Annotated in this window: 78 protein-coding genes and 3 pseudogenes; 39 read left to right on the top strand and 42 right to left on the bottom strand. The window is 58.4% G+C overall.

Features of this window, described 5'->3' with window-relative positions; translation table 11 throughout:
• Window positions 1-123, bottom strand: a pseudogene (locus P0D71_RS29205) (carboxymuconolactone decarboxylase family protein); the annotation flags it as partial.
• Between the two features lie 67 nt (window positions 124-190).
• Window positions 191-709, bottom strand: coding sequence for a hypothetical protein (locus P0D71_RS29210; RefSeq protein WP_091801263.1), 519 nt, complete (start codon window positions 707-709; stop codon window positions 191-193).
• A 267-nt stretch (window positions 710-976) separates the two neighbouring features.
• Between P0D71_RS29210 and arsD the strand changes: the two genes are divergently transcribed.
• The 3 genes from arsD to P0D71_RS29225 all read left to right on the top strand — a co-directional run bounded on the left by arsD (window position 977) and on the right by P0D71_RS29225 (window position 4,312).
• On the top strand, window positions 977-1,345 hold the full coding sequence (gene arsD / locus P0D71_RS29215; protein WP_408483275.1) for an arsenite efflux transporter metallochaperone ArsD: 369 nt from the start codon (window positions 977-979) through the stop codon (window positions 1,343-1,345).
• Window positions 1,346-1,358: 13 nt separating this feature from the next.
• The gene (arsA, locus tag P0D71_RS29220; protein ID WP_408483243.1) at window positions 1,359-3,134 is read left to right on the top strand and encodes an arsenical pump-driving ATPase; all 1,776 of its coding nucleotides are present in this window, start codon (window positions 1,359-1,361) and stop codon (window positions 3,132-3,134) included.
• A gap of 212 nt (window positions 3,135-3,346) precedes the next feature.
• Entirely contained in the window at window positions 3,347-4,312 is a 966-nt protein-coding gene (locus P0D71_RS29225) for a cation diffusion facilitator family transporter (RefSeq protein WP_408483244.1), read from the top strand.
• Window positions 4,313-4,368: 56 nt separating this feature from the next.
• Here P0D71_RS29225 and P0D71_RS29230 read toward each other — a convergent pair whose 3' ends face one another.
• The 3 genes from P0D71_RS29230 to P0D71_RS29240 form a co-directional block, all read right to left on the bottom strand.
• Complete coding sequence (locus P0D71_RS29230) at window positions 4,369-5,238, bottom strand: ADP-polyphosphate phosphotransferase (protein ID WP_408483245.1); 870 nt, start codon at window positions 5,236-5,238, stop codon at window positions 4,369-4,371.
• Between the two features lie 108 nt (window positions 5,239-5,346).
• A complete protein-coding gene (locus tag P0D71_RS29235; RefSeq protein ID WP_408483276.1) occupies window positions 5,347-5,826 on the bottom strand; it encodes a CreA family protein in 480 nt (159 codons plus the stop codon).
• 208 nt (window positions 5,827-6,034) lie between these two features.
• The gene (locus P0D71_RS29240; RefSeq protein ID WP_091801249.1) at window positions 6,035-7,243 is read right to left on the bottom strand and encodes an MFS transporter; all 1,209 of its coding nucleotides are present in this window, start codon (window positions 7,241-7,243) and stop codon (window positions 6,035-6,037) included.
• A gap of 725 nt (window positions 7,244-7,968) precedes the next feature.
• Here P0D71_RS29240 and P0D71_RS29245 point away from each other — a divergent pair.
• From P0D71_RS29245 to P0D71_RS29290, 10 genes are all read left to right on the top strand, one after another.
• Window positions 7,969-9,204, top strand: a complete 1,236-nt coding sequence (locus tag P0D71_RS29245; protein ID WP_091801246.1) for an urea ABC transporter substrate-binding protein — start codon at window positions 7,969-7,971, stop codon at window positions 9,202-9,204.
• Between the two features lie 66 nt (window positions 9,205-9,270).
• On the top strand, window positions 9,271-10,140 hold the full coding sequence (locus P0D71_RS29250) for an ABC transporter permease subunit (protein ID WP_408187737.1): 870 nt from the start codon (window positions 9,271-9,273) through the stop codon (window positions 10,138-10,140).
• Window positions 10,141-10,158: 18 nt separating this feature from the next.
• Window positions 10,159-11,220, top strand: coding sequence for an ABC transporter permease subunit (locus P0D71_RS29255; RefSeq protein ID WP_408346429.1), 1,062 nt, complete (start codon window positions 10,159-10,161; stop codon window positions 11,218-11,220).
• Window positions 11,217-11,927, top strand: a complete 711-nt coding sequence (locus P0D71_RS29260; protein WP_408187736.1) for an ATP-binding cassette domain-containing protein — start codon at window positions 11,217-11,219, stop codon at window positions 11,925-11,927. The genes P0D71_RS29255 and P0D71_RS29260 overlap by 4 nt, the downstream gene beginning before the upstream one ends.
• Window positions 11,924-12,631: an ABC transporter ATP-binding protein gene (locus tag P0D71_RS29265; protein WP_091801237.1), complete on the top strand. Its 708-nt coding sequence runs from the start codon at window positions 11,924-11,926 to the stop codon at window positions 12,629-12,631. Before P0D71_RS29260 ends, P0D71_RS29265 begins: the two co-directional genes overlap by 4 nt.
• Before the next feature lie 13 nt (window positions 12,632-12,644).
• Entirely contained in the window at window positions 12,645-13,631 is a 987-nt protein-coding gene (locus P0D71_RS29270; protein ID WP_408483246.1) for an acetamidase/formamidase family protein, read from the top strand.
• Between the two features lie 80 nt (window positions 13,632-13,711).
• On the top strand, window positions 13,712-14,866 hold the full coding sequence (locus P0D71_RS29275; RefSeq protein ID WP_091808686.1) for a transporter substrate-binding domain-containing protein: 1,155 nt from the start codon (window positions 13,712-13,714) through the stop codon (window positions 14,864-14,866).
• A gap of 1 nt (window position 14,867) precedes the next feature.
• Window positions 14,868-15,518, top strand: a complete 651-nt coding sequence (locus P0D71_RS29280; protein ID WP_091801231.1) for an ANTAR domain-containing response regulator — start codon at window positions 14,868-14,870, stop codon at window positions 15,516-15,518.
• Window positions 15,519-15,576: 58 nt separating this feature from the next.
• Window positions 15,577-16,341 carry an SDR family NAD(P)-dependent oxidoreductase gene (locus P0D71_RS29285; protein ID WP_408483247.1) on the top strand — a complete coding sequence of 255 codons (765 nt, stop codon included), beginning with the start codon at window positions 15,577-15,579 and terminating at the stop codon, window positions 16,339-16,341.
• A gap of 28 nt (window positions 16,342-16,369) precedes the next feature.
• A complete protein-coding gene (locus P0D71_RS29290; protein ID WP_408483248.1) occupies window positions 16,370-17,914 on the top strand; it encodes an amidase in 1,545 nt (514 codons plus the stop codon).
• A gap of 318 nt (window positions 17,915-18,232) precedes the next feature.
• On the opposite strand, the pseudogene P0D71_RS29295 reads toward P0D71_RS29290, so the two are convergent.
• A pseudogene (locus P0D71_RS29295) lies at window positions 18,233-20,017 on the bottom strand (adhesin); the annotation flags it as partial.
• Window positions 20,018-20,105: 88 nt separating this feature from the next.
• On the bottom strand, window positions 20,106-21,011 hold the full coding sequence (locus P0D71_RS29300) for a LysR family transcriptional regulator (RefSeq protein WP_408187993.1): 906 nt from the start codon (window positions 21,009-21,011) through the stop codon (window positions 20,106-20,108).
• 95 nt (window positions 21,012-21,106) lie between these two features.
• Here P0D71_RS29300 and P0D71_RS29305 point away from each other — a divergent pair, with 95 nt between their 5' ends.
• Genes P0D71_RS29305 through aroE form a run of 5 tightly spaced genes read left to right on the top strand, consistent with a single transcriptional unit; the run spans window position 21,107 to window position 25,011 of the window.
• Window positions 21,107-22,045, top strand: coding sequence for a ketopantoate reductase family protein (locus tag P0D71_RS29305; RefSeq protein ID WP_091801170.1), 939 nt, complete (start codon window positions 21,107-21,109; stop codon window positions 22,043-22,045).
• A 60-nt stretch (window positions 22,046-22,105) separates the two neighbouring features.
• On the top strand, window positions 22,106-22,498 hold the full coding sequence (locus P0D71_RS29310; protein WP_091801167.1) for a VOC family protein: 393 nt from the start codon (window positions 22,106-22,108) through the stop codon (window positions 22,496-22,498).
• 1 nt (window position 22,499) lies between these two features.
• Window positions 22,500-22,958: a MaoC family dehydratase gene (locus P0D71_RS29315; RefSeq protein WP_408483249.1), complete on the top strand. Its 459-nt coding sequence runs from the start codon at window positions 22,500-22,502 to the stop codon at window positions 22,956-22,958.
• Window positions 22,958-24,178 (top strand): CaiB/BaiF CoA transferase family protein, encoded by a 1,221-nt coding sequence (locus P0D71_RS29320; RefSeq protein WP_408187996.1) that lies wholly within the window; start codon window positions 22,958-22,960, stop codon window positions 24,176-24,178. The genes P0D71_RS29315 and P0D71_RS29320 overlap by 1 nt, the downstream gene beginning before the upstream one ends.
• The gene (aroE, locus tag P0D71_RS29325) at window positions 24,178-25,011 is read left to right on the top strand and encodes a shikimate dehydrogenase (RefSeq protein ID WP_408187998.1); all 834 of its coding nucleotides are present in this window, start codon (window positions 24,178-24,180) and stop codon (window positions 25,009-25,011) included. The genes P0D71_RS29320 and aroE overlap by 1 nt, the downstream gene beginning before the upstream one ends.
• A 1,080-nt stretch (window positions 25,012-26,091) precedes the next feature.
• Here the strand turns inward: aroE and P0D71_RS29330 are convergent.
• A complete protein-coding gene (locus tag P0D71_RS29330) occupies window positions 26,092-26,442 on the bottom strand; it encodes a TetR/AcrR family transcriptional regulator (protein WP_408302353.1) in 351 nt (116 codons plus the stop codon).
• A 1,224-nt stretch (window positions 26,443-27,666) separates the two neighbouring features.
• Between P0D71_RS29330 and P0D71_RS29335 the strand changes: the two genes are divergently transcribed.
• Together P0D71_RS29335 and P0D71_RS29340 are read left to right on the top strand one after the other, a co-directional pair.
• Complete coding sequence (locus P0D71_RS29335) at window positions 27,667-28,143, top strand: MarR family winged helix-turn-helix transcriptional regulator (RefSeq protein ID WP_408483250.1); 477 nt, start codon at window positions 27,667-27,669, stop codon at window positions 28,141-28,143.
• An 11-nt stretch (window positions 28,144-28,154) separates the two neighbouring features.
• Entirely contained in the window at window positions 28,155-28,928 is a 774-nt protein-coding gene (locus P0D71_RS29340; protein ID WP_408302349.1) for a hypothetical protein, read from the top strand.
• A 96-nt stretch (window positions 28,929-29,024) separates the two neighbouring features.
• Here the strand turns inward: P0D71_RS29340 and P0D71_RS29345 are convergent, their stop codons facing one another.
• From P0D71_RS29345 to P0D71_RS29355, 3 genes are read right to left on the bottom strand one after another with little or no spacing between them, the layout of a single operon-like run.
• Window positions 29,025-29,981, bottom strand: coding sequence for a PDR/VanB family oxidoreductase (locus tag P0D71_RS29345; protein WP_091808473.1), 957 nt, complete (start codon window positions 29,979-29,981; stop codon window positions 29,025-29,027).
• On the bottom strand, window positions 29,978-31,036 hold the full coding sequence (locus P0D71_RS29350) for an aromatic ring-hydroxylating oxygenase subunit alpha (RefSeq protein WP_408483251.1): 1,059 nt from the start codon (window positions 31,034-31,036) through the stop codon (window positions 29,978-29,980). Before P0D71_RS29350 ends, P0D71_RS29345 begins: the two co-directional genes overlap by 4 nt.
• A gap of 47 nt (window positions 31,037-31,083) precedes the next feature.
• Complete coding sequence (locus P0D71_RS29355) at window positions 31,084-31,617, bottom strand: 2,4'-dihydroxyacetophenone dioxygenase family protein (protein ID WP_091808477.1); 534 nt, start codon at window positions 31,615-31,617, stop codon at window positions 31,084-31,086.
• A gap of 255 nt (window positions 31,618-31,872) precedes the next feature.
• Here P0D71_RS29355 and P0D71_RS29360 point away from each other — a divergent pair, with 255 nt between their 5' ends.
• Window positions 31,873-32,820, top strand: coding sequence for a helix-turn-helix domain-containing protein (locus tag P0D71_RS29360; protein WP_408468753.1), 948 nt, complete (start codon window positions 31,873-31,875; stop codon window positions 32,818-32,820).
• Here the strand turns inward: P0D71_RS29360 and P0D71_RS29365 are convergent.
• The 6 genes from P0D71_RS29365 to P0D71_RS29390 form a co-directional block, all read right to left on the bottom strand.
• On the bottom strand, window positions 32,782-33,441 hold the full coding sequence (locus P0D71_RS29365; protein WP_091808481.1) for a TetR family transcriptional regulator: 660 nt from the start codon (window positions 33,439-33,441) through the stop codon (window positions 32,782-32,784). The genes P0D71_RS29360 and P0D71_RS29365 overlap by 39 nt on opposite strands.
• A 153-nt stretch (window positions 33,442-33,594) precedes the next feature.
• A complete protein-coding gene (locus P0D71_RS29370; protein WP_091808482.1) occupies window positions 33,595-34,617 on the bottom strand; it encodes a LysR family transcriptional regulator in 1,023 nt (340 codons plus the stop codon).
• 66 nt (window positions 34,618-34,683) lie between these two features.
• Window positions 34,684-36,153: an efflux transporter outer membrane subunit gene (locus tag P0D71_RS29375; RefSeq protein WP_408483252.1), complete on the bottom strand. Its 1,470-nt coding sequence runs from the start codon at window positions 36,151-36,153 to the stop codon at window positions 34,684-34,686.
• On the bottom strand, window positions 36,093-38,138 hold the full coding sequence (locus P0D71_RS29380; RefSeq protein WP_091808486.1) for an FUSC family protein: 2,046 nt from the start codon (window positions 38,136-38,138) through the stop codon (window positions 36,093-36,095). Before P0D71_RS29380 ends, P0D71_RS29375 begins: the two co-directional genes overlap by 61 nt.
• 52 nt (window positions 38,139-38,190) lie before the next feature.
• Window positions 38,191-39,117 carry an efflux RND transporter periplasmic adaptor subunit gene (locus tag P0D71_RS29385; RefSeq protein WP_218157143.1) on the bottom strand — a complete coding sequence of 309 codons (927 nt, stop codon included), beginning with the start codon at window positions 39,115-39,117 and terminating at the stop codon, window positions 38,191-38,193.
• 10 nt (window positions 39,118-39,127) lie between these two features.
• Window positions 39,128-39,328, bottom strand: coding sequence for a hypothetical protein (locus P0D71_RS29390; protein WP_091808491.1), 201 nt, complete (start codon window positions 39,326-39,328; stop codon window positions 39,128-39,130).
• A gap of 392 nt (window positions 39,329-39,720) precedes the next feature.
• Here P0D71_RS29390 and P0D71_RS29395 point away from each other — a divergent pair, with 392 nt between their 5' ends.
• Entirely contained in the window at window positions 39,721-40,371 is a 651-nt protein-coding gene (locus P0D71_RS29395) for a TetR/AcrR family transcriptional regulator (protein ID WP_091808494.1), read from the top strand.
• 681 nt (window positions 40,372-41,052) lie between these two features.
• Here the strand turns inward: P0D71_RS29395 and P0D71_RS29400 are convergent.
• The 6 genes and pseudogenes from P0D71_RS29400 to P0D71_RS29425 form a co-directional block, all read right to left on the bottom strand.
• Window positions 41,053-41,277, bottom strand: coding sequence for a DUF1016 N-terminal domain-containing protein (locus P0D71_RS29400; RefSeq protein WP_408483253.1), 225 nt, complete (start codon window positions 41,275-41,277; stop codon window positions 41,053-41,055).
• Between the two features lie 1,094 nt (window positions 41,278-42,371).
• A pseudogene (locus tag P0D71_RS29405) lies at window positions 42,372-43,574 on the bottom strand (YncE family protein).
• A gap of 31 nt (window positions 43,575-43,605) precedes the next feature.
• The gene (locus tag P0D71_RS29410) at window positions 43,606-44,139 is read right to left on the bottom strand and encodes a GlcG/HbpS family heme-binding protein (RefSeq protein ID WP_408298718.1); all 534 of its coding nucleotides are present in this window, start codon (window positions 44,137-44,139) and stop codon (window positions 43,606-43,608) included.
• 43 nt (window positions 44,140-44,182) lie between these two features.
• Window positions 44,183-45,706, bottom strand: a complete 1,524-nt coding sequence (locus P0D71_RS29415) for a c-type cytochrome (protein WP_408298716.1) — start codon at window positions 45,704-45,706, stop codon at window positions 44,183-44,185.
• 1 nt (window position 45,707) lies between these two features.
• On the bottom strand, window positions 45,708-47,360 hold the full coding sequence (locus P0D71_RS29420) for a GMC family oxidoreductase (RefSeq protein ID WP_408483254.1): 1,653 nt from the start codon (window positions 47,358-47,360) through the stop codon (window positions 45,708-45,710).
• A gap of 2 nt (window positions 47,361-47,362) precedes the next feature.
• Window positions 47,363-47,992 carry a sugar dehydrogenase complex small subunit gene (locus P0D71_RS29425; RefSeq protein WP_408483255.1) on the bottom strand — a complete coding sequence of 210 codons (630 nt, stop codon included), beginning with the start codon at window positions 47,990-47,992 and terminating at the stop codon, window positions 47,363-47,365.
• Window positions 47,993-48,324: 332 nt separating this feature from the next.
• Between P0D71_RS29425 and P0D71_RS29430 the strand changes: the two genes are divergently transcribed.
• From P0D71_RS29430 to P0D71_RS29440, 3 genes are read left to right on the top strand one after another with little or no spacing between them, the layout of a single operon-like run.
• Complete coding sequence (locus P0D71_RS29430; protein WP_091808658.1) at window positions 48,325-48,753, top strand: MarR family winged helix-turn-helix transcriptional regulator; 429 nt, start codon at window positions 48,325-48,327, stop codon at window positions 48,751-48,753.
• Between the two features lie 51 nt (window positions 48,754-48,804).
• Window positions 48,805-50,061 carry a M20 family metallopeptidase gene (locus P0D71_RS29435; protein WP_091808655.1) on the top strand — a complete coding sequence of 419 codons (1,257 nt, stop codon included), beginning with the start codon at window positions 48,805-48,807 and terminating at the stop codon, window positions 50,059-50,061.
• A gap of 6 nt (window positions 50,062-50,067) precedes the next feature.
• Window positions 50,068-50,703, top strand: a complete 636-nt coding sequence (locus P0D71_RS29440; protein ID WP_091808653.1) for a trimeric intracellular cation channel family protein — start codon at window positions 50,068-50,070, stop codon at window positions 50,701-50,703.
• A gap of 79 nt (window positions 50,704-50,782) precedes the next feature.
• Here P0D71_RS29440 and P0D71_RS29445 read toward each other — a convergent pair whose 3' ends face one another.
• Complete coding sequence (locus tag P0D71_RS29445; protein WP_408298706.1) at window positions 50,783-51,736, bottom strand: LysR family transcriptional regulator; 954 nt, start codon at window positions 51,734-51,736, stop codon at window positions 50,783-50,785.
• A gap of 185 nt (window positions 51,737-51,921) precedes the next feature.
• Between P0D71_RS29445 and P0D71_RS29450 the strand changes: the two genes are divergently transcribed.
• The 3 genes from P0D71_RS29450 to P0D71_RS29460 all read left to right on the top strand — a co-directional run bounded on the left by P0D71_RS29450 (window position 51,922) and on the right by P0D71_RS29460 (window position 55,821).
• Window positions 51,922-53,220: an MFS transporter gene (locus tag P0D71_RS29450; protein WP_408298704.1), complete on the top strand. Its 1,299-nt coding sequence runs from the start codon at window positions 51,922-51,924 to the stop codon at window positions 53,218-53,220.
• A 36-nt stretch (window positions 53,221-53,256) separates the two neighbouring features.
• Window positions 53,257-54,456, top strand: coding sequence for a M20 aminoacylase family protein (locus P0D71_RS29455; protein WP_091808647.1), 1,200 nt, complete (start codon window positions 53,257-53,259; stop codon window positions 54,454-54,456).
• 186 nt (window positions 54,457-54,642) lie between these two features.
• Window positions 54,643-55,821, top strand: coding sequence for a porin (locus P0D71_RS29460; protein WP_408483256.1), 1,179 nt, complete (start codon window positions 54,643-54,645; stop codon window positions 55,819-55,821).
• Between the two features lie 307 nt (window positions 55,822-56,128).
• Here the strand turns inward: P0D71_RS29460 and P0D71_RS29465 are convergent, their stop codons facing one another.
• Window positions 56,129-57,049: a LysR family transcriptional regulator gene (locus tag P0D71_RS29465; protein ID WP_408483257.1), complete on the bottom strand. Its 921-nt coding sequence runs from the start codon at window positions 57,047-57,049 to the stop codon at window positions 56,129-56,131.
• 143 nt (window positions 57,050-57,192) lie between these two features.
• Between P0D71_RS29465 and P0D71_RS29470 the strand changes: the two genes are divergently transcribed.
• From P0D71_RS29470 to P0D71_RS29500, 7 genes are all read left to right on the top strand, one after another.
• Window positions 57,193-57,507 (top strand): DUF4148 domain-containing protein, encoded by a 315-nt coding sequence (locus P0D71_RS29470; RefSeq protein WP_091808640.1) that lies wholly within the window; start codon window positions 57,193-57,195, stop codon window positions 57,505-57,507.
• A gap of 101 nt (window positions 57,508-57,608) precedes the next feature.
• On the top strand, window positions 57,609-58,238 hold the full coding sequence (locus tag P0D71_RS29475) for an NADPH-dependent F420 reductase (protein ID WP_408483258.1): 630 nt from the start codon (window positions 57,609-57,611) through the stop codon (window positions 58,236-58,238).
• A 22-nt stretch (window positions 58,239-58,260) separates the two neighbouring features.
• Entirely contained in the window at window positions 58,261-58,932 is a 672-nt protein-coding gene (locus P0D71_RS29480) for an alpha/beta hydrolase (RefSeq protein WP_091808636.1), read from the top strand.
• A gap of 19 nt (window positions 58,933-58,951) precedes the next feature.
• Window positions 58,952-59,356 (top strand): DoxX family protein, encoded by a 405-nt coding sequence (locus P0D71_RS29485; protein WP_091808634.1) that lies wholly within the window; start codon window positions 58,952-58,954, stop codon window positions 59,354-59,356.
• 37 nt (window positions 59,357-59,393) lie between these two features.
• Window positions 59,394-60,416 carry an LLM class flavin-dependent oxidoreductase gene (locus tag P0D71_RS29490; protein WP_408298692.1) on the top strand — a complete coding sequence of 341 codons (1,023 nt, stop codon included), beginning with the start codon at window positions 59,394-59,396 and terminating at the stop codon, window positions 60,414-60,416.
• A 555-nt stretch (window positions 60,417-60,971) separates the two neighbouring features.
• Entirely contained in the window at window positions 60,972-62,309 is a 1,338-nt protein-coding gene (locus tag P0D71_RS29495; RefSeq protein WP_408483259.1) for an MFS transporter, read from the top strand.
• Between the two features lie 99 nt (window positions 62,310-62,408).
• Window positions 62,409-63,635: a porin gene (locus tag P0D71_RS29500; RefSeq protein ID WP_408483260.1), complete on the top strand. Its 1,227-nt coding sequence runs from the start codon at window positions 62,409-62,411 to the stop codon at window positions 63,633-63,635.
• Window positions 63,636-63,701: 66 nt separating this feature from the next.
• Here the strand turns inward: P0D71_RS29500 and P0D71_RS29505 are convergent, their stop codons facing one another.
• The 5 genes from P0D71_RS29505 to P0D71_RS29525 all read right to left on the bottom strand — a co-directional run bounded on the left by P0D71_RS29505 (window position 63,702) and on the right by P0D71_RS29525 (window position 69,113).
• Entirely contained in the window at window positions 63,702-64,142 is a 441-nt protein-coding gene (locus P0D71_RS29505) for a MarR family winged helix-turn-helix transcriptional regulator (RefSeq protein ID WP_408483261.1), read from the bottom strand.
• A gap of 84 nt (window positions 64,143-64,226) precedes the next feature.
• Complete coding sequence (locus P0D71_RS29510) at window positions 64,227-65,138, bottom strand: efflux RND transporter periplasmic adaptor subunit (protein ID WP_091808623.1); 912 nt, start codon at window positions 65,136-65,138, stop codon at window positions 64,227-64,229.
• 33 nt (window positions 65,139-65,171) lie between these two features.
• Window positions 65,172-65,369, bottom strand: a complete 198-nt coding sequence (locus P0D71_RS29515; protein ID WP_091808619.1) for a DUF1656 domain-containing protein — start codon at window positions 65,367-65,369, stop codon at window positions 65,172-65,174.
• Window positions 65,359-67,578, bottom strand: a complete 2,220-nt coding sequence (locus tag P0D71_RS29520; protein ID WP_408483262.1) for an FUSC family protein — start codon at window positions 67,576-67,578, stop codon at window positions 65,359-65,361. The genes P0D71_RS29515 and P0D71_RS29520 overlap by 11 nt, the downstream gene beginning before the upstream one ends.
• Before the next feature lie 5 nt (window positions 67,579-67,583).
• On the bottom strand, window positions 67,584-69,113 hold the full coding sequence (locus P0D71_RS29525; protein ID WP_408483263.1) for an efflux transporter outer membrane subunit: 1,530 nt from the start codon (window positions 69,111-69,113) through the stop codon (window positions 67,584-67,586).
• Between the two features lie 177 nt (window positions 69,114-69,290).
• On the opposite strand from P0D71_RS29525, the gene P0D71_RS29530 reads away from it, so the two are divergent.
• Entirely contained in the window at window positions 69,291-70,178 is an 888-nt protein-coding gene (locus tag P0D71_RS29530) for a LysR family transcriptional regulator (RefSeq protein ID WP_408483264.1), read from the top strand.
• A gap of 79 nt (window positions 70,179-70,257) precedes the next feature.
• Here P0D71_RS29530 and P0D71_RS29535 read toward each other — a convergent pair whose 3' ends face one another.
• The 8 genes from P0D71_RS29535 to P0D71_RS29570 all read right to left on the bottom strand — a co-directional run bounded on the left by P0D71_RS29535 (window position 70,258) and on the right by P0D71_RS29570 (window position 77,092).
• Window positions 70,258-71,199 carry a LysR family transcriptional regulator gene (locus P0D71_RS29535; RefSeq protein ID WP_408483265.1) on the bottom strand — a complete coding sequence of 314 codons (942 nt, stop codon included), beginning with the start codon at window positions 71,197-71,199 and terminating at the stop codon, window positions 70,258-70,260.
• 199 nt (window positions 71,200-71,398) lie between these two features.
• Window positions 71,399-72,067, bottom strand: a complete 669-nt coding sequence (gene maiA / locus P0D71_RS29540) for a maleylacetoacetate isomerase (protein ID WP_408483266.1) — start codon at window positions 72,065-72,067, stop codon at window positions 71,399-71,401.
• Window positions 72,068-72,089: 22 nt separating this feature from the next.
• Window positions 72,090-72,788, bottom strand: a complete 699-nt coding sequence (locus tag P0D71_RS29545; RefSeq protein WP_091808607.1) for a fumarylacetoacetate hydrolase family protein — start codon at window positions 72,786-72,788, stop codon at window positions 72,090-72,092.
• Between the two features lie 30 nt (window positions 72,789-72,818).
• The gene (gene gtdA / locus P0D71_RS29550; protein ID WP_091808605.1) at window positions 72,819-73,865 is read right to left on the bottom strand and encodes a gentisate 1,2-dioxygenase; all 1,047 of its coding nucleotides are present in this window, start codon (window positions 73,863-73,865) and stop codon (window positions 72,819-72,821) included.
• Window positions 73,866-74,011: 146 nt separating this feature from the next.
• Window positions 74,012-74,323, bottom strand: coding sequence for a non-heme iron oxygenase ferredoxin subunit (locus tag P0D71_RS29555; protein WP_091808603.1), 312 nt, complete (start codon window positions 74,321-74,323; stop codon window positions 74,012-74,014).
• Window positions 74,324-74,331: 8 nt separating this feature from the next.
• The gene (locus tag P0D71_RS29560) at window positions 74,332-74,805 is read right to left on the bottom strand and encodes an aromatic-ring-hydroxylating dioxygenase subunit beta (RefSeq protein ID WP_408483267.1); all 474 of its coding nucleotides are present in this window, start codon (window positions 74,803-74,805) and stop codon (window positions 74,332-74,334) included.
• Between the two features lies 1 nt (window position 74,806).
• Entirely contained in the window at window positions 74,807-76,063 is a 1,257-nt protein-coding gene (locus P0D71_RS29565) for an aromatic ring-hydroxylating dioxygenase subunit alpha (RefSeq protein ID WP_408483268.1), read from the bottom strand.
• Between the two features lie 42 nt (window positions 76,064-76,105).
• Window positions 76,106-77,092, bottom strand: a complete 987-nt coding sequence (locus P0D71_RS29570) for an FAD-binding oxidoreductase (protein WP_091809335.1) — start codon at window positions 77,090-77,092, stop codon at window positions 76,106-76,108.
• A 128-nt stretch (window positions 77,093-77,220) separates the two neighbouring features.
• On the opposite strand from P0D71_RS29570, the gene P0D71_RS29575 reads away from it, so the two are divergent.
• The 3 genes from P0D71_RS29575 to P0D71_RS29585 all read left to right on the top strand — a co-directional run bounded on the left by P0D71_RS29575 (window position 77,221) and on the right by P0D71_RS29585 (window position 81,224).
• A complete protein-coding gene (locus P0D71_RS29575) occupies window positions 77,221-78,123 on the top strand; it encodes a LysR family transcriptional regulator (protein WP_091809333.1) in 903 nt (300 codons plus the stop codon).
• Between the two features lie 501 nt (window positions 78,124-78,624).
• Window positions 78,625-79,740, top strand: coding sequence for an NAD(P)-dependent alcohol dehydrogenase (locus P0D71_RS29580; RefSeq protein WP_408483269.1), 1,116 nt, complete (start codon window positions 78,625-78,627; stop codon window positions 79,738-79,740).
• Window positions 79,741-79,772: 32 nt separating this feature from the next.
• A complete protein-coding gene (locus P0D71_RS29585; protein ID WP_408483270.1) occupies window positions 79,773-81,224 on the top strand; it encodes an aldehyde dehydrogenase in 1,452 nt (483 codons plus the stop codon).
• Between the two features lie 170 nt (window positions 81,225-81,394).
• Here the strand turns inward: P0D71_RS29585 and P0D71_RS29590 are convergent, their stop codons facing one another.
• From P0D71_RS29590 to P0D71_RS29605, 4 genes are all read right to left on the bottom strand, one after another.
• Window positions 81,395-82,378 (bottom strand): LLM class flavin-dependent oxidoreductase, encoded by a 984-nt coding sequence (locus P0D71_RS29590; RefSeq protein ID WP_408483271.1) that lies wholly within the window; start codon window positions 82,376-82,378, stop codon window positions 81,395-81,397.
• 80 nt (window positions 82,379-82,458) lie between these two features.
• The gene (locus P0D71_RS29595) at window positions 82,459-83,190 is read right to left on the bottom strand and encodes a sugar phosphate isomerase/epimerase family protein (RefSeq protein ID WP_408483272.1); all 732 of its coding nucleotides are present in this window, start codon (window positions 83,188-83,190) and stop codon (window positions 82,459-82,461) included.
• Window positions 83,191-83,288: 98 nt separating this feature from the next.
• Window positions 83,289-84,089, bottom strand: a complete 801-nt coding sequence (locus P0D71_RS29600; RefSeq protein WP_408483273.1) for a TIM barrel protein — start codon at window positions 84,087-84,089, stop codon at window positions 83,289-83,291.
• Window positions 84,086-84,686: LLM class flavin-dependent oxidoreductase (locus P0D71_RS29605; protein WP_408483274.1), on the bottom strand; the 601-nt coding region annotated here is incomplete at its 5' end. The genes P0D71_RS29605 and P0D71_RS29600, both read right to left, overlap by 4 nt.

The following is an 84,686-nucleotide window of genomic DNA, read 5'->3' on the forward strand; positions in this document are numbered from 1 at the left end:
TTTTGTCCCGGCCGCAGCGAGTTGGCCGAATGCGGTCATCAAGTCAGGCTGCGATGCGCGCATCGCTCGCATCTGAACCGATACCGCGCCTGTCAGGTCTTTGAAGTTGGAGATACCGCTCATGTCCGCTCCTGTAGTTGGCGGGCTTTTATGGCTGGGAGGTCGACCGCGATCGATTGTTCAGCCATGTCTACTTTGTACTGGCGGGCGGTGGCCCGCCCCGGTATTGCTGCTGCAGCATCATGTTGTTCATCATCTCCTGCTGCATCTGCAGGTATTGGTCAGTCATGTATTGACGCTGCCGCAGTTGCTCGGGTGTCAGGCGCGAGTAGTAGCCGCCCATATGCGCCCAGCCTCCCATCATTCCGGGCCCGGCGCCCCCCATCATTCCCGGGCCCATTCCATGACCCATCATCCCCGGCCCCCACATTCCGTGCATGATTGTCATCGCACTTTGCATTGTGGCCCAGTGCTGTTCTAGCAGCTTCTGGCGTTCCTGAGGGTCTTGAGTTTTGCGAATCTGGTCCATCTGCGCCTGCATTGTCTTCATTTGCTCCTGGAGCTGGGCGAGATTCTTATCGAACTCCACAGCACCCGGAGGCTGCGTTTTTGAAGTGCTGTGCGGTGCGTCTGTGTCTTTGGATGCAGCTTGCAGGACCGGGGATGTCAACGCGATACCGGCGGCCATCGCAACAAAGAGCTTCTTCATATCTCCCCCTTGTAGATGTGCCACGTGACGACAGGGCATGTGTTGTCATCGTGCATTACAAGGGTATACGTCAGGGCCGACCTTCCCTTGACGCTCGTCAATGAGGCAGCTGGAGTCGATTCGCAAATGGTCGGATTCTCCATGTGTGAAAAATGCCGCTCCATCGTCTGTGACTTGACCGAGGTCAATGACGCCTCCTTCGGAGGGACGAGCATGACGAAGTGGAGGCGGCCGCGGTCTGGCCGACAGGCAGGATTCGTGGGAGCAATGATGAGCAAACTTGATGTGTTCGAGCCGGCTATGTGCTGCGCGACCGGCGTCTGCGGCGTGGACGTGGACCCGGCGCTGGTTCAGTTCAGCGCCGACCTTCAGTGGCTGGCTGAGCACGGTGTCGAAGTCGTTCGGCACGGCCTCGGACACGATGCGGCAGCCTTTGCGGCAAATCCTGAGGTGATACGGGAACTGCATGCGGGTATGGACCGTCTGCCCATTGCAACGGTGGATGGCCGGATCATCTCCGTCGGGGTGTATCCGTCACTTGCCCAATTGATTCAGAAACTGGGGCTCAAGATTCCCGCCGCCGAAAAGCCACACATCAAGGCTGGAGCTTGCGCTTGCAAGCCCGGCGAATGTTAACCGGCGCACCGATATGACACTTCCTGCCGTTACAACTCGCCATCTCTTTTTCACCGGCAAGGGCGGCGTCGGCAAAACGTCGCTCGCCTGCGCAACGGCGCTGCAACTGGCTGAAAAGGGTAAGGCCGTGCTGCTTGTCAGCACCGACCCGGCTTCGAATCTCGACGAGGTGCTCGAGACTCAACTCTGTGGGCAGCCGACCCCGGTCAACGGGTTCCCCAACCTCCATGCGTTGAATATCGACCCCGAGCTCGCTGCGGCTGCCTACCGCGAGCGAATGGTTGCTCCCTATCGAGGCGTGTTGCCCGATGCGGCAATTCGCAGCATGGAGGAGCAGTTTTCTGGTGGCTGCACGGTCGAGATAGCGGCATTCGATGCGTTTGCCGAACTGCTGGGCGGTAGTATCACCGCGAAGGCGTATGACCACGTCATCTTCGACACTGCCCCGACAGGGCACACCTTGCGTTTGCTCACGCTGCCGTCGGCCTGGAGTAACTTCCTGTCGACTAACACAACCGGCAATTCGTGCTTGGGCCCGTTGGCAGGCCTCGAGCAAAACAGGCAACTATACGCCGCCGCCGTTGCCCAATTGACCGATCACGACCGCACCACCGTGGTCCTCGTGGCGAGGCCGGAGGCGTCCGCATTCCGTGAGGCGGAGCGAACCCGTGTCGAACTGGCCGACCTGGGGGTTCGAAACCTGGTGCTCGCGGTCAACGGTGTATTCAAGGCGGTCTCTACTGACGATGACATTGCTTGTGCGATGGAAGAACAGCAGGCTGCAGCCGTAAAGGCAATGCCACCGGGTCTCGCCGTACTTCCGCGAAGCGAAACGGGTTTTATTCCCAAGGGACTGGTTGGACTGGCCGCGTTAGACGCGTATTTGCACCCGGCGCGGATTGCCACGCCCAGTGTCGATGTCCGTCCTGGCGTGGAATTGCCTGGCGGACTTCTGCCGCTCATTGACGAGCTCGAGAAGGCGGGGCATGGCCTTGTCATGACGATGGGCAAGGGCGGCGTCGGCAAGACGACCGTGGCTGCGGCGATAGCGCTTGAACTGGCGCAGCGCGGCCATGCAGTCCTGCTTTCCACCACAGACCCGGCCGCGCACGTAGCATGGACGCTCCAGGAATCCCTTCCAGGCCTGAGTGTCAGTCGCATCGACCCGGAACTGGAGGTTAGCCGCTATCGCGCTGAGGTTCTCGCCAAGGCCGGAACTCAACTCGATGCGCAAGGGAAGGCGATGCTTGAGGAAGACCTGCGGTCGCCGTGCACCGAGGAGATAGCGGTTTTTCGCGCATTCGCGCGCACGGTGGATGAGGCCCGGAACGCTTTCGTGATACTCGACACCGCTCCAACCGGACACACCATTCTGCTCATGGATTCAGCAGAGGCCTATCATCGCGAAGTCATGCGTACGCAAGGCGATATGCCCGAAGCGGTTCGTCAGCTTCTGCCGCGGCTTAGAGACCCGCAGTTCACGCACGTGCTTATCGTGACGCTCGCCGAAGCGACGCCAGTTCATGAAGCAGAACGACTGCAAGCCGACCTGCGTCGGGCACAGATCGAGCCATACGCCTGGGTCATTGACCAGAGTCTGCTCGCAAGCGGAACCCACGATCCGGCCCTCGCCGAGCGAGGGCGCTACGAAATGCCATTCATCGCGCGCGTTATGGAGCACGATTCGAAGCGGGCCGCTTTGTTGCCGTGGCAGGCGCGTCCACCCGTCGGGCTACGAGGGTTGGAAGAGTTGGTCCGCGGCCACCAGATAGAGCAGAAAAGCGCTTAGCGAGGGCGCGCCGTGCGTGCGCAAAAGCGAGCGTGGTAGCGTTCCGCACTCGTACCTATGGCGGCACGAATTGCCCTTCATTGTGGATTGGTTTTTGTGGACGCGGCCAGCCGGACATCGCAGTCGAGCTCCAAAAAACAACCGCCAGAACTCTGGCGGTCAAACAAGGTGGGCGTTCATCTCATCCGACATCCCACTGCGGCAGGCATGAAATGAAACAGGACACATCCCCGATTTTTCCGGAAGACGAGACCGTAGATGCCCCCGCCAGCGCCGCGGTGGCGTCTCGCAGCACGTGGGTCAGCGTCGCGGTGAATCTCGCCCTGAGCATCGGGCAGGTGATCACGGGCATCCTGTCCCGCTCGCAGGGATTGATCGCCGACGGAATTCATTCGCTGTCGGATCTGATCGCTGATTTCGTCGTGTTGCTGGCCAGTCACCACAGCAGGAAGCCAGTCGACGCGAACCATCCATACGGCCATCAACGTTTCGAGACCGGCGCATCGCTGGCGCTCGCATTGATTCTGCTGCTGGTCGGCGGTGGGATGCTCTGGTCCGCGGTCCTGAAACTCGAACATCCCGAGACGATCCAGTCCGTGCATCTCGCCGCGCTCTGGGTCGCACTTGCCGCTCTCGTCGCGAAGGAAGGCCTGTTTCGCTACATGCTTGCGGCTGCAACGCGCGTGAAATCGAGCATGCTGGTCGCCAATGCATGGCATGCGCGCTCGGACGCGGCTTCTTCTCTCGTTGTCGCACTGGGCATTGTCGGCAACCTTGCCGGCTATCCGTTGCTGGATCCGGTCGCCGCGCTGATCGTCGGCGGCATGGTGGTGAAGATGGGCGGGTCCTTCGGCTGGGATGCATTGCACGACCTGATGGACAGGGCGGCCGATGCCGCGGAGGTGCAGGCCATCACTGAAACGCTGCGCGCGACGCCGGGCATACTCGGCGTACATGATCTGCGCACGCGCAAGATGGGGGACATGATCCTCGTTGATGTGCATCTGGAGATCGATGCCGATTTGTCGGTCGAGCAGGGGCACGACATCGCAGTCGCGGCGCGTGCTTGCGTGATGGCGCGCCATCGCGTGCTCAACGTGATGACCCATGTCGATCCGCGGCGTCTGGGCGTCACCGCGCCCATGACTTCGACGCATCGAGGCGACACGGCGATATAGCGGCGAGCGACGTCGAGCGTCGATTTCAAGTCTCGACTTCGCTCATTTCCCATTCCTTATTTTTCAAGCTCCGCGCGAATTGACTGCAATTCCTTTCTACGTTCGGCGTTCGCCTTTGGATAGGTCATTTCGAGTTCCTCAAGCGTCTCAAGTACGACTTTCGACACGATCAGCCTCGCGTTCTCCTTGTCGTCAGCTGGCACGATGTACCAGGGAGCCCGTTGGGTGCTCGTTGCATTGAAGCATTCCTCATAGGCCTTCATATACTGTTTCCAGTACTTCCGCTCCTCGACATCCGCAACACTGAATTTCCAGTTTTTCTCAGGGTCGTCGATACGCTGCAGAAAGCGTTTGCGCTGCTCTTCCTTGGAGATGTGAAGGTAAAACTTGACGATTCGCGTGCCATTTCCGCAGAGGTGCAACTCCAGATCCTGGATTGAACGATAGCGGTCATGCCACACGGTCTTCTCATCAAGCAGTGCATCTGGAAGGCCCTCGTTATGGAGAATCTCGGGATGGACGCGTGCGATCAACACTTCCTCGTAGTACGACCGGTTGAAGATGCCGATTCGACCGCGCTCTGGCAGATCGCGGGTGGTACGCCACAGAAAGTCATGCTGCAATTCAGTGGGGCTGGGATGTTTGAAGCTGAATACCTGACAACCCTGCGGGTTCACGCCAGACATGACATGCTTGATGGCGCCGTCCTTACCGGCCGCGTCCATCGCCTGGAAGATCAGCAAAATCGCATACCGATTGCTCGCATAAAGCAACTGCTGTAAAGCACTCAGGCGGCCGACGTGATCACCAAGCAATTGCTGATAGTGATCTCGTGACTTGTACACGGGATCCACTTTTGTCGGCCATTTTTCGAGCTTGACCCTTCCACCTTCCGGGACACGAAACTCTCGCGAGTTGATCTCCATGTTGATCCTCGTAACCGCTCGATTCCATTGAAATTGTAGCCAGGGGACGCTGGCGTCATTACGGCAGTCGTGGCCGCAAGACAGGGTATAGAAGCCGCGATAGCTTATCTATCTGGTGGGCATCCGGGGGCCTGCTGGCAACCTGATCACATAGATGCGGCCCGGCAGATCCCCTGCAACCTCGCTTTCAGAGTAGGTGAAGTAGACAAGTGAGTGCCGTTCGGTGTCCAGCACGCGGATAATATGCAGCGAGTCGAAACTTGGGTCTGTTTCGGTCGTGAATACCTGCGCTTGCCTGGGAACAGCTTCGGCAACCCGGATGTTGCCTGTCTGATGGCAGGATGCCGTCAGATCAGCCCCATGACTGATCCGTCCACTTCCCAGCGCGCCATCGGAATGCGACTCTGACATATAGCATGTCACGCCTTTCACGAGAGGATCGTCGTAAGCCGAAATGGCGATGTGGGAGCCATATCGCTGGCTATGTGTTTCAATCGTCGCCAGCTCTTTGGCTATCACAGCAGTGGTAGACGAAAATATCAGTAGTGCGCCCAGGATGCTTGCCCGCCCTGAAACCAGCTTGATCATCATCCACCTCCGGGTATTCGGTAGTCAGATCGTCGATCGCGCAACGTCGCAGCGATGGATAGCTGATTCAGGCTATTTCACCCGGAATTCAGCTACTTGACGCAGGTCAACGCCTGCGCGTTCACCCGGCGCCATTCTGAAAGTGGGTACCTGGCACTTATGGGGCGCTTGTCGGCACCGGACTGAACATTTTTTGTCCAGTGTCAGTTCATGTTTCATCCCAAGGAGAATGCGTCATGACAAAGAGCGCAATCAGCGTCGCGATACAGAATCCCGCTCCCGCATAAAATGTTGCGCTTGCTCCCAACCTGTCCCAGAGCTCACCGGCCACGAGGCTCGCCACAAGAGTCGCCAATCCACCAGTGAGATTGAAGAAACCAAACGCTGTCCCTTTCAGATCGGGCGGCGCAGCTTTCGCAACCATGGTCGCTAGCAAACCTTGCGTGAGGCCCAGATGCAAGCCCCACAGAGCGACGCCGGTTAGCACGACTGGCCAGTGACTTCCGTGCGCAAGCACGACATCCGACAGAATCAGTACGACGAGACCAATGGCCAGTAGTCGGGTGTGGCTCATGGAGTCGGCTAGCTTGCCAAAGGGGTAAGCTGACGCTGAATACACCAGGTTCATAACTACCATGACGAGTGGTACTAGCGCCACGGGTATACCCCCTTGCATCGCGCGCAGGACGAGAAATGCTTCGCTGAACCGTGCAATCGCGAAAACCGCGCCGACAAATACCACCCACCAGTACGACCCGCTCAGCTTCTTCAGGTTTTCGAGTTTCAACGGATTGACGCGCGTCGCGCTTGACCGATGCGTAGGCTCCCTGACGCCAATCACAAGCAATCCGACTGCGACGATGCCGGGAATGACCGCCACCCAGAACACCATGCGGAAGTCGTTTGCCCAAAGCACCATCAAGCCGGCGGCCAGCAACGGACCCAAAAACGCGCCGACAGTGTCCAGCGACTGGCGAAGGCCATACGCGGCGCCGCGCAGATGCGGGGGAGTGATATCGGCCACGAGCGCATCGCGCGGCGCGCCTCGCACGCCTTTGCCGATTCGGTCTGCCACTCGCGCGGTCAGGACAATTCCCGCCGTCGGTGCTAGTGCGAATAGCGGCTTACTCAGCGCGCCCATGCCGTAACCAATGACAGCGAGCCATTTCCGGTTGCCAAGGTAGTCGCTTAGCGCGCCGGAAAAGATTTTCACGATGGGCGAGGTCGCTTCGGCGACGCCTTCAATGAGGCCAACCATCACGGCGCTTGCCCCTAGACTCGTCACCAGGAACATCGGAAGGAGGCTGTGGATCATCTCCGACGAGATGTCCATGAACATGCTGACGAAGCCGAGCAACCAGATACCTTTGGGAATCTGACTGAGTGTGCGGGGGCGAGGCTTGATGTCGCTTTGCATTTTTCTCGATTCTGGAATTCACGGTTTCGACGTCGATAAGGTTGCACGTCAACTTATCGACGAAGTTGTGGGAGCAATTAATTGGTCCACAGCTGTGCGGCGCCGAAATTGCGTGCAACGTACCCTTTTTGCCAGAAGACTTCGCGCCGATCGTGTCTGCGAACCCTCTGGGACCCTATTTACGCCAATACCGTGCAGGCGATCCGCTATACGGTTGCCGTTCATATCGCGATGATAGCCGCAACCATGATTCCCGGTCTTGACCAGGTTCTCTCGCAAACGGACACCCGGCCGCGTATCCAGGCGTCCCTTCAGTGTCGAAAGTGCCCATTCGTCGACGCCGGCTGCAGACGTTTGCAACCGCTGTCAGCGAATAGTTGAGGAAGAAAGCAGGCGGCGCCATCCGTAACAGCATCATTTAATGTCGGTCAGTCGGACAACGCCGCTAACTCCACCACGCTTCACCAATCGGAGAACCCGGTATCGACTTGCCCCCGCCCAGCCCCCTCTCGCAAGGCCCCTCAAAATTTTTGACCGCAGTTGACAAATAAAAATATGGCGTTTTAGACTCAAGTCACTCCCTCGAGGCCCGACAAAGATGTCCGCCCGAGGACTCGGCACAGAAGCCCCCTGACGAACGCGCCGTTCGTCAGGGGGCTTTTTTTGTGCCCGTTTTTTTCCTTGTTCCAGCGCTCACGTCTGGCGCCCATCTCTGGAGAACCCGCATGTTGCTGAAGCTGTCGGGCTGGATGCGTCTCGCCCTTACCGCAGGACTCGCACTGACTTCGCTCGCTTCGAGCGCCGCTGATCCCGTAAAGATCGGCTTGCTCGAAGACGCCTCGGGGAATTTCGCACTGGCCACGATTCCCAAGATTCACGCCACGGAACTCGCCGTCGACGAGATCAACGCGAAGGGCGGCATTCTCGGCCGCCCGGTGAAGCTGATCGCTTACGACACACAGTCGGACAACACCAAGTTTCAGGAACTGGCCCGACGGCTCGTGCAGACCGACAAGCCGGATGTAATTTTCGGCGCGTTCTCCAGCGCATCGCGCGAGGCGATCCGCCCGATCATGGACCGCGCGCATCAGCTCTACTGGTACGACAATCAGTACGAAGGCGGCGTCTGCGATTCGAACACCTTCGTTACCGGCGCGGTGCCCGAGCAACAATTTTCGACGCTCATTCCGTGGATGATGCAGAAGTACGGCAAGAAGGTATACACCATCGCGGCCGACTACAACTTCGGGCAGATTTCGGCGGAGTGGGTACGCAACATCGTCAAGGAAAACGGCGGCACGATGGTCGGCGAGGAGTTCATTCCGCTTTCGGTATCGCAGTTCGGCCAGACCATTCAGAACATCCAGAAGGCGAAGCCCGACTTCGTCGTCACGCTGCTGGTCGGCGCGAATCAGTCTTCGTACTACGAGCAGCAGGCGTCGGCGCATCTGAATCTGCCGATGGCGAGTTCGGTGAACGTCGGTCAGGCCTATGAGCACAAGCGCTTCAAACCGCCTGCGCTGAAGGACATGTACGTGACGGCGAACTACGTCGAAGAGGTCGATTCGCCCGCCAGCAACGACTTCAAGAAGCGCTTTCACGCGAAGTTTCCGAATGAGCCGTACATCAACCAGGAAGCAGCAAACGCCTACGACGCCCTCTACCTCTACAAGGCCGCGGTCGAAAAGGCGAAGTCGACGAATCAGGACGCGGTACGCAAAGCGCTCGAAAGCGGCGACATCTGCACGACCGGCGCGCAAGGCAAGGTCTGCATCGATCCGAAGAGCCATCACGCGAGTCACACGATTTATCTTGTGCACGTGAAGGAGGACCACTCGGTCGAGATTCCGAAGGTCTGGGAAGACGTGCAGCCCTACTGGCTCGGCAAGGTCGGCTGCGATCTGCCGAACCGGCCGGATCATCGTCAATACACGCCGTCGAACCTGCCCAAGAAGTCCTGATCCGAAGCCGGCGCGCGGGAAAAGCAGCATGCTCGCGCGCACCGGCCTCCTGAACGTGGAGCACGTATGGCCACTTTGTCGGTTCTCTATTCGCTCATCTATCAGTTCGGCGACAACTTCGCCTATCTGGTGCTCGCGGCGCTCGGACTCGCGGTAATTTTCGGCATGATGGGGGTCATCAATCTCGCGCACGGCGAGTTCATCATGTGCGGCGCGTACGTGACCATCATCACGGCGAAGCACGGTGCGCCGCTGCCGCTCGCGATGCTGTCCGGCGCGCTTGCGGCGGCGCTCGCGGGCGTCATCATCGAACGGCTGGTGATTCGCCATCTCTATGACCGTCTGTTCGACTCCGTCGTGGCAACGTGGGCAATCAGCCTGATCGTGCAGCAGACCATGCTGCTCGTCGCAGGTCCGTCGATCGAAGGGATCGGCACGCCGTTCGGCTCGTTTTCGCTTGGCGAGTATTCGTTCTCGACGTATCGTGCCGTGCTGCCCGGTATCGCGCTCGCCATCCTGTTCGGCCTCTACCTGCTGTTCTTCAAAACCAATTACGGCGTCTGCGCGCGCGCCACGATCCAGAACGCGAATATCGCGCAATGCCTCGGTCTGCGCACCGACCGGCTCTATACGCTGACCTTCGCGCTGGGCGCGGGCCTCGCGGGCCTCACCGGCGCGCTCTACGCGCCGACCATGACGGCGGTGCCGACCATGGGCAGCAATTTCATCGTGCAGGCCTTCGTGTCGGTAGTGGTTGGTGGTGCCAACGTGATCGCGGGCACCACACCGGCGGCCGGCGTGCTCGCGATCATCCAGACCGCGCTAACGGCGTCCTACGGGCAGCTGTTCGGACAAATCGGTCTGCTGGTGACCGTTATCGTCGTGATCCGGCTGATGCCGCAAGGGCTCGGCAATCTCTTCACCCGCTTGCGCTAGGAGGCAGACGTGACGCAAATGAAAGGGCCTTCGACCAGCGCCGCAACGCGCGCGTTGCATACGGTGCCGTGGCTCGTGGCGCTATGTCTGCCGCTCGTGGTCGATGCGAACACCAGCGGCAATCTCGCCTACTGTCTGCTGTGGGCGTTCAGCGCGCTCGGGCTCGCCGCGATGTGGGGCTACGGCGGCATCCTGTCGTTCGGGCAGACCGCGTTCTTCGGGTTGTCGGGCTACACCTACGGTATCTTCACGCTCAACTATGGCGACACGTGGTTCGAGTCGTGGCTCGGGCTCGGCGCGGGCATCGTGGTGAGCATCGTCGTCGCTGCGTTGATCGGCTACATGATTTTCTATGGGCGCATCAAGGGCGTGTTCATCGGCATCGTCACGTTGTCGGTGACGCTCGTGCTCGAAACCTTCATGTCGCAGACGGCAGGGCCGCAATGGGCGATCGGCGAGGCGCGGCTGAACGGCTACAACGGCATGGGCGGCATGCCGCAATTGACCATTCCGTGGCCGGGCGGCCCGCTCACGCTGGAGAACGTGAGCTTCTACTACCTCGTGCTGCTTCTGCTCATCGCGGTCTACGCGATCATGCGCAGGCTGCTCGACGGCACCTTCGGTTTGACCCTCATCGCGATCCGGGAGAATCCGCAGCGCGCGGAGATGCTCGGCGTCGATATCCGCCGTCATCAACTGATGGTGTTCGTGCTCGGTTGCGCGCTGGGCGGATTGTCGGGTGCGTTGTACACGATCTGGGGTTCCTACATCACGCCGTCGACAATGGGCCTCACCGCTGCCGCGATGCCGGTGATCTGGGTCGCAACGTCGGGAAGAAAGAGCATTGGAGGAACGATCATCGGCACCGCCTTGCTCGTGTGGCTCTCGCAGAATCTCGCGGTATATGGCAGCCAGTACGCGCTGATCCTGCTCGGTGCGATTCTGCTGATCGTCGTGCTGGCCGCGCCAGAAGGTCTGCTGCCGTTCGTCGCGCGGCATCTGCGGCGTCTGTCGAGCCGCACGAGCGGCGCTTCGCGCCACGCCGGCGCATGTCTGAAGCGAGAGGAGGGCAAATCATGACCACGCTGCTCGAAACGCGCGGGCTCAAGAAGCATTTTGGCGGCGCGCATGTGATCAATGGCATCGACTTCCGTATCGAGGCGAACGAGATTCGCTGCGTGATCGGGCCGAACGGCGCGGGCAAGAGCACGTTCTTCAAGCTCATCACGGGCGAGCATCGTCCGTCCGAAGGCAGCGTGATGTTTCTCGGCAAGGACATGAGCCATGTGCTTCCGCACGAGCGCATCCGTATGGGCATGAGTATCAAGTTCCAGATTCCCGGCGTGTTTCCCGATCTGAGCGTGCGTCAGCATTTGCAACTGTCGCTGCATCGCGCGAAGGACGACCGGCCCGAGAGTCTCGACGAACTGCTGCGGCGCTTCATGCTGGAGAACGAAGAGCACATGCTCGCGCGCAACCTGTCGCACGGCAAGAAGCAATGGCTCGAAATCGCGATGGCCGTGTCGTTGCGGCCGAAGCTGCTGTTTCTCGATGAACCGGTGGCGGGCATGTCGGTGGAAGAGACGCATGCAACCGGCGAACTCATCAAGCGGCTGTCGGCGGATGGCCTCACGATGATGGTGGTCGAGCACGACATGACGTTTGTCAAGCAGATCGCCTCGCGCGTCACCGTGCTGCACGGCGGCAGTCTGCTCGCCGACGGGCCACTCGACGAGATCCTCGCGCGCGACGACGTCGCGGAAGTCTATCTGGGGAAGAAGAAATGAGCGCGTTGCTGGAGGTGTCGAACGTTGAAGCGGGATATGGCGGCGGACGTGTGCTCAACGGCGTGTCGTTCGGCGTCGGGCGAGGCGAGGTGCTGGCCCTCATCGGGCGCAACGGGGTCGGCAAGACGACGTTGATGCGCGCGCTGATTGGTCTTGTCAGGCTGGATGCCGGCGAAATCAGACTCGAAGGCAATGCGATCGGCCACGACAAGCCGTATGCCCGGGCGCAGAGCGGTATGGGCTATGTGCCGCAAGGGCGCGAGATCTTCGGCGCGCTGACCGTTGCCGAGAATCTGCAGGTCGGCGCGCAGGCGAATCGGGCGCGCGCCGCGGGCATGAAAGAGAAAGTCGTCGGCTATTTTCCGATTCTGAAGAAACGCTATACGCAGAAGGCGGGAACCATGAGCGGGGGCGAACAGCAGCAGCTGGCGATTGCCCGTGCCCTGATCAGCGCGCCGAAGGTGCTGTTGCTCGACGAGCCGTCCGAAGGCATTCAACCTTCCATCGTCGATCTGATCGGCGACACGCTGCAGCATATCGCGCACGACACGGGTATCGGCGTGGTGCTGGTCGAACAGGATATGGGCATGGTCGAGCGTATCGCGAATCGCTGCTGTGTGATGGACAAGGGCCGTATCGTCGAGACATTGAGCCCTGAGCAACTCGGCGACGAACAATTGATTCGCCAGTATCTGGCACTGTGACGGAGAGCGGAACATGAAATGGCTTGAAGACTCGATCATGATGAAGCGCGGTGTCGGCGCCGATCGCGAGCCGGTGGAGCATCATCTCACCGAGGAGATGCAAAAGACCTATCACTACACGATCGGCCCTTATTCGCAGCCCGTTCTGCACGTCAAGCCGGGGGATCGCGTGGTGGTGGAAACGCGCGACGCCTTCGAAGGCAAGATCAGGGAAGAGACCGACAAGCCCTCGCAGGTGCTACAGGTGCCTTTCCTCAATCCGCAGAATGGGCCGATCATGATCGAAGGCGCGGAGAAGGGCGACGTGGTCGCGGTATACATCGAGAAGATGGCGCCGCGCGGCGACGATCCGCACGGCTTCTGCTGCATGATTCCGAACTTCGGTGGGCTGACCGGCACGGATTACACGGCGTTGCTCAACGAGCCGTTGCCGGAAATCGTACGTAAGATAAAGATCGACGAAGAGAACGTGTACTGGAGCAAACGCAATACGCTGCCGTACAAACCGCATATCGGCACGCTGAGTCTTTCTCCCGAAATCGATTCGATCAATTCGCTCACGCCCGACAATCACGGTGGCAATATGGACGTGCCTGACATGGGGCCGGGCAGCATAACGTATCTGCCGGTGCGCTCTCCGGGCGGGCGGCTTTTCATCGGCGATGCGCACGCCTGTCAGGGCGACGGCGAAGTGTGCGGCACGGCCGTCGAGTATCAGAGCACGACGACCGTGCGCGTCGATCTCATCAAGAAGTGGCAGATCGACTGGCCGCGCCTGGAGAACGAGGATGCGCTGATGAGCATCGGCAGCGCGCGGCCGCTGGAGGACGCAACGCGCATCGCCTATCGCGAACTCGTGCTGTGGATGGCGGCGGAGTATGGCTTTGACAAGTGGGATGCGTACATGATGCTGAGCCAGGTCGGCAAGGTACGTCTCGGTAATTTTGTCGACCCAAAATATACCGTCGGCGCGATGGTCGCCAAGCACTACCTGAAGTAACGCATCAACCGGAAGAATCGAAGTAAGACGACCAAAGCGCGGAGCTTATGCGCCGCGCGCATCCGAGAGCAAGTCAAGAAATGGCATTATCCGATCCCATCCGTGTGGGCCTGCTTAGCTCGACGACCGGCTCGACCGCGTTGCTCGAACAGTCTCAATGGCGCGGCGCGTGCCTCGCCGTCGAGGAGATCAACGCGCGCGGCGGCATAGGCGGACGCGAACTCGTCGCGCTTCACTACGATCCCGGCTCCGATCCGGCCGCGTTTCGGGAACTGGCGGAGCGGCTTATCGTGAAGGACGGCGTCAATACCATTTTCGGCGGCTATACGTCGACCAGCCGCAAGGCGATGCTGCCCGTCGTCGAGAAGCACAACCGGCTGCTGATCTACGCGCAGATGTACGAAGGTTTCGAGTATTCGGACAACATCATCTACAGCGGCGCGTCGCCCAACCAGAACGGTGTGCAACTCGCCGACTTCATGACGGAGACGTTCGGCGCGCGCGTGTACTTTGTCGGTTCGAGCTATGTCTATCCGTACGAATGCAACCGGACGATGCAGGAATTGCTGCTTCAGCATCCCGAAGGCGCGATCCTCGGCGAGCGCTATCTGTCGCTCGATGCCACGCGCGACCAGTTCGACCAGGTGGTCGCGGATATCGGGCGGAAGTCGCCGGACTGGATCTTCTGCACGGTGATCGGAGAGACAGTGCCTTATCTCTACGAGGCTTATGCGCGCGCGGACCTCGATCCGGCCAGCATGCCGATCGGCAGCCTCAACACCTCCGAGACCGAGATTCACGCAATGGAACGCGGCATCGCGACAGGGCATTTCACGGCTGCGCCTTATTTTCAGAGCATCGATACGCCGGAGAATCATCGCGCCGTGCGACATCATCAGGCGCGCTTCGGCGCGCACACGCCAACCGACATGAACTGGGAAGCCGCCTACTATCAGATGCATATGTTCGCGGAAGCGTTCGCGCGTGCCGGCTCGGATGAACTCGGCACCATCATGCCGCATCTGCTCGGCTCGGAGTTCACCGCGCCGCAAGGCCGGGTGCGCATCGATCCGGTCAATCATCACATGGCTCTTTATCCGCGCATTGGCCGCGTCAATGCCGATGGCCAGTTCACTATCCTGCGCGAATCGAAGTTCGCCGTCGGCCCGGATCCCTACATGACGCGTCAGACGCTCGGGGACTGGGTCACGAAATTGAGCACGCGGGACTACTGACGTGAGCGCGCGCCCGGACAGAGGCCAACGCAGCCTCACGAGTTCGATCCTCGAGCGCAATGCGCGCGTGGTCGTTTTTCATCCCGACGACGACGACGGGGTGACGCTCACGAACCACCTTCGGCGCATGGGCTTTCAGGTCGAGCGATGCTGGCCGCCCGTGGACACGCTGCCGGAGCGCGTCGACCTCGTGTTCCGTGCATTACGGCCTGACGAGCGCGCGCCGAAGGGCGAATGGTCGGGACCGGATGCGCCGCCCGTGATCTGTGTGGTGGCCTACGAGAATCCGACGTTCATCGATCAGGCGATCAAGCTCGGCGCGGATGGCATCGTAACGACACCGGTGCGCGCTTCAGGGTTGCTGTCCACGGTGGTGATGGCGCTATATCACGCAAAGCGTTCGCGCCAGCACGCGCAGCGTATCGCCAAGTTGGAACAGAAGCTGCTCGACAGCCGGCATTTGCAGGAAGCGAAAAAAATTCTGATGACCATGCATCGCGTGAGCGAACGCGAAGCGTACGACATGCTGCGAGCGCAGGCGATGGAGAAGCGCATAACTATCGACGACATCTGTCACTCCGTCATTCAGGCAGGCGAAGTGCTGCAGATTTCTCGCGGCATGACGTCAGACGAGGGGCGCGATAAAGAGTGAGCGCGCTGTCGCTCGATCGATTAACGGACACGCAAACACCTGCACAGGAGCTTCGAACATGGATCTGCAACTAAAGGGTTTGAAGGCGATCGTGACCGGCGGCACCAAGGGCATAGGGCTCGCCATTGCACGCACGCTCGCAGCAGAAGGTGCCGAGGTCGCCATTTGCGCACGCGATCAGGCTGCCGTCGAGGCGACCGTTAACGCGCTCGCCGAACTGAGCGGCGCGCGCGCATCGGGCGCGGCAGTCGATGTATCGGATGGTGCCGCGCTGAAAGCGTGGGTCGAGCGTATCGGCTCGGAGTGGGGCGGCCTCGACATCGTCGTGGCGAATGTGAGCGCGCTGGCAATCGGCAACGACATTGAATCGTGGCGCAAGGAATTCGAAACCGATCTGCTCGGCACCGTCAATCTCGTCGATGCGGCGATGCCGTATCTCGAAGCGAGCCGGGCCGCGTCGATCGTCGCGATATCGAGCGTCTCGGGACGCGAGATCGATTTCGCCGCGGGTCCTTATGGTGTGTTCAAGGCCGCGCTCGTTCATTACATGCAGGGGCTCGCGAACCAGCTCGCGTCGAAGGGCATTCGCGCGAACACGGTTTCGCCCGGGAATGTGTATTTCGAGGGCGGCGTGTGGGACTGGATCGAGCATAACGATGCGGCGCTATTCGAACGCGCACTTGCATTGAATCCGACTGGGCGCATGGGACGCCCGCAGGAAATCGCTAACGCCGTGGCGTTCATCGCGAGTCCGGCGGCGAGCTTTGTGAGCGGGACGAACTTCGTCGTCGATGGAGCACTCACGCGCGGCGTGCAGCTCTGACATACGGTCAAATCAACAGGAGCATGGAATGGAACGAGGCAGTGCGATGGATATCGATCTGGACGCCCTGACGGTCGAGGCCGTGCAGGCGGGTTTCAAGGCGGGCACATTCACGGCCGAGCAGCTGGCGCGCGCCTGTTTCGACAGAATCGAGCGCGACAACGGCAAGTACAACGCAGTGATTTTCCTGAATCCGGCGGCTATCGACGACGCGCGCCGGATCGACGAACGGCGCGCTGCCGGCGAACCGCTGGGTCCGCTTGCCGGCGTGCCGGTCGTCATCAAGGATCCTATGGACATGGTCGGCTTTCCGACTACCGCAGGATGGGCGAAGTTGTACAGCAAGAGAGGCGGCGTCGACCTGATGCCCGAGCGTGATGCGCCGGTCGTCGCACGGATGCGCCGCGCGGGTGCGATTCTGCTCGGCAAGACGAACGTGCCGATCCTGAGCCACACCGGCTCGCATGCGAACGATAGCTGGGCGGGCCCCACGATCAATGTCGTGATGCCCGATCGGGTGCCGGGCGGCAGCAGTGCGGGCACGGCATCGGCGGTGGCGTCGTGCATGGCCGTACTCGGCCTCGCGGAAGAGACCGGCGGATCGATTCAGAACCCCGCGTCGGCGCAGAACCTCGTCGGAATCAAACCGACTATCGGGCTGGTGCCGAATGCGGGCGTGGTGCCGCTGTCGGGTAATCGCGATGTGGTGGGGCCCATTGCACGAAACGTGCGGGATGCCGCGCTGTGCCTCGACGTGCTCGCGGGCTATTCGAGCGAAGACCCGAAGACACTCGCGAGCGTCGGCCGGCAACCGGAAGGCGGTTATACCGCGGCGCTGGACCCGAAAGCGCTGAACGGCAAGCGCATCGGCCTGTATGGCCCGGGCTGGCGCAATCAGCCTTTGTCCGATGAAGCTGCCGCGCTGTATGAGCGGGTCAAGGACGAACTGGTCGGTCTGGGTGCGATTCTTGTCGACGATCCGTTCGCGGGCTCGGGGTTCGCCGAACTGAGGAAGCCGACTCCGCCGCTGGCGCATTTCGATGCGCGCGGTCTGGAGTCGATTCCGTACGATCTGGAAAAGTATCTTCAGCGGCTCGGCAAGCATGCGTCGCTCAAGACCTTCGCGGAATTCGCTGCGGCGACGAAAGATGACGATGCTTTTGGGGCGCAAGGGATACTGCGATATCTACATAGTCTCGCGGATTTCACGGCCGCGCTGGCTGATCCATCGGTGCCGCCGGAGATGCCTGAGTTCGTCGAAGTGAAGGCCCGTTATCTGCGGATTTTCAATGCGGTGATGGATGCGCAACAGCTCGATGCACTGGTGTTTCCGCAGATGCGAGGTGAACTGCCTCCGCTTCACGGTCAGGATGTCATTCAGGAGACGACGGTAGGCGAGATCAATATTGCGGGCTTGCCGGGGATTGCGGTGCCTGCGGGGTTTTATGCGTCGGGTGCGCCATTTGGGTTGATTTTTGTGGGGCGGCAATGGGATGAGGGGGCGTTGTTAGGGTTTGCGTATGCTTATATGGCCCTCACTCCGCGCTCGGATCGGCAACGCGACGAGCGTTGATCACGATGACGTCACGCGCCAGGGTCATTCGCATCTTACCCACGGCGAATCTACGGGTCGATCCGATCTCCTGACCGGCCCCGGTTAACCGGCGGCTGCGACGGCTTCAGGTCGCGAGCTCGCATGGAATCGTCCACTTTCACGAGCCCTCGTTGATGCGGCGAGGGCGATTTGCTGACGACGGGCTTCACGGGATATCGCGCTGATGTGGTGGTAGAACGGCGCAGCTTTCTTGGAGGTGACTGGCTCGCCGGACGAAGCCCATATGGCCGATCGAGTGCTGGGCCGAAGTGAACAGTCAACGGGTAATTGGTAAGTTTACATAATATAAATTATCACCCATTTGTATGTAGAGGCTAAGTTGTAATGTCCGCTTTTAGCCAAGTTCAAATGTCCGCTTCGAGGCGGCATAAGCTTACCCTGCGTCGATCCTCCGGCGCCGGAGGCTGCGATGGCTGCGACGGACAGGATCACCTGCTCGAGCTTCTGCACGTTCAGGTCCATGTTTGCCGCGCTTATGAAACCGCCCGGTTGGACCTCCGTGCCGCTCGTCTTTTCATATCCGGTTGCGGCAATGTACTGCCAGATATCTCCTACATTGACCTGATTCGCCTGATTGGTCAGCGTGCCCGTGTTAACCGTTAACGTGTCCGACGCGCCGATGGTGCCGGTGTTGATGATGCTTCCCTGCCCATCCTGATTGAAATTGAGCGTGACGTTCTGACCGGCGATATTGCCACCTGCCGACATTGCATTCCAGTTCGGCGGCAGGTAGACCTGCGGCATTAACGCGCTAACGGTCGGGCAGGTAACCACACCCGTCGAGATGCACCCCGGGTCGGGCACTGACTGCTCGACGTACCACAGCATCGGCTCGGTCAGTGCATTGATTTGCGTTTGCGAGAGCGCGTCGCCAAGCTGCAGATTGTTTTGTTTTGCGTAATCAATGGCGTTCTGATACAGGATCGCCTTTTCCTGATCGGTGACCGACAGGTTATGTGTGCTGTCGTAAGTCAGCCCGCTCACAAAGCTCGCCTGCCCGGTCTGCTGCAGCGCGGCTTGCTGCAGCATCTGATCTTCCGCCTGCGGGTCGTAATAGAACAGCGTCGAGGACGGTTGCAGGCTCGGCGGCAGGTTTTTTAGCAGGTTTTGCGGCCCCACCGAACCCAGCGCCGAACCGTCCAGCGAGCCGGTAACGTATGATGCCTTGCCAGCCACCGGTGTCGGCAGAGGCACTCCTACCGAGCTTGGCGTCGACAGCTTCAGCCCGGGCAGATTTATCATGCTTAATGAAATAACCTGAGACGGCGCATTCACACGCGGTGTGTAGGTGCTCGCCGTGGTGATGCCGTTGATGAGCTTCTGCCCGGTCAATGAGACGGACGTCCCGATCACGTTACCGACGTTCTGAATCTCCCCGTTCGCCGTAATCGACAGATTCGGGGCGTGGATCGTCGCGGCGATGTTACCCACCGGCGTCGGCGGATCTATCGTTCCCCCGGCGCTCGAATACGCGTTCCCGTACAGCGCCGTGCATTCGGCTACAGAGCCGCAAGCCCAGACGTCGTGACGCTTGTCCGGACTGAAGTCGCCTGTTTCCTGCACCCAGTGCGAGTGCCAGTAGGCGTTCAGTGTCTGGGCCTCGTTCACGACTGGGCCTGCAACGTTGATCGACGCGCTCGTGCCGGCCGCGATCAGGCTACCGATGTTGGTCAGGCTACCTGCGTTGATCTGCAGGTTGTTTCCGGCGCTGATGACCGACGAGTTTCCTGTTTGCTGGTCGACATAGCCTTCGCAGTAGCTTTCCTTGTATCCACCGGCCGTCATGCAGCCGCTGTACTGCTCCGTTGTGCCGTAATTCTGATGAACGGGTACGGGCGGTGGCAGACTATTTGTAATTGCACCCGATACATTGAGCGTGATGTCGTTGCCCGCGACGATGTTGCCTGAAGTGTTATTCAGGCTGCCAGCCGGAGTAGTCGAACCCGCTGTGGTGCCTACCCCACCAATGACGATGTTGTGGCCTGCAAGGAGACTGCCATACGTGTTGTTGATCTGCCCAGCGGCAATGACAAGGTCATTGCCTGCGAACACTGTCCCGTTGCAGACGACGTCAGCGAGAAACCAGTCCCACAAACGGCAATAAGTAGGCCCCCCGGCACAGCATGACAACCACAGCCGACGCGCAACGTCACCGCAGACTACTGAACAATTGAGCCACCACACCGCGCAGCCACCGATTCCCCGCTTCGTGGTGATAGCGGGCGTGCCAATGCTGCCGCACTGCAAACCCCTCCACCGGTATCGGACACGGATGCACTGACAGGTCGTTGACCTTCGCCAGCGTCTCGCCGATATGCCGCGGCAACGTGGCGATCAGATCGGTGCTTTTGATGATGGCCCCTAGCCCGAGAAAACCCGGCAGCTCGAGCACGACGTCCCGTTCGATGTGCTCGCGCACCAGCGCCTGCTCCAGCAATTGCGCCCCCGTGCCTGCCGCGATGGCGACATGGCCCTCCGTGCGGTACTGCTTGAGCCCAAGCTTGCCGCGCATGCGCGGATGATGCCGGTTCATCAAACACACCCAATCCTGCATGTATAGCTGCTGCTGGTAGATGCCGCCGCCGAGCCAGGGCACGTGACCGATTGCCAGGTCGGCCTCGCCCGATTCCAGCGCGCGTTCGGTATTGCCGTCGATCCTCGCGGCTTCGAGACGGATTCCCGGCGCCTGCGCTCGCACGTGCGCCAGCATGCGTGGCAGCAGCGTGATGTGGCTCGCGTCGGTCATGCAGATGCGGAAACGCCGCCTGGCGGTGGTGGGATCGAAGGCTATTTCCCACGCCGCAAAGCGCCGCAGCGATTCGAGAATCTCCCGGCACGGTCCGATCAACGCATCGGCTTGCGGTGTCGGCGCCATGCCGCCTGGCGTTCGTATGAAGAGCGGGTCTTGCAGATGCTCCCGCAAACGGCCGAGCCAGATGCTGACAGTCGGCTGGCTTTGTCCAAGCTGCTCCGCGACGCGCGTAACGCTGCGAACGTCGTAGAGAAGATCGAAAAGCTGCAGCAGTTTCAGATCGGGTAGTTCTGCCGGGTTCATGGCGATATTGTCTGGCGCAATGACCTCATTGTATCCATTGCATTGCCAGCATGCGTACCCGATCGTATCTTGATCTCCAGGTCAAGGAGACGATAGTGAAGATTGCGATTCTGGGTGCTGGTGCGCTGGGCTGCGCCATCGGCGCGGCGCTAACCGAAGGCGGCAACGAGGTCTGGTTGCTGAACCGCTCGGCGGCGCATGTAGACGCAATACGGCGCGACGGACTGCTCGTCGACGATGCGAACGGCTCGCGACTCGTGAATGCCAAGGCTACGACGCGGGCCGCCGAGGTAGGTGCCGTCGATCTGGTCGTCGTGCTGGTCAAGTCCTTTCATACCGATGCGGCGATGCGTGGCGCTCCGGAACTGATCGGACCCGAAACCGTGGTGCTGTCGCTGCAAAACGGCCTTGGACACGAAGATGTGCTCGCCGACATCGTGGGTCGTGAGCGCGTGCTGGCGGGCAAGACTTACGTCGGCGGCGTGCTGCGCAATCCGGGGCACATCGAGTCCGGCGTCGCCGGCAAGGCGACTTACATCGGCGAACTCGACGGCCGCATCACATCCCGCGTGATGGCGATCGCCGCAACCTTCAACGCGGCCGGACTGGCCACCACGGTCAGCGACGACATCGTCGGCACGATGTGGGACAAGTTGCTGGTCAATGTCGCAACGGGCGCGCTGACGGGCACCACCGGCCTGACCTACGGCCAGCTCTACGACGAGCCGCTACTTAAAACAGCCGCCCTGGCAGCCATCGCCGAAGCGATCGCAGTCGCCCAGGCCGCCGGCGTGACGCTTTCCTCCACCGATCCTGAACGCCCGTGGACCCTCGCCGGCGAAGGCCTTTCCGCTGGCTTCAAGACTTCGATGCTGCAGAGCCTCGAAAAAGGCTCCATCACCGAAATCGACTTTATCAACGGCGCGGTCGTGCGGTGGGGACAACGGCACGGTGTGCCGACGCCCGTCAACGCGACGCTGGTGGCATGCATCAAGGGCATCGAACGCGCGATGACCGACCGAAAAGCGCAATAACTGGCATGAGATCCGGGCAAGTGCTTCGCACCAGCTCGGGTCGACAACGGAGACAACCTGATGAACGGCAGCAAAGCCTATCTGGAACATGTCGCTATCTGGGTGAAAGACATCCACTGGCACATCCGCTTTTTCGAAGACGTGCTCGGCATGACGATGCGCGAGGTCGACGGCACGGTAGAGGAACCCCGTCAGTACTGGACGCTCGGCGGCCTGCAATTCATTCATAACCCGCAGCACGACGCACCCGAAGGCCGCCTCGGCCACCTCGGCGTGATGTGCGAGGACATGGAGGCCGCGCTTGCCGCGGCGCAAACATACGGCGTCAGCGAAATGCCGCAAGGACGCAACTGGTTGCGCCTGCCCGACGGCCTCGCCGTCGAACTGATTCAGGCGAGGCCTGCCACATGTGTCGCGCAGGCACTGGCGATCAACCCACGTTCAGAGGCGTGACATGACGATCATTGGAAAATACTGGGACGACGCCCTCGAAGGCGATCAGTGCGTGAGCCCGACTTATACCGTTACCAAACAACGCATCCTGGCCTACGCCGACCTCACAGGCGACCACACGCCCGTCCATGTCGACGAGGATTACGCGAATGCGAGCCACTTCGGTTCGATCGTCGCTCACGGTCTGTTTGGCCTGTCTATCGCCGATGGCCTCAAAACGCAAAGCGATTACCGTTTCCTGCCGGGTATGTCGCTCGGCTGGACATGGGACTTCAATCTGCCCATCAAGGTCAACGACGTGCTGCACGTCAAGTTCCGCATCGACACAATGCGCGCGAGCAAGAGTCGCCCTGGCTGGGGGATCGTGGTGCTCCCATCCGAGTTGGTCAATCAGGAAGGCAAGGTCGTCCAGCATGGCGAGCATCGTCTGATGGTGCCGCGCCGCCCGGGAGCATTCTGATGCAGGCACGTCCTCTTGAAGGTATTCGCGTTGTCGATTACAGCCATTTTCTGGCCGGTCCGTATGTCGGGCGCTGTCTCGCGGCGCTGGGCGCCGAGGTCATCAAGGTCGAGCGTCCCGGCAGCGGCGATGCGGGACGTCAGCATGCCACGGTGCTGGATGACGAACAGAGTGGCTACTTCCTGCAACTCAACATGGGCAAGCGCGGCGTCAGCGTCAATATGCGCGACCCGCGCGGGAAAGAGTTTATGCAACGGCTGTGCGACTCGGCGGATGTGTTCGTCGAGAACTACCGGCCGGGCGCGCTGAACAAACTCGGGCTGGGTTATGACGAACTGTCCGCGCGCAATCCGAAACTGGTCTACTGCTCGATCTCGGCTTATGGCCATACGGGACCCGATGCGCATCGCGCCGGCTTCGGTCTGATTGCCGAAGCAAAGAGCGGGATCATGCAGATGATCGGCACGCCCGGCGAACCGCCGCCGCTGATGCGCATTTCGCTCGGCGACATGTACACGGGCATTCACGCGGTGGCGGCGATCAACGCCGCGCTGCTTGGTCGCGTGAAGAGCGGCCGCGGACAGCATATCGACATGGCGCTGTACGACACGCTGGTGTCGATGCACGAGTACGCGGTGCAGTGCTACACGATGCAGGGCATCCTTCCGGAGCAGACGGGTCACGACATGCCCACGTCGACGCTTTACGGCGTGTTCCGTGCCGCCGACGGCGACCTCGTCATCGCCGCGCAGGTGGACGATGCGTGGAAGCGCTTCGCAGCGCTCGTCGAAGCTCAGGGCGGCCCGCCCGGCTTCGGCGCCGACACTCGCTTTCACACGCTCGCAGGCCGCAATGCGAACCGCGTGGACATTCTGTCCGTCGTAAAGCCCTGGGTGGCCAGCCAACCCGTTGCGCAGGTGCTCGAGATGCTGGATGGCGTCGACGTGCCGTGCGCCAAGGTGCAGCGCATCGACGAAGTGCTTGCCGATCCGCAGATCGTCGCGCGCGGCATGGTGGTCGAGCAGGAGCATCCGCGCTACGGCAAATTGCACATGCCGAACCTGCCCTTTCATTTCTCCGACTGCGACACGACGATCCGCGAGGTCGCGCCAGACCTCGGTCAGCACAACGCGGAAGTGGCGCAAGCGCTGGGCTTCAGCGTCGCCGAAATCGACGCGATGCAAACCGACGGCGTGTTGTATTCAAAAGTGAGGCCATGATGAGCGACCAGTACGCAGTGATCGGCAACCCGATCGGACACACGAAATCACCGCTGATCCACGGTCTCTTTGCACAGCAGACGCAGCAGGACATGGCCTATACGGCCATCGAAGGTCCACTGGAGCCGCAGGACGCATTCGCAGCAACTGTGCGTGCGTTCATTGCGGCGGGCGGCAAAGGCATGAACGTGACCGCGCCGTTCAAGCTGAAGGCCTTCGCCATGGCCGACGAGCAAAGCGAACGGGCGGAACTGGCGGGCGCAGCCAACGCGCTGAGCTTCAGGGACGGCCGGATCATCGCCGAGAACTTCGACGGCGTAGGCCTGTTGCGCGATATCAAGGTCAATCTGAAACTGCCGATGAGCGGCAAGCGCGTGCTGATCCTCGGCGCAGGCGGCGCGGTGCGTGGCGCATTGCTGCCCTTCCTCGCCGCGCAGCCTGCGGAACTGGTCGTCGCGAACCGGGACCTGGCGAAGGGCAAGGCGCTGGTCGCGCAGGTCGTCGCCGGCGGCCCACTACTCGCCTGTGGCTACGGCGATCTCGAGGCCATGGGACAGTTCGATCTGGTAGTCAACGCGACTTCGGCCAGTCTCACCGGCGATCTGCCGCCCGTTCCACCGAGCGTGTTCAGTCCAACGGGCGCAGCTTATGAACTGGCCTACGGAAAGCGCCTGACGCCCTTCTTGCGACTCGCGCGCAATGCGGGTGTGCAGCGCGTCGCGGACGGAGTCGGCATGCTGGTCGAACAGGCAGCAGAGGCCTTCGCGTGGTGGCGTGGCGTGCGGCCCGAGACGCGGGCCGTAATCGACCGGCTAACGGTACCGCTGGATTGAAAGCGCACTGGACTCAGGATTGGAAAGGATATCCCGATGACAAGTTGACAGTTGAGGATCGCAGGCGCATCACGACTCGTAGCAATTGCAGAGGTCGATTCTCCCCTGCTGTCGACGCTGTCTGAGGACGTGCTGGCTGCTGCTCGAAGTAGCCTCGAAAATACTGACTCAGATACCTGACTTCGATCTACTTGGGATTCGCCAGGGGACAGCGGGGGGAGCACGGCGATAGAGACACGGACCATCGATGCTTTAAATGGCTGCCATGGCGCCATGACCGGCCATTCGGTGGCGCCGAACAGCTGTCTCTTCATGGCCGACTGTACTCGTTCAGCAACCGGCACGGTGAGCAGCCATTCGCAGGTTCGCTCGACGCCAACGGCCGCTTTGTGGCGTCCTCGCCGAACGGATACAACCGGCCACAACCCGCCGTTCACATGCGTCGTCGATCAGACGTTCAGGCGTCGGCTTCGCCTCGCAACCAGCCATCCGATTGTCGAAGATGAATGCTTCGTCATCGGCCTTTGCGGACGTTTGAAGATACTCGTTCCTGAGCCTGCAATATCGCGTAAAGCCGACGACGGCGGCATTCAGCGGGCGTACTAGCGCATTCGCAAGAGGCAGCGACCTCGACGAGAGCGTCATCCTAGCTGCGTGCAGGATCATGCACGCGGTCCCGGTGAAGCTTCTGCTCTCAACGACGTGCGCGTCTAATTGCAATGTATCCACGTCCTGGTTTTCAAACATTGCCCGGAAGATGTCGCCCGCGGCTTCCCGGCAAGGCCCTCAGAACTAACAACACTGGGTGCCCGGCGTCACCGGTTTCGCTGCGATGCACGCCCTGGATGCTTTGAAGAGTCAGTCTGCATTTTCTCGCTTTCTCGCGCTGATGCCATCGGACCACGCAAGGCGAGGCGTATTAAGTCGCCAGTCGTAGGTCCGCCGTGGAAATGCGTGGCGGCTCCAGACGTCAGCGCCCTAACCATCGCGCCCATTTCTAGTGGCGTTGCCGGCGCTTTGTCGTCCGGAAAATTTTTCGTGACGAGCGACCCTACTTCTATCGAGTTCGCAGTGGACAGCTCAGTGTGTCGCTTCGTGAGAACCGCGTCTCGTTGAGCATGCCGTACAAAGGTCCAGGATCAACGATCGCCGGTCAACTTCGCGCGAATTAAGCGTCGCCCATTCGCAGATGGCCTCGACAATTGCCTCGGGTTCATCGAAATTCATCGGCTTTTCTTCAGGATCGTGCTGGGCATGGAGCGCAGGACCCTCGACCAGCTGAAGGAAAATGTCTTCCTTCGATGACAAATTAGAAGAGAACGCACCCTTAGTGAAACCGGCGTCATCAACGATGCGGTCGATTGACGTACCGCCGAATCCTTCTCGGGCGAAGACCTCGGCCGCAGCTGCCAACAGCTTTTTGCGCGTCAAGGCACGACTTTCCTCTTTCGTCAACGCGACATTTTGAGCCGTCCATCTTCCTGGTTAATGGCGACCTATTCGGCACACGAAAGTGTGCTGGCGAAAACCGACTGAATTCGCAAAAAAAAGCTGGACGGTACTCAACATTACATAAATCGTGTATCGCTATGGAACTGTGCCTATATGTTATGGACCGTGATAAGCAGTCGCTCTGCGACGCGCGCCGCGCCAGGTGATTTTTCGTGCACACCAGTTGACCTACGAACCGACAATCCGTCATTCGAAATGCTGCCGTGCAGTTGACTGACGAGGACAGAAGCGCGTGCGGCATGCGGATCAAGCGAGTAGTCGCAGAATGAGATCCCGTGCATCTCGAGCAGCAAACTGAACTCCCAAACTATCGCCAAGGAAGGCTGGCATTCATCGCCGCGACCTTTGCATCCGGATATGCCTCTGTTTCGTCTGCCGTCCCGCAAGTTGACACGCCATATCATCTTGCAATGTGGACAGGCGGCGAGTACGAGCTGACTCGCAGGTCCGAGGGTGACGCGCTTTGCTCGCTTGCGCCGCTCCGCGCTATGGACCTATCGGTTGCCTTTGATCTGTCTGGGTAGGAAGTTTGTTCCAATTGGCCCTGACGTACCGTTAGGGAGTCGACGGATTCGCTTTCAAAATTTGTGAGCATGTCTGGTTCGGCGGACTGCGCGAAGGAGGTCGTTGGCGCAACCAGAATGACTGCAATAGCGATGGATATGACGGGCAATTTCATACGAAGCACTTCCCTTCCTGGTTGGATTGCCAACGCATTGTGTTGGGCCGTAGCGAGTTTAGGATTGTTGGTGCTCAGATGAAATCGCATTTCTTTCAATGCACCTTTGCCAGAACTATAGAAATATTTTTGCTGGGTCGATTCAAAGCGTTCTTCCGGCAGGCCAACCACAAGACTCCGAGCAGGAGATCAGCGATTCTTGAAAGATAATTTGCTGGATTTGCAACAGTTCCGACGCAAGGAGTGGCGTAACATTGCTTCCAGGAGCAAAGCGAATCTAATGCGCTCGTTTCCCTTCCAATGACTGCGTCACAACAGCCTTTAGCTGTTGCACTTGCGCTGCACCTACCATTTGGTGCCGATAGAAAATATGCCTCAACGCACGGCACACTGTTCCGCGCTGTGCGGCAAGTTACCTTTGCGATTCTTCCCCAGTGTTTAACGGTCAATGTTCAGCAGACGCGATGAGCGCCTATCCTTCTCTCGTCGCCGACGAAAAGATACATTTGTGCAATTTAATTTGCCGTGCGCGTGCTGTGTTGTGGGATGCCGCCACGCAACGCACGCTTTCCACGCTTGGTCTGACAACATCGCAAGCCGCCATCTTGCTAGCCATTGCTATTGCTCGTGAATGCTCTGCGGCAGAACTTGCACGCGAGCTCGGCATAGACGCCAGTGCAGTAACGCGGCTGGTTGACCGGTTAGGAAAGGTAGGACTCGTTGTGCGCCGCCGTATTCCAACGGACCGGCGCGTACTTCTCCTTTGGCTGAGTGCGGAAGGCGAGCGCGCCGCTGCGCAGATTCCCGCCATATTTACGGAGACGCTGAAGGGTCTCCTGCTAAGCTTCACGGTTGAAGAGATCGATCTGTTCAAAGGGATGCTTGGCAAAATACTGGTCAACGCTGGACAACAGATCGCACCGCCATTAGTCACACGATGAGACACGATGTTTTGTACGACTTCCAAGCCCCAATTTCCACCGATCTCACCGCCATTCTCAACCAAGTCGGCGACAAACAAAGCAGTCACCTTGCCTTTGCACGCCCGTTCATCGACGGTGCAATCGCAAACGAACGGTTGCTCGCGAGCAGCGTGCTGATGCTTTGCGCACGTGCGATCGGCGTCCAGGACGGTAGGGAGGGGTGCCTTTATGCGTTTGCCGCAGCGATGGAGTTGATGGTGTTGTCGCTCGGGGCACATGCGCAGCTATCCGACGCAACGGCCGGTACACCAGCAAATCCATTGTTGACACTCGGAACGGCCGCGGGCGTCCTGCTCGGCGATGTCCTTTATACACGGGCCTTTCAGATCGTGGTCAAGACCGGACATGCGGGGGGGCTGGCAGAAATTGCCCGCGCAACCGAGCGCATGGTGGCGGCGGCCGCAAACGACCGGGTCGTACCTAACGAAAGCACGCCAACTCAGCGCGGAACCGCTTCGTTTCGCATGGAAGCCTACGCGTCATGCTGCAGGCTGGCAGGCGTACTTAACGAGACCGTTTCCCCTGATCGACATGCACAGCTGGGCCGGCTGGCAGAGCGGCTTTTGGGTACACGCATGATCCCCATGAGCGGGGACGAGAACGTTGAAACGAAAGAAACAGACTTGGATCTGCTGCACACCTGTTTTCGCCCGTCCGAATTCCGCGACGCACTGAGCCTTCTTTTGTCGTCCTTGCGGTCAAACCCGATTGCGTGGCAAGTCGGACCGTTCGAACTGGCGTAACCCGTTGAATCATGGTCAACCCGATGTCACCACGCGAAGAGCGGGTGCTGCGCGGTAGGCTTTGTCTGATGCCGCGCAACCTCCATTGCAAATCCGTCAGATATCGAGTGTGATCACACTAGATAGCGAGCGCGAACAGCACGGCGCGATATGAGTGTTAGCGGCCTTTTCAGCCTCGGTTTGAAAAAGATCGCGGTGGTCAGGGACACCTTCGACAACACGGGTCAGACAGGTCCCGCAAACGCCTTGTTCGCAAGACATTTGGACCGATACGCCCACCGTGTGCAGCGCGTCGGCGATAGTCTGCTTGTCGGTTACGTCCACAGTGACGCCACTTCGCGCCGCCTTGACCGTGAAGGTGCATCCGCCCGCAAGCGGTGCCGCCGAGAATCGCTCTGAGTGGATTCGTCCTGTTGCCAGACCCGCTGCAACAGCCGACGATGTGACCCACTCCATAAAGCCGGCCGGCCCGCAGAGGTAGAGATCCGCCGCCGTTCGCTGCGCAAAAACCGCTGGGGAGAAGCGTTGCTTGGGGTCACCATCATCGAAGTGGAACTGCACGGCCGACTTGAACTTGCAGGAAGCAAGCTCGCTGATAAAGGCGGCCTGCGCCTGCGATCTGACGCAGTAGTGCAACTCGAAAGGCGTGCCAAGCTCGTGCAGCCGATGGGCCATCGACATCAACGGCGTGATGCCTATCCCGCCACCGACCAGCACACCGAATGTTGACCCTTCGCGTAGCCGGAAGGCGCTGCGCGGTGCGCCGACGGCCAACCGTGTGCCAGGCTTCAATGCTGCGTGTAGCGAGGAGGACCCACCGCGAGATTGTGATGCACGCAGAATCCCCAGGCGATATCGATAGCGGTCTGATGGCGAGTTGCAAATGGAGTACTGGCGAACCAAGCCCTCAGCGACATGTATGTCGATATGGGCGCCCGCCTCGAAAGGCGGGAGGCAGTTGCCATCGGGATCGGCTAACTCGACGGACAGAATGTCACCAGTTTCATCCGTGCGTTTTGCAACCATGAGGTTGAGCAGCTTGTCGGTAGTCATGATGCCGCTGCTGCCTCCACGACTGGCTGAGGTTCCTGCTCGTCACTGATCAATTGCTTGAGCACGCGCCTCGCCCGCAAAGCACCGGCGTCTGCGGTCAATAAAACAGGCCGCATCTGGTCGAAAGTCTTGCCGCCCATCATCAGCTCGACTCGCTCGATGATCGGTACATCTTCTCCGACGAATGCAACGTGTACGGCTTCCTCAATGTTCCTGTCGACAGACTCGTCGTCCAGCTTGAACGGCCGGCTTACCGACCAGAAGTAGTGCGTTGACGTCTGCGTTTCAGGCGTCAGAAAATGGTTGAAATACGCCCACACCCCTTTTTCACGAGACTCGCCGACTGGCGCAACGCCCACATCGAGCCGCAGAACCCCGGGCGCATCCCAGCGCATATTCAGCCAATGATCGACGGGCTTTCCGTAGTTGTCGAATATGGCGTCCCACACGGGCGGCGCCATACCGTCCGGACACCAACGGTTCGAATGCACTGTAGCCCCGTCCTGAGTAACTTCGGTTTTCCCCTTCTTGATCGCTTCGCTGCCGAGGCCACCTGCGTGCAGATATTCGACATGAGAGAGGTCCATCAGATTGTCAGCAATCAACTCGTAGTGCGAGCGCACATAAATGGAGCCGGACAAAGTGCGAAACGAGGGTGACGTCATGAAACCAAAATCTGGAATGACGGATGGGTCAGCCCTGCCTGGATCGCCCAGCCACAACCAGAGCAACCCGTGGCGCTCAACGGCGGAATAAGTCGGGATTCGCGCGGCATGGGGAATTTTGCCGTCGCCGTGCGGATTGTGGACGCACTGACCCGATGTGCCATCGAACTGCAGGCCGTGATACGGACATTGGATGATGCCGTCGCCTACGACAGTTCCTGTATGCAGCGGCGCAAATCGATGCGGGCACCGGTTGCCCGCCGCGACGCAAGTGCCGTCTTCCTTGCGAAGCATCAGGATCGATTCGCCGCAGATTGTGCGAGCCATCGGTGCGGTGGTGATTTCGCTGGCGAGCGCCGCGACATACCAGGTGTTTTTGAGGAATGTCATGCTGTTGTCTCCTATGCGGGGGCATTCTCTGGCTTCTGCAGACGCCTTTAGCGTAACAAGCCCTTGATCGTGTCAGCACCGAAGCCCATCGCATCGTAGTGCTTCTCGCACATCTCGATGTAGTCGTGAACATCGAAATAGCCGTCGGACTTGCCATCCTTGTCTAACCAGATCAGCGGTCCGTGCACGATAAAGAAAACCCGCATCGGTTCCTCATGTTCGAAGGCAACGAGTGTGTGGCCTTCGCCTGGCGTCTCGTAAACGAAGTCGCCTTTTGTGGCGGTCCAGTCATGTTCGAGGTATCCCCATTTGCCGGAGATGGTGTATGCAAAAACTTCATGCGGGTGGTAGTGCCGATTGACGAGGCCCGCTTCTTTCGCCATCAGGATGTCGCACCACCTGTTTTCGCTCGGCGAGATCCACAACGGACGGGATGACACGGTTTCGGTGAACGGCACGTAAAGCCGGTCATCTTCCGACGCCGCGCCGGCGATGTACGCCTCCGGCAACGCGTGCGGTTTGAACGGGTTGGCGATCGGGCTGAGGTCGCGCCAGAATTCATTCTTTGCTCTATCTACCATCATCGTCTCCTTGAAATCGTGAAGACAATTTATCGTCAATGGCGGAGGTCGGTTTGATTCCTGAGGACGTGGGATTTGACTGAGCGGGACACCAGATCACCTCAATTTCGACGACGCCTGACAGGCGTCCCTATAAGTGGTAGCTTTCTAGAAAGCCGAAATCAGACGACGGTCGCCGCAGAAGCGACCGCAAAATTGGAGACAAAACCGGTGAATACTTATCCCCCTTTACTCACGTACGCATCGACGGATCCCGTGGCGATCGAAGAAAGGCTCGCATATTGGGATAAATACAACGCCGCGGCGCTGATCGGGTTGCGCACGTCTTCGCTATCGGAGTCAGGGCTGACTGCGCGGCAGGCGAACGGTACTCTGGACACCATGCGCGTTGCCGAGATCGAAGGAAACGATCATGTGATCGAACGGAACCCGCGACTCGTGAAGGAGTTTCCCAAGGAATCGATCTTTGCGTGTCACCTGGTTAAAGGAAACGCATACTTCATTCAGGGCGGCCAAAGTCAGTCTCTGACCGTCTGCGACACAATAATCTACGACACACGTCGTCCCTTTACGTTTGGCTTTCTCTCGGATATGCGTGAGCTACTCGTGGATATTCCCGTGACCGAACTGGCCGAACAGTGGGACATCCGGGCTGACGAGTTACCGCTCAAAATTGCGCCGACGCCCGGTGTCGGTATCGCTGTGGGAGCCGAGTTTCGGCGGGTCCTGACCAGCTATCTGCGGGACCCGGCAGCCGAAAGTGCGGAGTCGTTGCCGGCACGCACCCATATGCTGCTGCGCTCGATGGTGAAATCGAGCAGGAACGGAGCATCTGCACTCGAGCCATCCGTGTTTTATGTTCTGCAGGCGAAGGGCTATATCGCCCAGAATTTGAGTGACACACAACTGACGCCTACGAACGTTGCGGTCAAAGTCGGTGTTTCAGTGCGACATCTCAATCGTCTATTCGCTGCGGAGCGAACTTCGCTTTCCGACTATATCTGGGCGCAGCGAGCCGCGCGAGCATACCGCGACCTGGTCACTCATGCGGGACGGAAAGTAACTATCGGAGAGATCGCGTTCCGTTGGGGCTTTTCGAGTCAGGCACATTTTTGCCGGACGATCGTCGCACGCTATGGAATGACGCCCTCTGATATATTACGCTCACCGAATAGTGCTCCGCGTGGTACTCAGGGCGTCTAGGACCGATGGACAGGTAAGTGCCGTCAACGCGGCCGACACGGTAGCGCGAGCAACAGCGCGCGCCGAGGTCCGGGGTGCTGTGTCGAGCGTCAGGATAAGCGCCCCAACGATCTGACCATGGATGTAGTGAGCACAGCACCGGCTGTCGAGAGTAGATGGCAATACACCATGTCCGATCGCGCGATCTAGCGCTGTTCTCAGTACCGAAATCAAGGAGTCTACGGCGTGCCTAAAACCGATCGCAAGGGCATTCTGCTCGGTCATCTCGGTGCGCGCGAGCAAAATCACGAAAAAGCGCATGGTCTGTGTATCGACGAATGGCTCTTCGACAAGTTGCAGGCAGAATCCCTGGACGTCTTCAAGCAAAACGCCCGTACTGATGCGCTCGCTAAACGCCTCGATGCGGGTAGCAATCCTCGCATACCCCCTCTCAAACATCGCTGCCAGCAGTGCGTTCTTATTGTCAAAGTGCCAGTAAAGCGCACCTCTCGTCAAACCCGCGTGGCAGGCGATCCGCAATAACGATACATGCTCGACGCCCTCTGTCGCGAAGAGCATCTCTGCTGAATCCAGCAGTCGAGCACGGGTTATCAGCGAGCCCTCTTTCGAACTTTTTCCCATTACGGACTCTGTGTGTCCTTCCCACAACAACGTACAGGCCGACCCGACGGCTGTCCGCCATGCGCCAGGGAATGCAAATATTTCCGATCCGGTTCTAGCTACGCGTGATCCGGACGTAGGGCTACGTGACGAGTGCGATTCGCGCTCCTCATGTCATCTGTTGATCCAAACTTCAGCCACCTTCGGAACGGACAGTCTTGATGCCGACGAAACCACGTCCCAACCTGCATTGTCCCGCATATGGGCAGGAGAAGTCCCGATGAGTTCCGCGTCGGCTGCAAGCACGCCGGGCATCTCCGCGAGAAGGAACTCGACCCATGTTCGGATTTTTGCGTCCAGATGCTTTCTGGACGAATAAAGGAGGTAGAGATTCAGTTCCTGTAGCGTGTAAGTCGGCAGAATCCGCACCAAGGTTCCGGCGCGAAGTCCTGCGAGAGCCGTGGCGCAAGGCAGCAGTCCGATACCGAGTCCAGACTGGATAGCGACATCAAGCGCTTCTGCTGTATTGACTCGGAGTGTTGATGGGTCCAAAAGGACCTCTTCGATGCCGTCAGCACCTTCAAACTTCCATCGATCTGCGGGGAACACCGGGGTGCGTAGCTGAATGCACGTATGCGTCCCGAGGTCGGCCGGTGTCTGCGGCACGCCGGATTCGCTAATGTAGTCCGGCGATGCGCAGGCGACGCTAAAGACGCTACCCAGATGGCGCGCGACAAGATCTGAATCCGGCATCTGCGGCGCGAGCACCAGCGAAACGTCAAAGCCTTCGGCGACAAGATCTGGAACGCTTTGGGAAAAGGTGAGATCGATGGAAACAGCCGGATGCAACTTCGAGTAGCGCGCAATCGCCGGTACAACGTGATGCTGTCCGAAACTGGACATCGCGTGAAGCCGCAGCACGCCCGAAGGGTGTGTGTGAGCCTTGCGCGCCTCCGCCTCTGCGTGATCGATTTCCATCAGTATCTGCTGACAGCGTCGCAGGTAGCGCTCTCCTGCCGCCGTCAGCGCCATACGCCGTGTCGTGCGATTTATAAGGCGGGTGCACAAGTGATCCTCGAGCGCGGTCACGGCCCGTGATACCTGCGCGGTTGTAGTCTGCATCCGGCGCGCCGCATCGGTAAAGCTCTCATTTTCTGCAACATGCACAAATGCACGCATACCTTGAAGCATATCCATATTTCTTTTAATCCATCGAATGGCGCCACCCGATTCACCCGCGGAGCCTGTTCAGAAGAAAAGATATCATTCCGACAATCCGCCTCCGAGCGCCTTATACAGACTGATCTCTGTAGTTAATTGCAGCATGTGATCGCTCAGAAGTTGCTGCTGTGAGGACAGCAACTCACGCTGAGCATCGAGTACTGTGAGATAGGTGGAAATGCCCTGGCGAAAACGTTCGTTCGCAAGGGCGAAGTACTCCTTGTTGTTTTGCACCAGATCGCGCTGCGCCTGAAGCTGGTCGACATAGGTAGAGCGTGCGGCGAGTCCATCCGCGACTTCCCGGAAGGCGACCTGAATGCTTTTCTCGTATTGCACAATCGCAATATCTTTCTGGATCTTCGAGTAATCAAGACTGGCCTTGAGGCTGCCGCCGTTGAAAATCGGCACGTTGATCTGAGGTGCGAATGTCCAGATACCCTGGCCCGGCGTGAACAGATCCTTGAGCCCGGCGCTCGTTGTGCCGGCCGAGGCTGTCAACGTGATGCTTGGAAAGAATGCCGCACGCGCGGCACCGATATTCGCGTTGGCCGAGAGAAGCTGATGTTCAGCAGCCTGGATGTCCGGGCGACGCAACAGAACGTCCGAAGACAGTCCCACGGGAAGGTTGTAGATCACCGTATTGTCGAGCGGATCTTCCTTAGGCAAATCGTTCGGTAAAGGCGCGCCGACTAGCAACTCAAGGGCATTGATATCCTGCGCGACCTGACGCATATCAGCAGCCTGCTGGGTGCGCGCACGGTCAACCGCCACACGAGCCTGCCGCACCGCCAACGCTGATGCAATACCTTTTCGCTCATTGTGTTCGACCAGGTCCAGACTTTTTTGATTGCTCGCCAGGGTTGCATCCGTCAACTTCGCGAGGTTCTGATCTGTCCGCCAGGTTAAATAGGCATCCGCAACCTCGCTCACCAGGGCGATTCGTTCGCTGCGTTGCGCCTCGTCGCTGGCGAGATAGGTTTCCAGCGCCTGCTTCGAGAGGCTTCGTACCTTGCCGAAGAAGTCGACCTCATAGGAGCTCATTCCCAACGCGACTTCGTACTGGTTCTCCATGCCTGGCAGTCCCGAAGCCGATACGTCAGATGGCAGTCTTTGTATGTTCGCCGATGCGCCCGCGCCGACATTCGGCAGCAATTTCGCGTTCTGGATACGGTGCAGCGCGCGGGACGCGTCGACGTTTAACGCGGCCTTGCGAAGATCGCGATTGTTTTCGAGTGCAACTCCGATCACGCTGCGCAGACCCGGGTCTTTGAAAAATTCTTTCCAGCCGATGTCGGGCGCCATCTTTCCGCTGTTCGCAGACGCGGATGCATACGCGGGACCTGTGGGCCATGTCGGCCTAACTGGCGCAGTAGGACGGTGATACTCGGGTATCAGGCTGCAACCAGATAACACCATGCTGCATGCCAGAATTGAAGCGATATGGCGAGGTTTCATTGCATTGTTTCCTGAAGCGGAAGCGACTTGAATACGCGTCGGATCAAGTAATCGCATTCGCGCAGGTAGTGATCACGCGATATTTTTGTGTCGCTTGTGGAAACGCGGTTCGGCAGAGGAATCGGAGCGACGCCATCTACAAGTCGGTGCTTGTTTTGCCAGCCGTCAAAAAGGTAGTTCCGATAAAGCTCGGTCTTCCACGGCCTCAGTGCGTCCGATCGGGCAGGCATCCCGATGCCTTCCAGGTAGGCATCAACTTTGCTGACCTGCGTCATCAAGAAAATGCATTGCCCAGCTTTATCCACCAATGCCGCCCTGGTGTCGGGCTCCACTTCATGGCTGGCGGCGACCAGCTTGTCGATGACCAGTCCGACACGGTGCTTCAGCGCATTTGCAGCGCCGTTGCCGTGGCGATTCGTCAGGATGACATTGCGTAGATCCGCTTCAAATAGCGAAGCGGCGGATGCCCCCTCTTTAAACAACGGCCGCCGTGGCAGCAAGACGTAAAGGAGCGCCAGAATCGCGGAACCGATGCCGACCGACAACGAGCGTTCGATAGCGAATGGCACATTCAAGGCCAACGCAGGCGTGTTCAAAGGAAGCACGAGAATCATGTACGACAGGCAGAAGCCGAGACTATAGGGGAACGACATGAGACTGGACAGACCCATCAATCCGAAGAACAACACACTGCCTGCCGTCAGGATCAACAGCTCAATCGCGCTCGGCGCCTGAGCCAGCAAAATGAACACTGCCAGACCTACAGGAATGCCTATGGCCGTCCCAATGACGATCTTCTTCAGAATGATTTCGGGGTGAGGCAACTTACCGAGCATGATGCTGAAGACGACGGGCACGACCGCGATTAGAAATCCCTGACCCCATCCGGTCGCGTACCACAGGCCAAAGACAATCACGAACAGCAAGGACGATCGTAATCCGGTCGTAACGCTGTTACGGAACTGGAAGTGCCGCTTGATCCTCGTGCCCTCGACGTCGATTTTTTCTGCTCGAAGCAGGCTACCATACAGGTCGGCGAGCGACTTTAGCTGCAGCGCGAGGTTGTGCAACTTCGTGAGCAGCAAGGACCGCCCGGTGAACTCGACGATCTCCCGGTCCTTTGCGATCGAGCCATTCAACTCCCAAATAAACTCCGTGAGCGAATCCATCTCGTGCGGCATCCGGCGCACCCGATCGAGCGGCATCGATGCCGCAGCCTCGGTCAGGCGCTGGAGTTCCGCCGCGACGGCGTGTTGTTCGTCCGGCTGAAGCTGGTGCAAAGCGTACGATTCCGAGACTATTTCGACCGACACACGGTTCATTTCTCGCGCAATTTTTGCCGCCCGCTGTCCCCAATGACCTTCGAGACTGCAGTGGTTCGCCGCGTCCTCGCACTCGACAAGCGTCGAATAAATAGCCGCCTGCTTCGACCGCAGTGCGTCGTCGTCGAGTGCGAAGTCGCTATTCAGGTGAAACAACGCATCGACAAGCTTGCGGCTCGTACCGTACAGCATATCGGTGCTGTACACCGGCCACAGTGCGGCACTGACGAGCGCAGCCCAGGCGATCCCTGCGATGATCGCCCCAATACGATCGATGAAGATGACGATGAACTCTTCGCTCGTCGGACCGATAAATCCGGGGATCATCACCATGATGACCACGGTCACTGAGAAGATTGCACAACAGAACGTGAAGTTGCCGTCGCGTGTGTGATAGGACAGGCTCGCGGAGACGAAAATAACCGCCGCTACAAGCAGTGCCAACATGAAAGGACTTTGTGCCGTGAACGCCATCAAGAGTAGTCCCAGCAATCCACCGAGAATAGTGCTGATGCACTGAAACAGACATTTTTTGACGACCTGTGCGTGGTCCGGTGCGAAGAAAGAAATCATTCCGGTGATCATTGCCCACACCGGATGTTCGAAATTCATCAGAAGCGCAATCACGAGCGCGCCCCATACGGAAATGCTGACTTTGATCGCTGTTCTGACGGCGACCTTGTTCGTGAGCAGATAGGCGCTTAGCACTGAGCCTGTCATTGCTTTTCAGCCTGAAAAATTACCAAGGCGTTCATAGCGGCCAATTTCGCCATTAATGGAGAACGGCGCTGACGTCGGTGCTCAAAGCATGCAGAACCGATCGACGGTTGCGTTGCTCGTTTGGCGGAACCACGACTTTGAGGGTTGCCGACATTCCCGAACTCAAATCCACCCCGGCCGGGACGCTATCGATCCTGATGTCGACAGGAATGCGCTGGGCGAGACGAATCCAGGAGAAGGTCGCGGAAACGGACGGCAACATTTCGTTTCCCGGTGTCGTATTCTCGTTGGAGATGCCGCTGTCGATAGCCTCAACGTGGCCGTCGAGTCTGATACTGCCAGCCATCAACCATATTTCCACTTTGTCGCCAAGCCTGATGGCGGGTATCTTGGTCTCTTCGAAATAGCCCGTGACGTAGTAGCTATTGCTTTTAACGAGCGCCAGACGGTCGACGCCACGCGTGACGTAGTCCCCTTTTTCTAGCGCCAGATTGATGATTTTCCCGTCGGCCGGGGCCTTGTATATCGTTCGGGACAGATCGAGTTGCATCGCATCTACTTTCGCTTGCGCCTGCTTGTAGACCGCGAGCTTCGCCAGCATATCGAGGCGCGCGAGGTCGATTTCTTCGCTGCTCACGCCGCCGTCGGTCAGGCTGCCGCGACGTTGATAGACGCTCGCCGCTCGCTGCCAATCCACCTTCGCACTGTCGGCCTGTGCCTGAGCCTGTTCGAGTGCGACCTTGTAACGTGCGTTGTCGACGGTGAACAGCACATCGCCTTCCTTGACCGATTGAGAGTTCTCGGCATTCAGCTGGTCGATCCAGCCCGAGACATCCGGTGCGATGGAAATGACCGTCGCACGAACCCTGCCATCGCGGGTCCACGGCGTGTACATGTACCGATTCCAGATGAAGCTGATTCCAGCGCCGATAGCGGCGATCAATATCAAGGTCGTCAACGCACTTGCTGCTCTTTTCATTGTCCAGCTCTCAAAATGAATGACTTACCATCATCGCCACGATGCCGACCAGCAACAGCACGTACAGAAGGCTTTCGTTCCTGTGCAACGAATAGGGGATGATTCGGTTTACCACCCCCGCAATCAGACTTGTGCCGACGACGGCCGCAAGGATCATCATGAATATCGGGCTAAGCAGAAGACCAAAGACCTCTACCTCGTGAAGTGGCATCGACAACTCCGTTGTTACGTTTCGTGCCGATGACGCTGAGGGCCGGCACACTAGTGATCGGTCTCCGATGCCGGGCTGCCGCATCATGTGACTCCAGATTCGCGCATGGTCTACCGCTGGTCTCGCAAACGCCCACGCGGATTCTGACGAGAACAAACAGTTTTATTTCGGGCAATTCACCGCAAACTAAAACAGTAATGTACCATACGTTACGTTTTGGTGTGGTTTGAAAATGAATCGGTAGCCTTTCGCGTCCATGTCCGGTTTGGATCTCTGGTCCAGGCCGTTCGTGCATAATCGCTGGCTCTGCCAGCTCGTGACGAGGAGGGCTTTGAGGCCCATCTCAACCTCGTGCGTTGCTGGGCGCTTTTTATGAAGGAGGCTAGTTGGTCATGAGGAAGCTGAGCGAGGAAAGTGAACGTCAGGCTCCCACAGTAAAGGGCGAAGCGCGACGCGTCAGGCTTCTTGAAGTGGCCGCCGAAGAATTCCTTACGACCGGATATGCGCAGACGTCGATGAAGACGATCGTAAGCAAGGCAGGAGGATCCGCCGCGACCGCGTATCAGTTGTTCAGCAACAAGGAAGGGTTGCTCGCCGCGGTGCTGCAGCGCGAATTCGAAGGTCTCGAAGCGCAGTTCTTTCCGGAGAGCCTGCTTTCGAAGCCCCCTGCAACAGCTCTGTACGCGATGGCATTGCGCCTGCTCACGTATACGACCCAACCGCGCTCGGTTGACTTTTATCGTCTACTTGTGGCCGAAGGACATCGCGTTCCTGGTATTTCGGAGTATTTTCGAAAGATCGTCTCGGTACAGGTTATCGACCCGCTGGAACGCTACCTTCGTGCTGCCTGCGAGCGTGGTGAGCTTCGAATCGACAATCCGGCGCACGGCGCTCGACTGCTCGGGAATCTGCTCCAGGGAATGTCCAATGAAGCCCGAATAGTCGGCGGTTATCCCGACGGCCTTCCCGCATTAGACAAACAGATCTGCCGATACAGTGTAGATGCGATTTTAGGCCTGTGGACGGTCGACCCCCGGCCCTAGATGATATTTGGTTTCCTGGACACGGGCCTCGTCCGCGAACAACCCGCTATCAAATGACTGTCTTGTCTACCGGGGGCGGACGTCCATTCCCTAGAGTGGACTAGTGCCTTAGGTCGGAGCACGCGTTTGCAGGCAGGCAGCGTGACCCGACATTCGCGGCCACCTGCGTGAGAGCGGCAGCAAAGCGACATGAAGCTGCCACGCGAACAGCGACACCTGAGCGTTGGCTCAGGCCGCCCCTCGTCTTCCAATGCGACTATTCGAACGTCGGTTGTACCTTGAAAGCCGCCCTATATGTCGCGTTGGGTCGACCGGCTGCAGCGGGTCGAGAGTGTGAGGTCACTGATCGAGAAAGCTGTCATTCGGCGGCGACGACAAACCACCGGCCGCAGTCCGCCATATTGCTGACGTAGCAGTCGTCCGGTCCCAGCGGCCGCAAAGGCCGACCAGCGGTCCTCCGAAACTTCGTTAGCGATGCGCAAATCGAGCTCACAGAGTTCGAGGCACTCTTCTCTTTAACGCCTTGGCAACCGTAGCTGCAATAACGGGTGTTAAGTCACCGTGCGCGCCTGCTCGGAATCACGGTCCTGTGGATCGTCAGTGAGGCCGAGAAAGTCCGCAATGTCCGGATCATCCTGCGCATCCCGAGCGAAATCGCACTGTTGTCGAGCGAAGCTTCCCCTAAAATTCGTCACGGCACTGGCGGCTCGCGCAGAGCGCTGTCTTGATCTGCATCGTCAGAACGTGCCGCGGCCAGCCATGCTCATGCGTCTTGCCGGCATACGCGCTTCCTCGCTTCGAATCCTTGACCATATGCAGTAAGGTAGAAAGATGGAACCAAGGCAATTGTGCAGCAGGCTCTGCCCAAATTTGGCCCTCTGGCCACGCCTGCATAAGCGAGCGCATATATTTCAGGTTGCGTTAAGAAAATCCGCGCATGTCGGGAACCTCGATCTTAGGTTCCGGGCAAGTTGGGCAACTATTCCAGCGCCCCGCCCCGTCGCCACCGATGATCGCCGGGTCCTCAGCCAATCTGCCCGACTCCTCGTGCAGTCGCAGCCCAATCCAGCGCAGGGAGGCTTCCCTGCCGGCGCCCCACTGCGCGTTGGCTTAGCTGCCTCAGGACGAGGTTGCAATCCACCGCATTCCTCCGTCCTTGGTCCGTTGATTTTGCTCATGGAATACCAGTTGTCTCGCGACAATGGGGTATCCCGGCTCGGTCGTCCAGACTGTTGACGCTGTCAGCGCAGCGCTACTCGCCGGCTGCGACTTAGGGCGAGGTCCGGCGGCGCGATCGGCCTTGAACGCAGGCGCATGGGTGGCGCAGGCGCCCAGCGACGAAGTGGACGCGGCGACGCCCTTCCTAGCATCGATGACTTTGCCCGTAACCCAAGGTCCTGTCACTCATCAAACTTAGGTCACCGCTCCAACGCAGAATCGGATGTCGCCTCGACGGCAGGTGCAAAATCAGGGGAACTTCTGCGGCAATCGGTCCGCTGCCCTGCAGGCAACTCGTGTCTCTCAAGCAGTCACTTTAAGACCGCTTTTGCCCGCTGCGAAGGACTCGCTGCAGTGAGGCAGCATGAGGGGCGTTCAGAATAGTTTCTATGAACAGCAGCGCCGACACCGGTCGGACTCGGTAAAGTTAATGTCGATCGGAAATAGTGAAAGAAGCTTGGCGCGACGGCGACCTATTTCGCGCGACAACAATTAGTTGCGCATCATGCCGACGGGCAAACTAATCGGACCGGGCGACGACTCGGACGTGAGACACGAGGCTAATTAATTGCGTGCACATTTGGTGTGAGTCGCTACATCGCGTCTCGGCGGAAGCGGTTCCTGCATCGCGTACGGGGAATTCTTGCGTGTCAAGGGATGGTTGTTCCTAATCTGCTTAATACGCACAAGAACGGCGTCACGCTCATAGCGTTTGCACGAGCGGATCGCGCACCGTGTAGCTCTTTTTGATGGTTCCAACCAGTCACGCATCAGCACCGTATTCAGCGCGGTGCAGTTCGAATCGACGACGGCCCACCGGTCAGCGCAATCCGCGGGCCAACTTCATGCAAGCGTCCGCCATCCACGGCGAAAAAGGCGAGTTGCTTCTCGACGTTGAACTGCACGATCAAGTACTTACTGTCCGCAGTGAACGCGATGCCCTGTGCTGCTTCTCCGCCAGCCGCTTCGGAAACCTTCACCGCCTGTCCGTCGCGAATCGCGAACAACAGTACCTTCCCGCGCGGCTGACGACCTGGATTGTCTGGCGTCAGATTCGAGCCATTCATTGCCTAGACGCCAATCCATTTGCCATCTGGCGAAATGGCAACGCCTTCAGGCAACGACGGCACGGTGATGTGTTGAACCGCGCGGAACGGCTCATGCGCCGTGTCGATAAGTGTGATTGCATCGGCATCGCCCGTGAGCGTGCCCGCGTAAGACGGCAACCCGGCGAGACCAACATCACTCACGACAGCCCACTTACCATCGCTCGACACGTCGATCGTGTACGGAGCCACGCCGCTCGACAAACGCAAACCGCTATCTGAAACCCGAGCATCGGCAACGTTGAGCACAGCGACGCCCTGCTCATCGCGCATGGCCACCAAAGCGCGCCGCCCATCATGAGTGAAACTCACGCCCGCCAGGCGTTTGTGTCCAACAGTCAGACGCCCGGCGAGCGTCACATTTCCATCGTCAATTCGAAGCTCCACAACACTGCCGTCGACACACGTAACAAGTGCAAGCCGACCCGCGTGGTCGATCGCAATCCCTTGAGGATGACTCCCTATCTCGATCCGGCTCACGACAGGCACCGGCGCGTGCAAATCGACTACTTGCACAAATGAATCCATTTGCAGCTTGCTCGTTGCATGATCGTAGCGAGTCGGTGCGCCGACCAGCGCGATGGCGCCGTCTGGTGTAATTGCAACTGCTTGCGGCGGACCCTGAATGCCATTCTCGACCTCCACCTGCGCCTTTATCTGGGGCGGGAAATGGCTCGCATCGAGAAGCGTCAACGTGTCAGGGCCGTGAGTGTCGGGATATGTATCGCGCCCCTCGACCCGCTGATACTTTCCGTCGTTACCCGACACGATCCAGTCGGCCCCTTCGGACGCAGATGCGAACGTCGATGAGGTAACGGCGATGGTCAGCGTAATTACCGCCTGCGCACAGAGGGTGAATTTAGAAATAGATAATTGCATGTCGATGTCTCGGTAATGACGTCTCGTGAAACTATTTTGCCGATGCGGCTACCGCTATGGCTCCCGCGCCGGCCTGGGCAATTATGGAGTCCTGGACGCCGGCGCCACCGCTGGCGCCCACCGCTCCCTCCAGTTTGCCGTCAATCACGATCGGAATCCCGCCCTCGCCCGCCAAAATGCCAGGAATGCTCAGCACAGCCGCCGAGCCGTTATTTACCGCTTCTTGCATCGCCTTCGTCGGCCGACGAAATTGCGCGGACGCGCGCGCCTTCGCCTCCGCAATCGCGAGCGACGCCAGTTGGGTGTTGTCCATCCTGTCACACGACAGCAGATTGCCGGCGCTGTCGACTACAGCAACCGCATATTGCCAGTTACGTCGATGTGCTTCTGTCTCGGCGGCATCGATAACCTTGCGGGCCTGCGTCAATGACAGAGGAGGACCATAAGGCACGTCAAACGGTAACTTCTCCGGCACGTTCGGGGTATCAACTGACTGGGCTTGCGTCGCACCGGCAACACTCAAGGCCACCAACGCGAGAAGAGACGAAACAGCAACTTTGAACATAGATGAACCCTCATTCACACATAACGCGCCACGCGATGGTCTTTTATCCGTTGCTCCGGCCGTCAGCGACCTCGGACTGATGCGCACGCCACTTCCAGAACGCAAACGTGCCGAACAGCAACACGAGTCCGCACAGACCCGCCACCGGCAAAATGTACGGCTGAATCCACGCGAGCAATGGCAACTGGCCGCCCTGGCGCGCAACTGCGACATCGGCTGAAGTCACGGGAGCTTTCGGATTGCCGAAGTGCTGCAATACGTAGTTCGAGATCGCGGCAATCTGATCGTCGGTTAGAGGCTGTACGTACGACTCTTCGCCAAAGTTCGGCATAAGCACGTGCCTGTCACCCACTTTGCGATCCACACCATGAAGGATGGTCGCGACCAGATTCGATGAATTCGTGCCGCCCGTCGCTGTATTATGAAATAGCGACGGATAGCTTTGATCGGCGCTGCCCGAACCGTCCGCGCGATGACAGCTTGCGCAATAGCCACTGAACAACGCAGCGCCGGAGGACGGCGGAACGATACTGTTCTCACTCGACATGCCGCGCAGCGACGCTTCATCGCTACCATGGCCGTCGTACGCGAATGCCGGCTTGCTTTCGCCCGGCGTGCGGATCGGTGCCGTGCTGCGCAGGTAGACTGCGATCGATTTCAGATCGTCGTCCGACAGGAACTGCAAACTGTTTTGCACCGCTTCGGCCATGCCGCCGGCCGCTTGGTTCTTGCCGTCGACGTGGCCGGCTTTCAGATACGTGACGAGTTCGTCGTCGGACCATGCACCGATACCGCTGACCGGATCCGATGTGATGTTCGGTGCGTACCAGGGCCCAAGTTGTGCGCCGCTGAATCCCTGGTCGATATCTTCGGCCATCATGAAGTTACGCGGCGTGTGACACGCGCTGCAATGCGCGAGTACGTTCGTCAGGTACGCACCGCGATTCCACTCGACGCTACGATGCGGATCGACCGTGAAGCGCTGATTCTTCAGAAACAGCATGTTCCACACGATCATCGACTGACGGATGCTGAACGGAAGCGGCAATGCCGTTTGCGGTGGAACGTCGTCGACCGGCTCCACACCCTTCATGAAATACGTATAAAGCGCGTGCACGTCCTTATCCGTCATACCGACATATGAGGTGTACGGCATCGCCGGATAGAGATGCGCGCCGTCGGCGCGAACGCCTTCGCGCAACGCGCGCGCGAACTGCGCCTCGGTGTAATTGCCTATTCCCGCTCTTTTCGAGGGCGTGATGTTGGTCGAGTAGATCGTACCCATCGGCGACACGATGCCGTAGCCGCCTGCAAACGGTTTGCCTTTGTCCGCGACCGTGTGACATGCCATGCAGTCGGACGCAATCGCAAGAAGATGACCTTGATGGATCAACGCGGTTTCCGTATCTGGCGCGGCTGCACCCGTAACCGAGTTCGCGACGCTTTGCGCAAACGCGGCTGCTGCACCAAGCGCACTCACGCCGAGCGCGATGATCGCTACCCACGCGCGGCGACGCCTCTTGGCCGCGTCCACCGAGCGGCGCGCATTGAAGAATCGATCGATCATGTCAGCCTCGCCGCAAGGTTCTTTCGATCGAATCGGCTGATTTGATAGCGAGCGCGGCCATCGACAGTGTGGTATTCACCACCGAAGCTGACGCCATCGCACCGCCGCCGGGCAACCAGAGGTTCACGTGATCGTGCGCGCGGCAATCGCCATCGACGACCGAGTCTTTCGCGCTCGCCCCCATGATCGTGCCGCCCATGATGTGGTTATTCGCGTTCAGGCTCTTCGTGATATTGAACTCGAGCGCCCCGAACAACTGGCCAATATGCTCGAGTTGCGCGTGCGCAGCGGTCGCGCCGTCGCGCACATAATCGCCGACGTCGTAGTAGATATCGGGGCACGCAAGACCATGCGGATCGCGGCGCGTTTTGCTCAACGTGAGACGGTTTTGAGGGTCGGGCAACGGCTCAAGGCTGATCGACAGATCGACGCCAAAAATCGCGCGGCGGCGAATCTCGTCGTCCAGTTCCTTGCCGACGAGACCGAGTTGCAATGCCTGCTCCGTGGCCGGAGCGACGCGCGAGATATTGTTCAGGATCATCTTGTTTGACGAATACTTCGAGCGGAACGCACCGTCGCGCGGACCGACGATGCAACTGCTCTGTGCGGGTCCGCGGCCCAGCCACAACGGCTCGTTGGCAAGGAACGTGCAGTGAAAACCGGAGTGGTCCATCATGTTGCGGCCGACCTGGTCCGAGCTGTTTGCAATGCCGTTGGGATTGCGCGCATTAGCGGCGAGCAGCAACAGACGTGGCGTCTCGATGCCATTGCACGCGAGTACGAAGGCACGCCCCTTCGCCGCATGCGACTGGCGATTCGCATCGTAGAAATGAACCGCGGTGATGTTGTTCTGGTCGTCAGTATCGATCTTGTAGACCACCGATTCCGCCATCACTTTTGCGCCCTTCTTTTCGGCGCTCTGAATCGTGTGAATACCGTTGTACATTGCGCCGATCGGACAGATCGGCTGACAGTTGTTGTTGCCGCAGCAGGTCGGCCTGCCATTCCACGGTCGCGTGCTACGTCCTTGCGGAATTGGGATCGAGCGATAGCCGTGCGCATTGACGATTTCGGCAAAACGCGTGTCGCCGTAAGCCCAGGGGACCATGTCCATTGGATACGGACGGCTGCGCTCGGACGGCGATTGCCGTTCGGGATCGTTCGGACCGGCAACGCCGAGCGCTTCCTCCGCGCGGCAATAGTATGGTTCGAGATCGTCGTACGAGATCGGCCAGTCACGACCCACGCCGTATGTCGATTGCATCTTGAAGTCCACCGGCAGATGGCGCCAGCACGACGCTGCCCAGTGCCACGTCGTGCCCCCCACCGTGCGCAGATAGCCCTGCTTGAAACTACCCGCGCTTGGGCCACTCAATGCGACGTAATCGTTCGGCGGAAAGTACAGCGGCGCGGGCGCAGCTTTCGCCTGCGGATACAGACCCTGAAAGTCAGAACCGACGCGATTCGGGAATGGCATGTTTCGCCAGTTCTCGACAGCGGTTGCGCGGTCGATCCGCAGTCCTGCTTCAAGAATCACGACAGAGTGGCCTTGTCCGGCGAGTTGATCGGCGATCAACGCGCCGACCACGCCTGAGCCGACGATAACGACGTCCGCGACGACATCGCCGCTGGAGGAGATTGTGGGCGATACCATGTTCAAGCCTGTTTTTGCGTGGTGGGCGCAGGCGCGGCGCTACGCGCTCTGGCGGCTTCGGCGGGCGTCGAAACGCCGGCGGCGGGCGGCTGCCTTTCCCACCAAAGAGGTCCGTTTGCGCAGTAAGTCGGCGCGCTCAGACCGTCGGCGACGGTCGCGTACATCAGCGAATCCGCGTACGCGACCATCTTCGAATGCTGGTCGCGCGTGACGGTGCCGGTGTACCAGCCGGCGACGATCGTAGTCGCGATGTCGTGCAGCCCGGCACCACTGGCGGCGGCAAGTAGTTGTTGCGGGCTCTGCCCTGAATGCATCTGATCCGCGAGCGCCGCTGCTTGCGCGGCAAAAACACTATCGCTAGCGCACAGCGTCGCGAACAAACGCGCACCGAAAGTCGCGTTCATCGACGCGTGGCCGGTCAGCGCTTTCGATAATTGCACGAAGGCTGTTGCGTCGAGCAACGGCGCGCTCGTCGCACGCTTGGCCGCCGATACCCGCGCCCCCTGCGCAAACACCGCTGTAGGGGAAAGAAACGCGAGCTGCGTCGCAGCCGCGAGTGTCTTGAGCGCATGACGTCGGGACAGATTTGGCGCGCCCGGATCGCATTCCGAACTGATTTTTTCTCTGAGCATTCGAGGTTGCTGGAACGGTCAACGGGCGTGTCACTACATCCGGCGCGGACAAATCCAATTGGACCGGCCCAAGCATTGGGTAAGTTGAAATTCACGTTCAGGTTTGATTGCGCCATTGGCGAAATTCTGCTGAATACTATCTTTGAACCGGTTCCAAACGAAAATTAATTTGTGGAAACTCGATTGCAATACTTGCAACAATCGCGCGTGACTACATCTGGTCGCGTTCAACGGCGTCCGTTGCACCGGTGGACGAACAATCCGTGTATAGCAAACTAGTTGAATATTTCAACTAGTTTGCTATACTTTGCTTATCCGCCATGGAGTTTCCTGTGTATTCCGATTTTCTGAATTTCAAGCTGGACATGACCAGTGCTCTACTCATGGAGCACGCTAACGCTGTATATCTCCAGCATTGGAATCTGGATGTGCGCGGATTGCGGGTGTTGCGCCTGATCCACGCCTGCCCTGACATCACCCCCAAGGAAGTTTCATCCCGCGCGTTGCTGGAAAAAACACTGCTGTCCAAGACACTATCGCTGCTGGAGTCTCGCAAACTCATCTCCCGCAACCCCCACCCTGTCGATCGGCGCAGCGTCGGCTTGCGCACTACGGCCATGGGCGCCCAGGTCGCAGATGATTCCTCGGCCGTGGGTGCAGAACTTGAAGATCGGCTCGTGTCGGCGCTTTCGCTTAAGGAACGCAAGGCACTTGATGGTCTGCTATCCAAGCTGATGGACAGCCTGCTACCGCCTGCTTGACGCAGCCGTTTTCCCATCACTTTGCCGCCTTTGTATTTGAAGGAATACCCGATGTCGTCCTTAAAAAAGTTAATCCCCGAGCTTGATGCCCTGTTGCCTGAATTGGAGGAGGTATACAAAGATCTCCACCGTAACCCCGAGCTATCGATGTGCGAGTTCCGCACAGCGAAGATTGCCGCCGACTATCTGGAGCGTTATGGCTACGATGTTACGCAAGAGATAGGCGTGACTGGCGTTGTCGGAGTGCTGCGCAACGGCGAAGGCCCGGTGGTAATGCTGCGTGCCGACATGGACGCGCTGCCCATGGCTGAAGCCACTGGCCTGCCCTACGCCAGCGATGTGGTTAGCCGCGATGAAGACGGCGTGGAAGTTCCTGTGTGCCATTCCTGCGGGCATGACATGCATGTCACGTGGTTAATGGGCGTGGCGCGGGTATTGGCAGAGAACCTCGACACCTGGCACGGCACGCTTCTAGCCGTGTTCCAGCCAGGCGAAGAAGTGGGCAAGGGGGCGCAGAGCATGCTCGACGACGGTATGCTCCAACGCTTTCCCAAGCCCGACATCGTTCTTGGTCAGCATGTGATGGTCGGGCCGGCTGGCACCGTCGGTCATCGCAGCGGCACCATTCTGTCGGCCGGTGACAGCCTGAAAATCAAGTTGTTCGGCCGCGGCGCGCACGGCTCACAGCCGCAAACCTCGGTAGATCCGGTCATCATGGCGGCATCGACAGTACTGCGCCTACAGACCATCGTATCGCGAGAAATCTCCCCGCAGGATCGGGCCGTCCTTACCGTTGGCTCGTTACAGGCTGGCACCAAGGAAAACATCATCCCCGACAATGCCACGCTGAAGCTGAACGTGCGCACCTACGACGAGGACGTACGCGACTATATGCTGGGCGCCATCAAGCGAATCTGCTGCGCCGAATGCTCGGCGTCCAATGCACCACGCGACCCCGAGTTCACGACGATCAACCGCTACCCGCTGACGGTCAACGATGCACAGGCCTCCGCCACTCTGGCCGGAGCTTTCGGTGCCTGGTTTGGCGACCGCGCCTATGAAACGGCGCCGGCAGCCGCTAGCGAGGATTTCAGTGTGTTTGGCCGCGCATGGCAAGTGCCATACGTGTTTTGGTTCGTGGGCTGTACCGATCCGCAAGTGTACGAACAGGCCAAGGCCGCGCGACAAATAAATACTATCCCAAGCAACCATTCACCCCAGTTCGCGCCTTTGCTGCACCCAACCTTGCGCACCGGACTTGAAGCGATGCTGTGCGCGGCCTTCGCCTGGTTCGGGAACGCCGAATAGCCTGCGATGGACAGCCATCTGATCTATACGGTACTCGACCTGTTGGGCACGTTTGCATTTGGCGTAAGCGGCGCAGTCGCGGCACGTCAGCAGCGGCTGGATCTGTTCGGCATTGCGACCATTACCTTCATCGTCGCGTGCGGCGGTGGGATTTTGAGGGACGTGTGCCTTGGCGCATTTCCGCCGGTAGGCCTGTCGAGCTGGCGGTATCTGGCCGTGTCGCTGGTCGCTGCCGCCTGGGTAGTGTGCTCTTACCCAACGGTGTGTCGAATGAAATCGCCCGTACAGCTTTTCGATTCCATCGGCCTTGGACTGTTTGCAGTTGCGGGAGCGAAAAAGGCTTTGGCCGCCCATGCCGGCGCGGAAGTCGCGATAGTTCTGGGAACGGTCAGCGCCGTGGGCGGCGGAGTGCTCAGAGATATATTGCTGTCACGCGTGCCAAGCATCCTGCAGCGGGAAATTTACGCCTCCGCCGCGCTGGCAGGCGCCAGCGTCGAGGTTCTTCTCAGCTACACCGGCGCAAGCTCGGTGTGGACCCCGTGGGCAACAGCCGTCGCATGTACTGTGCTGCGGCTCGTATCGCTGCACTTTGGCTGGCGACTGCCTTCCAGTCGGGATGACGGCAGCAAGCAACTGCTCTAAACCCTGTCTGTCTTCCCGGTTAGCCGACCTCGCGGCATTTTGGGTATCGCAATTAAACACCTGTGACGCCACCACCGTGCTATTCACGCCCCTTCGGTGGCTTGATGCGGGGAATTGCGCCAGCGCGTCGGAACGTAGCTCCCATGTTGCCGCTGCTCTCACGAATCATGTCGATCAACGCCCTCGCGATAGATGTCGCGAGGGCCAGGTCACGGCAGATCAAGCCAATCGTCATGTTGGGCAACGGTTCTGATATCTGCACTCGGCGCAGTTTTGAGTTGTATTCGGGCATGTGGAAAGGTAATGCACTCCACATGCTAATGAGATCCGTCGTCGTCGCCATTTCCACGTACAGCGTTGTCGACGTGCAGCGCAGCACGCTAGACGGTGGCTCAACACCGTTGGCGCTGAAGAGCGACCCTACCAGGCTTGTTGCATCGTCGAAGCCATCCCAACTGAGCCATGCCGACTGGGCCAGCTCACGCAGGGACTTCTTTCCGCGCAGTGGGTGATCCACACGAACCGCTAAAGCGGTCGGAATGGTATAAAGCTCCTCCCAATGGAACCGTGGTTCGACTGGTTGCCCGATACGGGAAACCAATCCCAAATCGATCGAACCGTCCGCCAGCCCCTCTTGTAGCTGTAGCGGCCGGAGTTCACGCACGTTGACGCTGACATGCGGGTGCATCCGCATGAATCGTTTAAGCGCCTCGGCAAACGGTCCAGTTGCGGTTGCTGGTGTGACGCCTACCGTCACATTGCCACGAGCAATTCCTAGCAGATTGTCGATGTCCTCTTTCGCGTGCTGCATCTCCAGTTCGATGGCGCGCGCGTGCCGGACCAGACTCTGCCCATACGAAGTCAGTTGCACGCCATTGTTGAACCGCAAAAGCAACGGCGCCCCGAGTTCAGTTTCCAGATCGGAAAGTGCCTTGCTAATCGCCGGCTGGGTAATGTGAAGCACCCGGGACGCCTCGCGAATGCTGCCCTTCTCTGCCACCACGATCAACGAGCGAAGCTGGTGAAGTTTCATTAGAAGTATCCGTTGCCGTGTCGTAGGAGGAGACGCGAGGATAGCCGAACGTCAGAAAACGTAAAAGTTGGCGATAAGAAAAAGTAATCGGCATAAAAACAAACGAATTGCGGTAACAAATTGACGCCTTCATTGTTGGATCACCGCGTCAAACGCGCGACACCCACCACCCCACCGGAATCGTCATGGCAAATCTGCATAGCCCGGCCGTAGATTCGGCGATCAGTGCATCCACTGAGGTCCGAGCGTCAAATTTCAAGCTGATCGCCGCAACAGCACTCGGAAACGGTCTTGAGATGTTCGATTTCACGATTTACAGCTTCTTCGCGCTTCTTATCGGAAAGCAATTTTTTCCGTCAGACACGCCTTTCGGTTCCTTGTTAATGGCCGTAGCGACGTTCGGCATCGGCTTTGTGATGCGCCCCCTCGGTGGTGTGCTGATCGGCAATTATGCGGACCGCGCTGGTCGAAAAGCAGCAATGACGCTGACGATCATGATGATGGCCGTAGGCACTGCGCTCATCGGACTAGCTCCGACATACAAGAGCATAGGAGTGCTGGCTCCAATATTGATCGTCATTGGACGATTGATCCAGGGGTTTTCAGCAGGCGGGGAAATTGGGGCATCGACCACCCTGCTCATGGAGTCGAGCGGGCCCTCCAGTCGCGGCTTTCTTACGAGCTGGCAAGTAGGTAGCCAAGGTGCAGCAGCACTGATCGGCGCTCTGAGCGGATTTGCGTTGTCGAACCTCTTATCACCAGTGAACCTCGAGACGTGGGGTTGGCGGGTACCTTTCCTGTTCGGACTGTTAATCGGTCCTGTGGGCATGTACATCCGTCAGGCGCTCGACGAAACACACACGGACGCGCCTAGGCCCCAAAGCGCCTTCCGAGAAGTGCTGTCCAACTATAAACGCCAGTTGATAATCGGCATCTCGCTGATCATCAGCAGCACGGCCGCTATGTACGTCGTCGTGTTCTACATGCCCACGTATCTGATTCGCGTGCTGCACTTACCGCCGTCCACGGCCTTCCTGGCAGGATGCGTCTCCGGCGCCACATTGATGGTCGGCGCACCTCTCGCGGGCCTTATAGCGGACCGCCTGGGGCGCAGGAAGCCCATGGTGATGTGCGCGATGGTCATGGGCGCTGTCTTGATCTATCCAGCATTCTGGTTGCTTAATCACACCACCGATATTGGCATCGCACTCGTCATCATCGCGTGTCTGGTAGCGTGCCTTGCCGGCTCATCGATCCCGATGATGTTGCTCCTGCTTGAATCGTTCCCGAAGCACGTTCGGGCAACCGGCCTTTCGGTTGTCTACAGTGTAGGCGTCTCGATTTTTGGTGGCTTCGCCCAATTTATCGTGACGTGGCTCATTAGCACCACCGGAAACCAGATGTCGCCCGCATGGTACATGGTCGTATGCAGCCTCATTTCGCTTGCCGGCCTGATAGCGGCGCAAGAGCGGCGCACCGACTGAGCGCGCCGCACTACTTCAACGAATGGAGATCTAGAAATGCCGTTGGTTTTGGAGAAGGGATTTGCTGAAGACCGTCTGATCGCAGAAATCGTGGCCGAGGAAGGAATGTTCATCGAGATCCGGCGTCGTCTCCATGCGAATCCGGAACTTGGGGCAGACGTCGACGAGACCGCTGATTTCGTCGCAGGCCTGCTTCGAGACTGGGGCTACAGCGTCTACACAGGTATCGGCGGAATGGGCGTCGTTGCTCAACTCAAGCTCGGAACGAGTAAACGAACGATCGGCATCCGCGCTGATATGGATGCGCTACCGATCTTCGAGCAAACTGGTCTGCCCTACGCGAGCCGTACGCCCGGAAAGATGCACGCTTGCGGGCATGACGGACACACGGCCATCCTGCTCGCCGCAGCAAAACATATTGCGCGAAGCCGGTCATTCAACGGCACCCTAAACCTGATTTTTCAGCCCGATGAGGAGAACCTCGGCGGCGCACGCCGGATGATCGAGGACGGCTTATTCAAACGCTTTCCGTGCGATGCCGTGTACGCACTGCACAATGGACCCGGCATCCCTGTCGGCCAATTCGTTGTGAAGGACGGCGACATGTTAGCGGGGTCCGATATAGCAACGATCAAGCTGACAGGTGTGGGTGGTCATGGGGCAATGCCTGACAAGACACGTGACCCCATCGTCGCCGCCGGCTCTCTCATCATGGCGTTGCAAACCATCGTCGCGCGCAATCTCGCGGCGACGGACACGGGTGTCGTCAGCATCGGCGCAATCCATGCAGGAGCAACACACAACGTCATTCCCGAGTCCGTGGAACTGATGCTCAATATACGCTCAACCAGCCCTGAGATCCGTGAGCGCATTGAGGCACGCGTGCGCGGGATAGTCGAGGCTCAGGCACAGTGCTTCGGTGTGGAAGCCTCGATTCACTATAAGCAACTGGTGCCAGTGGTAATGAACGCCGAATCCCCTACGGCGCTCGCGCGCGGTGTCGCGTCGGCGATCGTCGGTCCCGAGAATGTGCTACACGACACGAAATCCGTACTTGCCAGCGAAGATTTTGCATGGATGGCGCAGGCTGTTCCGGGTAGCTACGTGTTCATCGGCAATGGCGTCGGCCAGTGGGGTGGGTGCATGTGCCACAACCCAAAATACGACTTCAATGACCGCATCATCAGTCTCGGGGCGACCTATTGGGTCAAGGTCGTGGAAACGTACCTTCAGTAGGGCGCTCCGTTTCGATTGCTGTATTTCTTGATTTCCTGCCCGTCAGTCACAAATCAGCATAAATCCAACGAGATGCGATTCGTTGAAAAATTCTATTCGATCGCGAATATATATTTAGTAGTCCGTTTGAGAATACAGTGACCTTAGATTTCAAAAAAAGAGCATGCCCCTTCTGGAGATCAATCGATGAAAAAGCATTACTTTGCGCTCAGCGTTCTGAGTGCACTCGCCAGCGTTGGTCAAGCGCAAAACAACGTGACGTTCTATGGCATCCTCGACGAGGGAGTCAACTACAATTCCAACGCTGGCGGGAAGCGGCTCTATAGTCTGACGAGCGGAGGCCTGCAAGCCAGTCGATGGGGACTACGCGGCGCAGAAGATCTCGGCAGTGGCATGAAGGCAGTCTTCGTGCTGGAGAACGGTTTTGACGTCAGCACCGGAAAGCTTGGTCAAGGCGGTTTGATGTTCGGCCGCCAGGCATATGTCGGTGTGTCCGGCGGCGTCGGAACGATTACGCTAGGCCGTCAATACGATTCCGTCGTGGACTATGTCGGTCCGCTGGAGTCCGGGGACCAGTGGGCAAGCAGCATGGGCGCTCACCCGGGCGATCTCGACAATCTTAACAACTCATACCGCACAAATAACACCATCAAGTACACAAGTGCGAATCTTGCCGGTTTGACATTCGGCGGCACGTATAGCATGGGCGGCGTCGCAGGCAACTTCACGTCGAACCAGATCTGGTCGGTAGGCGCCGGCTATGCCAACGGTCCGTTGGTACTTGGGGTGGGTTATCTGAACGCCCGAACACCTGCAGCGAACAATGGCAGCATGTTCGGCAATAATACTTCGTCCAGCACCGCGTCGTCTGTCACTACGCCGGTTTACAGCGGCTTCGTTTCAGCCAATACCTACCAGGTCGTCGCATTGGGCGCGGCTTACACCTTTGGTGCGGCAACGATTGGCGCGACGTACTCCAACATCAGGTTTATGGACCTTGGCGCGGTCGCATCGCTTAACACGAAGGGCTATGTCGGCACGGCGACGTTCAATAACGCGGAACTCAATGTCAAATATCAGCTGACCCCCACCCTGCTCGTGGGCGCGGCATTCGACTATACGAAGGGAAGCGACGTCAGCGAGTCGAACGGTGCTACCAACCCGGGTGCGAAATATTTGCAGACAGCGTTGGGAGTTGACTATTTCCTGTCAAAGCGAACAGACATGTACGTTGTTGGCATATACCAGTCGGCTTCAGGAACAGGCTCAACCGGCAAACCCGCTGTCGCGGCGATCAATACTCAGATTGCGTCAAGCAGCGATAGGCAAACCTTTCTGCGTATCGGCATGCGTCACAAATTCTAGACACTTTGGGACGGTCAAAAATCTAAGTTTCCCGGATTAAAACAAATCCAGAATCGTGGAGAGCGGAGGACGTGGAATGGAAAAAAACACGGGTCCTCCGCGTAGGGACCGGAAAGAGAATCCTCGCCACAGCGTGGGCCATGAGAATCGCAATCTGCACTAGAACACGGACTGTCGTGACCGACACTTCAGAAATCGCCCGGGTTGAACACCCTTTTGACGAGATTGAGCCAGTGACAGTCGGCCTGACGCTCGCTGAGGTGAGGCAGCAAGGACAACGCGGTCATTGCAAAGTTGGTCCGGCGTGTCAGTTTTGCGACAGTGAATGAGTAACCGCCCATGCTGGTTCCAGAAACGCGTCGGACAGAAAATCGACAAGCCGGCGAACTTTGATCGGCAACTGCTTCCGGCTGGGATACACGGCGTAAATTCCCAGTTCAACCGAACGGTAGTCGGGCAGTATTCTCACAAGATCCCCACGCTTCAAATCCTCCCCAATCATGAAGCTGGGTTGCAATATGATGCCGCCGTCGCGCAATGCGATCGCGCGGCAGGTGTCTCCGTTGTTTGAATAGACACGCGCGCGCGTGCGTACGACCACCTCGCCATCTGGGCCTTCGAATTTCCATTCATCCCGCCCTGCCAGGTGCGAGTACGCCATAACCCGGTGGGCAGTCAGTTCCTTCGGATGCTTCGGAACGCCGTGACGGGAAAGATAGCCCGGTGATGCACATGCAAGCATCTCCGTCTCCGCAAGCTTGCGACACACCAATGATGAGTCCGGCAGCGCGCTGATGCGGACTGCGAGGTCGTAACCTTCGTCGACGAGGTCCACGACGCGGTCGTTGAGCGTAATGTCCAGATCGACCTGCGGATGCGTTTCCATGAAAGCACCCCATAACGGGGCCAGATGCATGATGCCAAACGTCAACGGCACATTGACGCGGATCAGTCCGCTCGGTTCCTGCGTCCGCGAGCTCACTTCTGTTTCGGCGTCGTCCAAGGCCACCAGAATCTCTTTGGAGCGTTGATAGAAGAGCCTGCCTTCCTCAGTCAGCGAAAGCCGGCGCGTGGTGCGCTGTAGCAGGCGCACGCCAAGACGCTGCTCCAAGGAGTCGACATGACGGGAGACCGCGGCCTTGGACATTCTCAGCGCATCGACCGCGCCAATAAAGCTTCCGGCCTCGACGACGGCCGTAAACACGCTCATTTCAAGAGTTCGATCCATTCTATTGTCTCGATAACTGGGACTATATGTCCAGATAATAGCTGTTTATCAACCATTGCTGGATCAATAGAATGGACTTCAATACTCGGCTGCGAACAGGCAGGTTCGCAGTCGAAAAGGCAAAAACTCCGAGGCAAACCATCATGAAGTCGCTCATCCAAGCCATTGTTGTCGCCACTGCATTCGTCGCTCCCGTCGCGTTCGGCCAGTCAAACCAGCCAGTGAGCCGCGCTCAGGTTCTCGACCAATTGGTCCAGCTCAGAAACGCTGGTTATAGCGCCCACGGCAGAGACCCCTCCTATCCCGCCGACGTTCAGGCGGCTGAGACTCGTGTGTCCGCGCGGAACGGCGCGGCACGAGCCGAAAACAACGCCTTTGGCGGGGTGGGCAGCGGATTGTCGCAATCTGGCGAGTCCGCGGCGAATCCCCCCACGAAGTCGTTGTACGCGCGTCATTAGCCGTTGGACCGGCGAGCCGCGAGCGATTCGACGCTGAACCGCTACTCACCATAAATGTGGCTGCTTTCTACTTAACGTGTCAGCTTAAAGAGGTTATTGATATGAACGTCACCATCATTGGCACCGGCAACATGGGGGCCGCATTCGTCAAGCAGCTGAGCAAGGCCGGCCATGCGGTTCGCGTCACCGGCCGCGATGTCTCGAAGGCCGAAGCACTTGCGGCCGGGCACGCAGGTGCAACGGCCTCTCCCCTCGGCGAGGCGCTAGGTAACAGCGAGGTCGTCATTCTTGCGACCGGCTACGGCGATGCCGTGACTGCCCTGCAAGGTCTGGGCGACCTCACCGGCAAGGTGGTCATCGACATCACCAATCCGCTGAATGCAGACTATTCGGGCCTGGTCGTCGGCCATGACACGTCGGCCGCGGAAGAAATCTCCAAGGCAATCCCTGGTGTTCAACTGGTCAAGGCATTCAACACTCTGTTTGCTCAGGTTCTAGCCGACGGGCCGAATTTCGCCAACGAACAGACCGCACCGGTGTTCTTCGCCAGTGACAGTGCGCACGCCAAGCAGACGGTCAAGGCACTCATCGAAAGCCTTGGCTTTAAGCCGATCGACGCCGGTCCGTTGAAAAACGCCCGCTACCTCGAGCCTCTGGCGGGCCTGAATATCTATCTGGGCTACGGCGCCGGTCTGGGCACGGCCATCGCACCCACCTGGATCGCAAAATAACAGCACACGAGCAGAGCAGATCATGAATATCCTGCACAAAGACGCCGCTTCCGGCCTCGCGTTCCGTCTACGCCCCGCAACGGGTCAGCCCGCCGCACGGCTCTTTCTGCTGCATGGAGTCGGAGGTAATGAGACTAACCTGCTACCGCTTGCAGACACCATCGACAAGCGTGTAGAGGTGGTCTTCGTGCGTGGCCGGCTAGAGCTCGGTGCCGGACAGTACGCCTGGTTCCATGTGCGATTCGGCCCGCAAGGACCCGTCATCAATGAGGCCCAAGCGGACGAAAGTCGCCTGACCCTTCGTAGGCTGGTCCGTTCCATGGCCAGTGCCGACGCGAACGCACCTGTGCCGGCATTGATGGCGGGATTCAGCCAGGGCGGGATCCTCAGCGCGAGTGTTGCTTTGTCTTCCCCCAAGGACGTGGGGCGCTTTGCCGTTCTGAGCGGTCGTATTCTTCCGGAACTGGAGCCGCATCTCGCACCAGCCGAAGAGCTTGCCCGACTCTCGGCATTCATCGCACACGGCCGACTCGACGACAAGCTGTCAGTAAAGTTCGCAGAACACGCTGATTCGTGGTTGACCACGCTCGGCGTCCCGCATGAAATGCATCTGTATTCCGTGGGCCACACCCTGACGGCCGAAATAGCCGGTGATTTTTCACGTTGGGTCAGTCAGCAAACCAATCTCGATTAACCAGAACCGGAGTTTCATCATGACCGATAACCGCACGGCTCCTTATGCCGCCTTCCTCCTGCGCCTCGCGTTGGGCATTATGTTCATCGCGCACGGACTGACCAAGCTGCTCGTCTTCACGCCTGCCGGCACCGCGAAATTCTTCGAATCGGTTGGCTTCGCCGGCTGGTTTGCCTGGCCGATTATCTTGTTCGAAATCGTCGGTGGAATTTTCCTACTGACGGGCATTTATGCGCGCGCCGTCGCGGCTGTTGCCGCGATTGAGCTGTTGGCCGCTTCGACCGTGCACTTTGGCAACGGCTGGTCCTTTACCAATCCAAATGGCGGCTGGGAGTACCCGGTTTTCCTCGCGATTGCGGCTGCGACACTGGCGTTGCTTGGCGATGGAGTCTTTGCTGTGAAACCGACTGTTCGCGGGGCCTAAGCGCTACGGCTCATCACGACGTCACAGGAATAACGCAATGGAATTCGGCATTTACACGTTCGGCGATCTTGCTGCCGGAGAAGTCAGCACAGAGCGCGTGCATCAGCGCCTCGAGGAGATCGTCGCCGCGGCAAGGATCGCCGATGAAGCCGGAATCGACGTCTTTGGTGTGGGCGAACACCATCGCCCGGATTTCGCTGTATCGTTTCCATCGGTCGTGTTGGGCGCAGTAGCGAGTGTGACACGACGGATCCGTCTCACCAGCGCGGTGAGCATACTGAGCTCCGACGATCCGGTCCGGCTCTACCAGCAGTTCTCCACGCTCGACCTCCTGTCGGGCGGACGGTCCGAACTGCTGGTAGGACGCGGCGCATATAGCGAGTCATTTCCGCTGTTCGGCCATTCGCTTACTGACTACGAATCGCTGTTTGACGAGAAGCTGGGCCTTTTGGTCGCAATCAATGAACCGGGGCCTGTGTCATGGTCAGGGATGCACCGGTCGCCTCTGTCCGACGCCCGGATCATGCCGCGACCGTTGCGAGGCCGCATTCCGATCTGGGTCGCCGCCGGTGGAACACCGTCGAGTGCTATTCGTGCCGGCCGTGCAGGCTTGCCGTTGAATCTTGCCAACATTGGCGGAATGCCCGAGCAGTTTGTACCGTTCGTCGACCTTTATCGCGCAGCGGGCGCCGAGGCCGGCCATTCCCCAGCGCAACTGAAAATGGCCGTCTCCGGGCATTTCCATGTTCAACGCGACGGCCGACGTGCACGAGAGGCATTCTTCCCCTACTACAGGCGTTACATAGCAAACAATCTTCCCCGTGAGCACGCAGAGATGTCATGGAGCGCCTACGAAGCTTTGTCTTCACCGCGCGGTGCCCTCTTCGTCGGAAGCGTAGAGGAAATCGTCGACAAGATTCTGATGGAATATCAGCTGTTCGGACATCAGCGCTACATGGCGCAACTTGACATCGGTGGTCTTCCATTCGAGATGGTCAAGGAATCGATTGAACTGCTTGCCGCCGAAGTCATTCCCGCTGTTCGCCGGGCTATTCCCTAGCGGGCGAACTGCCCGCGGCACGACAAACAGATGCCGGCGAGGGTGCTACGTCATTCTCGAAGTCTGCGCATCTACAACTGGCCTCAGATCGGTTTATTGCGTGCGCATTAGTGCGAACGCCATCCGCACATCGGGGCAAGACAGTTTTCCAGCTCAATGCTGATCAGCGAAACGTCACCACAGCGTAGCTTGCCCGGCGATACCACTTTGGCGTCAACCCAGGGATAACGATGGCGCGCGCCTCTTTCATCCATTTCGGTGGGTAACGGCGGTGCAGTTTTCTTCGGGCCGGCGAAGTGTCACGCTTGCCGTCAATAGCGCGACAACCATCGTATAGCAAGCCATCCACTGTTGAGCCTGAATAGCAAGGTCGCGAGGACGCGCCGCGTGAATCGGCGAAGCCTTGTGCGTCGCGCCGTCGTGAAAACATCGCACGCGTCCGCTTGCAAAATAACTATTGTGAATAAGCAATATGCGATTGGGTTCCGTAGACGCAGGAAACATCGCCCGATTACTTTGGAGGCTAGACAGAAAAATAGAATCTGGAGACATTTAATGAAGAGTGCATCGCCTGTCATCGACGTTCGTGCCTGGCTGGACGTCCAGCGTTTCTCCGTGTTTCAGTGGCGAATCGTGTTTCTCTGCTTCTGTATTGTGGCTGTCGACGGCTTTGACACCGCCTGCGTCGGCTTCATCGCCCCTGCTCTGATGCATGACTGGCAAATCGGCCCAACGGTGCTCGGAGGTCTGTTCGGCGCAGGACTAGCGGGCCTAATGATCGGTGCATTGTTTTTCGGCCCGTTAGCCGACCGGGTCGGGCGAAAAAAAACACTAATCGTCACCGTAACCTTTTTCGGCCTCGCTAGCCTGGCTGCGGCATACGCGCCAACCGTCGCATTCCTCATCGCTCTTCGCTTCATTACGGGTCTAGGCCTTGGCGGCGCGATGCCCAACGCTATCGCGCTTACCTCGGAGTATTGCCCCGAACGCCGAAAGTCTTTTCTAACGACCGTGATGTTCTGTGGATTTACGCTGGGCTCCGGCTTGGGTGGTGTCGTCTCAGCTCAACTGTTGCCAGACCACGGGTGGCGAAGCGTACTTCTCTTCGGTGGCGTGCTTCCTTTGGCCTTGGTGCCAATCCTGGTCATCTTCCTCCCGGAATCCGTGCGGTTCATGGTCTCCCGAGAATGTCAGCCGGCTAGAATTGGGTCACTTCTTTCTCGCATAGCGCCGGTTCATTACGACGAGAACACGCGTTTCTCACTTCAGGAAATCAAGGTTGAAGGTTCGCCGGTCCGACAGCTTTTTGCCGCCGAATTCCGGCGCGGCACATTGTTGCTATGGTGCGTGTTCTTCATGAGCCTGTTGATCGTTTATCTCATGACGAACTGGCTGCCCACCTTGATCCACCATTCTGGCTTGTCGCTCGCCACTGCGGCGCGGATCGCCATCTTCTATCAGGTCGGCGGCACCGTCGGGGCCCTTTTCATTGGTTATCTGATGGACCGCTTCCCGCCGACCATCGTATTGGGTGTCGCTTATGCTGCCGGCTCGGCGTTCCTCATCGCCACAGGAAGTGCACAGGGCCCGCTGCTGGCAGCCGCCGTCACAGGCGTCGGATTCTGCATTAGCGGTTCACAAGTGGGCGCTAACGCATTTGCGGCTCGCTACTATCCCACAGCGAGCAGAGTTACCGGGGTAAGTTGGGCTCTCGGGGTCGGTCGCTTTGGATCCGTCTGCGGCGCGCTCATTGGCGGAATTCTCCTTTCTGCGAACATTGGCTTCACCCTCCTCTTTCTACTCGTTGCTGTTCCTGCCGCTATTGCATCAATTGCGATCTTTGCATGCGGAGTCCAACCAGCGATCCGCAGCACCAAATCCGCTGCCGTCTAATTTCAAAACCAGCGGCACACAGCACCGCTAAGCCGCGAACGCAGTAACCTGTGTGCCTCCTCAAGGCACACACAACCATATATAAGAATCGGAGACCCCATGAAGAGGTATTCTGCTGCCTGCGTTATCGCTTTTACTGCGGGAACTGCTCACGCTCAAAGCAGCGTAACGCTATATGGCTTAATCGATGTCGGTCTGACATACACCAATAACGCACAAACCGGCAAGCTAAATGGTCAACCCACCGGCGGCAGTCAGGTTGCGCTCACCGACGCGCACACCACTGGTCTGTCTGGGAGTCGCTGGGGCCTGCGCGGCACCGAAGATCTCGGAGGCGGACTGAAAGCAATCTTCGTCCTCGAAAACGGATTTATGGCAAACAGCGGAGCGCTCGCACAGGGCGGAGCTGAGTTCGGACGTCAGGCCTACGTGGGATTATTGTCCGAAAATAGAGGCACCGTGACTGCCGGTCGGCAATATGATCCGTTGGTCGAGTCTGTCCAGCAGTTCTCGGCATCCGGGTATTGGGGTGGCTATATGTCATCGCATCTGAACGACGTCGACAACCTGAGCAACACGAACCGTATCAACAACTCCATCAAATACACGACACCAACCTTCCGTGGCATCCGCGCGGGTGGACTATATAGTTTTGGCGGTGTGGCGGGCAGCGAGACCCAGAATCAAATATGGTCTTTGGGAGTCAACTACAACGGCGGCTCGTTCTCATTGGGTGCAGGATACCTCAACGCTAGAGATCCGAACGTTTCTTTTTATGGGAATACGCCTAACAAGGGACTGGCGACTGCCAACAACATCGGCTCTTTCGGCTCCCCTAGCGCGCCCGAAGCATCTCCCGGTCTAGCAGGATATGCGTCTGCCAAAACGCTAGAGATTATTGGCGGCGGAGCCTCGTACACGATCAGCCAGACAACCGTTAGTGCGGTAGTGACCAACACGCGCTTTGAATCGCTAGGGTCCTCGTCCGGCCCAAATCCTTTGCGCTATTCGGGCAATGCTGTTTTCACCAGCGCGGAGTTGAGCGTGCGAGCTATGGTCACGCCGACACTGCTGGCCGGCGTTGCCTTTGACTATACTCAGCGCAATTCGGTCGCCGGCGACGGCGGAGCGAAATATATTCAGCTCGATCTAGGTGCAGACTATTATCTTTCAAAGCGAACCGATATCTATACCCTCTGCGTACTACAACGAGCGAACGGACGAGATTCATTGGGCCAACCTGCTGTAGCGAATATCGCCGGCTTTACGCCGTCCTCATCGGATAAGCAGATCGGCTTGCGCCTTGGGATTCGACACAAGTTCTAAGTCCCGTTCATCACGATGTTGCGCTTAAAACACGCCTATGGTCAACCTCAGGCTGACGGCGAAACTTCATGCGCGGTCGACAAATTTCGCCAACAAGCGGCGTAACTCTTCGACCTCTGCACCACTGAATCGCCTTAGACGATCGTTTAGTGTCTTATCGACAACAGCGGGCGCTTGCGCGGCAAGCGCCCCACCTCTATTAGTCAGTCGCATGTCCACCACACGCCTGTCAGAGAGACTCCGTTTCCGCTCAAGCAAACCGCATTGCTCCAGTTTATCCAGCACCCGTGAAACGTAACCTGAGTCAACGTCCAACGCTTTCGCAACTTCGCGCGGGGTTGTTGTGTCATTGCGCCTCATAACGGACAGCACCGATAACTGGCTGTAAGTCGATCCGACTTTCCGGGCGGCGAGGTCCGCTTCGCGACCCACTATCCTCGCCGCTCGAGTGATAACAGATCCCAAACTATCCTCGATAGCGACGTATCGCGATGGATCATCGTTCATTGTCAGTTCCAAAACCAGACGAGCCAGCCATTTGCCGCCGTCTGCCGGGTTGCATTAAGGGAGCGGAGCATTCTCACCTGATCACTAAGCAGATGGCTTGAACAGCCCACCGATGCGCCCTGCCCCCTTCTGATTTTCATCTGTATCGATGGTCACCGTGCAGGTGGTCCCTGCGGAAAGAACGACTCCACGCGCCACGCTGTCGATGTGGATGCGCACCGGTACTCGCTGCGCCAGCCGGACCCAGTTGAATGTCGGGTTGACGTCGGCGGTCAAATCCCTGCTCACAGGGTTATCCCGGTCGTAGATGCCACGAGAAATGCTATCGACATGGCCAACAACCTCCCCTCCGCTCATCAGCCGAACATGGGCCTTATCGCCGACTTTTACATGAGGCAATTTAGTTTCCTCAAAATACCCATAGACCCAGAAAGAGGAACTGTCGACCACGGCAAGTTTCGGCACGCCGGCCGTTACATAGTCTCCACGATGCACATTGAGATTGGTGACATAACCATCGACGGGCGCATAGACTTTGGTCCGAGCCAGGTTCAGTTCCGCGGCATCGAGTTGCGCCTGCGCCTGCTGCAGCAGTGCCGCCGCGCTTGCCGCCGCTTTCAGTGCGTTGTCCCGACTTTCCTTCGAAACCACGTCGTTGTCCAGATCTTGTCTGCGTTCGGCATCGGCCTTCAATCTGACCAGATCAGCACGATGCGCGTCCACAGCAGCCTTGGCTTGTTCGACTGCAATGGCGTAATGCGACGGATCGACTTCCATCAGAAGATCGCCCTTATGGACCAACTGATTGTCGGCTACCGGCATGGAAACCACCGCTCCCGACACGTCGGGGGCGATGCCGATGATGTCCGCGCGTATCCTCCCGTCCCGGGTCCATGGTTCGTCCATGTACCTGACCCATAGCACTCGTCCTATCGATACAGCGACAAGAAAGACCAACGCGGTCATCGCGATACCGATCAATTTCCGCATGATCATGTTGAAATCCTTTTTAAGTTTTCGGCGCGCATATCAGTAAATGAGCAGACCGAGAATCCCACAGACGCAAACCAGCACACTCGCCCTGAACAGCGACGGATGCCAAACCAGGCGATAAATGCCTGTTAATGCCAACACTCGATCGAGCACCCACGTACACATACAACCCAACGCGAACGCGAGAAGAATAGTCGGCACATAGGCGTCGAACAGGGCGAAATCACGATGCATGGTCGGAGTTTCTCAATTTTGAATTGAAACGACGGATCTGCGAATCGACACAGTCCGATAAAGGCGACTTCTCGTTTTGGAGCGTTACCTTGAGATATTCCAACAGACTAAGTGAACGCAACAAGCTCTCGCGCTCTTCCTGATAGAGCGTGGGGCGGCTCGTCAGCGCCAGTGTCGTTTCAGTCAGCGTATCCAACAACCGCAGCACGTGGGTTAACCGCTTGCTGTTGACTCTCTTGAACAGCGCAGCGATCGCTCCGAGCACGCCACCGAGGTTAGAACTCCACGCCTTGATCTCTTCCGGCGATGTCCGACAAACATGCAGTTCGGCCAGTTCGTCACGAAGGTCAATGACTGTCCGCCCGACCGAGAGTACTAGCAGCAGCCAGCGCGCCGATTCGTTCCGACCGGTTCCACCAGCGGCCACTGCATTCATTTGAGAGACAATATCTCGCGAACCACTTTCAAAGCGCGCGGCAAGATCGCCGCCGCGGCCTACGCACGCATGGACGACCTGCCTCCTCAAATCCCGAAGCAAGATCCATCTCAACCAATTCCCGTCCGTGGGAAACACGACCGCGAACGAAAGCCAAACTACCAACATGGCTATCATGAGCGCGACACTATCGTTGATAAAAGAATAAGGTTCATATTGCATAACAAGGTCCGGGCCAGCCATGAAGCTGAAAAATATGCAAAAGCCAATGCCAATGCCAAGCGTCTTCGGGCGAGCCATCATCACCGCACCGAACAGCAGAAATGGGGTGAGGCAGAAGGCGAGTAATGGAAACCCGTCTATCCGGGGATAAACTCCAAATTGCAGAAATCCTCCGAGAAAGACGGCAAGCGTCGTGCCGATACACATCTGCCTGGAAAACCGCCCGGGCTGGGGCGAAGTTGCAGCAAGCGCACAGACGGCTGTGGCCGCGAGTACCATCGTTCCACCGCTTGTCCACGCAGTTTCGATCCAAAATGCGCTGAGGACACCCGTCAAGAGTGCGGCCCTTGATCCGGCGATCACAGCAGCGATCATATTTGTCTTTGGGATGAAGCTGCCGGACCACGTCTCTCGTCTGTGGCTATGCGTCGCCAGCGACGCGTATGTTTCCACATATGCGACAAGATCATCCACGAACCTTCGGAACAAATCGGCACAGGTATCAAACCGGCGCAGCACCGCCTGATCTCGTCCCGCCAACTCTCGGCGCCCTTGAGAAAGGCGCTTTGTGAGATCGTCTCTGAATGCCGAGAGTGGCCCGGTTGCATGTGCCGCGTCCGCAGCGGTCTTAATCGGACTTCCTTCCGGGTTTAAAAGAAGACTTATTTCGCCGAATATCACGTCCATGATCGCGACCTCCGGGCCGTCTTGATTCCGTGCAAATTCCCACTGCTCGTGAAGAGCACGCAGCCTTGTCGCGACGTTCATAAATTCAAGGTTCGCTCGGGCAAGCCTTCTGCCGCGCATTCTCATGTCAGGCAACTCAAATACGCCCACACTACGGGCGGCCTCAAGACCAATGACCTGCTCGAGGAAATACGTGTGCGCCAACTCTATTTCGGATTGCTCGACAGTACCGCTAAGTGCACTGCTTAGATGCTCCGAAAGTGTGCGGAAGCGCTTTCTCATCACTGTCTTTATCTGCTCGCCGATGTAGCTTGGAAATATCAACGCACTGACAGCGCCGGCACACACAATACCAACCGAAGTCTCTGCAACACGCGTCATTGCCGATATGAATGCTCCGTCCGGCTGCTGGCCGACGGGAACACCGATCAGAGCAGCCGTGTATCCGGCGAGGACAAAGCCATATGAGCGGAAATTGCGGTTGCGCGCTGCTCCTGTTGTGCACACGCAGACCCACGTCGCGACGGCTGTCAGATATAGAACCGGCTGTTGTGCAAACAGACTGACGAAAAACAACATGACAGAGAGGCCGACTGCCGTGCCGAGAAACCGGAACACGCTCTTTGCGAGAACCAGCCCGCTCTGTGGCTGCATCAGGATGAAGACCGTGATCATTGCAGTGCGCGGTTGTGGCAAATTCAGCCGCATAGCAATGAGAAGCGCCAGAATGACTGCCAGCGCTGTCTTGGACACATAGATCCATACCGGGCCTGACGTTCCCCACCAGTTCGCAAAGCCTGCTACGAGTGACTGAAAGGAGAAGAATCGCGAGTCCTCGGCTTTGAATGCAGCACTGCTATTCATACCGCTCATTTTTCGCCCGGCTTCGAAGATGTATTGAAACCAAAAGGCGTCAAATGATCGGACGGAGTCATCTGTTTCTCATTGGGACTCTGGAAGGCGATGTCTGCGCCGCCCCCGAGCGCTGTCTGCAGCGACGCATAAGCCTGGAGCTGGGAGACCTGCACATGAGCCTGCCCTTCACGCGCTTTTAGTAGTTGCATTTGAGCTGTCAGGACGTTGAGATAATCCGTCAGTCCCCGGCGATATCCTTTATCCGCCAGCTGATAACTATCTTGGGCTGCCGCTACAGAGTCGGCTGAATCTTCCGCCTGCGCATCAAACGACCGGACGTTCACGACCTGGTCGGAGATATCTTTTAGGGCGGAGATCAGCACGGCGTTATAGCGGCTAATCGCTTCATCGTATTGCGCAGAAGCAGCTCCAAGCTGGGCCCGCAGCGCGCCTCCCTCGAATATCGGCAACGTGATCGCCGGGCCCGCCATCCACCCGGTGCCTTCAGGATGAAGGGAGGTGAGAAATGTTCCCCCAGCGGCCATTTGCGTGATCGACGCCATAAGATTCACGTTCGGATAGAACTGAGCCTTGGCGACATCGATACCCCGCGCCTGGGCGGCGACCATCCATTTTGCCGCGACGACGTCGGGACGGCGCCCCACAAGTTCGGCGGGCAGATTTGACGGGAGTTGTGCATGCGTCGCCAATGAAAGAACCGGGCGGGTGATCGATTCGCCGAAGCCCGGACCGTCTCCGGTAAGCGCAGCCAACTGATTTCGCGTCAAAGCAATCGTCTGGTCATACACCTGAATTTGCCGCTTGAACTCAGGCAAAGGCGCGACCGCCTGACTCAAGTCGAGCCGCGTGCCGATGCCTCCGGCAAGCCGTCGTTGCGCGATGGACGCTATATGCTCCTGTTGCTCCAGTGTCGAGACCGCGATATCCCGCAGAGCAAAGCTCAACGAAAGCGTCAGATATGTTCGAACAACATTTGACTGGAGTTCCACTGCTGCGGCCCGTTCGTCAGTAGCGGCAGCATGCGATGCGTCAAGCGAACGCAAAAGTGCGTTGTGATCCCGCCCCCACAAATCCAGGTTGTATGAAAGGGACAACCCAGCCGTATTGTTCCAGGTCGTAGTGTGATTGTAGGCACCGGGTCCGTAGTAGGTATTGTCGGGAAAATGCTTTCGCCCCAATGCCATCGATCCGTCCACACGTGGATATAGGGAGGCATGTGCGAGATCCGCGGCCGCTTCTGCCTCCCGCACTCGCGCCTGCACAACCGCAAGCGTAGGATTCTTGTCCAGCGATCGCTCGACCAGTCCGTTAAGCTGGGGATCTCCCAACGCGTGCCACCATTGTTGCGACGGCCACTGCGCCTCGGCATTGGCGCTTCTGATTGCTGCTCCCGCATCAAGCGTCGCCGGGTCTATCCGACTGCTCTCAGGCGCCGTATGGTTGAAGCTCGCACAGCCGGCCATCAGCGCATTCGCCACAGCAATCAGTGTGACGAAAACTATCTTTGTCGATCGGGGTTGCACGGGATTCTCCAGGCTCAAGGCTTACACGGGACGATTATATTTTTCGTCCTCCAGCGACCGGAGAGATGCTTTCTCAAAATATTGTTAACAGAATCACTCGTAATGCCTTAGGCCAAAAGTGCAAGAATCAGCGCCACATAGTCGAGATGTGAGTGGAAAGTGGATACGCTTCAGAGTATGAAACTCTTCTTGAAGGTCGTTGAGCTGGGAAGTTTCACCGATGCGGCCCAAGCGCTGGATACGACCACGGCAAGTGCGTCACGGGCGATTTCCGAGCTCGAGGTCCGCTTGAGTGCAAAGCTACTGCAGCGATCCACGCGACGAATGGTCCTCACGGAGACCGGACGCCGTTACCGGGCAAGGTGCTACGCAATACTAGACTGCCTGGAACAAGCGGAGCTTGAGATCAGTGATGCAGATGCGCATGTGCGCGCGCGGCCGGTCGGTAAGCTCAAAGTGTATTCAACAGTCCATCTTGGGCAGCACTACGTCGTTCCGCTTGTCACCGCATACGAGCGTCGCTACCCCCTTGTCGAGGTTGAACTTACGCTCGGAAATGGCTTGCCGGGATTTGATGAACCCTATGATGCGTTGCTTTTGAGCGCGGAAGACGCCTTCCGCGCGCGTGGATGGGCGAGACAGCGCGTTGGAACCGTCTTCGGTATTGCATGTGCGGCGCCCAGTTATCTAGCAAAACAAGGTAGACCGCAGTCCCCTCTCGAGATTTCGCTACACGCTTTCGTCGAATTTTCAGCTTCGAGAGGCCGTAGTCATCTAACCTTTAATGGGCCGAACGGCAGCGAGGTCATCGAGATTCTGACTTCGAGCTTCTCCGAGAACTCTGTCAATGCATTGGCTGCTGCACTCTGCGAAGGAAGAGGGATCGGCATCCTGCCTGCATCGGTAGCTTTACCTCATCTGAGTGCCGGCACGCTTACGCGACTCTTCCCGCAATACACACTCGATAACCAGGTTATCGTTGGGCTGTATCACGCCGGACAACACCTCGAATCAAAATTGCGGACATGGCTGGACTTCGTTGCAGCGGAGCTACCACCTGCTTAGAGAAGCTAGCTCCAACCTGAGGTGGAACTCATTCGCCGCGGGCAACGCGCACGCGCTCTCTCCCGGTTGCTACCGTGCCTTACAAATCCGGACCAAGTGTTCTGAGCAAATCGAAGTCGGAATCCAGCTCTGGAGTGAGTTCCTGCCGCGCAAAATCCACCCAGGTCCGAACCTTCGCATCTAAATACTGGCGAGACGGATACAGCGCATAGATAGTTAAATGCTGCGCGGTGTAGTCAGGCAGCACGCGCCGAAGCGCACCGGATTTGAGCAACGGAATTGCCGTGAGTGCTGGCACCAAACCAATCCCCATCCCCTCCTTTACAGCGATGGATAGCGCCTCTGGAATATTGACCCTCAGGGGCGCAGGTCCAAGGTCAAACATTTCCTCGCCGTCAGGGCCGCTGAAAGTCCAACGGTCGGTTTGCCCCGTCGGCGCTAGAACGTAAAGGCACTTGTGCTGAGCGAGGTCCGATAGTTCGACCGGTGTGCCATTGCGTCGCAAATATTCCGGAGAAGCGCAGAGAATGCTGTGGACACTCCCCAATCGCTGGGAGACCAGCGCCGAATCCGGCAAGTCTGCGGAAAGCGTAATCGTTATGTCGTAACCTTCCTCAATCAAATCGGGAAGATGCTGGGATAGCGTGAGGTCGACCTCGACAGAGGGGTGACCGTCGTGATATCTGGCGATGATCGGCACCAGATATCGCAAACCAAAGCTTGTCAGTGAATGCAGTCTGAGCTTTCCCGACGCGGTCATATGTGCGTCACTTGCCTCGGCTTCCGCTTCATCCACGTACATCAGAATCTTGTTGCAGCGTGCGAGATAGCGCTCGCCCGCTTCCGTAAGCGCAATGCGACGCGTCGTACGGTGCAGGAGGCGAGTGCGCAAACGCACCTCAAGCTCAGAAACAGCACGCGAAACCTGCGCCGTGGCCATATCGAGGTGCTTAGCCGCGGTAGTAAAACTCGCATATTCCACGACCTGTTTGAATATGCGCATATTTTGAAGCGTGTCCACAGACTCTCCAGTGCAGCGGCCCTCCCCGTAAAACGGTCCCGCAGCTCATTTAATGCAGCTTAGTTTGATCTCATTTGCTGGGCTGTCGCTGACCAGGCAATCTTTACCGGAACGTCGGGGCGGCGCGGCCCGCTGCGCCCTTCCGTCCACCCTGTAGGTGCAGATGGAAGGTCGCTCCACTCTTCTTACCACCGCAGTCTCAACTCGTTACGTAATCAGGTTGGTTTTGCGGTTTCGCACGATCAAAAGCTGGATGCGCGTTCGCGTGTTCGCAGATTGCCAGACTGCGCCGATACTCGCTCATGTCGCAGCCCATACGCTGTGCATTTGCGAACTGCGGCACGAGACATACATCCGCCAGTGTCGGTTGCGCGCCGAAGCACCATGGACCGGCAGAACCATCCGCCGCCGCTTCATCTGCCGCTCGTGCGAGCAAACGTTCTACGCCTGCCATACCCTCGGCAATCCAATGCCGATACCACGCATTTTTTTGTTCCGGTGTTACGTTCAGTTCATCTTGCAGGTATCGCAGCACACGAAGGTTGTTGACAGGATGAATATCGCACGCAATCAGGTACGACATTTCAAGTACACGTGCCCGCTCGTGCACATCTGCTGGAATCAGGCGTGGCTCGGGATGCTGCGCATCGAGATAGTCAATGATCGCGAGCGACTGCCCGAGGTGAAACTCACCATCGACCAAAGCGGGAACCGACGCGGACGGGTTGATTTCAGCGACATACTGGGCGTCACGGTGTCCTCCGGTCCGAATGTTCACGGGCTTGTACGAATAATCCAGACCCTTCAATGCGAGTGCGATGCGTAGCCGGTACGACGTCGAACTATTGAAAAAACTGTAGAGTTGCATGGCAACGATCTCCTGGCGACGGTCAAATAACGCGTACGGTCAGTTCGCCGAGTTTCTCCACTCCAACTTTCATCGTATCGCCCGCCTTAACCGCGCCGACCCCCTCAGGCGTGCCCGTGAAGATCACATCGCCTGGTTCGAGCCGGAAGAACTGCGACAGATAAGCGACGGTTTCCGCGACCGACCAGATGAGATGGGAAACATCACTCTTTTGCTTGGTCTCACCGTTGACCGTGAGCCATAAACTGGCGCTCTCGAAGTGGCCTACTTTCTCGACCGGATGGATCGGCCCCATCGGCGCGGAGCGATCAAACGCCTTGCCGAGTTCCCACGGCCGACCCATTTCGCGCATTTTCATCTGCAAATCACGACGCGTCATATCCAGACCGACCGCATAGCCCCACACATGGTCGAGTGCATTATCGAGCGCGATATCCGAACCCCCTTTGCCTATCACCGCAACGAGTTCCGCTTCATAGTGATAGTTGGACGTTTGACTCGGGTATTCAAGCTCCAGCGTTTCGCCGTATGCAACCGGCACAACCGCGTCAGCCGGCTTGCAGAAGAAAAACGGCGGTTCGCGGTCGGGATCAAATCCCATTTCCCGCGCGTGCGCTGCATAATTGCGGCCGACACAATAGACACGCCGCACGGCAAAGCTGTCGTCGCTACCGGCGACCGGAACGGCGACTGGCGCCTCGGGTGGGAAAACGAATGCCATAATGTTCAACCTGAAAAGTGAAAAATAGAATCAAACACGCTCTTCGCGCAGCAAATTCAACGCGCTCAGCACCGGGCGATCGGAGTAACTGAACAAAACCGCATCGGTGTCTGCGTCAAGGCGTACCGGCATCCACGACGGTGCGACAAACACGTCATGCGGCTCAAAAGCAAAAGTTTCGTCGCCGATATGCGCCACTCCGCGCCCCTCTACAACGGAGTACACAGTCGAATCAGTGCTGCGATAGGATCTACCGCGGAAACCTGCCGGAAGGAATTGCATGAAGGTCGCGATCGTCGGCATTGGAAATCCGCCAGTGGCCGGATTCACATAGCGCAGCTTCACACCGTCCCATTCGTCGTGCTCCCCGTTCCGATGCAGACGGTCTAGCGCTTCGCGGCTGCGTTCATACGGATAGCTGAAAATCGGTGAAGTCGGATCGGTAGACGTGTGACGCATCGGCAACATGTTGTGACCATAGCGCGCAAAGCTATCCCCCTCCGGACGCGTAACCGGCTGCGTCGCCTTGGGAAAGTTTTCCGCAAACCCGGCGTCCATGTGCGCCACAAGCGGGATATCAAGGCCATCAAGCCAAACCACGGGAACCCCGCCTTCCTCGGTCGACAAATTGCCATGGTCATGCCAGGTCCAGGATGGCGTAATGATGAAGTCGCCTGGACGCATCGTCGTGCGCTCACCGTTGACTGCAGTCCACGCTGTTTCACCTTCAACGATGAACCGCAGAGCCGATTGGGTATGACGGTGGCTCGGTGCAATTTCGCCAGGAAGAATAAGTTGCAGGCCTGCGTAAAGGTTCGAAGTCATGCTCGACTTTCCCGGTAGCCCAGGATTCTCGAGTATCAGCACGCGACGTACGGCTTCCTCCGCACTGATCAGCGAGCCGGACTGCAATACCAGATCGCGGATCTTCGCGTATTTCCAGATCGCCGCCACAGCCGTTGGCTTGGGCTGCTTCGGCACAAGATTGTGCAGAGACTCCCATAGGGGCGACAACTTTTGTTGAGCGATCTGCCCGTAGTAAGCCGCGCGTTGTTCGGATTGCGTATTTGCGGTCACACTCTCCTCCTTTGATTGAACCGGCAGCGCCTTTGCTGTGCCGGAGATTGGCGCATCGCCGTCAGGGAAACGTCGACGCCTTGCGTTGAGAAACCGCCAGACCGGAAGTTACGGTCACGTCTGCCATACAGTTGGCTCGCAGCCGACTAGATTTCGACGAAGACGCTGCCATCCTCAATCTTTACCGGATATACGTTGATGTCCTCGGTCAGTGGCTCACACATCGCTTTGCCATTCCGTATGTCGAAGCGACCTTGATGCAGCGGACACTCGATTTCGTGCCCCTCCAGAAAGCCATCACATAGCCGGGCGTGTCCGTGCGTACAGATGTTGTCTGTTGCAAACACGGCTCCGTCTACGCCGTAGATCGCCAACTCCTTACCATTGGCTTGTACCGCGACAACGTCGTCGTTCGGCACCGCGACTAGTTCAATGACCTTGGTCCATTGTTGTGCCATGTCAAACCTCAAATCGGATAAATCAACGAGTTGGCGATCATCTCGCTATCGAATACGCAAACGCGCGATTCGAATTTCAGACCGTCTTCTGTGCGACGAATGGTGTCGATATACCGCCCGACGTTATAAACGGTAGAGATCTCGTCGGGTTTCGTTCGAAACACGGCATAGTTCGCTTCCGACCGGATACGTTCGGCATCGACCAGAAGAATCCGAGGTGTGCCGACGACATGGCGCTGATAATACGGATCGTGAAAGATGGTTTCCGTCATGCCATAGATGCGATCCTTCAACATGCCGCGGCTTTCGAAAGAGAGTGTCGCGAGCGGATAGCCGCTGTCGTAGTTTTCGCGCGGCTGCACTTTGTACACGCACTCGTCCGTAAAGAACTCCGCCCAATTTTCCCATTCGTTGTTGTCGACGGCAGCGACGTAGTCGGAGTAAAGCGCGAGCAACTGTTGATATGTATTGAAATCAAGCATCTCAGGCCTCCATGACGCGACGCCAGTAGTCGTACATCCCACGAATGAGTGTCTCGGTCACCATGTGATCGGAATCCCCAACTTCGCGGCCACCTAACTCCGCAATCGTTCGATGGAATGGTTTCTGCTCGAAGCCTTCCTGCGAAAATTCGATCACTTCGCCATCGTCTGCGGAAACAAAACCCGCGGGGCCAAAGAGGTTGGCCTGGCGAAGCCGACGGCGTGTCATCTCTTCGCTGTCGCACTCAAACCCGAAATGCGTCCATACGAAGTCGAACGACCCGTGCCCATTCGGCTGGATGTGTCGCGTCGAGACAGAATTGACCTGCTGTTGAATGATCACGCTCGGAAACAGCGTCATCATCACCGCAGTCGGTTCACCCCACCAATCTTCCTTGACAATGTCGAGGATCCTGTCATCGCTGAGGTTCATCTGTTCCTTGAAGCTGGAGACGCCAGATGTGACTTCGCTCTTCCCAGCAGCTCCACGCGTCGAAATCATGGCGGCATGGCGGAATTGTTCATCCATCTTTAATTCCGACTTGTTATCCGCTCGCCACAGACCGAACGTAACAAACCACGTATGCAACAACCCAGGGTGGTACGGGTCCTTGATGTTTTCTTGCATCAACTTCCAGTTTCCGGGAATGCGTTGACGGTTGTAGCCCAAAATGGTCAGTTTTCGACCGTCGAAAACCCGATCGAAATAGCGAAGAATTGTCGGACCCAGGTACTCTTCAAGCGAGCTAACGTCATGATCGAATGACGCGAAAACTACGCCATTACGTACAGCGACCTTCAACTTGGTAAGACCATGCTCTTTCGGATCGAAGTCTGACGGCATGCCACCGTTGACCTTGCCGTCAAGTTTGACGCCTCGTCGAAAGGGAACTCCGACGAGGTTCCCTTTGAGGTCGTAATTCCACTGGTGATACGGGCAGGTGAAATCCTTCCGGTTGCCGGACTTCTCCCGACAGAAGCGAACACCGCGGTGCGCACAGACATTCTCTACCGCGTAGATTTCACCATCGGCAGCCCGACTCACGATAACGGATCGCTCTCCGATGACCGTTCGCTTGAAATCGCCGGCGTTTGGAATCTCCGCCTCTAGTGCCACGTAACACCAGTGGCCGTGATAAAAGAAACGCTCGAGTTCTCGGCGATAGACGTCATCGTCCGTGTATGCCCAGAACGGGATGCGACTCGAGCCGTCACCTTTCCATTCGGACTTCTTGAATACAACGGGAGCCTCGTTCATGCCTGTCTCCTAAAGTTGGATTTTTATGGTGTTGCCAAGCGTTCAAACACCACTCGAATAAAAGGCGTCGGCGTAGATGCGTCCAGGTTCTACTCCCTTCTGCCTGAGTAATATCGACGCCGCATCGACCATCACCGGTGCGCCGGCAATGTAGGCGCTCCAGCCGCGCATATCACTCCAGTCGTCGCTCACGGCTTGAGTAACCAGGCCACTGCGGCAGCCCTCAACGTCATGACCCGACGCCACTACGATATGAAACTTCAATTTGGGAAGACGACTCTGCAACTCCACCAACCACGGTTCGCCGTACACGTCGATGCTCGACCGAACACCGAAATACACGTGCACAGGGTTAGCCATGCGCGCCTCCGCCATACCCCGGAGGATCGAGAGGATTGGCGCAAGGCCGGTGCCGCCAGCGATGCAAACGACAGGAGCAGAGTTTTTGCGGCGCAGATACGCAGTGCCGAGTGGCCCACTCACTCGTACCGAATCGCCAACTTTCAGTTCGTTGGCGATGTACGACGTGACGCGGCCACCAGGAACGAGTCGGATATGAAACTCGACCTCCTCATCGTTCTGCGTCGCCGCCATCGAATAGGGACGTATATGCTGTGGAGAAAACTGCAGATTCGCATATTGACCCGGTGAATATTCGAGGGGCTTCGCCAGTCCGAGTCGCAAACGCTTGATATCGTGCGTCAAGTCTTCTATGGAGAGCACAGTCGACTTGAGGATCTTTGCAGGATGAACGACAACTTCATCCACTTCTGGAATCTCGATTGCGCAGTCCTCGACGAGCGTGGTCTGGCACGCAAGTACCGTCTCGCCTGTCCTCATAGGCGCGTTCGACTCACCGCTGCCTGTTACGAGCACGCGACCGGACGTTACACGGCAGCGGCACGTACCGCAGCGGCCAGCCATGCAGCTATAGGAGATCGGAATTTGATGTTCACGAAACACTTCCAGCAGGTTTTCCCCTGCTCGCACGTCAAGGACGCGGTGTAAAGGCAGAATTGATACTTCCATAGCGCCAGTGTCTCCGGGCTGGTCGATTGATGCCTCAATGATGCCGCCGGACGGGATATTGATAAATAGAAACTCCTTGATAACCCACATCACCGGCAGTGATAATGGTGTCCAGGGAGGGTTTTCGGATGGAACTTCAGGATATCGATCTCAATCTGCTCGTCGTGTTTAACGAGTTACTGCGACAGCGCCGCGTCTCCGCAGTCGCCAACACCTTGGGCATCTCTCAGCCGGCCATCAGCAACGCGCTGAACCGGTTGAGGAAACTCCTGGGGGATGAGCTATTCCTCAGAACATCAAAAGGGATGATTCCGACACCGCTCGCGGAGACACTTGCTGAGCCGATCGGATTCGCGCTGGGTGCGATTTACAACACACTTAACGCGAAATCAAACTTTGACCCGACCACGAGCACGCGTGCATTTACCCTGGCGATGACCGATATCGGCGAGATCTATTTTCTTCCTGCCCTCATGAAGAGGCTCGCCCAGGTCGCCCCTGGCGTCTCCGTCAGCACGGTACGCAATCACGCCGACACGTTGAGCCAGGAAATGGAGACAGGGCGCGTAGACCTCGCGATCGGATTTCTACCCGACCTCAAAACCGGTTTCTTCCAACGGCGCCTTTTCAAGCAAAGATATGTTTGTATTTTTCGCAAAGGGCATCCGCTGGCGAAGACGGGCATGACACCAGACGCATTCTGGGAAGCGGAGCATGTCTCCATTGTTGCAGAAGGCACCGGACATGGAATGGTCGACTCTGCCATTCAGCGTGCTGGCGTGACGCGCAATCTCCGCCTGAGAGTTCCGCATTTTGTAGCTGTAGGACACATCCTCCAGACGACGGATCTGATCGCCGTCGTCCCGGAAGCCTATGCAACGAGAACGCTCGCTCCATTCGGTCTTGAATCCGCCCCCTGCCCCGTGAAGATTCCGGATATTTCCATTAACGTGCTGTGGCATGCTCGCAATCATCGGGAACCGAGCAATCAATGGCTTCGGCAACTCATGGTTGAAGAGTTTTCAATCTGAGCGAATTCCCTCGCAACAAGACGGGCAGAACCGTGCCGATCTGGCGAGGGCACGCTCTTTCTGTCATGAGTCCAGCAAAGCTGGCAGCGTACTTTCCGATCGGTACGTCCACGCCAAGCACTTTATCGCGAGAAAAAGCTTTTCCTGCCTTGCAAGACTTAAAAAACAGGAACTCTGAATTTGCAAAGTCTGGCAGGGTTGCATGGCTAATATTCACCGCGTGAATTTAGCAAATTAACAAAGCGACATTGGCGGCATCCGTGGTCTGATTCATCATCAGCACGGTTAGTTCTGCGTTATCCCGCGTCGCTTTTAAAGCGTGACCGCGGAAAACGCAGGCGACTGGAACGTCCATGGGCGTACGTCCACTTCTCACCTGCGGGCAGATCTCATGGTGGCAAACATGGGGTGCTGTACCGCTGCAGAGTCTGACGGAAGCATTCCGTTGCAACGCACGCCAGTGGGCACACCTCATTAAGTACAACAATCCAGGAGACGCTCATGAGCCAATCAATTAGGGCCGCGGTCGTTCGCGAGGCGGGAAGCAATCTCAAACTTGAGAGCCTTACGCTTGGCGACCCGCAGCCTCACGAAGTCGTAATCAAGATGGTTGCGACAGGGGTCTGCCATACCGACATGGTGGTTCGCGACCAACTCTTCACCTCGCCGCTCCCGCTTGTACTCGGCCATGAAGGCGCCGGCATCGTTCACGCAGTCGGCAGCGAGGTATCCAACGTCAAGCCCGGTGACCACGTCGTTCTAACGTTTATGTCGTGCGGGCATTGTGATACTTGCCTGTCAGGACATCCGGCTTATTGCGAAAACATGGCCCCGCTCAACTTCGGCGGTGCGCGCGAAGACGGCACGAGCGGACTGTGCGATTGCGCAGGCCACCCAGTACACGGACATTTCTTCGGTCAATCATCTTTTTCTACGTACGCGCTTGCTAATGCTCGAAACGTGGTGAAGGTACCCAAAGACATTCCCCTTGAACTTCTGGCGCCACTCGGTTGTGGCATCCAGACCGGCGCGGGTGCAGTGCTGAACTCGCTGAAGGTTGCCCCAGGATCGAGCTTCGTCGCATTCGGGGCCGGGGCAGTTGGTCTCGCCGCAATCATGGCTGCGCGCATCGCCGGCGCCACTACGATCATTGCAGCCGACATTGCCGACAACCGACTCCAACTCGCGCTTGAACTCGGTGCCACACACATCGTCAATCCCCAGACAGTCAATCCGGTCGAAGAGGTCCGCAAAATTACCGGAGGTGGCGCGAACTTTACGCTGGAATGCAGCGGCCGCGCCCAAGTCCTGCGCCAAGCAGTCGACAGCCTCGCCATCTTCGGTACATGCGGCATTGTGGGTGCCACAAAGATTGGTACTGAGGTTTCGCTCAATATCAACGATGTGATGATTCCAAGTCGCCGCATCATGGGGATTGTCCAAGGCGACGCACTACCTCATCGCTTCATTCCCACGCTCATCGAGTTTTATCGCCAAGGTCGTTTTCCGTTCGACCGACTTATCAAGCACTATCGATTCGATCAGATTAACGAAGCGATGGCGGACAGTGAGAGCGGCGAGACCATCAAGCCTGTACTCAAGTTCGATGAAGCTTGAGCATCGCTTAAATCCATTCCAGGAGTCTTGTATTGAAAACGCAACTCATCATAGACAACGAGGCGAGAGACGCACAGGGCGGCAAGATCTTTCATCGTTATAGCCCGGTCACCACCGAGCTTGTGACGACAGGCGCCGCGGCGTCGGTCGCAGACGCCGTCGCCGCGGCGGATTCCGCGCAACGGGCATTTCGCACCTGGTGCAGGGTCGGGCCCACCGAGCGCCGTCGTATTTTGCTAAAGGCCGCGGACATTCTTGAAGGCAAGCGAGAAGAACTGCGCCAGCGAATGGCAAGCGAAATCGGCGCTTCAAGTCTCTGGGCGGACTTCAACGTCATGGGCTCGGCCGCGCTCTTCAGAGAGGCGGCAGCGCTTACGACGCAGATTCAGGGCGAAACTATTCCGACTGACAAGCCCAATACCCTGTCCTTCACGGAGCGACAGCCAGCGGGTGTGGTGCTTAGCATTGTTCCGTGGAACGGTCCTGTGCTCCTCGCTGCGCGTGCCATCGCCTATCCGCTAGCTTGTGGCAATACGGTAGTGTTTCGTGCTTCGGAGGTAAGTCCGTCGACACATCTCGCAGTGGCAGAAAGCCTTTACGAAGCAGGGCTCCCGGCGGGTGTACTGAACTTTGTGACATGTGCTCCTGAAGATTCGCCGCAAGTCACCGATGCACTGATCGCTCATCCGGCTGTAAGGCGCGTCAATTTCACGGGATCGACCCGCGTAGGTCGAATCATTGCTGAGAAGTCGGCAACGCATCTGAAACGTTGCCTACTCGAACTCGGCGGCAAAGCACCATTCGTCGTGCTCGACGACGCGGATATCGACGCCGCGGTCAACGCCGCAACGTTTGGCGCGTTCCTATATCAAGGCCAGATTTGCATGTCGACGGAGCGCTTCATTGTTGACGAGAAGATTGCCGACGAATTCGTCGCCCGGTTCGCGGCGCGTGCGAAAGAGCTTCCAGTCGGCGACCCATCCGGTAGCGCGGCCTGCGTGGTAGGACCGCTGGTGTCCAGTGAGTCGGGCAAGCGAATCAACGCTCTCCTCGAAGACGCCCTTTCGAAGGGCGCGCAAGTCCTGACAGGCGGCCCTGCGGAAGCAGCAATCATGCATCCAACCATTGTTGACCGCGTTCAACCGTCCATGTCGATCTACGACGAGGAGACGTTCGGGCCGATCACCACAGTGGTACGCGTGTCCGGAGTTGAGCATGCCATTCGGGTGGCTAACGACACCGAATACGGATTATCTTCCGCTGTCTTTGGCCGGGACGTAACGCGCGCACTGGACGTTGCTCGCCGGATCGACGCTGGATGCGTGCACATCAACGGCGCCACCGTGCAAAACGAAGCTCAGGCACCTTATGGCGGGACGAAGAAGAGTGGCTATGGCCGATTCGACGGTCGCGCGGTGATCGACGAGTTCACCGAACTCAAGTGGATCACGATCGAACCAGCATCACAACCCTACCCGTTCTAAAGAAAGAGCAAGCCCCATCTGGCCGGGTAGGCTAATGGGGCAACTTTTCAGTTTTCGGCGTGCCCCGAATTGATGGCGGCAGGCACCGAATCCGCCAACCGATGACTTGACCCCTAGCTGCTCATTATCGGCTCAACTAATGGTCGAGAACCAGCGCGCGCCAACGCCATCTACGCGGCCCGCACATCTAGCGATTCCGCAGCCAGCTGATACGAACGACAACGAGCTGTCGGATCGTGAATGCGGGCATCGATGATCAACTCGTCCGCGCCGGTCATCTCCACAAACTGGCGCAAGCCGTCGCCGACCTGCCGTCGGTTGCCCACGACGGTGCACGCCATCGCCTGCGCCAGGCCGCGCTGCTCGGAGGCCGACAGGCTTTGAAGATAGCCTTCTTCGGGAAGCGGCAATGGACCCGGCCGGCCCTGGTGAAGCCGATTCACCCAGTGGAAATGCGAGCTGGCCAGATAGGCCGCTTCGGCCTCGCTTTCAGCGGCAATCACATTGATTCCGGCAATCACATACGGCTCGCTTAGCATCGCAGACGGCCGGAAGTGCTCACGGTAGTGGCGCACGGCATTTGTCAGGAAGCGGGGCGCGAAATGCGACGCAAACACATACGGCAAGCCCCGCTTCGCTGCCAGATCCGCACTCTGCGGACTCGACCCCAGCATCCAGAGCGGAACGTCGTGAACACCGGGAATGCCGCGCACGGGCTGTCGGCCGTTGTCCCGCAGATAATCTTCGAGCAATCCGATGTCCGCCTCGAAATTCCGTTCCGAGGCGTCGCCCCGCAACGCGTGGATCGCGGGCCCCGCTGATCCCGCCGCTCGCCCAAGACCTAGATCGATACGTTTCGGGAACAGCGTCTCGAGGGTGGCGAAGTGCTCCGCCACGACCAGCGGCGAATGGTTGGGCAGCATGATGCCGCCGGCCCCCACCCGCAGTCGCTTGGTGGCTGCGGCGAGGTGCTGAATCAGCAACGTCGTCGCTGACGACGCGATGCCCGGGAGGTCATGGTGCTCGGCGATCCAATAGCGTCGATAGCCGCATGATTCGACATGTCGGGCCAGCATCGTGGCGTCGGCGATGGTATCGGCAAACACTTTGCCTTCGCCGATCATCATCAGGTCAAGTACGGATAAAGCTGTCAAGAGGGCTCCGTGTTACAGGCGGCGTCGCCGAATCCGCAATCGGGCGACACAGGGTTCAAAAGACACCATGAGAAAGCGTGTCACCGTCGTGGGGCGATGTCCGCCCAGGCTGGATGACTTTCCAGGCGCGCGTCCATCGCGCGCAGCGTGCGCAGGCAACGCTGAAGCTTCAGGTACACGTCGCCACCGTAATCCCAGCCAAGGACGCCTATGCTGCCGGTGTAGCCGATCCGATCGACCGCGGCCAGCACCGCCAGGTTGTCGAGTTCGCCCCTGTCGAGCGGCTCCATCGTCGCGACGCCGCCCCAGCCGAGCGGCGACATCGCGCTGCCGGACAGTACGACCTGCATCAGCCACGGTCTGATGGCCGCCAGTCGCTCGTCTAGTTGTCCTTCCTGGCTGGCGTACCAGTGGTAGCCGTTGAAGGACATCCCAAGGCGCGGATGGTCGAAGTGCTCACACAGGCGCACGACCTGGGACGTGGTCTGCGTCACATGCTTCAGGTGGGGATACAGTGCGATGCGCAGACCGCGACGCTCAGCGATCAGCAGCAACGATTCGATCGCGCGCAGAATCGCGCCGTTGCCGTTCATCGAGGTCTGCACGGCAAGCTCGATCAGCTCGACGCCCTCCACGGCTTCGACGATCCGACGCAACGCCGCGTCGTTCCGGCCTTCATGGAGGACTAGATAAAGTGCCGCGACGTCCAGGCCATGCCGCGCCTTGACCGTCGGAAGCAGCGACAGGTCGGTATAGGGCGTGCCGCCCCACGCCGACACGGTGATGCCGTCATAGCCGAGTTCGGCGAGCATCTCGCATTGCGACTGAAATGCATAAATGCCCATCGAAGTATAGAAAAATGAATCAAGTGCGTGAACAGGATGGGTCATGTGTTTTCGCTCCCGTCGACCTAATAAGGCAACGGCGTCATGACCGCCCACTCGGGGTGGGCTGCCAGTCTGCACTCCATTGAGCGGAACGCGGAGTGCGAGCGCTGCAGGTTGCCGTAGACATCTCCTCCCATGCTCTCCCAGCCCAGCACGCCGAATCGACCGAGATAGCCGCGCCGATCCAGCGCACCGAGCAATACGAAGTTGTCCATTTCGCCTTCGTCGAGGGGCTCAATCGTCGCGGCGCCACCCCAGCCTAGCGGCGACAGCCGGCAGCCGGCGAGATTGACTTGCCGCAGCCACGGCCAGATGGCATCAAGACGCTGCTCGAGCGCCTTCTCCTGCGTCGCGAACCAGTGATAGCCGTTGAATACAATCCCGAGATTTGGGTGATTGAATTCCCGGCACAATGCAACCGCTTCCGACGTGGTCTGCATGCCATAGCGAATGTGCGGATAAAGAGCGATGTCGATGCCGCGGCGCTCGCAGATTGGCAGGACGCGCTCGATCATTCGCCGATCCGCATCGCTCACCTCGTCGCCTGCATGCAAAGCCAGTTCAATGCTGTTGCAGCCTTCGATCGATTCGAAGATGCCGGTGACAAACGATTCGAGGCCCTGACGGTAGATCAGATAAATTGCCCCGACGTCGAGCCCCCAGTTCTGTTTCACGCGAGGCAGCGATTTCAGCTCTTTGCTCCAGGCCGAAACAGTCAGCCCCTGGTAGCCGGCTTCGGCGAGCATCTCGCATTGCGCGGCCAGCGGATAGGTACCCAGCGTGGTCTGAAAGATGAAATCCATGTGATGCAGCGGGCGGTTCATGACTGAACTCCCGGCTTGAGGCTCGGAAACAGCGGCAACAGGTGCTCTCCGAGCTCGTCGACGACTTCCGACGCGGCGCGCCGTTGGGGTTTGAAATGAAGCGCTACGTGCGAGACGCCCTGCTCCTGTTGCCGCAACCACAGTTCGCGAAGCGCATTGCGTCCGCCGCGCAGCACGCGACCTGGCTGAATCGGCATGTTGGGATCCCGGTCGAGGTCGAACAGCGTGCCGTATCCGTAGGGTTTGAAGACATCCGTCCCGCACGCGGCTCGCCATTGATCGACAATCTCAGGAATTCGCGATGGATTGGAGATGTAGGAAAGGATGCCGTCGGTACGACTCGCCGTCCATTCGGTCGTCTGTCCTGCGTGTCCGATCACGACGACGGGCACCCGCCTGCCCACCGGCTTGGGCACGAGTTCAAGCGTGCCGTTCAGGTGACCATAGAAGCGCGAGGCGTGAATGGGCCAGGTTTGCTCTGTCGCAGCGCGGATGACGTCCAACGCGTCTCTGAAACGCTCCGCGCGATTCTCGAATTCGACGCCGAATGCCGGATATTCGGCGGGCCGGTCGCCGGTCGCGAGACCGAGCACGAAA

The organism is Paraburkholderia sp. RL17-383-BIF-A (assembly GCF_046028015.1).
Taxonomy (GTDB): Bacteria; Pseudomonadota; Gammaproteobacteria; order Burkholderiales; family Burkholderiaceae; genus Paraburkholderia.

Excerpts from the sequence above, each read along its gene's own strand:
- P0D71_RS29210 (WP_091801263.1), bottom strand. The coding sequence starts at position 709 with ATGAAGAAGCTCTTTGTTGCGATGGCCGCCGGTATCGCGTTGACATCC.
- arsD (WP_408483275.1), top strand. The coding sequence starts at position 977 with ATGATGAGCAAACTTGATGTGTTCGAGCCGGCTATGTGCTGCGCGACC.
- arsA (WP_408483243.1), top strand. The coding sequence starts at position 1,359 with ATGACACTTCCTGCCGTTACAACTCGCCATCTCTTTTTCACCGGCAAG.
- P0D71_RS29225 (WP_408483244.1), top strand. The coding sequence starts at position 3,347 with ATGAAACAGGACACATCCCCGATTTTTCCGGAAGACGAGACCGTAGAT.
- P0D71_RS29230 (WP_408483245.1), bottom strand. The coding sequence starts at position 5,238 with ATGGAGATCAACTCGCGAGAGTTTCGTGTCCCGGAAGGTGGAAGGGTC.
- P0D71_RS29235 (WP_408483276.1), bottom strand. The coding sequence starts at position 5,826 with ATGATCAAGCTGGTTTCAGGGCGGGCAAGCATCCTGGGCGCACTACTG.
- P0D71_RS29240 (WP_091801249.1), bottom strand. The coding sequence starts at position 7,243 with ATGCAAAGCGACATCAAGCCTCGCCCCCGCACACTCAGTCAGATTCCC.
- P0D71_RS29245 (WP_091801246.1), top strand. The coding sequence starts at position 7,969 with ATGTTGCTGAAGCTGTCGGGCTGGATGCGTCTCGCCCTTACCGCAGGA.
- P0D71_RS29250 (WP_408187737.1), top strand. The coding sequence starts at position 9,271 with ATGGCCACTTTGTCGGTTCTCTATTCGCTCATCTATCAGTTCGGCGAC.
- P0D71_RS29255 (WP_408346429.1), top strand. The coding sequence starts at position 10,159 with ATGAAAGGGCCTTCGACCAGCGCCGCAACGCGCGCGTTGCATACGGTG.
- P0D71_RS29260 (WP_408187736.1), top strand. The coding sequence starts at position 11,217 with ATGACCACGCTGCTCGAAACGCGCGGGCTCAAGAAGCATTTTGGCGGC.
- P0D71_RS29265 (WP_091801237.1), top strand. The coding sequence starts at position 11,924 with ATGAGCGCGTTGCTGGAGGTGTCGAACGTTGAAGCGGGATATGGCGGC.
- P0D71_RS29270 (WP_408483246.1), top strand. The coding sequence starts at position 12,645 with ATGAAATGGCTTGAAGACTCGATCATGATGAAGCGCGGTGTCGGCGCC.
- P0D71_RS29275 (WP_091808686.1), top strand. The coding sequence starts at position 13,712 with ATGGCATTATCCGATCCCATCCGTGTGGGCCTGCTTAGCTCGACGACC.
- P0D71_RS29285 (WP_408483247.1), top strand. The coding sequence starts at position 15,577 with ATGGATCTGCAACTAAAGGGTTTGAAGGCGATCGTGACCGGCGGCACC.
- P0D71_RS29290 (WP_408483248.1), top strand. The coding sequence starts at position 16,370 with ATGGAACGAGGCAGTGCGATGGATATCGATCTGGACGCCCTGACGGTC.
- P0D71_RS29300 (WP_408187993.1), bottom strand. The coding sequence starts at position 21,011 with ATGAACCCGGCAGAACTACCCGATCTGAAACTGCTGCAGCTTTTCGAT.
- P0D71_RS29310 (WP_091801167.1), top strand. The coding sequence starts at position 22,106 with ATGAACGGCAGCAAAGCCTATCTGGAACATGTCGCTATCTGGGTGAAA.
- P0D71_RS29315 (WP_408483249.1), top strand. The coding sequence starts at position 22,500 with ATGACGATCATTGGAAAATACTGGGACGACGCCCTCGAAGGCGATCAG.
- P0D71_RS29320 (WP_408187996.1), top strand. The coding sequence starts at position 22,958 with ATGCAGGCACGTCCTCTTGAAGGTATTCGCGTTGTCGATTACAGCCAT.
- aroE (WP_408187998.1), top strand. The coding sequence starts at position 24,178 with ATGAGCGACCAGTACGCAGTGATCGGCAACCCGATCGGACACACGAAA.
- P0D71_RS29335 (WP_408483250.1), top strand. The coding sequence starts at position 27,667 with ATGAGCGCCTATCCTTCTCTCGTCGCCGACGAAAAGATACATTTGTGC.
- P0D71_RS29345 (WP_091808473.1), bottom strand. The coding sequence starts at position 29,981 with ATGACTACCGACAAGCTGCTCAACCTCATGGTTGCAAAACGCACGGAT.
- P0D71_RS29350 (WP_408483251.1), bottom strand. The coding sequence starts at position 31,036 with ATGACATTCCTCAAAAACACCTGGTATGTCGCGGCGCTCGCCAGCGAA.
- P0D71_RS29355 (WP_091808477.1), bottom strand. The coding sequence starts at position 31,617 with ATGGTAGATAGAGCAAAGAATGAATTCTGGCGCGACCTCAGCCCGATC.
- P0D71_RS29365 (WP_091808481.1), bottom strand. The coding sequence starts at position 33,441 with ATGGGAAAAAGTTCGAAAGAGGGCTCGCTGATAACCCGTGCTCGACTG.
- P0D71_RS29370 (WP_091808482.1), bottom strand. The coding sequence starts at position 34,617 with ATGGATATGCTTCAAGGTATGCGTGCATTTGTGCATGTTGCAGAAAAT.
- P0D71_RS29375 (WP_408483252.1), bottom strand. The coding sequence starts at position 36,153 with ATGCGATTACTTGATCCGACGCGTATTCAAGTCGCTTCCGCTTCAGGA.
- P0D71_RS29380 (WP_091808486.1), bottom strand. The coding sequence starts at position 38,138 with ATGACAGGCTCAGTGCTAAGCGCCTATCTGCTCACGAACAAGGTCGCC.
- P0D71_RS29385 (WP_218157143.1), bottom strand. The coding sequence starts at position 39,117 with ATGAAAAGAGCAGCAAGTGCGTTGACGACCTTGATATTGATCGCCGCT.
- P0D71_RS29390 (WP_091808491.1), bottom strand. The coding sequence starts at position 39,328 with ATGCCACTTCACGAGGTAGAGGTCTTTGGTCTTCTGCTTAGCCCGATA.
- P0D71_RS29395 (WP_091808494.1), top strand. The coding sequence starts at position 39,721 with ATGAGGAAGCTGAGCGAGGAAAGTGAACGTCAGGCTCCCACAGTAAAG.
- P0D71_RS29400 (WP_408483253.1), bottom strand. The coding sequence starts at position 41,277 with ATGCGCTCGCTTATGCAGGCGTGGCCAGAGGGCCAAATTTGGGCAGAG.
- P0D71_RS29410 (WP_408298718.1), bottom strand. The coding sequence starts at position 44,139 with ATGTTCAAAGTTGCTGTTTCGTCTCTTCTCGCGTTGGTGGCCTTGAGT.
- P0D71_RS29415 (WP_408298716.1), bottom strand. The coding sequence starts at position 45,706 with ATGATCGATCGATTCTTCAATGCGCGCCGCTCGGTGGACGCGGCCAAG.
- P0D71_RS29420 (WP_408483254.1), bottom strand. The coding sequence starts at position 47,360 with ATGGTATCGCCCACAATCTCCTCCAGCGGCGATGTCGTCGCGGACGTC.
- P0D71_RS29425 (WP_408483255.1), bottom strand. The coding sequence starts at position 47,992 with ATGCTCAGAGAAAAAATCAGTTCGGAATGCGATCCGGGCGCGCCAAAT.
- P0D71_RS29435 (WP_091808655.1), top strand. The coding sequence starts at position 48,805 with ATGTCGTCCTTAAAAAAGTTAATCCCCGAGCTTGATGCCCTGTTGCCT.
- P0D71_RS29440 (WP_091808653.1), top strand. The coding sequence starts at position 50,068 with ATGGACAGCCATCTGATCTATACGGTACTCGACCTGTTGGGCACGTTT.
- P0D71_RS29445 (WP_408298706.1), bottom strand. The coding sequence starts at position 51,736 with ATGAAACTTCACCAGCTTCGCTCGTTGATCGTGGTGGCAGAGAAGGGC.
- P0D71_RS29450 (WP_408298704.1), top strand. The coding sequence starts at position 51,922 with ATGGCAAATCTGCATAGCCCGGCCGTAGATTCGGCGATCAGTGCATCC.
- P0D71_RS29455 (WP_091808647.1), top strand. The coding sequence starts at position 53,257 with ATGCCGTTGGTTTTGGAGAAGGGATTTGCTGAAGACCGTCTGATCGCA.
- P0D71_RS29460 (WP_408483256.1), top strand. The coding sequence starts at position 54,643 with ATGAAAAAGCATTACTTTGCGCTCAGCGTTCTGAGTGCACTCGCCAGC.
- P0D71_RS29465 (WP_408483257.1), bottom strand. The coding sequence starts at position 57,049 with ATGGATCGAACTCTTGAAATGAGCGTGTTTACGGCCGTCGTCGAGGCC.
- P0D71_RS29470 (WP_091808640.1), top strand. The coding sequence starts at position 57,193 with ATGAAGTCGCTCATCCAAGCCATTGTTGTCGCCACTGCATTCGTCGCT.
- P0D71_RS29475 (WP_408483258.1), top strand. The coding sequence starts at position 57,609 with ATGAACGTCACCATCATTGGCACCGGCAACATGGGGGCCGCATTCGTC.
- P0D71_RS29480 (WP_091808636.1), top strand. The coding sequence starts at position 58,261 with ATGAATATCCTGCACAAAGACGCCGCTTCCGGCCTCGCGTTCCGTCTA.
- P0D71_RS29485 (WP_091808634.1), top strand. The coding sequence starts at position 58,952 with ATGACCGATAACCGCACGGCTCCTTATGCCGCCTTCCTCCTGCGCCTC.
- P0D71_RS29490 (WP_408298692.1), top strand. The coding sequence starts at position 59,394 with ATGGAATTCGGCATTTACACGTTCGGCGATCTTGCTGCCGGAGAAGTC.
- P0D71_RS29495 (WP_408483259.1), top strand. The coding sequence starts at position 60,972 with ATGAAGAGTGCATCGCCTGTCATCGACGTTCGTGCCTGGCTGGACGTC.
- P0D71_RS29500 (WP_408483260.1), top strand. The coding sequence starts at position 62,409 with ATGAAGAGGTATTCTGCTGCCTGCGTTATCGCTTTTACTGCGGGAACT.
- P0D71_RS29505 (WP_408483261.1), bottom strand. The coding sequence starts at position 64,142 with ATGAACGATGATCCATCGCGATACGTCGCTATCGAGGATAGTTTGGGA.
- P0D71_RS29510 (WP_091808623.1), bottom strand. The coding sequence starts at position 65,138 with ATGATCATGCGGAAATTGATCGGTATCGCGATGACCGCGTTGGTCTTT.
- P0D71_RS29515 (WP_091808619.1), bottom strand. The coding sequence starts at position 65,369 with ATGCATCGTGATTTCGCCCTGTTCGACGCCTATGTGCCGACTATTCTT.
- P0D71_RS29520 (WP_408483262.1), bottom strand. The coding sequence starts at position 67,578 with ATGAATAGCAGTGCTGCATTCAAAGCCGAGGACTCGCGATTCTTCTCC.
- P0D71_RS29530 (WP_408483264.1), top strand. The coding sequence starts at position 69,291 with ATGAAACTCTTCTTGAAGGTCGTTGAGCTGGGAAGTTTCACCGATGCG.
- maiA (WP_408483266.1), bottom strand. The coding sequence starts at position 72,067 with ATGCAACTCTACAGTTTTTTCAATAGTTCGACGTCGTACCGGCTACGC.
- P0D71_RS29545 (WP_091808607.1), bottom strand. The coding sequence starts at position 72,788 with ATGGCATTCGTTTTCCCACCCGAGGCGCCAGTCGCCGTTCCGGTCGCC.
- P0D71_RS29555 (WP_091808603.1), bottom strand. The coding sequence starts at position 74,323 with ATGGCACAACAATGGACCAAGGTCATTGAACTAGTCGCGGTGCCGAAC.
- P0D71_RS29560 (WP_408483267.1), bottom strand. The coding sequence starts at position 74,805 with ATGCTTGATTTCAATACATATCAACAGTTGCTCGCGCTTTACTCCGAC.
- P0D71_RS29565 (WP_408483268.1), bottom strand. The coding sequence starts at position 76,063 with ATGAACGAGGCTCCCGTTGTATTCAAGAAGTCCGAATGGAAAGGTGAC.
- P0D71_RS29570 (WP_091809335.1), bottom strand. The coding sequence starts at position 77,092 with ATGGAAGTATCAATTCTGCCTTTACACCGCGTCCTTGACGTGCGAGCA.
- P0D71_RS29575 (WP_091809333.1), top strand. The coding sequence starts at position 77,221 with ATGGAACTTCAGGATATCGATCTCAATCTGCTCGTCGTGTTTAACGAG.
- P0D71_RS29580 (WP_408483269.1), top strand. The coding sequence starts at position 78,625 with ATGAGCCAATCAATTAGGGCCGCGGTCGTTCGCGAGGCGGGAAGCAAT.
- P0D71_RS29595 (WP_408483272.1), bottom strand. The coding sequence starts at position 83,190 with ATGCTCGCCGAACTCGGCTATGACGGCATCACCGTGTCGGCGTGGGGC.
- P0D71_RS29600 (WP_408483273.1), bottom strand. The coding sequence starts at position 84,089 with ATGAACCGCCCGCTGCATCACATGGATTTCATCTTTCAGACCACGCTG.